We start from the raw sequence: 115,343 nt of genomic DNA on the forward strand, positions 1-115,343 counted from the left end.
AATACGGAGGGTGCAAGCGTTAATCGGAATTACTGGGCGTAAAGCGCACGCAGGCGGTCTGTTAAGTCAGATGTGAAATCCCCGGGCTCAACCCGGGAACTGCATTTGAAACTGGCAGGCTTGAGTCTCGTAGAGGGGGGTGGAATTCCAGGTGTAGCGGTGAAATGCGTAGAGATCTGGAGGAATACCGGTGGCGAAGGCGGCCCCCTGGACGAAGACTGACGCTCAGGTGCGAAAGCGTGGGGAGCAAACAGGATTAGATACCCTGGTAGTCCACGCCGTAAACGATGTCGATTTGGAGGCTGTGAGCTTGACTCGTGGCTTCCGTAGCTAACGCGTTAAATCGACCGCCTGGGGAGTACGGCCGCAAGGTTAAAACTCAAATGAATTGACGGGGGCCCGCACAAGCGGTGGAGCATGTGGTTTAATTCGATGCAACGCGAAGAACCTTACCTGGTCTTGACATCCACGGAATCGGGCAGAGATGCCTGAGTGCCTTCGGGAGCCGTGAGACAGGTGCTGCATGGCTGTCGTCAGCTCGTGTTGTGAAATGTTGGGTTAAGTCCCGCAACGAGCGCAACCCTTATCCTTTGTTGCCAGCGATTCGGTCGGGAACTCAAAGGAGACTGCCGGTGATAAACCGGAGGAAGGTGGGGATGACGTCAAGTCATCATGGCCCTTACGACCAGGGCTACACACGTGCTACAATGGCGCATACAAAGAGAAGCGACCTCGCGAGAGCAAGCGGACCTCATAAAGTGCGTCGTAGTCCGGATCGGAGTCTGCAACCCGACTCCGTGAAGTCGGAATCGCTAGTAATCGTGGATCAGAATGCCACGGTGAATACGTTCCCGGGCCTTGTACACACCGCCCGTCACACCATGGGAGTGGGTTGCAAAAGAAGTAGGTAGCTTAACCTTCGGGAGGGCGCTTACCACTTTGTGATTCATGACTGGGGTGAAGTCGTAACAAGGTAACCGTAGGGGAACCTGCGGTTGGATCACCTCCTTACCAGAAGATACTTTTTTGCGCAGTGTCCACAACAGATTGTCTGATAGAAGTAATGAGCAACAGTATCAGAGTCCCCATCGTCTAGAGGCCCAGGACACTGCCCTTTCACGGCTGTAACAGGGGTTCGAATCCCCTTGGGGACGCCATCTCCGATAACGCGTGAAAGACGTTATCACTCAGTATCCCAAAACTGACTTAATCAAGTCGGCTTTGTGATATTTGCTCTTTAACAATCCGGAACAAGCTGAAAATTTGAAAACGACATAGTGGGTCACTCTGCGTATAGAGTGGCGCAAACACTATGGTCGGGTCTCTCAAATGCCTGCAACAGCATGTGTCCTCCGGGACGCTTGTGGGTTGTGAGGTTAAGTGACGAAGCGTACACGGTGGATGCCCTGGCAGTCAGAGGCGATGAAGGGCGTGCTAATCTGCGATAAGCGTCGGTAAGGTGATATGAACCGTTATACCCGACGATACCCGAATGGGGAAACCCGGTGCAATCCGTTGCATCATCGCAACATGAATACATAGTGTTGCGAGGCGAACCGGGGGAACTGAAACATCTAAGTACCCCGAGGAAAAGAAATCAACCGAGATTCCCCCAGTAGCGGCGAGCGAACGGGGAGGAGCCCGGAACCATCATCAGCGGTTGCGTCAGTGGAAGCGTCTGGAAAGTCGCACGATACAGGGTGAAAGTCCCGTACACGAAGATGCAGCCGTTGTGAGTTCGAAGAGTAGGGCGGGACACGTGGTATCCTGTCTGAATATGGGGGGACCATCCTCCAAGGCTAAATACTCCTGACTGACCGATAGTGAACCAGTACCGTGAGGGAAAGGCGAAAAGAACCCCGGCGAGGGGAGTGAAACAGAACCTGAAACCGTGTACGTACAAGCAGTGGGAGCCTCATTTATGGGGTGACTGCGTACCTTTTGTATAATGGGTCAGCGACTTGTATTCTGTAGCAAGGTTAACCGTATAGGGGAGCCGAAGGGAAACCGAGTCTTAACCGGGCGTTAAGTTGCAGGGTACAGACCCGAAACCCGGTGATCTAGCCATGGGCAGGTTGAAGGTTGGGTAACACTAACTGGAGGACCGAACCGACTGATGTTGAAAAATCAGCGGATGACCTGTGGCTGGGGGTGAAAGGCCAATCAAACCGGGAGATAGCTGGTTCTCCCCGAAAGCTATTTAGGTAGCGCCTCGTGAACTCATCTCCGGGGGTAGAGCACTGTTTCGGCTAGGGGGCCATCCCGGCTTACCAACCCGATGCAAACTGCGAATACCGGAGAATGTTATCACGGGAGACACACGGCGGGTGCTAACGTCCGTCGTGAAGAGGGAAACAACCCAGACCGCCAGCTAAGGTCCCAAAGTCATGGTTAAGTGGGAAACGATGTGGGAAGGCCCAGACAGCCAGGATGTTGGCTTAGAAGCAGCCATCATTTAAAGAAAGCGTAATAGCTCACTGGTCGAGTCGGCCTGCGCGGAAGATGTAACGGGGCTAAACCATGCACCGAAGCTGCGGCAGCGACGCGAATGCGTTGTTGGGTAGGGGAGCGTTCTGTAAGCCGTCGAAGGTGGACTGTGAGGTCTGCTGGAGGTATCAGAAGTGCGAATGCTGACATAAGTAACGATAAAGCGGGTGAAAAGCCCGCTCGCCGGAAGACCAAGGGTTCCTGTCCAACGTTAATCGGGGCAGGGTGAGTCGACCCCTAAGGCGAGGCCGAAAGGCGTAGTCGATGGGAAACAGGTTAATATTCCTGTACTCGGTGTTACTGCGAAGGGGGGACGGAGAAGGCTATGTTGGCCGGGCGACGGTAGTCCCGGTTTAAGCGTGTAGGTGTGTGTTCCAGGCAAATCCGGTTCACTTTACACTGAGGCGTGATGACGAGGCACCACGGTGCTGAAGCAACAAATGCCCTGCTTCCAGGAAAAGCCTCTAAGCATCAGGTAACACAGAATCGTACCCCAAACCGACACAGGTGGTCAGGTAGAGAATACCAAGGCGCTTGAGAGAACCCGGGTGAAGGAACTAGGCAAAATGGTGCCGTAACTTCGGGAGAAGGCACGCTGGTGCGTAGGTGAAGTCACTTGCTGACGGAGCTGAAGCCAGTCGAAGATACCAGCTGGCTGCAACTGTTTATTAAAAACACAGCACTGTGCAAACACGAAAGTGGACGTATACGGTGTGACGCCTGCCCGGTGCCGGAAGGTTAATTGATGAGGTTATCCGTAAGGAGAAGCTTTTGATCGAAGCCCCGGTAAACGGCGGCCGTAACTATAACGGTCCTAAGGTAGCGAAATTCCTTGTCGGGTAAGTTCCGACCTGCACGAATGGCGTAATGATGGCCAGGCTGTCTCCACCCGGGACTCAGTGAAATTGAACTCGCTGTGAAGATGCAGTGTACCCGCGGCAAGACGGAAAGACCCCGTGAACCTTTACTACAGCTTGACACTGAACACTGAGCCTTGATGTGCAGGATAGGTGGGAGGCTTTGAAGCGTGGACGCCAGTCTGCGCGGAGCCATCCTTGAAATACCACCCTTTAATGTTTGGTGTTCTAACCTTGCGCCGTGATCCGGCGCGGGGACAGTGTCTGGTGGGTAGTTTGACTGGGGCGGTCTCCTCCCAAAGCGTAACGGAGGAGCACGAAGATTGGCTAATCACGGTCGGACATCGTGAGGTTAGTGCAAAGGCATAAGCCAGTTTGACTGCGAGAGTGACGGCTCGAGCAGGTGCGAAAGCAGGTCTTAGTGATCCGGTGGTTCTGAATGGAAGGGCCATCGCTCAACGGATAAAAGGTACTCCGGGGATAACAGGCTGATACCGCCCAAGAGTTCATATCGACGGCGGTGTTTGGCACCTCGATGTCGGCTCATCACATCCTGGGGCTGTAGCAGGTCCCAAGGGTACGGCTGTTCGCCGTTTAAAGTGGTACGCGAGCTGGGTTTAGAACGTCGTGAGACAGTTCGGTCCCTATCTGCCGTGGGCGCTGGAGAATTGAGAGGGTTTGCTCCCAGTACGAGAGGACCGGAGTGAACGCACCACTGGTGTACGGGTTGTCATGCCAATGGCACTGCCCGGTAGCTAAGTGCGGAACGGATAAGCGCTGAAAGCATCTAAGCGCGAAACCAGCCTCGAGATGAGTTCTCCCTGAGTCCTTGCGACTCCTGAAGGGACGTTGAAGACGACGACGTTGATAGGCCGGATGTGTAAGCGCAGCGATGCGTTGAGCTGACCGGTACTAATGACCCGAGAGGCTTAACCTTACAACGCCAGAAGCGTTCTGGTGGTATTGAGAGACGAAGAAGAATTTTCAGCGGATGTTCCGGATAACAGAATTTGCCTGGCGGCTCTAGCGCGGTGGTCCCACCTGACCCCATGCCGAACTCAGAAGTGAAACGCCGTAGCGCCGATGGTAGTGTGGGGTCTCCCCATGTGAGAGTAGGGAACTGCCAGGCATCATACAGACGAAAAAGCCTCATGCGAAAGCATGAGGCTTTTTTCGTTTACGGCACGCAGCACGGCTGCACGAAACAAATCATTCAACGATAACGCATTGAATCGGGTAAACTACGGTCAGTTAACTACCCTGAAGGCCGTTCCATGTCCATGCAGCTCCATTCTCTAAAACCCTATAACACCTTCCATCTGGATGCGCATGCACAGCATATTGCCGTTATCGATACTGCGGCTGAACTGGCTGCGGCATGGCAGGAGAGTCTGAAAAAACAGCAGCCAGTATTATTACTCGGAGAGGGCAGCAATATTTTGTTGCTGGAAGATTTTCAGGGAACGGTCATTGTTAACCGGATCAAAGGTATTAACGTCAGTGAAAGTAATGAGGCCTGGCATCTGCATGTCGGGGCCGGAGAGAACTGGCATCGGCTCGTAACGTATTCATTAGAAAATGGCTTTTCAGGATTAGAAAACCTGGCGCTGATCCCTGGCTGTGTGGGATCTGCCCCGATCCAAAACATTGGCGCTTACGGGGTGGAGTTAAAACAGGTCTGTGATTACGTTGATGTGATGAACCTGACCTCTGGCCATATCCAGCGTCTCAGCGCGGAAGAGTGCTGCTTTGGCTACAGAGACAGTATCTTCAAGCATCAATTCCAGGACGGCTATGCGATTATCGCAGTAGGTATTCTGCTTCGAAAAGCATGGACGCCGGTGATTACCTACGGCGAATTGACCACATTAGACATTGACACCGTCCAGCCCCGGCAAATATTTGACGCGGTCTGCCGGATGCGTAGAAGTAAGCTGCCTGACCCAAACATAGTGGGCAATGCGGGTAGCTTTTTCAAAAACCCCGTTGTTTCATCAATCGTAGCCGCAACGCTTAAACAAAAGTATCCTGATTCGCCTGTCTATGCCCAGGCCGATGGAAGTGTGAAGCTTGCCGCCGGTTGGCTGATTGAACAAAGTGAGCTGAAGGGTTATCACATTGGGGGCGCAGCAGTACATCGCCAGCAGGCGCTGGTACTGATTAATGAAGATGATGCCTCGGGAGAGGATATCGTGGCGCTGGCGCGTGAAGTTCGTCATCGTGTGGGTGAAAAATTCAATGTATGGCTGGAGCCTGAAGTGCGTTTCATCGGCGCTTATGGAGAAAAGAATGCGGTTGAGGTTATTTCATGAAAGGTAATACGGTTCCTTTAACCCTGATCGGTATTCTGGCCGATGGTCAGTTTCACTCAGGAGAGATGTTGGGTGAGAAGCTTGGTATGAGCCGCGCAGCAATTAACAAGCACATACACACAATTAAAGACTGGGGCATTGATGTTTTTACCGTGACCGGAAAAGGTTACAGCCTGCCGACGCCCATTCAACTTCTGGATGAGGATATCATTCTGTCGCAGCTGGATCACGGGCGGCTGGCGGTAATCCCCGTGATCGACTCCACGAATCAGTATCTGCTGGATCGTATGGATACGTTGCAGTCTGGCGATGCCTGTGTAGCTGAATATCAACAGGCGGGAAGGGGCAGGCGTGGACGGCAATGGTTCTCGCCGTTCGGCACCAACCTTTACCTGTCAATGTACTGGCGGCTTGAACAGGGCCCCGTGGCAGCAATGGGCCTGAGCCTTGTTATTGGGGTGGTTGTCGCAGAAGTATTACGTGCTTTAGGCGCTGAAAACGTGCGCGTAAAATGGCCCAACGATCTTTACCTGAACGATCGAAAACTCGCGGGTATCCTCGTCGAATTAACGGGTAAAACCGGCGATGCTGCACAAATAGTTATAGGCGCTGGCATCAATCTGGCTATGCGTACGGCGAGTGCTATCGATCAAGGGTGGATCAATCTACAGGAAGCGGGAATTACCGTTGATCGTAATCAGCTTGCGGCGCAACTGGTCAATAAGATGAGAGAATCGCTGCAATTGTTTGAAAAAGAAGGGCTGATACCTTTTATCGAACGCTGGAGCAAACTGGATAACTTTCTTAACAGGCCGGTTAAGTTACTGATTGGCGAGAGAGAGATTTTAGGGATAGCCAGAGGAATTGACCCGCAGGGCGGTCTCATCCTTGAACAGGATGGCGTGAGAAAAGCATGGGTGGGCGGAGAAATTTCTTTACGGCCGCAAGATTGAAAAGAAGAGGGGAAAGCGCCCCTCTTTTTTATTTACGCAAACGGACGAGATCCACGGCATGATTAACGCTTTTTGTCATTATCAGACTTGCACGCTCACGGGTTGGAAGAATATTTTCATTGAGATTCAATAAATTAATCTCTTCCCACAGTTGTGTAGCGATGCCCACAGCCTCTTGCTCAGAAAGTTTTGCATAGTGATGGAAATAGGAGTCAGGATCGGTAAATGCCCCCTGCCAGAATTTCAAAAAACGATTGATATACCACTTTTGTAGCAGTTCTTGCGGCGCATCAACATAGATAGAAAAATCCACAAAATCGGAAACAAATACGTGATGGGGATCGTGCGGATAATCCATCCCACTTTGTAAAACATTGAGCCCTTCAAGGATCAATATATCCGGCTGCTGAATAACCTTGTCGCCATCGGGAATCACATCGTAAATCAAATGCGAATAGACAGGTGCGGTGACTTGAGAACTGCCTGATTTAAGATCCGAGACAAAATTCACCAGCCTGTGCATATCATAAGATTGCGGAAACCCTTTCTTTTTCATCAGCCCGCGCTCTTTCAGTACCTGATTAGGATGCAGAAAGCCGTCGGTGGTGATCAGTTCAACGCGGCGATGCTCTGGCCAGCGGCTTAAGAGCGCCTGAAGGACACGCGCCGTCGTGCTTTTCCCGACCGCAACGCTACCAGCAATGCTGATGATATAGGGTATTTTTTGCCCGTTCGTTCCCAGAAACTGCTCAAGCACAGCCTGACGGCGTAAATTCGAGCTAATGTAAAAGTTTAAAAGACGTGAAAGGGGAAGATAAATCTCTGCTACCTCTTCCAGAGAAAGATCTTCATTAATCCCTTTCAGGCGAGCAATCTCCGCTTCGCTGAGGGTCATCGGTACGGTATTACGCAGTGCCGCCCATTGTGTACGGCTAAACTGCAAATAGGGTGTGGTTAACAACGACTCTTTTTTACTCATATCTATGCTTCTGCCAGCAATAAATCGCCCGTAATAAGGTCTGTAACTTAAAGGTGCCTTTATCGACGACTTTTAGTTAGCGGATGTAGGGTAATTTCAGAACACAATGGGCAGGAGGTTAACACCACACGGGCGAGGATCAGAAGGAAAAAAATATTCTGCCTGCGCAAACGCTACGGATGCCGCATTTCTTAAACAATCTGCTGCCATGTCAGTTCAGAGCTTCAGCGAAAACGCGTTTGGCAAAGAAGTGCCGGGTACTGAACAGGGTAACGTAGAGATAATAAAGCAGTAATCCGCCGCTTACTTGAACAGAATAACGGCATTAACAGGGCATTTTGCGAGGAATTGCACAAATAGTAAGCATTAAAACCGTTATCGCAATTTTTTTGTTGCATCGCGCGGCTGCTCTTCCTAGAATGCGCGTCACTTGATGCCGGCTTAGCTCAGTTGGTAGAGCAACTGACTTGTAATCAGTAGGTCACCAGTTCGATTCCGGTAGCCGGCACCATCAAGTAAAAGAAATACCGGGTGGGGTTCCCGAGCGGCCAAAGGGAGCAGACTGTAAATCTGCCGTCATCGACTTCGAAGGTTCGAATCCTTCCCCCACCACCATTTCAGACTGAGCGCATGCCCAGTCGGGTCATCAAGCGTATGCGGGTTGACTTGAGTAATAAGAAAGCGTTTCTTGTTACTCACAAGCTACAGAATGAACAGGTAGCAGAGTTCCAGGATGCGGGCATCGTATAATGGCTATTACCTCAGCCTTCCAAGCTGATGATGCGGGTTCGATTCCCGCTGCCCGCTCCAAGCCGTGCTGATATGGCTCAGTTGGTAGAGCGCACCCTTGGTAAGGGTGAGGTCCCCAGTTCGACTCTGGGTATCAGCACCACATCAATATCTCCCTCCCTGCTTCTTCTTCTGTGCATTAAATTCTACAGTTCAGGCAATGCCTGGTTGATGTGGTGATATCACCGATTTATCCGTGTCTTAGAGGGACAAGCGATGTCTAAAGAAAAATTTGAACGTTCCAAGCCGCACGTCAACGTTGGTACTATCGGCCACGTTGACCACGGTAAAACCACCCTGACTGCTGCTATCACTACCGTTCTGGCTAAAACCTACGGCGGTGCTGCACGTGCGTTCGATCAGATCGATAACGCGCCAGAAGAAAAAGCACGTGGTATCACCATCAACACCTCTCACGTTGAATATGACACCCCAAGCCGCCACTACGCGCACGTTGACTGCCCTGGCCACGCCGACTATGTGAAAAACATGATCACCGGTGCTGCGCAGATGGACGGCGCGATCCTGGTTGTTGCTGCGACTGACGGCCCGATGCCGCAGACCCGTGAGCACATCCTGCTGGGCCGTCAGGTTGGCGTTCCTTACATCATCGTGTTCCTGAACAAGTGCGACATGGTTGATGATGAAGAGCTGCTGGAACTGGTTGAAATGGAAGTCCGTGACCTGCTGTCACAGTACGATTTCCCTGGCGACGACACGCCAATCGTTCACGGTTCTGCCCTGAAAGCGCTGGAAGGCGATGCAGAGTGGGAAGCGAAAATCATCGAGCTGGCCGGTCACCTGGATAACTACATCCCGGAACCAGAGCGCGCCATTGACAAGCCGTTCCTGCTGCCAATCGAAGACGTTTTCTCTATCTCCGGCCGTGGTACTGTGGTAACCGGTCGTGTTGAGCGCGGTATCGTTAAAGTGGGCGAAGAAGTTGAAATCGTCGGCATCAAAGACACCGTGAAATCGACCTGTACCGGCGTTGAAATGTTCCGCAAACTGCTGGACGAAGGCCGTGCAGGTGAGAACTGTGGTATTCTGCTGCGCGGTATCAAGCGTGAAGATATCCAGCGTGGACAGGTTCTGGCCAAGCCAGGCTCAATCAAGCCACACACCAAATTTGAGTCAGAAGTTTACATTCTGTCCAAAGACGAAGGCGGCCGTCATACGCCGTTCTTCAAAGGCTACCGTCCACAGTTCTACTTCCGTACCACCGACGTGACCGGAACGATCGAACTGCCGGAAGGCGTTGAGATGGTAATGCCGGGCGACAACATCAAAATGGTTGTTACCCTGATCCACCCAATCGCAATGGACGACGGTCTGCGTTTCGCAATCCGCGAAGGCGGTCGTACCGTTGGTGCAGGCGTTGTTGCTAAAGTTATGGCGTAATCGCGATAACATTTGACGCACCGCACATGAAAAGGGCATCATTTGATGCCCTTTTTACACGCTGTAATATAGAACCTGGCTCATCAGTGATTTTCAACCATAATCATTGCTGAGACAGGCTCTGTTATACGGCGCAATATGCCGAGTTTCGCCTGACAGCATCCTTCGGTTCGGTTGCCTCCTTATCAGGGGGCAAAATAGTTTCTGATTTATTGTGGCAGGTTGGTTTATGAGTGCTAATACCGAAGCTCAAGGGAGCGGGCGCGGCCTGGAAGCGATAAAGTGGTTAGTCGTCGCGCTGCTTCTTATCGTGGCTATTGCTGGTAACTACTATTATCGTGAAGTCACCCTACCGTTACGCGCGCTGGTTGTCGTTATTCTGATTGCTGCCGCTGGCGGCATTGCGTTGCTGACGACAAAAGGTAAGGCAACGCTGGCTTTTGCTCGCGAAGCGCGCACCGAAGTCCGCAAGGTCATTTGGCCGACCCGTCAGGAAACGTTGCATACCACGTTAATCGTTGCCGCGGTTACCGCCGTGATGTCGCTGATTCTGTGGGGACTGGATGGCATTCTGGTCCGTCTTGTATCGTTTATCACTGGCCTGAGGTTCTGAGATGTCTGAAGCTCCAAAAAAGCGCTGGTACGTCGTTCAGGCGTTTTCCGGTTTTGAAGGCCGCGTAGCACAATCGCTGCGCGAGCACATCAAGTTACATAACATGGAAGAACTGTTTGGCGATGTCATGGTTCCCACTGAAGAAGTGGTCGAGATCCGTGGCGGTCAGCGTCGTAAGAGCGAGCGCAAGTTCTTTCCGGGCTATGTACTGGTTCAAATGGTCATGAACGACGCGAGCTGGCACTTAGTGCGCAGCGTACCGCGCGTCATGGGATTCATTGGCGGCACCTCCGATCGACCTGCACCGATCAGCGATAAAGAAGTGGATGCGATCATGAACCGCCTACAGCAGGTTGGCGACAAACCGCGTCCGAAAACGCTGTTCGAACCGGGCGAAATGGTACGCGTCAATGATGGCCCGTTTGCTGACTTTAATGGCGTGGTCGAAGAAGTGGACTACGAGAAGAGCCGTTTGAAAGTTTCCGTTTCTATTTTTGGACGAGCAACACCTGTTGAGCTGGACTTCGGACAGGTAGAAAAAGGCTAATCCACTCTGCAAGCCGCCATTCAGCATGGCGGACGTTATCCGGCAAATAAGTCGGAGAGTAAATAGAGTTGCCTGAGGCGCGAAATTGCAATACAATTTCGCGCCTTTTGTTTTTTATGCGCTGTTAAAGCGCGTGAATATTAATCACGGGGAGCCTCATTTCGAGGCGCTTGAACCCAATAGAGGAAATACCATGGCTAAGAAAGTACAAGCCTACGTCAAGCTGCAGGTTTCGGCAGGTATGGCGAACCCAAGTCCACCAGTTGGTCCGGCTCTGGGTCAGCAAGGCGTTAACATCATGGAATTCTGTAAAGCGTTTAACGCCAAAACGGATTCTCTGGAAAAAGGTCTGCCGATTCCGGTCGTCATCACCGTTTATTCTGACCGTTCTTTCACCTTCGTTACCAAAACGCCTCCGGCAGCCGTACTGCTGAAGAAAGCGGCAGGTATCAAATCTGGTTCGGGCAAACCGAACAAAGAGAAAGTAGGGAAAGTGTCACGTGCTCAGGTACGTGAAATCGCAGAAACTAAAGCTGCGGACATGACTGGTGCTGACGTTGAAGCGATGACTCGCTCAATCGAAGGTACTGCTCGTTCCATGGGCCTGGTGGTAGAGGATTAAGAAATGGCTAAGCTGACCAAGCGCATGCGCGTGATCCGTGACAAAGTTGATTCAACTAAACAGTATGACATCAACGAAGCTGTTGCTCTGCTGAAGGAACTGGCAACGGCCAAGTTCGTAGAAAGCGTTGACGTAGCGGTAAACCTGGGCATTGATGCTCGTAAATCTGACCAGAACGTGCGCGGTGCAACCGTACTGCCACACGGTACTGGCCGTTCAGTACGCGTTGCCGTATTTACCCAGGGCGCTAACGCCGAAGCGGCAAAAGCAGCCGGCGCTGAACTGGTAGGTATGGAAGATCTGGCTGACCAGATCAAAAAAGGCGAAATGAACTTTGACGTTGTTATCGCATCACCTGATGCAATGCGCGTTGTTGGCCAGCTGGGCCAGGTTCTGGGTCCACGCGGTCTGATGCCAAACCCGAAAGTGGGTACCGTAACGCCAAACGTTGCTGAAGCGGTGAAAAACGCTAAAGCAGGTCAGGTTCGTTATCGTAACGACAAAAACGGCATCATCCATACCACCATTGGTAAGGTTGATTTCGACGCAGATAAACTTAAAGAAAACCTGGAATCTCTGCTGGTTGCGCTGAAAAAAGCAAAACCTGCACAGGCGAAAGGCGTTTTCGTTAAGAAAGTTAGCATCTCCACCACGATGGGTGCAGGTGTTGCCGTTGATCAGGCTGGCCTGAACACCGCGACTAACTAATCTGCTTTACGCGGGCGAAAGTTTCAACTAGAATCTTACGCCCGTTGTTCTGTTATACGCAGAACCCGATTTTCAGAGCATTTGAACGGCGTTAGCCGTTTAAGTGATCGCTGGTTGGAGCCTGGCCTTATCCAGGCCTCCGTCCAAGACCGCAGGTGCAGCGCCTTACGGCAACGCTTAATTCCCTGCGTAGACGGTGACAGAACCTGAAGAATATTTTTATAGTCTTTGCTGGATTCTGCTCACCGTGTTTCGCGCCTGCCTTCGGTATCGTTGGTCAGGTGAAGTGAGTTCCGGAGAAATTCATCTCCGGCCAAAATCCAGGAGCAAAAGCTAATGGCTTTAAATCTTCAAGACAAACAAGCGATTGTTGCTGAAGTCAGCGAAGTAGCCAAAGGCGCGCTGTCTGCGGTAGTTGCGGATTCTCGCGGCGTGACCGTAGACAAAATGACTGAACTGCGTAAAGCAGGTCGTGAAGCTGGCGTTTACATGCGTGTTGTTCGTAACACCCTGCTGCGCCGCGTCGTTGAAGGAACTCAGTTTGAAGTTCTGAAAGACACGTTTGTCGGTCCAACCCTGATTGCATACTCTATGGAACATCCGGGCGCTGCTGCTCGTCTGTTCAAAGAGTTCGCGAAAGCGAATGCAAAATTTGAGGTTAAAGCGGCGGCCTTTGAAGGTGAGTTAATCAGTGCGGCTCAGATCGATCGCCTGGCAACTCTGCCTACTTACGATGAAGCAATCGCACGCCTGATGGCAACCATGAAAGAAGCCGCTGCCGGCAAACTGGTTCGCACTCTGGCTGCTGTCCGCGATCAGAAAGAGTCTGAAGCTGCTTAAGCTTAAATCTTTCTTTTCTCGTTCACTTGCTTACGTATACATAAACTACTCTGAATTTCAGGAACATTTTAAATGTCAATTACTAAAGAACAAATCATCGAAGGCGTTGCTGCCCTGTCTGTAATGGAAATCGTTGAACTGATCTCCGCTATGGAAGAAAAATTCGGCGTTTCTGCTGCTGCTGCCGTTGCAGGCCCGGCTGCTGCCGCTGAAGCTGTTGAAGAAAAAACCGAGTTCGACGTTGTACTGAAAGCTATCGGCGCTAACAAAGTTGCCGTGATCAAAGCAGTACGTGGCGCTACCGGTCTTGGCCTGAAAGAAGCTAAAGATCTGGTTGAGTCTGCACCTGCTGCCCTGAAAGAAGGCATCAGCAAAGACGACGCAGAAGCTCTGAAGAAAGCACTGGAAGAAGCTGGCGCAGAAGTTGAAGTTAAATAAGCCAACCTTTCAGGTTGCAGCCTGATTTAAGGCTGATGGCTGGTGGCTCTATGGTCACCAGCCTTTTTGCGCTCTACAGCATTAATGGGGTTTCACACTATTTAGCCATTAACCTGCTGCTTAATATCTTTTTCTATCGACGACTTAATATACTGCTCTCCTGCCTGATTTCTCATCAGCGCAACGGCAATGAAATGATTTAAGAGTGATAGAAAGAGGTATTACGGAAGGCATTCTGCCTTTCCGGCCACAAAATAGTGTCGCACAAACTGTCCCCCCGGACGGACAGAAAGGTTCTACTTTTCAGCGAGCTGAGGAACCCATGGTTTACTCCTATACCGAGAAAAAACGCATTCGTAAGGATTTTGGAAAACGTCCACAAGTTCTGGACATTCCTTATCTCCTTTCTATCCAGCTTGACTCGTTCCAGAAGTTCATCGAGCAAGATCCTGAAGGACAATATGGTCTGGAAGCAGCTTTCCGTTCCGTATTTCCGATCCAAAGCTACAGCGGTAACTCTGAGCTGCAATACGTCAGCTATCGCTTAGGCGAGCCGGTGTTTGATGTGAAAGAGTGTCAGATTCGTGGCGTCACGTTCTCTGCGCCTCTGCGCGTCAAGCTGCGGTTGGTGATCTACGAGCGCGAAGCGCCGGAAGGCACCGTTAAAGATATTAAAGAACAAGAAGTTTACATGGGCGAAATCCCGCTCATGACCGATAACGGTACCTTTGTGATCAACGGTACGGAAAGGGTTATCGTTTCTCAGCTCCATCGTAGTCCCGGCGTATTTTTCGACAGTGATAAGGGTAAAACGCACTCTTCCGGTAAAGTGCTGTATAACGCACGTATTATCCCTTACCGCGGTTCCTGGCTTGACTTTGAATTCGATCCGAAAGACAACCTGTTCGTTCGTATCGACCGTCGCCGCAAACTGCCTGCGTCGATCATTCTGCGTGCGCTGAACTACACCTCTGAGCAGATCCTTGACCTGTTCTTTGAAAAAGTCGTGTATGAAATTCGTGACAACAAGCTCCAGATGGAGCTGGTGCCTGAGCGCCTGCGTGGTGAAACTGCCTCATTTGATATCGAAGCCAACGGCACGGTATACGTTGAGAAAGGCCGCCGCATTACCGCACGTCATATTCGTCAGTTGGAAAAAGATAGCGTTGCGCATATCGAAGTACCGGTTGAATACATTGCGGGCAAAGTGGTTGGTAAAGATTATATCGACGAAAGCACCGGCGAACTGATCATCGGCGCGAACATGGAACTGTCGCTGGATCTGCTGGCTAAACTGAGCCAGGCCGGTCACAAGCGTATAGAAACGCTGTTCACCAACGATCTGGATCACGGCCCATACATCTCTGAAACCTTACGCGTCGATCCGACTACCGATCGTCTGAGCGCGCTGGTTGAGATCTATCGCATGATGCGCCCTGGCGAACCGCCAACGCGCGAAGCGGCTGAAAACCTGTTCGAAAACCTGTTCTTCTCCGAAGACCGCTATGACCTGTCAGCGGTAGGCCGGATGAAGTTCAACCGCTCTCTGCTGCGTGATGAGATCGAAGGCTCCGGTATCCTGAGCAAAGACGACATCATCGACGTGATGAGAAAGCTTATCGGTATTCGTAACGGCATTGGTGAAGTGGATGATATCGACCACCTCGGCAACCGTCGTATCCGTTCCGTCGGCGAAATGGCGGAGAACCAGTTCCGCGTCGGTCTGGTGCGCGTTGAGCGTGCGGTTAAAGAGCGTCTGTCGCTCGGCGATCTCGACACGCTGATGCCGCAGGACATGATCAATGCCAAGCCGATCTCCGCTGCGGTAAAAGAGTTCTTCGGTTCCAGCCAGCTGTCACAGTTTATGGACCAGAACAACCCGCTGTCTGAGATCACGCACAAACGTCGTATCTCGGCCCTTGGCCCGGGCGGTTTGACGCGTGAGCGCGCAGGCTTTGAAGTTCGAGACGTGCATCCGACCCACTACGGTCGCGTATGCCCAATCGAAACGCCGGAAGGTCCAAACATCGGTCTGATTAACTCGTTGTCTGTTTATGCGCAGACCAACGAGTATGGTTTCCTTGAAACGCCATACCGTCGCGTTCGCGAAGGCGTGGTGACCGACGAAATCCATTACCTTTCTGCTATTGAAGAAGGTAACTACGTTATTGCTCAGGCGAACACCAACCTCGATGACGAAGGCCATTTCGTTGACGATCTGGTGACCTGCCGTAGCAAAGGCGAATCAAGTCTGTTCAGTCGCGATCAGGTTGACTACATGGACGTTTCCACCCAGCAGGTGGTTTCCGTCGGTGCGTCGCTGATCCCGTTCCTGGAGCACGATGACGCCAACCGCGCCTTGATGGGTGCAAACATGCAACGTCAGGCGGTGCCTACCCTGCGTGCTGATAAGCCGCTGGTCGGTACCGGTATGGAGCGCGCGGTAGCGGTTGACTCCGGCGTGACCGCCGTAGCAAAACGCGGCGGCACCGTACAGTACGTCGATGCATCGCGTATCGTTATTAAAGTTAACGAAGACGAAATGTATGCAGGCGAAGCGGGTATTGATATCTACAACCTGACCAAATACACCCGTTCTAACCAGAACACCTGTATTAATCAGATGCCATGCGTCAACCTGGGCGAACCGATCGAGCGCGGCGACGTGCTGGCTGACGGTCCGTCCACGGATCTGGGCGAGCTGGCGCTGGGTCAGAACATGCGCGTGGCGTTCATGCCGTGGAACGGCTACAACTTCGAAGACTCCATTTTAGTCTCCGAGCGCGTGGTTCAGGAAGATCGCTTCACCACCATCCACATTCAGGAACTGGCCTGTGTCTCCCGCGATACCAAGCTGGGGCCGGAAGAGATCACCGCCGACATCCCTAATGTGGGTGAAGCCGCGCTCTCTAAACTGGATGAGTCAGGCATCGTTTACATCGGCGCGGAAGTGACCGGCGGCGACATTCTGGTTGGTAAGGTGACGCCGAAAGGTGAAACCCAGCTGACGCCGGAAGAGAAACTGTTGCGTGCGATCTTTGGCGAGAAAGCGTCTGACGTTAAAGACTCTTCTCTGCGCGTACCAAACGGCGTGTCCGGTACGGTTATCGACGTGCAGGTCTTTACCCGCGATGGCGTGGAAAAAGACAAACGCGCGCTGGAAATCGAAGAAATGCAGCTGAAGCAGGCGAAGAAAGACCTGTCTGAAGAATTGCAGATCCTCGAAGCGGGCCTGTTCAGCCGTATTCAGTACCTGCTGGTTGCCGGCGGTGTGGAAGCGGAAAAACTGGACAAGCTGCCTCGCGAGCGCTGGCTGGAACTTGGTCTGACCGACGAAGAGAAGCAAAACCAGCTTGAACAGCTGGCCGAGCAGTACGACGAACTGAAGCACGAGTTTGAGAAAAAACTCGAAGCGAAACGCCGCAAAATCACGCAGGGCGACGATTTGGCGCCGGGCGTGCTGAAAATCGTTAAGGTTTATCTGGCCGTTAAACGTCAGATCCAGCCGGGCGATAAAATGGCAGGTCGTCACGGGAACAAAGGTGTTATCTCCAAGATCAACCCGATCGAAGATATGCCATACGATGAGCACGGCACGCCGGTTGACATCGTACTGAACCCGCTTGGCGTACCGTCACGTATGAACATTGGACAGATTCTTGAAACCCATTTGGGCATGGCTGCGAAAGGCATCGGTGAGAAAATCAACGCGATGCTTAAGAAGCAGGAAGAAGTGTCTAAGCTGCGTGAGTTCATTCAGCGCGCTTACGATCTGGGCACCGACGTGCGTCAGAAAGTTGATCTGAACACCTTCAGCGATGACGAAGTACTGCGTCTGGCCGAGAACCTGAAAAAAGGTATGCCAATTGCCACGCCGGTGTTTGACGGTGCGAAAGAGAGCGAAATCAAAGAGCTGTTACAGCTCGGCGGGCTGCCTTCTTCCGGCCAGATCACGCTGTTTGATGGCCGTACCGGCGAGCAGTTTGAGCGTCAGGTTACCGTTGGCTACATGTACATGCTGAAACTGAACCACCTGGTTGATGACAAAATGCATGCGCGTTCTACCGGTTCTTACAGCCTTGTTACTCAGCAGCCGCTGGGTGGTAAAGCGCAGTTCGGTGGACAGCGCTTCGGTGAGATGGAAGTGTGGGCGCTGGAAGCATACGGCGCCGCGTATACTCTGCAAGAAATGCTGACCGTGAAGTCTGATGACGTGAACGGCCGTACCAAGATGTATAAAAACATCGTTGACGGCAACCATCAGATGGAACCAGGCATGCCGGAATCCTTCAACGTGCTGTTGAAAGAGATCCGCTCGCTGGGTATCAACATCGAGCTGGAAGACGAGTAAGCACTCGAATTTGTACTGGTTACAGGGCGGTCCGGCCGGGTCGCTCTGAGAAGTCTCACTCCGACGGGAGCTAATCCGTGAAAGACTTACTTAAGTTTCTGAAAGCGCAAACTAAGACCGAAGAGTTTGATGCGATCAAAATTGCTCTGGCCTCGCCAGACATGATCCGTTCCTGGTCTTTTGGCGAAGTTAAAAAGCCGGAAACCATCAACTATCGTACGTTCAAACCTGAGCGCGACGGTCTTTTCTGCGCCCGTATTTTTGGCCCGGTAAAAGATTACGAGTGCCTGTGCGGCAAGTACAAGCGCCTTAAGCATCGCGGCGTGATCTGTGAGAAGTGTGGCGTCGAAGTGACCCAGACTAAAGTTCGTCGTGAGCGTATGGGTCACATCGAACTGGCTTCGCCTACCGCGCACATCTGGTTCCTGAAATCACTGCCATCGCGCATTGGTTTGCTGCTGGATATGCCGCTGCGCGATATCGAACGCGTGCTCTATTTCGAATCTTATGTCGTTGTTGAAGGCGGCATGACCAACCTGGAACGTCGTCAGATCCTGACTGAAGAGCAGTATCTCGACGCGCTGGAAGAGTTTGGTGACGAGTTCGACGCGAAAATGGGTGCGGAAGCGATCCAGGGCCTGTTGAAAAACATGGATCTGGAGCAGGAGTGCGAGCAGCTGCGTGAAGAGCTGAACGAAACCAATTCCGAAACCAAACGTAAAAAACTGACCAAGCGTATCAAGCTGCTGGAAGCGTTCGTGCAGTCGGGCAACAAGCCTGAGTGGATGATCCTGACCGTGCTGCCTGTGCTGCCTCCGGATCTGCGTCCGCTGGTGCCGCTGGACGGCGGTCGCTTTGCAACGTCGGATCTGAACGATCTGTATCGTCGCGTGATCAACCGTAACAACCGTTTGAAACGCCTGCTGGATCTGGCCGCGCCAGATATCATCGTGCGTAACGAAAAACGTATGTTGCAGGAAGCGGTTGATGCGCTGCTGGATAACGGCCGTCGCGGTCGTGCCATCACTGGTTCTAACAAGCGTCCGCTGAAATCTCTGGCTGACATGATCAAAGGTAAGCAGGGTCGTTTCCGTCAGAACCTGCTGGGTAAACGCGTCGACTACTCAGGTCGTTCCGTGATTACCGTGGGCCCATACCTGCGCCTGCACCAGTGTGGTCTGCCGAAGAAAATGGCGCTGGAACTGTTCAAACCGTTCATCTATGGCAAGCTTGAACTGCGTGGCCTTGCGACCACCATCAAAGCCGCCAAGAAAATGGTTGAGCGTGAAGAAGCGGTCGTTTGGGATATCCTCGACGAAGTCATTCGCGAACACCCGGTACTGCTGAACCGTGCACCAACCCTGCACCGTCTTGGTATCCAGGCGTTTGAGCCGGTTCTGATTGAAGGTAAAGCCATCCAGCTGCATCCGCTGGTGTGTGCGGCGTACAACGCCGACTTCGATGGTGACCAGATGGCTGTTCACGTACCGCTGACGCTGGAAGCTCAGCTGGAAGCGCGTGCGCTGATGATGTCCACCAACAACATCCTGTCGCCAGCGAACGGCGAGCCAATCATCGTTCCTTCTCAGGACGTTGTGCTGGGTCTGTACTACATGACCCGCGACAAGGTGAACGGTAAAGGCGAAGGCATGGTGCTGACCGGCCCGAAAGAAGCCGAGCGTATTTATCGCGCCGGTCTGGCCGAGCTGCATTCACGCGTTAAGGTGCGCATCACCGAATATGAAAAAAATGACCAGGGCGATTTCACCGCGAAAACCAGCCTGATTGACACCACTGTCGGTCGCGCGATTCTGTGGATGATCGTACCTAAAGGTCTGCCTTACTCCATCGTCAACCAGGCGCTGGGTAAGAAAGCGATCTCCAAAATGCTGAACACCTGTTACCGCATTCTGGGTCTGAAGCCGACCGTTATTTTTGCTGACCAGACCATGTACACCGGTTTTGCTTACGCCGCCCGTTCAGGCGCGTCTGTGGGCATCGACGACATGGTTATTCCAGAGAAGAAAGTTGAAATCATCTCTGAAGCGGAAGCAGAAGTTGCCGAGATTCAGGAACAGTTCCAGTCTGGTCTGGTTACCGCAGGCGAACGCTATAACAAAGTGATCGATATCTGTGCTGCGGCCAACGAACGCGTTGCTAAAGCGATGATGGAAAACCTCTCTACCGAAAGCGTCATTAACCGTGACGGCGTGGAAGAGCGTCAGGTTTCCTTCAACAGCATCTTTATGATGGCCGACTCCGGTGCGCGTGGTTCCGCTGCGCAGATCCGTCAGCTGGCAGGTATGCGTGGTCTGATGGCGAAGCCGGATGGCTCCATCATCGAAACGCCGATCACCGCGAACTTCCGTGAGGGTCTGAACGTACTTCAGTACTTCATCTCGACGCACGGTGCGCGTAAAGGTCTGGCGGATACCGCACTGAAAACCGCGAACTCCGGTTATCTGACGCGTCGTCTGGTTGACGTTGCGCAGGATCTGGTGGTGACCGAGGACGATTGCGGCACGCACGAAGGCATCCTGATGACGCCGGTTATCGAAGGTGGCGACGTTAAAGAACCACTGCGCGAGCGCGTACTGGGTCGTGTTACCGCTGAAGACGTGCTGAAGCCTGGTACTGCCGACATTCTGGTTCCACGCAACACGTTGATGCATGAGCACATCTGTGACCTGCTGGAAGAGAACTCTGTCGACAGCGTGAAGGTGCGCTCTGTGGTGAGCTGTGAAACCGACTTCGGTGTGTGCGCGCACTGCTACGGTCGCGATCTGGCGCGTGGTCACATCATCAATAAAGGTGAGGCCATCGGCGTTATCGCGGCACAGTCAATCGGTGAGCCGGGTACTCAGCTGACCATGCGTACGTTCCACATCGGTGGTGCGGCATCGCGTGCGGCAGCCGAATCCAGCATTCAGGTGAAGAACAAAGGTACCATTAAGCTGACCAATGCTAAATCGGTAACCAACTCTGCCGGCAAGCTGGTGATCACCTCACGTAACGTCGAACTGAAAATGATCGACGAATTCGGTCGTACCAAAGAGAGCTATAAAGTTCCTTACGGTTCTACCATGGCGAAAGGCGATGGCGAACAGGTTGCAGCGGGCGAAACCGTCGCAAACTGGGATCCACACACCATGCCGGTTATCACCGAGGTGAGCGGTTTCATTCGCTTTACTGACATGATTGATGGCCAGACCATTACCCGCCAGACGGATGATCTGACCGGTCTCTCCTCGCTGGTGATCCTGGACAGTGCGGAACGTACTGCGGGTGGTAAAGACCTGCGTCCGGCGCTGAAAATTGTTGATGCTAACGGCGACGACGTGATGATCCCAGGCAGCGACATGCCTGCTCAGTACTTCCTGCCGGGCAAAGCGATTGTACAGCTGGAAGACGGCGTGAAAATCAGCTCGGGTGATACCCTGGCCCGTGTTCCGCAGGAATCCGGCGGTACCAAGGACATCACCGGTGGTCTGCCACGCGTTGCTGACCTGTTCGAAGCCCGTCGTCCGAAAGAGCCGGCAATCCTGGCTGAGATCAGCGGCATCATCTCCTTCGGTAAGGAAACCAAAGGCAAGCGTCGTCTGGTGATCACGCCGGTTGACGGCAGCGATCATTACGAAGAGATGATCCCGAAATGGCGTCAGCTGAACGTGTTTGAAGGTGAGCGTGTTGAGCGTGGTGACGTGGTTTCCGATGGCCCAGAGTCTCCACATGACATTCTGCGCCTGCGCGGCGTGCATGCGGTGACCCGTTACATCACTAACGAAGTGCAGGAAGTTTACCGTCTGCAAGGCGTTAAGATTAACGACAAGCACATCGAAGTCATCGTTCGTCAGATGCTGCGCAAAGCCACCATTGAAAGTGCAGGCAGCACCGACTTCCTGGATGGCGAGCAGGTTGAATTTTCACGCGTTAAAATCTCTAACCGTGAACTGGAAGCCAACGGCAAAATCGCGGCAACCTATATGCGCGATCTGCTGGGTATCACCAAGGCGTCGCTGGCAACCGAATCCTTCATCTCTGCGGCATCGTTCCAGGAAACGACGCGCGTACTGACTGAAGCGGCGGTTGCAGGTAAACGCGACGAACTGCGTGGCCTGAAAGAGAACGTGATCGTGGGCCGTCTGATCCCAGCCGGTACCGGTTATGCGTATCATCAGGATCGTATGCGCCGTAAGGCCGCAGGCGAAGCGCCTGTTGTGCCTCAGGTGACTGCGGATGAAGCGTCCGCCAGCCTGGCGGAACTGCTGAACGCCGGACTGGGTGGCAAAGACGATTAATCGTTGCTGACCCGGTGAAAACCGCTCTTCGGAGCGGTTTTTTTTTGCCTGTTATTTAGGGCCAGTTATTAATCAATATTGCAGGGATATTTTCTGGCGGATTGTGCCACTTACTTCTATATTTTTGCTGCAATCACTCGCTCCGGAGAGCTTAATGAACATCTTTAATAAATCCCTTCTGACTGGCTTAATGTTGGCCTCATTTTTTGCAGGCGCCGCCGACGGCGATGCGGTAAAAAACCCGCTTTCCGTTCATGTCCTGAATCTTCAAACCGGAACGCCAACGGCAGGAATCGCTGTTGATCTGGAGCAGAAGCAGGAGAACGGCTGGGTAAAGCTGGCGTCGGGTACGACTGATGATAATGGCCGCATCGGCGCACTGTTCCCGGCAGGTAAAATCCTCAGCCACGGCGACTATAAGGTGGTTTTCCAGACGGGAAATTACTATCAAAAAATAAAGCAGCCGACCTTTTTCCCGGAGATCCCGGTGATTTTTCACGTTGAGAAAGATGGCGACCATTACCATATTCCTCTGTTGCTGAGCCCGTATGGTTACTCAACCTATCGCGGCAATTAAAAAAGGGCGGTTGACGATATCAACAGCCCCTGAATCAGACCAGCTGTGCGATGCATTCGTCATCGCACTATTTATAGCGATAGACATCTTCCCTCGTTAGTCCGATATCCCTCAACTGCTCAGGACTCAATTTTTTCAGAGTTCGCCGCGTCTGCGCTCTCAGACGCCAGGCTTTCCATGCCCGCCAGGGAAACTGGTATATCAGGCGGAATGGCGATTGCTCGAATGGGCGTGCGGATCGATTCTCATTAAATTCCATCATTTCCTCCTCGTCACGGTTAAGTACATCCTGACGGGGAAAAGATTTTCGATACAGATGCAAAAATATTATTTATTAACCATACAGATTGCGCCATAGTGGCTCTGAATGGCATTTTTTATCTCCATCTGTATTGGTTTTTCAAAATTTAAAAAACAAAGGTGACATACAGTGACCCGTTACCAATATCTGGCCGAACTGTTGGCAAAGCGAATTGAACAGGGGCTTTATCAGAGCGGTGAGCGTCTGCCGTCGGTAAGAAGCCTGAGCGTGGAACACGGGGTGAGTATCAGCACCGTGCAGCAGGCGTATCATGTCCTGGAAGAAAGGCAGCTCATTTTGCCGCAGGCGCGCTCCGGATATTTTGTCGCGCCTCGTAAAGCGTTACCGCCCACACCGGCATTAACAACGCCGGTACAGCGGCCGGTAGAGGTCACGCAGTGGAGCTCGGTGCTGGATCTGCTCAATACCCGGCAGGATCGGGATACTTATGCGTTCGGCAGTGGCATGCCGGATGTGGATCAGCCCACCTTAAAGCCGTTATGGCGAATCATCAGCAAACTCGGTCAGCGGCAGGACGTGGAGATGCTGAATTATGACTCGCTGAATGGCGTGAAAGCGTTGCGGGAGCAGATCGCCAGACTGGCCATCGATAGCGGTTGCCGTTTTACCGCTGAGGAGGTGGTTATCACTAATGGCTGCCATGAGGCATTGTCCGTATCACTTCGCGCAGTCTGTCAACCGGGCGAGATTGTAGCGGTCGAGTCTCCCGCCTATCACGGCATTATGCAAACCCTGCGCGGCTTTGATATCAGGGCGATTGAGATCCCGACTGACTCACAAACCGGCATCAGCCTGGAAGCATTAGAGCTGGCGCTGGAACAGTGGCCCGTCAAAGCGGTGGTCGTTGTACCAACCTGTAATAACCCGCTGGGCTTTACCATGCCTGAAGCGCGCAAACGTTCGCTGTTGGCACTGGCGCAGCGGTTCGATATTGCCATTATCGAAGATGATATTTATGGCGAACTCACTTATCAGTATCCCCGCCCCGTCACCATTAAGTCGATGGATGACGACGGACGCGTATTACTCTGTAGCGCCTTTTCGAAAACGCTGGCGCCGGGGCTTCGCGTCGGTTGGGTCGTACCAGGCCGCTATTTCGACCGCGTGTTGCACATGAAATATATCGTCACGGGTTTTAGCGTTACGCCCACTCAGGTTGCCGTCGCTGAATATATTCAGGAAGGGCACTATGCCACGCACGTCAGGCGTATGCGCCAACATTACCAGCGCAATCTTGAGGCCTTCACCTGCCTGGTTCGCCACTATTTTCCCGATGGTATCTGCGTTTCCCGTCCGCAGGGCGGCTTTATGATGTGGATCGAACTGCCTGAAGCGTTCGACGCCTTTCATCTTAACCGTGAGCTTAAAGAGGCGAAACTTCAGATTGCCCCGGGTTCCCTTTTTTCCGCTTCAGGTAAATACCGCAACTGCCTGCGATTGAGTTACGCGCAGCCCTTTACCGAAAAAACATCCCGCGCCCTTGAATTACTTGGCGCGGCGCTGAGTCGGGCAATGGCGCACTGTGGGTCAGTCCTCCTTCCTCTTCCTGACGAAAAGAAGGCAGGGCCGGCAAGAGGGGGGAGAACCGGCCCTGGATGACCAGTCGGCGGTCAACGCAGCCACTATAGCGAGCCGCCTTTCACACGCCAGCCGCAATATGACGACCTGCGCAGCGGCTTCCTGTTTTTCTTATCCGGTTGCACTGCCGTAGATTTCACTGCGGGGCGCGTCCCAAAAAGCTGTCCCAGTCTTTCCAGACCGGCTGGAGTCCGGCGCGGATCAGCGCCCCGGCAACCTGTCGTGGGTGCCGGTTATCATGTGGTGAGAACTGCTCCAGTTCGGCTTCGCCAGTAGCGTAACCGCCCGGCTGCGTTTTTGAGAAGGCGCTGAGCGTGTTTATCGCCAGCGGCGCAACGCGATCGCGAAACAGGGGGGATTCACGGGTAGAGAGCGATTGCTCGACCTCCGGCGCAAACAGCCTGAAAGCGCAAATCACCTGTACCAGTTGCGCTTCGTTCATGATTGAGGCGGGCTCAATGCCGCCTGCACAGGGCCGCAAACGCGGAAAAGCGACGGAGTAGCGGCTCTGCCAGTACGTTTTTTGCAGCCACAGCAGATGTTCCGCCATCATGTAGCAATCCGTGCGCCAGCTTTCCGACAGGCCAACCAGCGCCCCAAGACCAATTTTATCTATGCCTGCCCGGCCCAGCCGATCGGGCGTCTCCAGGCGCCAGAAAAAATCCTGCTTGTTACCCTTCAGATGATGCTGCGCGTAGACCGAAGGGTGCCAGGTTTCCTGATAAACCAGCACGCCGTCAAGGCCGAGGGTTTTCAGTTCGGCATACTCGTGTTCATCCAGCGGCTGCACTTCCATCATCAGCGAGCTGAAATGCTGACGAATGGTCGGCAGATGCTGGCGAAAATAGTCCATGCCCACTTTCGCCTGATGCTCTCCGGTGACCAGCAGCAGGTGATCGAAACCCAGCGCGCGGATCGCCTGACACTCGCGCGCGATCTCGTCTGCGTTAAGCGTTTTACGCCGGATGCGGTTGCTCATCGAAAAACCGCAGTAGGTGCAGTCGTTGGCACACAGATTGGAAAGGTAGAGCGGTACGAACAGGTTGACGATGTAACCGAAGCGCTGACGCGTCAGCCGCTGTGCCTTTTGCGCCAGCGGTTCAAGGTAAGCCTCTGCCGCTGGCGAGAGAAGCGCCATCAGATCTTCTCGACCGGGTTTCGGTGCGTTCAGCGCACGCTCAACGTCCGCCGCCGTTTTACTGTGAATGCGCAGGCGGATGTCGTCCCAGTCAAGCGTTTCCCACTGCTCAACAAAACTCTTCATGTTATGGCCCCCTGCTGCAGAAAACCTGTCAGCGGACTGGTGGGCTGAGCGTGCTGATGACGGCTTCCCAGCCCGCTGCGGTAGGCCAGCGCCCCTGCTTCCACCGCCAGCCTGAAGGCGCGCGCCATGGCAACGGGCTGTTGCGCTGAGGCGATCGCGGTGTTGACCAGCACCGCGTCGGCCCCCATCTCCAGCGCTTCGCTGGCATGACTGGGCGCGCCGATACCGGCGTCAACGATCACCGGCACGTGCGCCTGTTCGATAATAATACTCAGCAGATCGCGCGTTTTCAGCCCTTGATTGCTGCCGATGGGCGCACCCAGCGGCATCACCGCTGCGCAGCCTGCCTCTTCAAGACGACGGCACAGCACCGGATCGGCGTGACAGTAGGGCAGCACAATAAAGCCCTCTTTCACCAGCGCTTCCGCCGCTTTAAGCGTTTCAATCGGGTCAGGCAGCAGATAGCGAACGTCAGGATGGATCTCCAGCTTCAGCCAGTGAGTGCCCAGTGCTTCGCGCGCCAGTCGGGCGGCAAAGATCGCTTCTTCTGCGGTTTTCGCGCCGGAGGTGTTAGGCAGCAGCTGCACGCCCATCGACTGCAACGGCTGAAGAATACCGTCATCGCCGCCGCGCAGATCGACGCGGCGCATCGCCATCGTGACCAGCTGAGAGCCGGACTCACGCAGGGCATCCAGCATCGTCGCCGCGCTGGAAAACTTACCGGTGCCGGTGAGCAAACGTGACGAAAAGGTTTTATCCGCAATCCTGAGCATATTAACCTCCTGCGATGGCCTGGAAAATCACCAGTTCATCGCCCTCCTGCAAATGAAAAGAAGACCAGCGATCGCGCGGTACGATCTGCTGGTTGACGGCCAGCGCCGTGCCGATTTGCGGGTGGTGCAGCTGTTCCAGCACCCCAACCAGCGACAGCGTAGTGGGAAAGGTCATCGCCTCATCGTTAACGATGATTTTCATGCGGGCCTCCGCAAACCGGGCAGTCGGCGCTGCGTTCCAGAGTGAGTGTTCGCCAGGTCTGCTGTCTGCCGTCGAACAGGCGCAGTTTGCCCGCCAGCGCAGAAGGCTGTCCGGTAAGCATTTTCAGCGCTTCCAAGGCCTGTAAGGTGCCCATCACGCCCACGACCGGGCCGAGTACGCCAGCGGTGCGGCAGTTGCGCTGCGGCTCCGCGTCATCGGGCCACAGACAGCGGTAGCAGCCATGGCTGAAAGGCGGGCTGAGCACCAGCAGTTGGCCGCCGAAACCAACCGCGCTGGCGCTGACCAGCGGGATGCCGCTTCGCACGCAGGCCGCGTTGATGGCATGGCGCGTCGGCATGTTATCGCTGCAATCCAGCACCAGATCCACCGTTCGTACCACCTCTGCCAGGCTGGCCGCCTCCATGCGCTGCTCCAGCGCCACGCAGGCGATGTGAGGATTCAGTGCGCTGAGCCGTTTTTTTGCCAGCGCCGCTTTTGACGTGCCGCTGTCGGCAGTGCGAAACAGGATCTGCCGCTGGAGGTTACTGATGTGCACGCGATCGTCATCGGCCAGCAGGAGCGTGCCGACGCCAGCCGCAGCCAGATAGAGCGCGGCGGGCGAACCCAAACCGCCGAGGCCCACCAGCAGCACGCTGGCGCGCTGTAATTTCTGCTGACCTTCAGGGCCAAACTCCTCCAGCAGCAGCTGACGGCTGTAGCGCAGGAAATCGTTGTCGCTAAGCATCCGCTTCATCTCCCGCGCCGACCAGCGCCAGCAGCTGCGCCGTGGCGACCCGCCAGTCTTCGGCCTGCGTTATGGCGCTGACGACCGCAATGCTGCCCACGCCGGTCGCCAGCACCGCCGGCGCACGGGCAAGCGTGATGCCGCCAATGGCCACGGTAGAGACATTCTTCAGGCGCGAAACGTGGCGCTGAAGCGCCTCCAGGCCCTGCGGCGCCGAGGGCATCTGTTTGGTCTGCGTCGGGAAAATATGGCCGAGTGCGATATAGGAAGGCTTTATCGCCAGCGCGCGCTCCAGTTCGCTGTCGTCATGCGTGGAGAGTCCCAGCCGCAGGCCGGCACGATGAATGGCGTCGCGATCGGCGACATCCAGATCCTCCTGGCCCAGATGAACGCCATAAGCCTGATGCGCAATTGCCAGCCGCCAGTAGTCATTGATAAACAGCCGTGCCTGATAGCGCCTACCCAGCGCAACCGCGTCGGCGACCTCCTGTTCAACGTCGGCTTCCGGCCTGTCTTTGATGCGCAACTGGAGTGTGCGCACGCCCGCCTCCAGCAGCCGCGCGATCCACGTTACCGAATCCACCACCGGGTAAAGTCCCAGCCGCGATGCCGTGGCAGGAAAGGGGGCGCGGCTCATATTTTCTCTCCTGTCGGCAGCGTATCCGCCGGGTGATAAAGCTCGCCGCCGTGATGGCGAAAGGCTTTCGACATTTCCGCCATGCCAATCTCAATGGGCCTGGCCTGCGCCTCCTGCTGCGCCGCGTAGTCACGCACTTCCTGGGTAATCTTCATTGAGCAGAATTTCGGGCCGCACATTGAGCAGAAATGAGCGACCTTGCCGGACTCCTGCGGCAGCGTTTCGTCGTGGTAAGCGCGCGCGGTTTCAGGATCGAGCGAGAGATTAAACTGATCTTCCCAGCGGAATTCGAAACGGGCTTTCGACATGGCGTTATCACGGATCTGCGCGCCGGGGTGTCCTTTCGCCAGATCGGCGGCGTGCGCGGCGATCTTGTAGGTGATCAGTCCCTGTTTCACGTCGTCTTTATTGGGCAGACCCAGGTGCTCTTTCGGCGTCACGTAGCACAGCATCGCGCAGCCGAACCAGCCAATCATCGCGGCGCCGATACCGGAGGTAAAGTGATCGTAGCCGGGAGCGATATCGGTAGTCAGCGGGCCGAGCGTGTAGAAGGGCGCTTCATGGCAGTGTTCGAGCTGTTCGGTCATGTTGCGGCGGATCATCTGCATCGGCACGTGACCGGGCCCTTCGATCATCACCTGCACATCATATTCCCAGGCAATTTTTGTCAGTTCGCCCAGCGTGCGCAGCTCAGCGAACTGCGCGTCGTCGTTTGCATCCTGAATCGAGCCAGGCCGCAGGCCGTCGCCGAGGGAGAGCGAAACGTCGTAGGCGGCGCAAATTTCGCAGATATCGCGGAAGCGTTCGTAGAGGAAACTCTCTTGATGGTGCGAGAGGCACCATTTCGCCATAATGGAGCCGCCGCGCGACACGATGCCGGTCAGGCGTTTGGCGGTCATTGGCACATAGCGCAGCAGCACGCCAGCGTGGATGGTGAAGTAATCGACGCCCTGTTCGGCCTGTTCAAGCAGCGTGTCGCGGAACACCTCCCAGTTGAGATCCTCCGCAATGCCGTTAACCTTTTCCAGCGCCTGATAAATGGGCACCGTGCCGATCGGCACCGGGCTGTTGCGCAGGATCCACTCGCGCGTTTCGTGGATATTGCGGCCGGTGGAGAGATCCATCACCGTGTCAGCGCCCCAGCGTGCCGACCACACCAGTTTTTCAACCTCCTCTTCAATAGAAGAACTCACCGCCGAATTACCGATATTCGCATTGATTTTGACCAGAAAATTGCGGCCGATAATCATCGGTTCGGATTCAGGGTGATTGATGTTTGCCGGAATGATCGCGCGACCTGCCGCGACCTCCTGGCGTACAAATTCCGGCGTGATATTTTCCGGCAGATGCGCGCCAAAGCTGTGGCCCGGATGCTGCTGGCGCAGCACCTCACCGCGAATGCGCTCGCGGCCCATGTTTTCGCGCAGCGCGATAAATTCCATTTCCGGGGTGACGATCCCCTGGCGCGCATAGTGGAGCTGCGTCACGCAGCGGCCCGGCTGCGCGCGACGGGGAAGCGGCAGGTTGTCGAATCGCAGTTCATCCAGCGTCTGATCTGCCAGGCGCTCGCGCGTGTACGCAGAGCTGCGCTGCGCAATAGCGTGCGTGTCATTGCGCGCAATAATCCACCCTTCACGGTGCTTCGTCAGTCCGGCATGCACATCGATTATGGCGTGCGGATCGCCGTACGGCCCGGCGGTATCATAAACCGGCACCGGCTCGTTCTCTTCATACTGCGGATTGTCTTTGCTGCCGCCGGTCATGGTGGGACTGAGCTGGATTTCACGCATCGGCACGCGAATGTCATCACGTGATCCCGTCAGCCAGATGCGTTTTGAATTGGGAAAAGCGGTGCCCTGGAGGGAGTCGATAAACTGTTGGGCTTCGGCGCGCTGCTCGCGACGGCCGGATTTTTTCTTAATGGTAGACATAGCTCGTTCCTTAATGATCAGGGAATGTCGCTTGTCTGGAGTTCGGAGGAGTAAGCGTGGGGCGCGAAAAAGATACACGCCTTCACAGAAGGTCTACTCTTGTTCCCTTCGCAGGTTCTAACCTGATCAGGTTCCGCGGATCCCGAATTAACGGTCTCAGCCCCGAGGGGCACTCCGACAAGAAGAATCTGGGTTTCCCAAACGGAAAGGCCAGACGGGCGATGCTTAACAAGCATCTGTTACATCTTATTGCCCCTTAAGCATAAAGGGGCATTACGCAAACTACAACTGCGTATTTTTCAGGCAGGGCGCGCTACGGCTTCGTCATTCGCCGCGCTGGCCTTGCCTTGAGGCTTCCCCACGGCTAAACGGATAAATTTATCCTCCAGCGAGAAGCGCATTTCCAGCATTTCACCGATTAACGAGAGCGCGTTCTGAAATTCCTGGCTGTTATCATGATCGATAGCGGTTTCCAGCCACGTGTCGTAAATCGCCATGATCTGCTCGGTATTGGCCTGAAGCGAGGGATAGATGCGTCCGGCTACCGCCAGCTGTTTGGTGCCTTCCATCTCTTCGATAAAGCGTTCGTAGATGGTAAAGTGGCCGACTGACAGATAGTCAACCAGGTTCTGGCAGAAGGTATCAAGCGCGTTTTCATCTATTCCGCTTAACGATCCCTTGTTAGGCTTGATGCCAACCACTTCATACCAGGCGACCAGCAGTTGCTTACGCGACAGCAGGTAAAAATCGACAAGGTCGCTGCTTCCGCCAACACGTGCGGTTAAATTTTCAAGCTGGTTAAGCATAAATGCTCCGAAAATAGTGTGTTATAAGCCTGATCCCAATCCAGTAACGCACAAAGTCGGTAAAGCTGAGGGCGAGCAATGTATGGAACGTGAGATTTCAAGCGTAGACGCTGGCTGGTGGGTTGTCAGCCATGAACATAAACTGTGGCTACCAAAAGGTCAATTACCGTTTGGCCGCGCCGGGACATTCGATCTGAATGGATCGACAGGATCACAAATAGGTGAATGGCAGGGTGATGCCGTCTGGCTTGTCCGTGAAAACCGCGCGCAAGAGATGGGATCGCTGCGCCAGCTTCTCGATCGGGAGCCCGGCCTGTTTCAGCTTGCCGGGCGCGGCCTGCAACTGGCTGAATTTTATCGATCGCATAAGTGGTGCGGGTACTGCGGCCACGAAATGCACACCAGCCGCACCGAATGGGCCTGCCTGTGCGGACACTGCCGTCAGCGCTACTATCCGCAAATTGCGCCCTGCATTATCGTGGCGATCCGACGCGGCGATGAGATCCTGCTGGCGCAGCATACCCGGCATCGCAACGGCATCTATACCGTGCTGGCCGGCTTCGTCGAAGTGGGTGAAACGCTGGAGCAGACGGTGGCGCGTGAGGTGATGGAGGAGAGCGGCATCAAAGTGAAAAACCTGCGTTACGTCTCTTCGCAGCCCTGGCCTTTCCCGCAGTCGCTGATGGTGGCATTTATGGCCGATTACGAGAGCGGCGACATCGTTATTGATCCGAAAGAGCTGCTGGACGCGGGCTGGTATCGTTTTGACGCGCTGCCGCAGCTGCCGCCTGTCGGCACCGTCGCGCGTCGGCTCATCGAAGACACCGTGGCGCTGTGCCGCGCCGACGCGGAATGAATGCTATACTAGGCGGCTGAATAAAAGAGAGTTTTTACCATGAATCAACTGAAGAACGATCGCTATTTGCGCGCCCTGCTACGCCAGCCTGTCGATACCACGCCCGTATGGATGATGCGCCAGGCCGGGCGCTATCTGCCTGAATATAAAGCAACGCGCGCCGTGGCTGGCGACTTTATGTCGCTGTGCAAAAATGCCGAACTGGCCTGCGAAGTGACGCTTCAGCCGCTGCGCCGCTACCCGCTGGATGCGGCGATCCTCTTCTCTGATATTTTAACCATTCCCGACGCGATGGGGCTGGGGTTGTGGTTCGAAGCTGGCGAAGGGCCGCGCTTCGCTTCTCCCATTACCTGTCGCGCCGATGTGGAGAAACTGCCGGTGCCCGATCCGGAGCAGGAGTTGGGCTACGTGATGAACGCGGTGCGCACCATCCGTAAAAACCTCAACGGAGACGTGCCGCTGATCGGTTTCTCCGGCAGCCCGTGGACGCTGGCGACCTATATGGTTGAAGGCGGCAGCAGCAAAGCCTTTACGAAGCTGAAGAAGATGATGTATGCCGAGCCGGAAACGCTGCATCTGATGCTCGATAAACTGGCGGAGAGCGTCACGCTCTATCTCAACGCGCAGATCCGCGCCGGGGCGCAATCGGTGATGATTTTTGATACCTGGGGCGGCGTGCTCACCGGACGTGACTATCGGGAGTTTTCGCTTTACTACATGCACAAAATTGTTGATGGGCTGCTACATGAAAACGAAGGCAGGCGCGTACCGGTTACGTTGTTTACCAAAGGCGGCGGTCAATGGCTGGAGGCGATGGCTGAAACCGGCTGCGACGCGCTGGGGCTCGACTGGACGACCGACATTGCCGAAGCGCGCCGCCGCGTAGGCGATAAAGTGGCGCTTCAGGGCAACATGGATCCCTCCTTACTCTATGCGCCGCCCGCGCGTATTGAGCAGGAAGTCGCCGGTATTCTTGACGGTTTTGGCAACGGCACCGGCCACGTTTTCAACCTCGGACACGGTATACATCAGGATGTGCCGCCAGAGCACGCAGGCGCTTTTGTCGAAGCGGTACACCGTCTTTCCCGCCCTTACCATCAGGAGTAAACATGGATATTGCGGCACTGCGGCAGGAACAATTGACGCGCGCAAAAGAAGTGCGCACCGACGATGATTTTGACGTTCTGCCGCCACGCTACATCGGCGGCGCTGATGTTGGCTTTGAGCAGGGCGGCGAGGTCACCCGTGCCGCCATGATCGTTCTTGAATACCCGTCGCTAAAGCTGGTTGAGCATCGCGTGGCGCGCATTGCCACCACCATGCCCTATATCCCCGGTTTCCTCTCGTTTCGCGAATATCCCGCGCTGCTGGCAGCGTGGCAGCAGCTTGAACAGCAGCCGGACCTGCTGTTTGTGGACGGACAGGGCATCGCGCATCCGCGTCGTCTGGGCGTTGCCAGCCACTTTGGCCTGCTGGTGGACGTGCCGACCATTGGCGTGGCGAAGCGCCGCCTGTGCGGCAAATTTGAGCCGCTCGATGAGGAGCCCGGCGCAAAACAGCCGCTGCTTGATAAAGGCGAGCAGATTGGCTGGGTATTGCGCAGCAAGCGACGCTGCAACCCGCTGTTTATTTCGCCGGGGCATCGCGTCAGCAACGACACCGCGCTGACGTGGGTGGAAACCTGTCTGAAAGGCTATCGCCTGCCGGAGCCGACGCGCTGGGCGGATGCGGTGGCGTCACAGCGCACCGCTTTTATTCGCTGGCAGGAGCAGGTGTGACCCTCGGGCTTTTCAGTTACACTGCACGCCGTGCATTTTAGTTAATGAGATATCACTATGTTACGTAATCCCATTCATCTGCGGCTGGAAAAGCTGGAAAGCTGGCAGCATGTGACTTTTATGGCCTGCCTTTGCGAGCGCATGTACCCCAACTATTGGGCTTTCTGCCAGCAAACCGGCTTCGGCGACGGACTGCTCTATCGCCGCCTGCTTGATTTGATTTGGGAAACGCTGCTGGTAAAAGACGCGAAAGTGAATTTTGATTTGCAGCTTGAGAAATTTGAAGAGGCGATCCCGTCCGCCGACGATTACGATTTATACGGCGTCTACCCTGCGATTGATGCCTGCGTGGCGATGAGCGAACTGCTCCATTCCCGCCTGAGCGGTGAAACGGTTATGCACGCCGTTGCCGTGAGCGAGGCGTCAATTACCACCGTGGCGATGCTGGAAATGACCCAGGCCGAACGCGAAATGACCGACGAAGAGCTAAAAGAAAATCCGGCGGTCATTGATGAATGGGATATCCAGTGGGAGATTTTCCGGCTGCTGAGCGAGTGCGAGGAGCGGGACGTCGAACTGATAAAAGGACTGCGATCTGACCTCCGCGAAGCGGGGATCAGTAATATCGGTATAAATTTTCAGCAATAAGGCGAGAAAACGTGACTTCAGGCCTGATTTGTAGCGCCAGGAGGCTTCACATTCGCCCCCACTCTGGTCTACATTTGGAGGGCTGAAAAATGTGGCTATCGGTGCGTGTATGCAGGAGAGTGCCAAAAACTGGTTTTTCCCTCGCACTCGATGCTTAGCAAGCGATAAATACACTGTAAGGATAACTTATGAACAAGACTCAACTGATTGATGTAATTGCGGACAAAGCGGATCTGTCTAAGACCCAGGCAAAAGCTGCTCTGGAATCCACCCTGGCTGCGATTACTGAGTCTCTGAAAGAAGGTGATGCTGTACAACTGGTTGGTTTTGGTACTTTTAAAGTTAACCACCGTGCTGAGCGCACTGGCCGCAATCCGCAGACTGGCAAAGAAATTAAAATTGCTGCTGCAAACGTACCGGCTTTTGTATCGGGTAAAGCACTGAAAGACGCCGTTAAGTAACTGTTCGACGTTGAAAAGATTTAAACAGGGGGGCGTTAAGCCCCTTTTGTTATGGATCGCCTGTTTATGGTTCGGCCTTCGCCGGGCATCTCACCTTCCTGTGTGGTAATCACACGATGAGACTCTCATTCTTCGCTCTGACTTTATTACTTCTGGCAGGCTGTAGCTCACGCCCGGATCTTCCTGACTTTACCGCCAGCGGCTACCTCGCCGATCGCGGCACCGTGCGTATCTGGCGCAAAAACAGCACCCAGAAAACCTGGCATCTGATGACCGTCTATACGCCCTTCAGCGGCGGGGCGACGGAGACCACCGATTATTTATGGCAGGCGGACAAGCTGATCGCCTTTGAACGGCATACCGCCGGCCAGCATCCCGGCACGGTAACGCTGCGCTTCGATCAGGATGGCGGCCTGAGTTTTATGGAGCGGCAAACGGACGGACGACGCGAAGCGCTCTCCGCCGATGACGTGGCGCTCTACCAGTTCGATGCAGAACGCATGTTGAAAATCAGCGATGATTTGCTGGCGGGCCGGGTGCTGTTGAAACAGGGGCGCTGGTTAGCTTCAGGCAAAATCATGCGCTGTGATGGCGTGACTGACGCGCCTGATTTTGATAACGGCGCCATGGTCAGGCAGCAGCGCAGGACTGGCGCGGGCGTCGCCTGGCTGGAAGCGCCATCCGGCATTCAGATGTTGCAGATTTCCATTGATGATCCATGCGCGACCGAGCCAAAAGAGGCGGAGTTCTGACCGATCATAAAAAAAGGCGAATCGATGATTCGCCTTTTGCACGCTTCGCGGCGGACTAGGTGCGATCGATCGCGCGATAGCCGATATCGCGACGACAGAAGCTGCCATCCCAGGCGATGTTTTTCGCCAGCGCATAGGCATGCCGCTGCGCGGCGGCAACGTCTTCGCCCAGCGCCGTGACACACAGCACGCGCCCGCCGCTGGTGACCACCAAATCGTCCTGCATTTGCGTGCCGGCATGGAACACCTTGCCGTCCGGCGTCTCTTCCAGCGGCAGGCCGTGGATTTGATCGCCGGTACGGTAATCGCCCGGGTAGCCGCCAGCGGCAAGCACTACGCCAAGCGCGGGGCGAGGATCCCACGCCGACGTTTTGCTATCCAGCGTACCGTCAATCGTCGCCAGGCAGAGCTCGACCAGATCCGACTGCATGCGCAGCATGATCGGCTGCGTTTCAGGATCGCCAAAGCGGCAGTTGAACTCAATCACCTTCACCTGACCCTGTTTATCGATCATCAGGCCTGCATAGAGGAAACCGGTGTAGGTATTGCCCTCTTTCGCCATGCCGCGCACGGTCGGCCAGATCACCTCGTCCATCACCCGCTGATGAACCTCATCAGTCACGACCGGCGCCGGGGAATAGGCGCCCATGCCGCCGGTGTTCAGGCCGGTATCGCCATCGCCGACGCGTTTATGATCCTGGCTGGTCGCCATCGGCAGCACGTGCTCGCCATCAACCATCACGATAAAGCTGGCTTCTTCGCCCTCAAGAAACTCTTCCACCACGATGCGGTGGCCCGCGTCGCCAAAGGCGTTGCCTGCCAGCATGTCCTCAATAGCGTCTTCCGCTTCTTTCAGCGTCATCGCCACGATCACGCCCTTGCCTGCGGCCAGACCATCTGCCTTAATCACTACCGGCGCGCCGTTTTTGCGCACCCAGGCGAGCGCGGGTTCAACGTCAGTAAAGTTTTCATAGCCGGCGGTAGGAATATGGTGGCGCGCCAGGAAATCCTTGGTGAACGCTTTGGAACCTTCAAGCTGAGCGGCGGCCTGCGTGGGGCCAAAAATCTTCAGACCAGCGGCGCGAAAGGCATCCACCACGCCTGCCACCAGCGGTTGCTCCGGCCCAACGATGGTCAGATCGATGTTTTCACGTTGCGCAAAACTCACCAGCGAAGGAATATCCGTTGCGCTGATATCAACGTTTTGCAGCGCCGGTTCCAGCGCGGTACCCGCGTTGCCCGGCGCGACAAAAACGGTTTCCGCCAGGGGGGATAAAGACGCTTTCCAGGCCAGAGCGTGTTCACGTCCGCCGTTACCGATGACTAGAATTTTCATTGTAGGCTCCTGATTAGTGACGGAAGTGGCGCATGTTGGTAAAGATCATCGCGATGCCGTGTTCGTCGGCGGCGGCAATCACCTCTTCATCGCGAATCGACCCGCCCGGCTGGATCACGCAGCTCACGCCGACGGCAGCGGCGGCATCAATGCCATCGCGGAACGGGAAGAATGCATCCGACGCCATCGCAGAACCTTTCACCTCCAGCCCTTCGTCGGCAGCCTTGATGCCGGCAATTTTGGCGGAATAAACGCGGCTCATCTGACCTGCACCAATGCCAATGGTCATATTGTCTCGCGCATAGACGATGGCATTAGACTTAACGAATTTCGCCACTTTCCAGCAGAACAGGGCATCGCGCAGCTCCTGTTCCGTTGGCTGGCGCTTGCTGACCACGCGCAATTCGCTTGCGTTAACCATGCCCAGATCGCGATCCTGCACCAGCAGCCCACCGTTGACGCGTTTGAAATCCAGACCAGCCTGACGCTGCTGCCACTGACCACAGGTGAGAACGCGCACGTTCTGTTTCGCTGCGGTGACCTTTAATGCGGCTGCGCTGGCGGAAGGCGCGATGATCACTTCTACAAACTGGCGGCTGATAATTGCCTGCGCGGTGGCTTCATCCAGCTCGCGGTTGAAAGCGATGATGCCGCCAAACGCCGAGGTCGGATCGGTCTTATACGCCAGTTCGTAGGCGTCAAGAAGGGAACCGCTGACCGCAACGCCGCAGGGATTGGCATGCTTAACGATAACGCAGGCAGGCTCAACGAACTCTTTTACGCACTCCAGCGCGGCGTCAGTATCAGCAATGTTGTTATAAGAGAGGGCTTTGCCCTGAACCTGCCGTGCCGTGGCGACTGACGCTTCCGATACGTTCTCTTCAATATAGAAAGCAGCCTCCTGATGGCTGTTTTCGCCGTAGCGCATATCCTGCTTTTTAATGAAGTTCAGGTTCAGCGTACGCGGGAAGCGGCCGGAAGGCTGCTGCGTCTCGCCGTGGTAGGCAGGCACCAGGCTGCCGAAATAGTTGGCGATCATACTGTCGTAGGCAGCGGTATGCTCAAAGGCTTTTATCGCCAGGTCGAAGCGGGTACTGAGCCGGAGGCTGTTTTCGTTGGCGTCCAGTTCGGTAATGATGGCGGCGTAGTCGCTGCTCTTCACCACAATAGCCACGTCTTTATGGTTTTTGGCTGCGGAACGCACCATGGTCGGGCCGCCGATATCGATATTTTCTACGGCATCTTCCAGCGAGCAGCCTTCACGGGCGACGGTTTGCGCGAACGGGTAAAGATTAACAACCACCATATCTATTGGAGAGATGCTGTGTTGCGACATGATCGCATCGTCCTGACCCCGGCGCCCAAGAATCCCGCCATGAACTTTGGGGTGCAGCGTTTTGACCCGGCCATCCATCATTTCCGGAAATCCCGTGTAATCTGAAACTTCTGTAACAGGCAGTCCTGCGTCTGCCAGCAGGCGGGCGGTGCCGCCCGTGGAAAGAAGCTCAACGCCTCGCGCTGAAAGCGCCTGAGCAAATTCAAGAATACCGGCTTTGTCAGAAACGCTGAGCAGAGCGCGGCGTACAGGACGACGTTGTTGCATGGTGATGATCCCCTGGCTGTGGTTCGCATAGAGTAAGAGCGTTACATCAAGCTTAGCTTTTTCCCTTTATTAAAGGAAAACGGCAAATAAGCCTCAGGTAACGTCCCAAAACGGGGCTGTTTTTTTGCGGGGGCATTGTAGCGAAAACGTTTGCGTGATGCTCGCTTAAATTCCGGACGGGCCTGGTCTGTGGATAAAAAAGTGGATAAGTGGGTATAAATGGCCCTTTTGCTGTGGAAAGCAGCGAACGCGCTATTTTTCGCAAATCAGGGCTTGTCAGCCGCAGGGAAGTCCCTATAATGCGCCTCCATCGACACGGAACAACGGCTTAACGGTCGCCGGGTTGAGAGATTCTGTAAGAAGGAATCGTCGGGGAAAATTCTGTAAAACAGGGTTGACTCTGAAAGAGGAAAGCGTAATATACGCCACCTCGCGAACCGCCGGTTAAGCCGCGTTCGCACTGCTCTTTAACAATTTATCAGACAATCTGTGTGGGCACTCGCAGGATTGATATCACAGCCTTCGGGCAGATGAACTATCAAGTCTTTGTTGAGTGAACACGTAATTCATTACGACGTTTTAATTCACAGAGCACCGCCATCCACGTGATGGCAAATCAGACTTTAATTGAAGAGTTTGATCATGGCTCAGATTGAACGCTGGCGGCAGGCCTAACACATGCAAGTCGAACGGTAGCACAGAGGAGCTTGCTCCTCGGGTGACGAGTGGCGGACGGGTGAGTAATGTCTGGGGATCTGCCCGGTAGAGGGGGATAACCACTGGAAACGGTGGCTAATACCGCATAATCTCGCAAGAGCAAAGTGGGGGACCTTCGGGCCTCACACTACCGGATGAACCCAGATGGGATTAGCCAGCTGGTGAGGTAACGGCTCACCAGGGCGACGATCCCTAGCTGGTCTGAGAGGATGACCAGCCACACTGGAACTGAGACACGGTCCAGACTCCTACGGGAGGCAGCAGTGGGGAATATTGCACAATGGGCGCAAGCCTGATGCAGCCATGCCGCGTGTATGAAGAAGGCCTTCGGGTTGTAAAGTACTTTCAGCGGGGAGGAAGGGTGAAGAGCGAATAACTTTTCACATTGACGTTACCCGCAGAAGAAGCACCGGCTAACTCCGTGCCAGCAGCCGCGGTAATACGGAGGGTGCAAGCGTTAATCGGAATTACTGGGCGTAAAGCGCACGCAGGCGGTCTGTTAAGTCAGATGTGAAATCCCCGGGCTCAACCCGGGAACTGCATTTGAAACTGGCAGGCTTGAGTCTCGTAGAGGGGGGTGGAATTCCAGGTGTAGCGGTGAAATGCGTAGAGATCTGGAGGAATACCGGTGGCGAAGGCGGCCCCCTGGACGAAGACTGACGCTCAGGTGCGAAAGCGTGGGGAGCAAACAGGATTAGATACCCTGGTAGTCCACGCCGTAAACGATGTCGATTTGGAGGCTGTGAGCTTGACTCGTGGCTTCCGTAGCTAACGCGTTAAATCGACCGCCTGGGGAGTACGGCCGCAAGGTTAAAACTCAAATGAATTGACGGGGGCCCGCACAAGCGGTGGAGCATGTGGTTTAATTCGATGCAACGCGAAGAACCTTACCTGGTCTTGACATCCACGGAATCGGGCAGAGATGCCTGAGTGCCTTCGGGAGCCGTGAGACAGGTGCTGCATGGCTGTCGTCAGCTCGTGTTGTGAAATGTTGGGTTAAGTCCCGCAACGAGCGCAACCCTTATCCTTTGTTGCCAGCGATTCGGTCGGGAACTCAAAGGAGACTGCCGGTGATAAACCGGAGGAAGGTGGGGATGACGTCAAGTCATCATGGCCCTTACGACCAGGGCTACACACGTGCTACAATGGCGCATACAAAGAGAAGCGACCTCGCGAGAGCAAGCGGACCTCATAAAGTGCGTCGTAGTCCGGATCGGAGTCTGCAACCCGACTCCGTGAAGTCGGAATCGCTAGTAATCGTGGATCAGAATGCCACGGTGAATACGTTCCCGGGCCTTGTACACACCGCCCGTCACACCATGGGAGTGGGTTGCAAAAGAAGTAGGTAGCTTAACCTTCGGGAGGGCGCTTACCACTTTGTGATTCATGACTGGGGTGAAGTCGTAACAAGGTAACCGTAGGGGAACCTGCGGTTGGATCACCTCCTTACCAGAAGATACTTTTTTGCGCAGTGTCCACAACAGATTGTCTGATAGAAGTAATGAGCAACAGTATCAGAGTCCCCATCGTCTAGAGGCCCAGGACACTGCCCTTTCACGGCTGTAACAGGGGTTCGAATCCCCTTGGGGACGCCATCTCCGATAACGCGTGAAAGACGTTATCACTCAGTATCCCAAAACTGACTTAATCAAGTCGGCTTTGTGATATTTGCTCTTTAACAATCCGGAACAAGCTGAAAATTTGAAAACGACATAGTGGGTCACTCTGCGTATAGAGTGGCGCAAACACTATGGTCGGGTCTCTCAAATGCCTGCAACAGCATGTGTCCTCCGGGACGCTTGTGGGTTGTGAGGTTAAGTGACGAAGCGTACACGGTGGATGCCCTGGCAGTCAGAGGCGATGAAGGGCGTGCTAATCTGCGATAAGCGTCGGTAAGGTGATATGAACCGTTATACCCGACGATACCCGAATGGGGAAACCCGGTGCAATCCGTTGCATCATCGCAACATGAATACATAGTGTTGCGAGGCGAACCGGGGGAACTGAAACATCTAAGTACCCCGAGGAAAAGAAATCAACCGAGATTCCCCCAGTAGCGGCGAGCGAACGGGGAGGAGCCCGGAACCATCATCAGCGGTTGCGTCAGTGGAAGCGTCTGGAAAGTCGCACGATACAGGGTGAAAGTCCCGTACACGAAGATGCAGCCGTTGTGAGTTCGAAGAGTAGGGCGGGACACGTGGTATCCTGTCTGAATATGGGGGGACCATCCTCCAAGGCTAAATACTCCTGACTGACCGATAGTGAACCAGTACCGTGAGGGAAAGGCGAAAAGAACCCCGGCGAGGGGAGTGAAACAGAACCTGAAACCGTGTACGTACAAGCAGTGGGAGCCTCATTTATGGGGTGACTGCGTACCTTTTGTATAATGGGTCAGCGACTTGTATTCTGTAGCAAGGTTAACCGTATAGGGGAGCCGAAGGGAAACCGAGTCTTAACCGGGCGTTAAGTTGCAGGGTACAGACCCGAAACCCGGTGATCTAGCCATGGGCAGGTTGAAGGTTGGGTAACACTAACTGGAGGACCGAACCGACTGATGTTGAAAAATCAGCGGATGACCTGTGGCTGGGGGTGAAAGGCCAATCAAACCGGGAGATAGCTGGTTCTCCCCGAAAGCTATTTAGGTAGCGCCTCGTGAACTCATCTCCGGGGGTAGAGCACTGTTTCGGCTAGGGGGCCATCCCGGCTTACCAACCCGATGCAAACTGCGAATACCGGAGAATGTTATCACGGGAGACACACGGCGGGTGCTAACGTCCGTCGTGAAGAGGGAAACAACCCAGACCGCCAGCTAAGGTCCCAAAGTCATGGTTAAGTGGGAAACGATGTGGGAAGGCCCAGACAGCCAGGATGTTGGCTTAGAAGCAGCCATCATTTAAAGAAAGCGTAATAGCTCACTGGTCGAGTCGGCCTGCGCGGAAGATGTAACGGGGCTAAACCATGCACCGAAGCTGCGGCAGCGACGTGAATGCGTTGTTGGGTAGGGGAGCGTTCTGTAAGCCGTCGAAGGTGGACTGTGAGGTCTGCTGGAGGTATCAGAAGTGCGAATGCTGACATAAGTAACGATAAAGCGGGTGAAAAGCCCGCTCGCCGGAAGACCAAGGGTTCCTGTCCAACGTTAATCGGGGCAGGGTGAGTCGACCCCTAAGGCGAGGCCGAAAGGCGTAGTCGATGGGAAACAGGTTAATATTCCTGTACTCGGTGTTACTGCGAAGGGGGGACGGAGAAGGCTATGTTGGCCGGGCGACGGTAGTCCCGGTTTAAGCGTGTAGGTGTGTGTTCCAGGCAAATCCGGTTCACTTTACACTGAGGCGTGATGACGAGGCACCACGGTGCTGAAGCAACAAATGCCCTGCTTCCAGGAAAAGCCTCTAAGCATCAGGTAACACAGAATCGTACCCCAAACCGACACAGGTGGTCAGGTAGAGAATACCAAGGCGCTTGAGAGAACCCGGGTGAAGGAACTAGGCAAAATGGTGCCGTAACTTCGGGAGAAGGCACGCTGGTGCGTAGGTGAAGTCACTTGCTGACGGAGCTGAAGCCAGTCGAAGATACCAGCTGGCTGCAACTGTTTATTAAAAACACAGCACTGTGCAAACACGAAAGTGGACGTATACGGTGTGACGCCTGCCCGGTGCCGGAAGGTTAATTGATGAGGTTATCCGTAAGGAGAAGCTTTTGATCGAAGCCCCGGTAAACGGCGGCCGTAACTATAACGGTCCTAAGGTAGCGAAATTCCTTGTCGGGTAAGTTCCGACCTGCACGAATGGCGTAATGATGGCCAGGCTGTCTCCACCCGGGACTCAGTGAAATTGAACTCGCTGTGAAGATGCAGTGTACCCGCGGCAAGACGGAAAGACCCCGTGAACCTTTACTACAGCTTGACACTGAACACTGAGCCTTGATGTGCAGGATAGGTGGGAGGCTTTGAAGCGTGGACGCCAGTCTGCGCGGAGCCATCCTTGAAATACCACCCTTTAATGTTTGGTGTTCTAACCTTGCGCCGTGATCCGGCGCGGGGACAGTGTCTGGTGGGTAGTTTGACTGGGGCGGTCTCCTCCCAAAGCGTAACGGAGGAGCACGAAGATTGGCTAATCACGGTCGGACATCGTGAGGTTAGTGCAAAGGCATAAGCCAGTTTGACTGCGAGAGTGACGGCTCGAGCAGGTGCGAAAGCAGGTCTTAGTGATCCGGTGGTTCTGAATGGAAGGGCCATCGCTCAACGGATAAAAGGTACTCCGGGGATAACAGGCTGATACCGCCCAAGAGTTCATATCGACGGCGGTGTTTGGCACCTCGATGTCGGCTCATCACATCCTGGGGCTGTAGCAGGTCCCAAGGGTACGGCTGTTCGCCGTTTAAAGTGGTACGCGAGCTGGGTTTAGAACGTCGTGAGACAGTTCGGTCCCTATCTGCCGTGGGCGCTGGAGAATTGAGAGGGTTTGCTCCCAGTACGAGAGGACCGGAGTGAACGCACCACTGGTGTACGGGTTGTCATGCCAATGGCACTGCCCGGTAGCTAAGTGCGGAACGGATAAGCGCTGAAAGCATCTAAGCGCGAAACCAGCCTCGAGATGAGTTCTCCCTGAGTCCTTGCGACTCCTGAAGGGACGTTGAAGACGACGACGTTGATAGGCCGGATGTGTAAGCGCAGCGATGCGTTGAGCTGACCGGTACTAATGACCCGAGAGGCTTAACCTTACAACGCCAGAAGCGTTCTGGTGGTATTGAGAGACGAAGACGAATTTTCAGCGGATGTTCCGGATAACAGAATTTGCCTGGCGGCTTTAGCGCGGTGGTCCCACCTGACCCCATGCCGAACTCAGAAGTGAAACGCCGTAGCGCCGATGGTAGTGTGGGGTCTCCCCATGCGAGAGTAGGGAACTGCCAGGCATCATACAGACGGAAAAGCCTCATGCGAAAGCATGGGGCTTTTTTCGTTTATGCATCGCCAGGACATATTACACCGGTTCAACTTTTCAGCGTCTCAAGCAGCGCACTACTTTGCGATAACAGCGAAAGCGTCCGGTCACGTTGGCGGGTAAACTGCGTCGTCATCATCAGAAAAGCGCGCGCGGAAGAGTTCTGCTGCAACTGACCACGTAAAACCTGCAAGCCGGGCCATGCGCCGCCGCGATAACTACGATCGTAATGAAAATCATCAGTAGAGATATAGCGAACGCGGTGCCAGAGCGCTATCGCCTGACCAATCACTTGCCGGCCCACTTCACTGTTTTCCCAGGTTATTTCCTGCAACTGGCACCGCAGCGCGAGCAGCGCTTCTTTGATTGTGCTTAGCGCAAACTGAGGATCCAATTCATTCTGTAACCCATCCAGTTCAGAGAGAAGCTGCGTCAGATAGCTGTCGGGGGCATACGGCAGCGCATCCTTACCCAGCATATGGCTCAGCCAGGCAATATGGATCTGCGTATCGCGCCAGAGCAGATCGTTGTCCACTTTGTCACGCGTATCGGCTTCAGTATGCCACCACCATCCCCCACCGCTGCCGGGAGAGTGACTGCTTTTTACTTCAGGCTCTTCGCGAAAAGCGATATGCAGCGGGATGCCGCAGCCCCAAAAGGATTGATCGCCGCCTTTACCCGGCGGCGTAATGCGTTTTGCCGGAAAACGCGTCACATCATATACCGCCTGGTGAAGAAAGCCGTGTGCCTCCGCGCCGCTGGCGTTGATGACGACCCGGGTTGCGTCGCGGCAGCCTGGCGAGTCGACGTTAATGTGCGCCACGCACTTTTGCTGCAAAAGCTGACGATAACGGTCGGCATACCATGTGGAGCCGCCGTAGCGCGCATTGGAGTGACCAGGCCACCATGCGATACGTAATCCGCGTTTGAGCGACGCGCGCTGGCTGAAAAAATGCGCCGCAACGGCCAGACAGAGCGCATTGCCGGTTGCATTATCCGTCAGCCCTTCATGCCAGGAATCGTAGTGTGAAGAGAGCAACACAAACTCATCGCGCTCGCCTGGGATCTCGACCACCGGCAGACTACACTGCGCGACATGCTCATGAAGTTCCGTGGTCATACGTGCCGTCGCGTCGCCCGCCTGCTGCGTTAACATTTCCAGCAGTTCTTGTCCCTGAGCCTGATTCACAGAAATGACCGGGATGGTCGGATAGAGTTGCTCGTCGTCAGGCACCGGTGTTCCCCATACCGGTCCGACCGTTTCTTCGTGCAGTGCCTCCTCAGCCGAGCCCCAGATGTGTATCAAGCCCAGCGCACCGGCACGATTCAGCCGCTGCACATAGTCTTCGAAACCCTGATCGGCAATAACGATTTTCCCCTTCACCGATGCCTCCCAACGGGCGCGATCCCTGTCGGCGATCTGCTCAAGCGAACGCTTATCGTAAAAAAGCGCGCCCGACACGCCATCCGGACAATGAGCGGAAAACGAGCGTGTTTTCACCTTGCCTGTCCAGTGAGGAAAGTCCATCAGTTCAAGCGATGCAGCCAGCGGATCGCTGAGAAAAAGCGTACACCGCTCCCGCACCGGCGTCATACCCAGCGCGGAGAGCCGCTGTAACAGTTGGTCAGCGGCTTGCTCGGCATCCTGACAGCCTGAGAAGCGATGCAATGGTTCAAAATCGTCAAGCAGCGCATTCATCAGCGGACGCAAAACATGCGCATCCGGCTCATTCAGCGGCATTATGCGTCTCCGCAGGCTCAACTTTCATCTTTATATTGCCAAAGTAATGTTGCTTGATCTTTTCCCAGGTGCCGTCGGCCATGATTTTCGCCAGGCCTTTATTCAGCATTTCCTGCGTCTTTTTGTCTTCCTTGCGGACGCCCCAGGCGGAACCGATACTGAATAACACGTCGTCGCGAACTTCAGGGCCGGTCAGCGCAAAGTCTTTGCCCTCCGGCTTTTGCAGGAAGCCAAACGTCACGGCCACAGAGGGGCTGAGTGCGGCATCAAGCCGTCCCGCCACTAAATCCTGATAGATAGCGTCCTGATCGGGATAGGGTCTTACTTCGACGCCCTTTGGTGCCCAGAATTTTTTTGCATACATCTCCTGAATCGTTCCCTGTTGGACAGCAACATTCTTACCCTTCAGGGACTCAGGCGTGGGCTGAAGCGGCGTGCTTTTGCGCGCGACGAGGTGAGTCGGAATATGGTAAATAAAGTCGCTGAAGCCAATCGATTTTCTGCGCTTTTCCGTGGCACCAAGTGGTGAAATGAAATCGACTTTTTTTGCCAGCAGCGAGGGGATTTCCGCATCAAAACTGCTGACCACATACTCGCATTTAACATCAATCGCTTTGCAGACGGCGTTAGTAATATCAATTTCAAAACCGGTCGGTGTGCCGTTAACATCACGGGACTGGAACGGCGGATAAGAGAGATCGGCACCGACGCGTAGCGTCTCGCCTGCGGCCAGCGCAGAGGTGCAACCGAGCGCCAGCGTAACCAGCAGGGTAAGGGGGAATCTGTTCATCGATTATCTCCGGTCTGACTGCCATTGAGTGAATTCATGTTTTACCGCTGCAAGCGTCGCCGCATCGGTGCATAACTCCCACGCCGTCAGTGCCAGCGCATTAGCGGCAATGAGCATGGTATCCAGCGCCGTGTCGGAGCCTGCCGCTGCGGCAAATTCAGGCGTATGCGGCGTTACGTCGCCGATGCGTAAATAGGGATGGATAACGGCGGTAAGCTGGCTGACGTTGCCGATATCGGACGAGCCAACGCCACCGCTGACCGGTGGCGCTTCATGCTCTACGCCAAGCAGAGCCAGATTCCGCGTAAAGCTGGCGGCAAGCGCCAGATTGTTATTACGTTCGGCGTAAATCAGCCCCTGGTCGATCTCAAGACGTGCTCCGGTCATTTCAGCAGCACCTCGCGCGGCGGCATACACTTTTTGCCGCACGCCTTCCAGGCCGCCTACGGTGGCGGCGCGCAGAATAAACTTTGCCTCGGCGAAAGCAGGAATAATATTCGCCGCGCTACCGCCGTGAGTGATGATGCCGTGCACGCGAACATCGTCGGTAAAAAGCTGACGCAGCGCATTGATGCCGTTGAAGGTATGAATAACCGCGTCCAGCGCGCTGATGCCCTGCTGCGGCGCCGAAGCCGCATGCGCCGCTTTACCATAAAACCTGAAGGTGGAGTCGTGGCAGGCCAGCGCGCCGCGTATCACCATATTTTTCTCGCGCGGATGGAACATCATCGCGGCATCCACGCCGTCAAAGATGCCCTGTTCGACCATAATGATTTTACCGCCGCCTTCTTCTTCGGCAGGGGTGCCGATAACCTCAATACAGCCATTAAAAGGCAGATCTGCCGCCCTGAGCGCCAGCGCGGCGGCGACGGAAGCCGTGCCGATCAGGTTATGGCCGCAGGCATGGCCGAGTTCAGGTAGCGCGTCATATTCCGCCAGCAACGCGATAGTGGGGCCGCCGACCCCATTTTGCCAGCGGGCGCGAAAGGCGGTTTCAAGCCCGGCGATGCCGGTTTCAACCGTAAAGCCCGCCTCGCGCAGCGGCGCAGCGAGGGCGGCAGCAGAGCGATGCTCTTCAAAGCTGAGTTCAGGACACTGATGGATCGTTAGCGCCAGCGCGCGCATCTGACCGGCGATAGCCTCAGTGGCATAAATAATTTTATTCTTCTGCTCGCTGATGGTGCGTTCATCCATAAAGGGGCTCCGGTTTGGTGCAATTAACTGCCATAAAAGCAGCGTGTTATACAGATATAGGCTTTTTGAGCGCTGATTCCCAATTGAGCTTTTTTATCGCTTGCTTTGCATTGCCAAAAAATATTTTATGGAAGGGGCAGCAGAGGCGGAGCACGATGAACGAAAAAGACTGGTTAATCATTCGGGCCGTGTGGCAATACAGAAATATTACCCGTGCGGCTGAGCAGCTTTTCACCTCGCAACCAGCGCTCAGCTATCGGCTAAAGCAAATTGAGCGCAAGCTGAGCATTCGGCTGTTTGAACAGGGCGGACGTGGGCTGACGTTTACAGCGCAGGGACGCTATCTGGCGCAGCATGCAGAGATCGTACTTGAGCAGCACCGACAGCTGAAGACCACCTTGCAGAGCCTGACATCGCCCCAGCAGGGCGAGTTGCGGATTGGTGCGACCAGCAACTATGCGGCTTACCGCCTGCCGGATCGGCTGACCGACCTGAACCGTCGCCACCCTGGCATTGACGTTAATCTGATCAGCGGGCTGAGTGAAGAGATGTTTTCCAGCCTGCAACGCCATGAGGTGCATCTGGCGATCGTGAAAGACGACTACGGCTGGAAAGAGGGTAAAAAACTGATTGATGAGGATGATTACTACGTGATCAGCCGCCAGCCTGTTGAGCTGGCGCGTCTGCCGCAGTTGCCGCAAATCAATCTCAACCACGGCGGCCATATTACCGAACTGATTGAGCGCTGGTGGAATGCCAACTACGCCACGGCGCCACGCGTGGCAATGCGCGTGGATAAACTGGAGGTCTGCCTGGCGATGGTGGAAAAAGGATTAGGCTACGCCATCGTGTCCAGCTATCAGCCGCTGCCTGCTTCGCTGGCGCGCACGCCGATTGTTTTCAATGGCGCGGCGGTGAAAAGCCGCACCTGGCTGCTCTATCGTCACACCGGCGTGGACGCCGCCGTCACGCTTCCTTTCGTCGATCTGTTTGATGCTGTCTGAGATGAAATATTTTCAACAGCCGGATGAGTTCTCGACAACGCGCGGACATCACGTTATCTTTGGCTGTCTGGATGTCTAAACGTATAAATGGTTAGTTGAGGAAGCAGATAATGCCAATCAGGGTGCCCGATGAATTACCCGCAGTAAATTTTTTGCGTAACGAAAATGTCTTTGTGATGACCTCGACGCGTGCCCGCACGCAGGAAATTCGTCCGCTAAAAGTGCTGGTACTGAATCTGATGCCAAAAAAAATTGAAACCGAAAATCAGTTTTTACGGCTGCTTTCCAACTCGCCCTTACAGATAGATATCCAGCTTCTGCGTATCGACAGCCGTGAGTCGCGCAATACGCCGATGGAGCACCTGAACAACTTCTACTGTAATTTTGATGACATACAGCATGATAACTTCGATGGACTGATTGTCACCGGCGCGCCGCTGGGGTTAGTGGATTTTAACGACGTGGCCTACTGGCCGCAGATCCAGCGCGTTCTGCACTGGGCAAAGGAACATGTTACGTCAACGCTTTTTGTCTGTTGGGCGGTACAGGCGGCGCTGAACATTCTTTATGGTATTCCCAAGCAAACGCGGGAAACCAAGCTCTCAGGCGTTTATGAACATAAAATCCTGCATCCTCATGCGCTGCTGACGCGGGGCTTTGATGATACGTTTCTTGCGCCGCATTCACGCTACGCCGATTTTCCCTCTCATCTGTTACGTGATTATACGGATCTGGAAATTTTTGCGGAATCCGAAGACACCGGTGCTTACCTGTTTGCCAGCAAAGACAAGCGGCTGGCGTTTGTCACCGGCCATCCTGAATATGACGCGCTGACGCTGTCCGGTGAATACCATCGTGACTATGAAGCCGGTCTGAATCCTGAGGTGCCCTGTAACTATTTTCCACAGGACAACCCGGAGCTGCCGCCGCGCGCAAGCTGGCGCAGCCACGGCAATCTGCTCTTTTCAAACTGGCTGAACTATTACGTTTATCAGATCACGCCGTTTGACCTGCGCCATATGAATCCAACGCTTGAATAAAAGCGTCTCCTCAAAAGGGAATAGAGCAGGCGCCCTGTTCGGCACCGGACAGCTGGCTGCGAAGCGCGGCAAACAGCTCGCGGCCACAGCCGATATGTTCTGCGCGTAAATCCGGCCGATACGCCTCACGCGCCGCCAGCGTCAGCGGATCGATCAGCACGCTCAGTTCGCCGCTGCGTCCATCAACCCGTATCGGATCGCCATTACGAATTTTCGCCAGCATGCCGCCGGCGCAGGCTTCTGGCGTCACATGAATGGCCGAAGGAACCTTGCCAGAGGCGCCGGAAAGGCGGCCATCGGTCACCAGAGCCACATTGAAACCACGATCCATCAACACGCCCAGCGGCGGCATCAGCTTGTGCAGCTCCGGCATGCCGTTGGCCTGCGGACCCTGAAAACGCACTACGATCACGCAATCCTTATCCAGCTCTCCCGCGTCAAAGGCAGGCTGCACATCGTGCTGGCTGTCGAACACCACGGCGGGCGCTTCGATAATCTGATTATCAACAGGGACAGCAGAGGTTTTCATTACCGCGCGGCCCAGATTGCCGGACATCACTTTTGTGCCGCCATGAGGTGCAAACGGTCGGGCGACGCAGGCAATAACGCCATCGTCCAGCGATGCGTCGGCACCTTCGCGCCACGCCAGCTCGCCGTTATTCAGCCAGGGTTCCCGGGTGTAACGATGCAGGCCGAAACCGGCTACGGTGTTCACGTCTTCATGCAGCAGGCCATGACTGAGCAGCTCTCGCACCACCAGCGGCACGCCGCCCGCCGCCTGAAACTGATTGATATCCGCCGGGCCGTTTGGATAGATGCGACACAGCAACGGCACCGCTTCGGAAAGATCGGAGAAGTCGTCCCAGTTGATGATGATGCCCGCCGCGCGCGCCATCGCCACCAGATGCATGGTCAGGTTAGTTGAACCGCCGGTCGCCAGCAGCGCCACAATGCCGTTGACCACCACTTTCTCATCCACTAACCGGCCGAGCGGCATCGCGTTCCCGGCGGTTTCGGTCAGGCGGGTGATCTGCCGTGCCGCCGCATCGGTAAGTGCCTCGCGCAGAGGAGAGTCAGGATGAACGAACGAGGCGCCCGGCAGATGCAAACCCATCACCTCCATCACCATCTGGTTGCTGTTGGCAGTACCATAAAACGTGCAGGTGCCGATGCTGTGATAAGAGGCGGATTCAGCCTCCAGCAGCGCCTGACGATCAACTTTGCCTTCCGTGTAGAGCTGACGGACGCGCACCTTCTCTTTATTCGGCAGGCCGCTGCTCATGGGGCCCGCCGGCACAAACAGCGCAGGCAGATGGCCAAACGACAGCGCCGACATCATCAGGCCGGGAACAATTTTATCGCAGATCCCCAAATAGAGCGCCCCGTCGAACATATTGTGAGAAAGGCCCACGGCCGCGGACATGGCGATAATATCGCGGCTCATCAGCGACAGATCCATTCCGTCCTGCCCCTGCGTCACGCCATCACACATTGCAGGCACGCCGCCGGCCACCTGACCCACCGCGCCCACCTGCTTAAGCGCGCGCTTCAGCTTTTCGGGATAATTTTCATAAGGTTGATGTGCCGAGAGCATATCGTTGTAGGCGGTAATAATGGCGATATCACTGCGCACCATATTTTTCAGCGTCGCTTTGTCATCGGGCTGGCAGGCGGCAAAGCCGTGAGCCAGATTTCCGCAGGCGAGCCGGGCGCGATGTACCGTTCGCGCCCGGGCGGCCTCAATACGCGCGAGGTAATCGTGGCGCGTGGCGGTGGAGCGGTCAATAATGCGCCGGGTAACGGCATCTAAGGTGGCGTTAAGAGTGCTCATGCGGAGGCTTCCTGTAGCTGATGCCGCACTGCCCGGGCGATCGCCTGCGCTGACGGCTGAGAGAGTTTTTTGTTACCGGTAACATTGTTATGCTAATTTCGTTCGTCCGCAATTAAAACCGGCGGACATTGCGCCCATCTGTGATCTTCCTCAACGTTTTACCGCGAATCGGCACGGTAAAAACGGCGCGTCTGTCATCGCTTTGAGCAGGGCAAAAGTTGTGCCAGTATGGATGTCGGGCGTTTTGGCCACAGGATGACGTGAAAGAGGCAAGTGTGAAATTATCAGCAATTCGACAGCAGCTCGGGCAGCGTATTATGGTGCTGGATGGCGGTATGGGCACCATGATCCAGAGCTATCGCCTGGAAGAAAAGGATTTTCGCGGTGAACGCTTTGCCGACTGGCAAAGTGATTTAAAAGGGAACAACGATTTGCTGGTGTTGACCCGGCCGGATGTGATTAGCGAGATCCACAACGCCTATCTGGCCGCCGGGGCAGACATTCTTGAAACCAACACCTTCAACGCCACGGCTATCGCGATGGCCGATTACCATATGGAATCGCTTTCGGCGGAGATCAACCTGTCGGCGGCGAAGCTGGCCCGCGCCTGCGCCGATGAATGGACCGCGCGCACGCCGGACAGGCCGCGCTACGTGGCCGGCGTGCTTGGCCCCACCAATCGCACCTGCTCAATCTCGGCAGACGTGAACGATCCCGCTTTCCGCAACGTTACTTTTAATCAGCTGGTTGAGGCCTACCGCGAATCCACCCGCGCGCTGGTTGAAGGCGGTGCGGATATCATCATGATCGAAACCGTTTTCGACACGCTCAACGCCAAAGCGGCGATCTTTGCCGTGCAGAGCGAATTCGACGCGCTCGGCATTGAGCTGCCGCTGATGATCTCCGGCACCATTACCGATGCTTCCGGCCGCACGCTTTCCGGGCAGACTACCGAAGCCTTCTACAACTCGCTGCGCCACGCCCGGCCGCTCTCCTTTGGTCTGAACTGCGCGCTTGGCCCGGACGAGCTTCGCCAGTACGTGGCGGAACTGTCGCGCATTGCTGAAGGTTACGTCACCGCGCATCCAAACGCCGGGCTGCCAAATGCCTTTGGTGAGTACGATCTGGACGCGCGGGTGATGGCGGAGCAGATTGGCGAGTGGGCGCAGGCGGGGTTTCTCAATATTGTAGGCGGCTGCTGCGGCACCACGCCAGAGCATATTGCGGCCATGGCGAAAGCAGTGGAAGGCGTTGCGCCGCGTCCGCTGCCTGACATCCCGATCGCCTGCCGCCTGTCCGGCCTGGAGCCGCTGACGATAAGTGCGGAGTCGCTGTTCGTCAACGTTGGCGAGCGGACTAACGTCACCGGTTCGGCAAAATTTAAGCGCCTGATTAAAGAGGAGAAATATAACGAAGCGCTTGAGGTTGCACTGCAACAGGTGGAAAGCGGCGCACAGATTATTGATATCAATATGGACGAAGGAATGCTCGACGCTGAAGCGGCGATGGTGCGATTCCTGAATTTGATTGCGGGCGAGCCGGATATCGCACGCGTGCCGATCATGATCGACTCCTCAAAGTGGGAAGTCATCGAGAAGGGTTTACAGTGCATTCAGGGCAAAGGGATCGTTAACTCCATTTCGATGAAAGAGGGCGTGGACACCTTTATTGATCACGCGCGGTTGGTGCGACGCTATGGCGCGGCGATGGTGGTGATGGCCTTTGACGAAGTGGGGCAGGCCGACACGCGCGAGCGTAAAATCGAAATCTGTCGTCGTGCTTATCAGATTCTGACTGAAGAAGTGGGTTTCCCGCCTGAAGATATTATTTTTGATCCCAACATTTTTGCTGTCGCCACCGGTATCGACGAACACAACAACTATGCGATGGATTTTATCGGTGCCTGCGAAGACATCAAGCGCGAACTGCCTTATGCGATGATCTCCGGCGGTGTGTCAAACGTCTCTTTTTCGTTTCGCGGCAACGACGCGGTACGCGAAGCGATCCACGCGGTGTTCCTTTACTACGCCATTCGCAACGGCATGGATATGGGGATCGTCAACGCCGGACAACTGGCTATTTACGACGATCTGGATGCGGATCTGAAACAGGCGGTTGAGGATGTGATCCTTAACCGCAGGCCCGATGGCACCGATCGTCTGCTGGCGCTGGCGGAAAAATATCGCGGCAACAAAGGCGACGACAGCGCGAAGCCGCAGGCGGAATGGCGCAGCTGGCAGGTGGAAAAACGGCTGGAATATTCGCTGGTGAAAGGCATCACCGAATTCATCGAAGAGGACACGGAAGCCGCGCGACAGAACGCAAGCCGACCCATCGAAGTGATTGAAGGGCCGCTGATGGCAGGTATGAACGTGGTCGGCGACCTGTTTGGCGAAGGAAAAATGTTTCTGCCGCAGGTGGTTAAATCCGCCCGCGTGATGAAGCAGGCGGTGGCGTACCTGGAACCTTACATTCAGGCCAGCAAGGAGAAAGGCAGCACCAACGGCAGGATTGTGCTGGCGACCGTCAAGGGCGACGTGCACGACATTGGCAAAAACATCGTCGGCGTGGTGTTGCAGTGTAATAACTACGAAATCATCGACTTAGGCGTAATGGTGCCGGGCGATAAAATTCTTAAAACCGCGCGGGAGCACAACGCCGATATCATCGGGCTTTCCGGCCTGATCACGCCATCGCTTGATGAAATGGTCAGCGTGGCGAAAGAGATGGAGCGCCAGGGCTTTACGCTGCCTCTGCTGATCGGCGGCGCCACCACCTCCAAAGCGCACACGGCGGTGAAAATCGAGCAGAACTACAGCGGCCCGACGGTTTACGTGCAGAACGCCTCACGCACCGTTGGCGTGGTTTCGGCGCTGCTCTCAGCCACGCAATATGACGACTTTGTCGCACGCACCCGCAAAGAGTACGAAACCGTCCGTATTCAGCATGCGCGTAAAAAGCCGCGAACGCCGCCGGTCACGCTTCAGGCCGCGCGGGACAATGACCTGGCGTTTGACTGGGAAACCTACACGCCGCCTGCGCCTCACCGAACGGGCGTGAGCGAAGTGAGCGCTAACATCGAAACCCTGCGTCACTATATCGACTGGACGCCGTTCTTTATGACATGGTCGCTGGCAGGGAAGTATCCACGCATTCTGGAAGATGAAATTGTTGGCGAAGAAGCGAAGCGCCTGTTTGCCGATGCCAACGCAATGTTAGACGAGTTGAGCGCAAAGCAGTCACTCACACCACGCGGCGTCGTGGGTATCTTTCCGGCAAATCGCGTGGAGGATGATATTGAAATCTACACCGACGCGTCCCGTCAGCATGTTTTAGAAGTGAGTCATCACTTACGTCAGCAAACTGAAAAAACGGGGTTTGCTAACTATTGCCTGGCCGATTTCATCGCACCGAAGTCCAGCCGCAAAGCTGATTATCTGGGCGCCTTCGCCGTCACCGGTGGTCTTGAGGAGGATGCGCTGGCCGACGCCTTTGACGCGCAGCATGATGATTACAATAAAATCATGGTAAAAGCGCTGGCCGATCGTCTTGCTGAAGCGTTTGCAGAATATCTCCATGAGCGGGTGCGCAAGGTCATCTGGGGTTATGCGGCGACGGAAAATCTCAGCAACGAGGCGCTGATCCGTGAAAACTATCAGGGAATTCGCCCGGCGCCCGGTTATCCGGCCTGCCCGGAGCATACAGAAAAAGCGACCATCTGGGCGCTGCTGGACGTGGAAAAGCATACCGGCATGAAGCTGACCGAATCCTTCGCGATGTGGCCAGGCGCCTCCGTTTCTGGCTGGTATTTCAGTCATCCGGACAGTAAGTATTTCGCTGTTGCGCAGCTTCAGCGCGATCAGATAGAAGATTACGCCGCGCGCAAAGGCATGACGGTCAGTGACGTGGAGCGCTGGCTGGCGCCCAACCTCGGTTACGATGCGGATTAGTTAACGACAGGACGCGTGCTGTTGACGCGTCCTGCGATCCCTGTTGCTGATAAACGTTGACGATGCTTCGTAATATATCGCGCTGATTCAACACATTTTTTTCACAGGACGACTAAACTTAATGCGTCGGGCGTTAACCCGAAGCTTTTTTGTTTTTGTGTTATGAGGTCGATATCATTGTTAACCCTGCTTAATTTACTTTCCGCCGTGGCGCTACTGGTCTGGGGAACGCATATCGTGCGTACCGGGATCATGCGGGTTTACGGCGCCGATCTGCGGCGCGTGCTGAGCCGCAGCGTAGCGAAAAAGCCGATGGCGTTCGTTGCCGGTATTGGCGTTACTGCGCTGGTACAAAGCAGTAACGCCACCACGCTGCTGGTTACTTCATTTGTTGCGCAGGAGCTGGTGGGCCTGACGCCGGCGCTGGTGATCATCCTTGGCGCTGACGTCGGCACCGCGCTGATGGCGCGGTTACTTACCTTCGATCTCTCCTGGCTCTCACCGCTGCTGATCTTTTTTGGCGTGGTGTTCTTTTTAGGGCGTAAACAGACCCGTGCCGGACAGATTGGCCGCGCCAGCATCGGTCTGGGGCTGATTCTGCTGGCATTGCAGCTGATTGTCGCCGCCGCCACGCCGATCACTCAGGCGGCGGGCGTGAAAGTCCTGTTCTCCTCGCTGACCGGCGATGTGACGATGGATGCGCTGATCGGCGCCGTCTTTGCGATTGTCAGCTACTCCAGCCTGGCGGCAGTGCTGCTGACCGCCACGCTGACCGCCACCGGCGTCATCTCCTTCAAGGTCGCACTTTGTCTGGTGATTGGTGCCAACCTCGGCAGCGGCCTGCTGGCGATGCTGAATAACAGCACCTCCAACGCCGCCGGAAAACGCGTGGCGCTCGGCAGCCTGCTGTTTAAATTTATCGGTTCGGTGGCGGTACTGCCGTTTATCGATCCGCTGGCCGACTGGCTGCATAAACTTCCGGTAAATGAAGAAGAGCTGGTTATTTTCTTCCACGTTTTCTACAACCTGATCCGCTGTCTGATCCTGGTGCCGTTTGCCGACCCGATGGCGCGCCTGTGTCGCCGTCTGATTGGCGAAGAGCCACAGACCGAGCTGCGTATGAAGCCACGGCATCTGGACAGCAGCGCGCTGGACACGCCCGCGCTGGCATTAGTCAACGCGTCGCGCGAAACGCTGCGTATGGGCGACGTGCTGGAGCAGATGCTGGGCGCGTTCAGTAAGGTAATGCACGGCGAAGTGCGGCAAGAGCGTGAAGTCCGCAAGCTGGATGATGACGTGGATGTGCTGTATACCGCCATCAAGCTCTATCTGGCGCAGATGCCGAAGGAGGATCTGCCCGAAGAGGATTCGCGTCGCTGGGCGGAAATCATTGAGATGGCGCTGAACCTGGAGATGGCGGGCGATATTCTTGAGCGCATGAGCGGCGATGTCGCCGACAAATCGCTTAATGCGCGGCGGCCTTTCTCTGTTGACGGGCTTGCCGAGCTGGATACGCTGATGGAGCAGCTCACCGGCAACCTGCGGCTGGCGCTTTCGGTGTTTTTGTCGCAGGACATGGCCAGCGCGAAGCGGCTGCGCCGCAGCAAGCACCGTTTCCGCATCACCAATCGTCGCTACTCGCATAAACATGTCGATCGCCTGCATCAGCAAAATGTGCAGAGCATCGAAACCAGCTCGTTGCACCTTGGCCTGCTCGGCGACATGAAGCGGCTGAATTCGCTGTTCTGCGCGGTCGCCTACAGTGTGCTTGAGCAGCCGGAAGACGAGCGCGAAGCAGAATAGAACGCCGTGCTTCCCCGCGAATTCATTGCGGGGAAGCGCATCAGCTACTTTTTCTTCACCGGCTTACCGGACCAGTAGCCTGCCAGCAGTGAGCCGGAAAGGTTGTGCCAGACGGAGAATAGCGCGCCGGGCAGCGCGGCCAGCGGTGAGAAGTAGAGTTTGCCGAGGGTGGCGGCCAGCCCGGAGTTTTGCATGCCCACCTCCAGCGCCAGCGTGCGGCAGGTTGACTCATCGAAGCCAAACAGCTTGCCGCCCCAGTAGCCGCCCAACAGGCCAATTGCGTTGTGCAGTATCACCGCAGCAATCACCACCAGCCCCACCGATCCGATAAAGCCCTGGCTGCCCGCTACCACCGCGCTGATGATCAGCAGAATGCAGACCATGGAGAACGCCGGAAGATACGGCTCCACGCGTTTTACCAGACCGTGCAGGGTGTGATGAACAATCAGGCCGATGCCAATCGGCACCACCACGATTTTCACAATGCTGAGCAGCATACCCACCACGTCTACTTCAACATGGGTATCAACGTAGAGACGGGTCAGCAGCGGCGTGGCAAATACGCCCACCAGCGCGGACACGGAAGAGATGGTGACCGACAGCGCCACATCGCCTTTCGCCAGATAGATCATTACGTTAGACGCGGTGCCACTGGCCACGCTGCCCACCAGGATCATTCCCGCAGCGAGATCGGGCGGCATATGGAACAGCTTCGCCAGCGCCCAGGCGGCCAGCGGCATCACCAGGTAGTGCAGGAACGTGCCGGCGATAACCGGCGCGGGACGGATCAGCACGCGTTTAAAATCGTTAATATTCAGCGTAACGCCCATGCCGAACATGATCAGCATCAGCAGATATGAAACCCACGGGCCAATGCCGAGGAAGAGACCAGGTGAAAAGTAAGCAGCAACAGAGAGCAGAACCGCCCACAGCGGGAACAGTCGGGTAACGGTGGCGAGCATAGCCAGACTTCCTTATAAGATGTTGTGTTTTTTTGTGCAGGATTTGCCATAAACGTCGCTTTTCCCGGAACGGGAGAAAAGCGAAAAGGATCATAACATCGAATAGTGGGAAAATAACCGGAAAGCTGGCGAAGCGCGGCGGCTCCGCCAGATAAAGAGGGATTTAGTCTTTTTGCGCCAGCAGGAAACGATAAATCAGGCTGCCCGCGACAGCGCCCACAACCGGCATCAGCCAGAACATCCATAGCTGTTCGATGGCCCAACTTCCCTGGAATATCGCCACGGCGGTACTGCGCGCAGGATTGACGGAGGTGTTGGTGACCGGAATGGAAATCAGATGGATAAGCGTCAGCGCCAGACCAATCGCGATCGGCGCGAAACCTGCCGGTGCGCGTTTTTCCGTCGCGCCGTGAATGATAATCAGGAAGATGCCGCTCAGCACTGCCTCAATAACCATGCCCGACAGCAGTGAGAACCCGCCGGGCGAATGCTCGCCAAAGCCGTTGGAGGCAAAGCCGCTGGCTGCCGCATCAAACGATCCCTGGCCGCTGGCGATGATATAAAGCACGCCGCCCGCCGCGATGCCGCCCATCACCTGGATGAAAATGTAGCCAAAGGTCAGGCTTGCGGGGAAACGTCCGCCGGCCCACAGGCCAATAGTGACCGCCGGGTTAAAATGGCCGCCTGAAATATGCCCGACCGCGTAGGCCATGGTCAGCACCGACAGACCAAACGCCAGCGCGACGCCCGCAAAACCAATACCCAGTTCCGGGTACGCTGCCGCCAGCACGGCGCTGCCGCAACCGCCCAGCACCAAAACAAACGTTCCTACAAATTCAGCCGCTAATCTGCGCATGATGTCCTCACAATCCTTATGATTAAAGGAGGGTGATTATCGTCATGCGCTTCCTGAACACAATCATAAAAATTCTAATTACCGGCGTTGCCCTGTTCGAACAGATTGCGATGCAGCGCCTGTACCACCGGTTCCGCATCCTGGCCAGGGACCAGGAAACAGAGATTGTGGCTGCTGGCGCCGTAGCAGATCAGGCGCAGGTTAAACGGCTCAAGCACGCCGAACACTTCCTTGCCCACGCCGCATGCCTGCGACAGGTTATTACCAATCAGCGCCACCAGCGCCAGGTTCTCTTCAACCTCTACGCGGCACAGTGACGACAGCTCGGTCAGCAGCGCCTGGGTCAGCAGGCTGTCGCCTGTCGAAGTCGATCCGGTGGTATCCAGCGTCAGCGCAACGCTCACCTCGGAGGTGGTGATAAGGTCGACCGAAATATTGTGGCGCGCCAGAATATTGAATACCTCGGCCAGAAAGCCCCGCGCATGCAGCATATTGAGGCTGTGCAGCGTCAGCAGGGTTTGCTTACGTCTGAGCGCCAGCGCGCGAAACAGCGGTGGATTTTCCGTTTCGTTACAGACGCGCGTGCCGCCTGCCGATGGCGTGCGGCTGGAGCCGACAAAAACCGGAATATCGCTGCGCACCGCAGGCAGCAGCGTAGCCGGATGCAGCACTTTGGCGCCAAATGTCGCCATCTCGGCAGCTTCTTCAAAGGTGATTTCATCAATGCGCTGCGCAGAAGGCACCACGCGCGGATCGGTGGTGTAAATGCCGGGAACGTCAGTCCAGATATCAATACGGCTGGCGTTCAGCGCTTCGCCGAGCAGCGCGGCAGTATAGTCGCTGCCGCCGCGTCCAAGCGTAGTGGTGCGACCTTTCGCTTCGCTGGCAATAAACCCCTGGGTGACGATCAGCGCATTTTGCAGGCGCGGCGCCAGTTGCTGTCTGGTCAGTTCAGCGAGCGCGGCAGCGTCCGGCTCCGCCCGCCCGAAGCGATCGTTGGTGCGCATCACTTTACGTACGTCGAACCATTCGGCGACAACATCACGCTGGCGCAGGATCTCAACAAAAAGCAGGGTGGACATCAGTTCGCCGTGGCTGACCAGTTCATCGGTCAGCGCGGCGGAAGTGGCCAGCGCGGCAGCCTCGGACAGCATGGTGATATTTTCCAGCATGCGGTCGATTTCATCGCGAATGACGTCGGGCTGCGCGAGCCGATCAACGATGGCGTACTGAATGCGGCGTACTTCGTCCAACAGGAAGACGCGCTGCGTCTGCTCCTGGCCTTCCGCCAGCGAAACCAGCAGGTTTGTGACGCCCGCAGAGGCGGAAAGCACCACCAGACGAACGTGGGGATCGGCCAGCACCACGTCGGCGCTGCGGTTCATGGCGCTAAAATCGGCAACGCTGGTGCCGCCAAATTTTGCCACGATTAAAGGGTGTTGCGACATGTCTTAACATACCTCGTGTCAGGTTAGATTCCATCAGCCTTGGCACAAGGAAAGAGCAGAAACGGGGCAGACGTAGAAAGGGATAACTACGAGTCACCCAGAAGCGCCCCACCTTGTATACCCGTTTATCCACCGCGTAACGGCATGATAATCAGAGTACGGACGTCCGACTGCCGAACGTGCCGGGTGACAACCCAGAGGATTCAGCCTCTGTAGCCGATGCGCGCCACTCCGCGTGGTTTGCATCTCGGCGTCGCTCCCCCTGATGTGTTTTCTGCGGATTCGGTTCCTCCAACACACTGCCTGGGCGACGCGCCTCTTCTGGCTTGCGCATCAAATGCGCAAATAGCCGACCACAAATAGCGTTTTCCGGCTGCGCTGTCAATCACTGCCGGGCGATACGCGCTATTTTGCCGGTTAACAGCAGGAAGCAGGCTAATCGTGACCCAGGACAATGCCGAAAAAACGGCGCCGGAAAATAATAGTTTCTGCGCGCGGTCTGCGCTGCTCGTCTGGCGAACGCATGCTGGCTACGTCAATAAGCAGGCTGCGCGCGCGGCCTCGCCGCATAAATTTTTTCCTATAAGCGTGAAGAATAGTCATACTGAAACGCTGAGCGGCAATCCCGCTATCCCTTTAAACATTGCGAGTACCGGCGCCCTGGCTGATAGTTGCGGCCTGTTGCAGGAAAAGGAAAGCGAAACGCTTGCAGCGAGTAATATGGCGTCCGGTCTGAATGACGGTTTCCAAATAGAAAGAGTATGTTGCTATGAAAAATATTAATCCGACGCAAACCGCTGCCTGGCAAGCTTTGCAGCAGCATTTCGACCAGATGAAAGATGTCACCATCGCGGAGTTGTTCGCCAAAGACGACAACCGTTTTGCGAACTTCTCCGCTACCTTCGACGATCTGATGCTGGTGGACTTTTCGAAAAACCGCGTGACGGCTGAAACGCTTAACAAGCTTCAGGCCCTGGCGAAAGAAACCGACCTCGCAGGCGCGATTAAATCGATGTTTTCCGGTGAGAAAATTAACCGCACCGAAGATCGCGCCGTACTCCACATCGCACTGCGCAATCGCAGCAATACGCCGGTGAAGGTCGACGGCAAAGACGTGATGCCGGAAGTGAATGCCGTACTGGAAAAGATGAAAGCGTTTTCTGAGCGCATTATCAGCGGCGAATGGAAAGGCTACACCGGCAAGCCGATTACTGACGTGGTGAACATTGGTATTGGCGGCTCGGATCTCGGCCCCTTTATGGTCACCGAAGCGCTGCGTCCGTATAAAAACCACCTCAATATGCACTTTGTTTCCAACGTTGACGGCACGCATATTGCGGAAGCGGTGAAGGATCTCAGCCCGGAAACCACGCTGTTTCTGGTTGCGTCAAAAACCTTTACCACTCAGGAAACCATGACCAACGCCCACAGCGCGCGTGACTGGTTCCTGAAAACGGCGGGTGATGAAAAGCACGTTGCTAAACACTTCGCCGCGCTGTCCACCAATGCCAAAGCCGTGGGCGATTTCGGCATCGATACCGCCAATATGTTCGAGTTCTGGGACTGGGTGGGCGGACGCTACTCGCTGTGGTCGGCAATTGGCCTGTCGATCATTCTGTCAATCGGCTTTGATAACTTCGAGCAGCTGCTGAGCGGCGCGCACGCGATGGATCAGCACTTTTCCACCGCGCCAGCCGAACAGAATTTGCCGGTGATCCTGGCGCTGATTGGTATCTGGTACAACAACTTCTTCGGCGCAGAAACGGAAGCGATTCTGCCTTACGATCAGTATATGCACCGCTTTGCCGCTTACTTCCAGCAGGGCAATATGGAGTCTAACGGTAAAAACGTCGATCGTGACGGCAACCCGGTGACTTATCAAACCGGCCCGATAATCTGGGGCGAACCGGGCACCAACGGTCAGCACGCGTTCTATCAGCTGATTCATCAGGGCACCAAGCTGGTGCCGTGCGACTTTATCGCACCTGCGATCACTCATAACAACCTGGGCGATCATCATGACAAGCTGCTGTCGAACTTTTTCGCGCAAACCGAAGCGCTGGCGTTTGGTAAGTCGCGCGATGTGGTGGAAAAAGAGTTTGCCGATGCCGGAAAAGAGGTGAAATCTGTCGGGCACGTGGTGCCGTTTAAGGTGTTCGAAGGCAACCGCCCAACTAACTCCATCCTGCTGCGTGATATTACTCCTTACAGCCTTGGCGCGCTGATTGCGCTGTATGAGCACAAAATCTTCACGCAGGGCGCGATCCTCAACATCTTCACCTTCGATCAGTGGGGCGTTGAACTGGGTAAACAGTTAGCGAATCGTATTCTGCCTGAGCTGTCCGGCAGCGAGCAGGTCAACAGCCACGACAGTTCGACCAACGGCTTAATCAACCGTTATAAAAACTGGCGCGGTTAAGCGACGGCGTCTGGCTGCCTGTAAAAGGCGAACGTCAGGGCCGGCGGTCTCTCGCCGGCCCTTTTTAATAACGTTAGTCCGATCGCAGCGCTCAATGTAGATCCGTTTGATCCTGATTTGGCTCAGGGTTGACGAATCACAGCAGGGCGTCCCTTCCCGTATCGCCCGTCGGTTACCCCCGTTCCCACGCCGGATAACCCATGATTTACCCCCATTTATTAATCAAGTTAACGGTCGAAGGCTAAGGAAATTCTTAAAAAACCGCAGGTTAACGGCTTTTTGATGACGGATAAATCTGAAATGCAAAAAAGCTTTCTGAAGCGGATTTACCGGCATCTGTCGGTAACTGATTGAAATACTAATAATTACTTCTTTACGTTCAGACGCAGCCGCAGAGCATAAAAAATCACATGCTAACGGCTATTAATAGCGGATGGCGCTAATTCTTCCTTCTTAGTCAGTTATAAATATCAATTTTTAAAATTATTCAGTTAAAAGTGGCCTGATACGGCTGAATTGTATTAATTTCATGCAGCGTAAACGCGCCCGTTGCAGCCTCTCAGCGCCGCTGAATTCTGGTAATTTATTACTTTATACTGAAGCCGCCTGAAACCCTTCAGGCAGGTATCCATTCATTCATTGAAGGGAGAAAAGTATGAAAAAACTGTTATGGGCTGCTGCAACTCTGGCTTATCTGGCGGGCAGTTCCGCTGTGATGGCCGCGCCCGCAGAAGCTGGCGCAGCTGGCGCCTCTGCTGAATCGCTCTCATCGGGAACGACGACCGCAGTAGGTGTTGGCGCGCTTGGCGCACTGGTAGGCGTTGCGCTGGCCGCAAGTAGCGGTGGTAATGGTTCTAATACCGGCACCACAACAACCACGACGACCAGTACTTCTCGCTAAGTACAAAACTTAATCATAACCACACGGTTGTGTGGTTATTTTTCGACATTGTCGGACTTTTCAGGGACACACACCCTTGCGCAATTTGTCACTGCTGTTGATTTGCCTGCTCCTCCAGGGCTGTACTCAAACACAAAAAGGTCTGGGAGAGACGGTTAAGCTTGCCCTGCTGGGGCCGGATGATGTTCAGGTTTCTGACGAGCAGGTAGAAAACCTTCCCTATGCCAGCATGTATCTGCGCCTGAACGACGGCCAGCGGATTTTTGTCGTGCTGGGCTTTGATGAAAACGGTCAGCAAAAATGGATCACGCGCGATAAAGCGATGGTGGTCACGCAGCATGGCCGACTTGTTAAAACCCTGGGGCTGGCAACCAACCTGACTGACGTGAGCAATCTCCAGCAGGATCCGCTCGGCAATCCGCTGCATCTTACCGAGGGCGCCAGCTGGACACGCCTGATTAGCTGGACAGAACAGGGCCAGTTCCACGCGGCTGCGGCGGTTTCTCACTTCACACGCACGGACGACGAGGTATTGACGCTGGCCGGAAAACGCGTGGCCTGCCGCGTGTGGCAGGAAGAGGTTGAGCTGACCGCCGACGGTAAGTCATGGACCAACACCTTCTGGGTGGATACCACCACCGGTCAGATTCGCCAGTCCATACAGCGCCCTGGCGGCAACGCCTTCACCATTGAAACCACTATTCTGAAGCCCGCGAAATCATGAAAAAAATAACGCTTCTTCTCGCAGGGATCCCGCTTTGCGCCTCACTGAGCGCGCATGCGCAGAGCCAGGTCACGGTCTATCTTCCCGGACAGACGGTGGTGGTCAGCAACGCGCAAAACCTGGCGCAGCTGGTGACGAATCCGGCACTGGCGGGCAAAACCTGGTGGCCCGGCACGGTGATCGCCGAAAGGCAGGCCACCGCCGTGGCGGTGCAGCAGCAACAGCAACTGCTGGCGCGCCTGAAAGGCTGGAGCGCCGCGCTGCGGGCAGATAACGACGGTGAGAAAGCCGCACGGGTCGATAACATTTATCAGCAGGTCGCAGCGGTAAAAGTGACCGGCCGACAGACAGCGGATCTCGATCCGGATCGGGTACGCATACAGCCGCAGGCGAATCGTCGGCTGGAGGGTGAGTACAGCCTCTATACGTTAACCAAACCCACCACGCTGACGATGGTCGGTCTGCTCACTGACAGCGGCAAAACGTCCTGGCAGCCGGGACGCAGCGTGCGGGATTATGTGAACGACCGCGAACGTCTGGCAGGCGCGGAGCGCAACAACGCGGTGCTGATCGGCCCTGACGGCAAGGTCAGCGAGGTGCCCATCGCGTACTGGAACCGCCGTCATGTTGAGCCTGAAGCGGGCAGCATTATTTACCTTGGCTTCTCTTCATGGTCGCTTCCCGGCGAGTATGCCGATCTTAACCAGCAGATTGTCTCTGTTCTGACGCACCGGATCCCTGAGTGATGAAAAAAACATATCTTTTCAGCCTGCTGGCTCTTTCTGTCGCCTGCGCATGTCAGGCCAGCGCGTCGGACAACGATCTGGTCACGCCGTCGCAATCGGATATGGGCGGCGTCGGCCTGCTTCAGGTGCCGACCGCGCGTATGGCAAAGGACGGCGAGTTCAGCCTCAACTATCGCTATAACGATCAGTACCGTTTCTACTCCTCTTCGGTACAGCTTTTCCCCTGGCTGGAAGCGACTATCCGCTACACCGACGTGAAAACCCGTCGCTACAGCGCTGATTCAAGCTTCAGCGGCAACCAGACCTATAAAGACAAAGCGTTCGATCTGAAGCTTCGCCTGTGGCAGGAAGGGTACTGGCTGCCGGAAGTGTCGGTTGGCGCGCGCGACCTCGGCGGCACCGGCCTGTTCGACAGCGAATTCATCGCGGCCACCAAAGCATGGGGGCCGTTTGACTTCACCCTGGGTATGGGCTTTGGCTATCTGGGCAACAGCGGCAACGTAAAAAACCCTTTCTGCCAGGCGGACAGCAGCTACTGTAACCGTTCCAACGGCAACGGCGAGGCGGGTTCTGTCAACGGCGACGACCTGTTTAAAGGCCCGGCCTCTCTCTTTGGCGGCGTGGAGTACCAGACGCCGTGGCAGCCGCTGCGTCTGAAAGCGGAGTATGAAGGCAACGATTATCAGGGCGACTTTGCTGGCCGCCTGGAGCAGCGCAGTAAGGTTAACGTCGGCGCGATCTATCGCCTGACCGACTGGGCGGACGTGAATGTCAGCTACGAGCGCGGCAACACCTTTATGGCCGGTTTTACCCTGCGCACCAACTTTAACGAGTTGCGCTCTGCCGCCATTGATTCGCCAAAGCCTGCTTACAAACCGCAGCCGCAGGATCGCTTCCTTGAGCCGACCGTGGTGGCGAACCAGCTTACCGATCTGAAATACAATGCCGGCCTGAGCGGCCCGAACCTTCAGGTGAAAGGCAACACGCTTTACGCCACCGGTCAGCAGAGCAAATATCGTAATACGCAGGAAGGCGTCGATCGCGCGAACGTGATCATGATGAACAATCTTCCAGCGGATATTGATACGCTCAGCGTAACCGAAACCCGCAACAATATGCCGCAGGTCACCACCGTGACGCATGTCGACAGCCTGCGCCAGCAGCTGGAAGGCTATCCGCTGGGCAAAGAGAAGTCGCTCGATCAGCAGCGGGAGGAGCCGCGCGATCCGGGCCGTACCGAACAGGGCTTCCATATCGCGCCGGATCGTTTCAACGCCAGCCTGTCGCCGGTGCTCAACCAGTCGGTCGGCGGCCCGGAAAGCTTCTACCTTTATCAGGTGGGCGTGATGGCGAACGCCAATTACTGGCTCACCGACCATCTGTTGTTAGATGGCAGCGTGTTTGCCAACATCGCCAACAACTACGATAAGTTTAACTACAACGGGGCCCCCACTGACTCCTCGCTGCCGCGCGTGCGTACGCACATTCGCGACTACGTGGATAACAACGTTTACGTGAACAACCTGCAAGCCAACTACATGCATGCGCTGGGCAACGGCTTCTATGGTCAGGTCTACGGCGGCTATCTGGAAACCATGTACGGCGGCGTGGGCGGTGAAGTGCTTTATCGTCCGCTGGATGCTGACTGGGCCGTTGGCGTGGATGCTAACTACGTTAAGCGTCGCGACTGGGACAACATGATGCAGTTTGACAACTACGATGCGAAGGTGGGCAACCTCACCGCCTACTGGCATCCGTGGTTTATGAATGGCGTTCTGGTGAAAGCCAGTGTGGGGCAATATCTGGCAGAAGACAAAGGGGCGACGGTGGATATCTCCCGTCGTTTCGACAGCGGCGTGATAGTGGGCGCTTACGCCACTAAGACCGACGTGTCCGCAGAAGAGTACGGCGAAGGCGACTTCACCAAAGGCTTCTACGTCTCTATTCCTATGGATCTGTTTACCGCTTCGCCAACGCGAGGCCGTGCGCAGGTCAACTGGACGCCGCTGACGCGTGACGGCGGTCAGATGCTGGGCCGTAAATATCAGCTCTATGACATGACCAGCGACAGGGACATCAACTACCGCTGATAACCGTACCGGGCAGAACATCGCCCGGTATCAATGATCAACGCCATCCTGCTCGCTGAGCGGATGGCGTTGTTGTTTCTGTTCCTTCAGATAGCCGACGTACCGCCATCGACAAACAGTTCGATGCCGTTCACGTAGGTTGAGTCATCTGAGGCGAGGAACAGTGCGGCCGTGGCGATCTCTTCAGACGAGCCCATCTCTCCGCGCGGGATCAGCGATTCAAACTGCTTTATGGTTTCCGCATCAAACAGCTGTTCCTGAATTGGCGTGTGGATCTGTCCGGGATGCAACACGTTTACCCGTATCCTGCGATCCTTGAGTTCATTCAGCCACGTGCGTGCAAACGAGCGAAGCGCTGCCTTGCTCGCGGAGTAGACGCCGAATCCGGGAAAACCTTTCACCGCCGCCATTGAGCCGTTCATGATAATCGATCCGCCATCGTTAAATAACGGCAGCGCTTTCTGCACCGTGAACAGCGTTCCGCGGGTGTTAAGGCCAAACACCGTATCAAAATGTTTTTCGGTCACGTCGCCTATGTTGGCCGACTCACCCGACCCGGCGCTGGCGAACAGCACGTCGATTTTGCCTTTTTCGCGCCTGACCGTATCGAACAGACGATCCAGATCGTCCAGGCTGGCCGCGTCGCCCTGCACGCCGGTAACGTTGCGGCCAATCAGTTTTACTGCCTTATCAAGCGTCTCCTGCCGTCGCCCGGAAATGAAAACGTAAGCGCCTTCCGCAACAAACAATTGCGCGGTCGCCAGCGCCATGCCGCTGGTGCCGCCCGTGATCACTGCGATTTTACCGTCAAGCTTTCCCATCATTACTCCTGTCAATCTCGTGGATGGCCTCGCTGCGCGGAAAAGCGCGTAAAAGCCGGTCAGATAAACGGTGCGGCTTGCACCGATTGCTGGATCGTGCCGGAAAGATGCGCCATAATGAACGGAGCACCGCTCCGGATAAATATATGGAGCACTGTTCCGTTTGTCAAGGAGGCCTATGCGAGCCGACGCAAAAAAGAATTACAACCATCTTCTGACCATCGCCGGCGAGGTGGTATCCGTGCAGGGCGTGGAGGCGTCTCTGCGTGATATTGCGCGTAAAGCCGATGTGGGAATGGGCACGCTTTATCGCCACTTCCCCTCGCGGGAGGCGTTGCTGGAGGCGTTGCTCCGTTCAAGTCTGGACGAGCTGACGCAGCGTGCAAAGACGCTTGAAGCCTCAGACGCAGCGGATGAAGCCCTGCTTAACTGGTCGCGCGCGGCGGTCGCGTTCACGCAGAAATACAGCGGTATTGTCGATCTGATGGCTGTGGCAATGGCTGACGAAAATTCTGCGTTGCATGCGTCCTGCGCGCAGGTGAAATCATCCGGCGCACGCCTGTTAGGCCGCGCTCAGGCGGCAGGTAGCGCGCGGAAAGATATCGATGGCGCAGATCTGATGGCGCTGATCGCTGCGCTCGGCTGGCTTAACGACCAGCCATCTTTTGCGCCACGGGCGGATCGTCTTTTCAATATTATTGCCGACGCCATCAGGTCTGCCCCTGGCGCTGCGGACGATAAAAAGCCCTGATGCGGCCTTCAGAGAGCCTTGCCAGCTCTCTGAAACTACGCCATGATCGGCGCCAACTCTGGCGACTGCCTGTGCGATTTTTAAGGATGTTTTCGATGATCACTGCAACACGCATTGCGTGGGTGTTACAAACGGTGCTGAATATTGGGCTGATTGTGCTGGCGGGTATACTGGTTATTTTTCTGGGCAAGGAGACGTTTCACCTTGCTAACGTGTTGCTTAATACGGGCGAACAAAAGTCGTCCTACCTGTTGATAGACGGCATTGTCATCTATTTCCTCTACTTTGAATTTATCGCGCTGATCGTGAAGTATTTTCAGTCTGGCTATCACTTCCCGCTACGCTATTTTGTCTATATCGGCATCACGGCGATTATCCGTCTGATCATTGTCGATCATAAAAATCCGTTCGATACGCTGGCCTATTCCATTGCGATCCTGATCCTCGTCATTACCCTCTGGCTCGCCAACAGTAACCGGCTGAAGCGCGAGTAGCACACAGCCAAAAATCAAAAAAATTGCGCGTCGGGCGCTGTGTACCCGGCGCGTGACTGCGCTACACTATGGCACCCTGATTTCTCCCGGAGACGCCGTATGGCTGATAACGCGCTGCTGCAACTGCGCGCCATGACATGGCTGACTGACTCTTCCCCGCTGCTTACCGCGCCGCTGCTCGACTGGCTGATGGAGGAGGACTCCATGACCCGACGTTTTGAGCGCCACTGCGGTCAGGTTACCGTTGAGATCCAGCATGAAGGTTTTATCAGTGCTGATGAGGCTGGCGAGGAGGCGACACTGCTGCCGCTGTCAACAAAATACTGGCTGCGCGAAATCCTGCTGTGCGGCGATGGCGTGCCCTGGCTGGCTGGCCGCACGCTGGTGCCGGAATCCACCTTAATGGGCCCGGAGCAGATGCTTCAGCAGTTGGGAACGCGGCCGCTTGGCCGTTACCTGTTCTCCTCTTCCACCCTGACGCGCGATTTTATTGAACCGGGACAGGTGGAAGGATTATGGGGGCGGCGCTCGCGATTGCGCCTTTCTGATAAACCGCTGCTCCTTACCGAACTGTTTTTACCGCCTGCACCGCTCTATCAGGCGATGCGCAATCAATGAAGGAAACCTGGTGCCATGGAAAGAAGCCTGCCGGAAAGTAAATTAAGATCCTACAGCCGCCTGATGCGTATTGATAAACCCATCGGTTCGCTGCTGCTGCTGTGGCCGACGCTCTGGGCACTGTGGCTGTCTGGGATGCAGGTTCCTCCGTTGAAGGTGCTGATCGTTTTTGTGCTGGGCGTATTTTTTATGCGCGCCGCAGGCTGCGTGGTGAATGACTATGCCGATCGCAAAATAGACGGTCACGTTAAACGTACCCGCGCCCGGCCATTGCCCGGCGGCGCGGTCACGCCCGGAGAGGCCCGGCTGCTGTTTGCCGGCCTGGTGCTGGCGTCGTTCTGTCTGGTGCTGACCATGAACGCAATGACCATCTGGCTCTCGTTTGCCGGGCTGGCCCTGGCGTGGGTTTACCCGTTTATGAAGCGCTATACGCATCTGCCGCAGGTGGTGCTGGGCGCAGCGTTTGGCTGGGCGATCCCAATGGGCTGGGCGGCGGTAAGCGAAACGGTGCCGCTTACCTGCTGGCTGCTGTTCTTTGCCAACATCTGCTGGACGGTTGCTTACGATACGCTGTATGCGATGGTGGATCGCGATGACGACCTGAAAATCGGCGTGAAATCCACCGCTGTTCTTTTTGGGCGCTTTGACAAACTCATCGTCGGCCTGTTGCAGCTCTCTACGCTACTCCTGATGACGCTGATCGGCTGGCGGCTGGCGCTGGGCGGAATATATTATGTTGCGGTATTACTGGCGGGGCTGCTGTTTATCCGACAGCAAAAGATCATCGCCACACGCGACCGCGATGCCTGCTTCCGGGCTTTTTTGAATAACAATTACGTAGGACTGATTCTGTTTGTTGGCGTTGCGCTGAGCACGGCGCCGCTGGCGGGGTGGTGGTAAGATTCATTCAAAAAAAGGGGAACGTTTGTCCCCCTTTTTTAGCGCGTTACTCGTGCGCCGAGGCGCTTTCAATGGTCATCCTGACCTCCTGGGTAATCAAATCCGCCAGCATCTGATAAACCCGCTGCGTCTGCTCAACGCGCGCATCGCCGGTATCACTGATGTAGCCTTCATCGCGCAGCGTCAGCACCAGCGTTGAGAATACCGCTTTATCGAAGAATTCCGGCGCGTTGATGCCGTGCAGAACCGACAGGCGCTGCGCCATGGTGCGGCTCTCTTTCTCCAGCGTCCCGCGGTTAATGGCCGGGTTGGCGCTGAGGATTGAGAACGTAATCGCATAGCGCTGGAGCGTTTCACGGACGCCCGCCGCCAGCAGTTGCAGTGTGCGGAAGCGAACAGGACTGAGGCGCAGCGCGTGCTCGTCGGCGGTGAGCAGGCCCTGACGCGCCATTTCGCTGACCAGCGCGTCGACCACCCCAGGCAGATCCTCTTTATTCCATCGCAGGAACAGTTCACTTTTCAGCATCGGATAGATAACGCTTAACTGACGCAGCAGTTCTGCCCGACTCAGTTCGCGATGCTGCATCAAAATAACGGCGATGAGCGAAGGCATTACCAGCATGTGATGAATGTTGTTGCGGTAGTAGGTCATCAGTACCGCCTGCTCGCGTGGCAGAATGATGATCTCGCCGATGTTGTCCTGCTCAATCTCAAACTTATTCATGCTCAGGGCGTGACTGAGCAGGGCTTCCGGCGTCATATCCGGCACGGTGGCGTCGGATGAGTAGGGCACGTTACGCAGAAGTTGCATGTAACAGTCCAACTGCTCGGTCAACTGCTCGCGGGTGAGCGAGCGCTGACGGGAAGCCAGCAAGGCGGTGACGCAGAGGTTCATGGCGTTAGCCGCGCCTGCGTTGTTGATCCTCACCATCACGCGTGCAGCGATATCATTCACCGCCGGGGTGAGCCAGGCGGGACGCTGGGACTCAATAGGATCGATAGCGTCGCGCCATTCGGGCACGTGCTTATTCAGATAGTTCACCAGCGGAAGCGGTTCGCCAAAGTTCACGTAGCCCTGGCCGAGATTGCGCAGCTTACTGAGTCCGCGCACCATCTGCATCAGTCCTTCTTTTTCTTTGGTTGCGCCACGCAGTTCCTTGGCGTAAGTACCGACTTCCATTACGTGCTCATAGCCGATATAAATCGGCACCAGCGTAATCGGGCGGTTGCCGCCGCGCAGCATCGCCTGGATGGTCATCGACAGCGTGCCGGTTTTTGGATCCAGCAAACGACCGGTACGTGAGCGACCGCCTTCAACGAAATACTCTACCGAATAACCACGGCTGAACAGTTCGCCGAGATATTCGCGAAAAACCGTGGAATAGAGCTTATTACCCTTAAAGGTTCGGCGAATAAAAAATGCGCCAAGGCGGCGGAAAACAGGACCGGCGGGCCAGAAATTCAGGTTGATGCCTGCGGCGATATGCGGTGGCACCAGCCCCTGATGGTAAAGCACGTAAGAAAGCAGCAGATAATCCATGTGGCTGCGATGGCAGGGCACATAGACGATCTCATGACCATCCTGCGCCAGTTGACGAACGCGTTCGCCGCCGTTGACGTTAATGCCCTGATAAAGCTTGCTCCACGTCCAGCCCATGATGCGATCGGTCAGGCGAATGGCTTCGTAAGAGAAGTCCGCCGCCACCTCTTCCATCAGCTCAATCGCATTCTGTTGCGCTTTCTCATGAGAGATTTTTTTACTGCGCGCTTCGTCCTCAACGGCCTTGGCAATGGCCTTTGACTGGAGCAGCTTGCTGAACAGATCCTGCCTGACCGGCAGTCGGGGGCCAATGGCCGCCAGGCGCTGGCGGGCGAAATGCATGCGCGCCACGCGCGCCAGCTTTTGCGCAATGCTTTTATCGGTGCCGTGCTCGGTCGCCATGCGGCGCAGCGACAGGATCGGCGAAAAACGCACAAAGCTGTCGCGGCCCAGCCACAGGACGGCAAAGAATTTTTGAATGCCGTTCAGCACCCGCAGATGCGGCTGCTCATCACCCTGAACTTCACGGCCCGGCGCACGGCCAAACATGACCGAGACCGGCACCATCTGCACATCCAGCAGCGGATTGCTGCGGTGCAAATCCAGATACTCATGGAAAAGTTTTACGGATTCAAGATTGGGCACGAAGTAAGGAAAAACGCGCGGGCCATCGTGAATAAACACATGGCGGGGCAGTACGGCACCGTCAATTTCCAGCGGTTCTAACGGATCGGGAAGATCTTCTTTACGGCACTGTTCGCGCAGCGCCAGCAAATCAGCCTTTGAATCGTACGGCAGCACATACATAATAGGGCGCGACGTATCCAGCCCCAGTTCCGTAATCGGCTCGGCGGGTATCGCCTTACTCTTTACCAGTATTTTTACAGGTAAATTCAATAGGTTATAATATAATTTACGCCAACCTGACATAGACAACATGAAGCCTCTTGTTAGCAAAGCGCCGCAAGCATACCAGAAAGCGCCAGTGAAATCTGTGGTGTTGCAATTTGTGCGCCACCGGGACATTGACGTTAAATATCTCAAAGGGTTCCCTGAACATGGCAAATAACGTCACCGGCTTGACCCGGATCATTAAAGCGGCCGGCTACTCCTGGAAGGGGCTGAGCGCCGCCTGGCGTCATGAAGCGGCATTTCGTCAGGAGGCGATTGCCGCCGTTGTGGCTATCGCCATTGCCTGCTGGCTGGACGTGGATGCCATTACGCGCGTGATGCTGATTGGTTCCGTGGTGCTGGTCATCATAGTGGAAATCCTCAACAGCGCGATTGAAGCCGTCGTCGACCGCATTGGCAGTGAATTTCATCCGCTATCGGGCCGTGCAAAGGATATGGGCTCAGCGGCGGTGCTGTTAACCATTCTGTTTGCGCTCTTCGTGTGGGCAATGCTGTTAATACCGCAAATGCGATAATCTTTCCAGATTTTGACAACGCGCTGTTATTTCCCATATTTTGGGTTTTCAATCAGCAAATACCTGTATATACTCACAGTCGACTGTATAAACAACCAGGGGGCGGAATGAAAGCACTAACGGTAAGGCAGCAGCAGGTCTACGACCTGATTCGCGACCACATTAATCAGACCGGCATGCCGCCAACGCGGGCAGAAATCGCAGCCCGGCTGGGTTTTCGTTCTCCTAACGCGGCGGAAGAGCACCTGAAGGCGCTGGCGCGTAAAGGCGTGATTGAAATCATTTCTGGCGCATCGCGCGGTATCCGTCTGATGATGGAAGAAGAAGAAGGGTTGCCGCTCATCGGTCGCGTGGCCGCCGGTGAGCCACTACTGGCGCAGGAGCACATTGAAGGGCGCTACCAGGTTGATCCCGATCTGTTCAAACCGGGCGCCGACTTTTTGCTACGCGTTGCCGGTATGTCGATGAAAGACATTGGCATTATGGATGGCGACCTGCTGGCGGTGCACAAAACGCAGGATGTGCGTAACGGCCAGGTGGTCGTGGCGCGTATTGACGATGAAGTCACCGTTAAGCGCCTGAAAAAACAGGGCAACATTGTTCATCTTCTGCCAGAAAACAATGAGTTTGAACCTATCGTGGTCGATTTACGCCAGCAGACGCTCTCTATTGAAGGGCTGGCCGTCGGTGTTATTCGTAACGGCAACTGGCTCTGACCGACTTCATTAACGCGTTATGATGAATAGCGCGTGCGCCCCGCCTGCTCGCTGACTTGCCCCGGCCAGCGAGCAGTTTTATCGTCTGTCGCGTAGTGGAAACCGATGCGATTCTTCACCTCCTCTGATAAACACCTCTGGCGGCTGGCGCTGCCGATGATCCTCTCGAACATCACCGTTCCTCTTCTTGGACTGGTGGATACAGCCGTTATCGGCCATCTTGACAGCCCTACCTACCTTGGCGGCGTGGCAATAGGCACCACGGCAACCAGTTTTCTGTTCATGCTGCTGCTTTTTTTGCGCATGAGCACAACAGGATTGACCGCTCAGGCATTGGGTTCCGGCGATAAAACCGCGCTGGCACGCGCGCTGATGCAACCGCTGCTGATAGCCTTTATGGCAGGTTTTGCCTTCATCTTATTCAAATCTCCTCTCACCCACCTGGCATTAAAACTGGTCGGCGGTGAACGCGACGTTCTGCATCAGGCTGCACTCTTTATGAACATCCGCTGGCTGAGCGCCCCGGCAACGCTGGCTAATTTAGTTTTGCTGGGATGGCTACTGGGCGTGCAGTATGCGCGTGCACCGATAATTTTGCTCATTACAGGCAACCTGGTGAATATCGTCCTCGACCTCTGGCTGGTGCTGGGGCTCAACATGGGCGTACAGGGCGCCGCGACAGCGACGGTTATCGCAGAATACTGCACGCTGGCCATCGGCCTGTTGATGGTTGTGAAGGTGTTGAAATTGCGCGGCATTAGGCTGCCGTTGTTAAAAACGGCCTGGCGAGGCAATGTTCGCCGACTGCTGCGCCTGAACCGCGATATCATGCTGCGCTCGCTGCTGCTGCAACTCTGCTTTATGTCGCTGACCATTATCGGCGCCCGCCTGGGGGGCGAAGTGGTGGCGGTTAATGCGGTATTGCTGATGTTCCTGACCTTTACCGCCTACGCGCTTGACGGATTTGCCTATGCCGTAGAAGCCTGCTCCGGCGAAGCCGTAGGCGCCCGCGACGGCAGACAACTGCTGTTGGTATGGCGTTCGGCCTGCCGCCAGGCGGGCATGGTTGCGCTGGCTTTCTCACTTTTCTATGCCGTTGTCGGGACAAATATCGTCGCGCTGCTTACATCGATTCCTGAACTACAACAGCAGGCAGATAACTACCTTATCTGGCAAATCATCCTGCCCGTATGCGGCGTGTGGTGCTATCTGCTGGACGGGATGTTTATCGGCGCCACGCGCGCCAGCGAAATGCGCAATGGAATGGCGGTTGCCGCATTGGGTTACGGGTTGGCGCTGACCAGCGTGCCGCTGTTAGGTAATCACGGCTTATGGCTGGCGTTAACCGTTTTTCTTGTTCTGCGAGGAGTGGTGCTGTGGGGGATCTGGCGGCGACACTGGCAAAACGGCACGTGGCTTTCCTGACACATTTTTTTACATGTTGTTGCCGTTTCGTTAGCGGCTGATCTGCCTGTCTTTTTTCATTTTTGCCACAGGATTGATGGCGGAATAAGAGTAATCCACTCGGGTTGGGCGGAAAATTTCTCATCTTCTACTACAATTATCTGTACGTTAGGCATTTAAAGCGAATTATCTTGCTTTTGCATTATTGCTAAAACGATATCACTTAAGCGGACAACACCTAAGGTCGAGGAGAGACAAGATGAATAAAGACGAAGCCGGCGGTAACTGGAAACAGTTGAAAGGTAAAGTGAAAGAGAAATGGGGCAAGCTGACCGACGATGATATGACTATTGTTGAAGGCAAACGCGATCAGCTGGTTGGTAAAATTCAGGAGCGTTACGGTTATGGAAAAGACCAGGCTGAAAAAGAATTAAGCGAATGGGAAACCCACAACAACCATCGTTTCTGACAGCCCTGATTGACACTCATTTAAGCGTTTCAGGATGATACTCCTACCCTGGCACATGGACAGTGCCGCTTAATCCCTCTTATCGTCCCGAATTTCTCAGCGCCCGCGTTTCTTTGACACCCATTCCTTGTGATCATGCTTGCACTCTTTACGATCGGTGCAGCTTTCAACAACTGTACACTCTCCGCACAAACCATGCGCTTCTATTACGCTATGCGCCAGTACAAAACCTGATTTTAGCGCCAGCGTTTTCAATATCTCTTCAACGCCATCCGCATGCTGTTCAGCCACGGAGCCGCAGCGATCGCAGATCAACATCGCTGAACTGTGTGAAGGTTCTTCGAAGTGATGGCAGACCACATAGCTGTTTGTTGACTCTACGCGATGGACAAATCCCTGTTCGAGCAGAAAATCAAGCGCGCGATACACCGTGGGCGGTTTCGCCTGCGGTTCGGACTCACGAAGCAGATCCAGAAGGTCATAAGCACTGATTGCGCCGCTGCGCTGGCTCATTAAACGAAGAACTTCCAGGCGCTGAGGCGTCAATCTGACATTACGCTGCTGACAAAGCACCTCTGCCTGAGAGAGAATTTTTTCAGGACTGTTCAGGTTCATTGTATTGCCCTCCGCACGATAGTGATTGTTATGTTATCACGGCATAACTGAAACGCCGAATTCCGCTTCCCCATAAATATTTCCTCTTTGCCACAGGGTTGCTTACCAGCGAAACTCCAGAAACCGGTGGTATTTGCCCTAATACGCTATCGTTAATGAAAACTGATTTTTCTCATTGTTTCTGCTCGTGTCTGAAATTTTCACTAAAATAATATTAATGTCATTGGCATGAATAAAGATGAAGCTTGTTGCGAAAGGCAGGTATGGCAGGGATCTGAGCCAAAATGACGCTATCACCTACTTTATTAATTAGCGTGTTAACAGATAAATAAAGGGTCAATGAGCAGAAAAGCCAGTGAATTGTTCCTGTTTTCTCAGCAATGAATTGTTCCAAAAATGTTCATTATGCAGGTCATCGCACCGGGCTCACGTTATGAGCGCGCACTCTTCTTTTATGGATGGGTTTAAAGCAAAATGGCAAAAAAAATCAGTATGTCGAAACGATTTTCCCAACCTGCGGTATTTACTGTCCTGTTTTCCGTCCCTCTCGGCGCGCTTGCAGCCGGCAACTATTACGATGCGCGTAATGATGCAATGGGCGGTACGGGCGTGGCGTCATCCACCTACGGCACTGCGGTGCTGGCTAACCCGGCGTTAATGACCAAAGCGCGACCGGAAGACAACGTCAGCATTATTCTTCCTGCGGCGGGCGTTCAGCTCACGGACAAACACAAGCTGATTGATAAGATTGATGATTTGACCGACAGCGTCGACAGTTACCAGGACATCGCTAATAGCGGCAGCTTCACTCCGGCCGATTATCCACGCGTGCAGGCCGCAGCTGGCGATCTTGCCAGCCAGTTGCGCGGCATGAAGGGCAATCAGGCCTCCGGCACCGCAGGCGTTGCGTTTGCTGTGACCGTACCCAATGAGGTGCTGCCGTTTGCCTTCGTCACCAAAGCCTACGGCACGGCGAATGTCAGAGCCGCCGTCAGCCAGAGCGATATTGATTACCTTCAGGGCGTGGCCGACGGCACTATTTTTCCGCTGCCTGGCGATGAAGACAGGCTGACCTCTGCCGGGCTGGGCCGTGGCGCGATTGTTTACGATTATGGCGTTGCCGTAGCGCATGAGTTCACCATCGCAGGGCAGCCGGTTTCCTTCGGCGTGACGCCGAAATTGCAGAAAACCTATCTCTATAACTACAGCGCGTCGGTCTATAACTACGACAAATCAGATTTCAAAAAAGGCCGCTACAAAAATGACGACACCGGTTTCAACATCGATGCGGGCGCCGCAACCGATTTGAACGATAACTGGACGCTGGGCGTCAGCGCGCAAAACCTGATTTCTCGCGATATTGAAACCAAAGAGATCAGCGGATTCAAAGACACTTATCAGATCCGACCTGTGGTCACGCCGGGCGTGTCGTTCCATACCGATCGCCTGACCACCGCGCTCGATGTGGATGCGACGCCGACCAAACGCTTTAAAACGCAGGATCAAAGTCAGTATGCGGGCATCGGTGCCGAATATCGCCTGCTGAGCTGGCTCCAGCTACGCGCCGGCTACCGTGCGGATATGAAGTCTAACGACACCAACGTGGTGACTGCCGGTTTTGGCCTGTCACCCTTTAATAAAGTCCATCTCGACCTTGCCGGTATGAAGGGCGACGACAACACCTGGGGCGCGGTAGCGCAAATGAACTTTACGTTCTGATCGTCCGGGGGCGCTCCGTGCGCCCCTTTTACCGCCTGCGCGACAGCTTGGGATGATCGCAACAGGGGCGCGTGTTATCATTACGCTGATTTTTTAAACCCATCGAGTTAGCACGCCCTATGACCCAACATCTGCCCGCCCTTCGCTTCTCCATCGCGCCCATGCTGGACTGGACCGACCGCCACTGCCGTTATTTTCATCGACAGCTAACGCGTGAGGCGCTGCTCTATACGGAAATGGTCACCACCGGCGCCATCATTCATGGTAAGGGCGACTATCTGGCGTGGAGTCAGGAGGAGCAGCCCGTCGCATTGCAGCTGGGCGGAAGCGATCCTGCGGCGCTGGCGCAATGCGCACGCCTGGCGGAAGCGCGCGGCTACAGTGAAGTGAACCTGAACGTCGGCTGTCCCTCCGATCGCGTTCAAAATGGTCGTTTCGGCGCCTGCCTGATGGGCGAAGCGGCGCTGGTCGCAGACGGTGTGAAGGCAATGCGTGACCAGGTGTCGATTCCGGTCACGGTGAAAACACGCATTGGCATTGACGAACAGGATAGCTACGAATTTCTCTGCGACTTTATTCGTCAGGTTTCGGAGCAGGGCGGCTGCGATACCTTTATCATCCACGCGCGCAAGGCGTGGTTGTCGGGCCTCAGCCCGAAAGAGAACCGCGAAATCCCGCCGCTGGATTACGCGCGCGTCTATCAACTGAAACGAGACTTCCCGCATCTGACGATATCGATTAACGGCGGCGTAAAGTCGCTGGAAGAGGCCAGAACGCACCTGCAACACGTGGATGGCGTGATGATGGGGCGCGAGGCGTATCAAAATCCCGGCATACTGGCGCAGGTCGATCGCGAGCTGTTTGGCAGCAGCCAGCCTGCGGTTGATTCGGTTGCGGTGGTGCGTGCAATGTATCCCTACATTGAACGGGAACTGGCGAACGGCACTTACCTGGGCCATATCACGCGTCACATGCTTGGCCTGTTTCAGGGCATTCCGGGCGCGCGACAATGGCGTCGTTACCTGAGCGAAAATGCTCACAAACCGGGCGCCAATATTGAAACGGTCGAACAGGCGCTGGCCCTCGTCGCCGACAGAGTGACCGCCACGGCGTAGAAACCGTAAAAGTGATAACAGTTACAGGTGAGAATGCGGCCGCGATCACATTCTGGCATCTTCATAAGATGAATCAGTGATAACCCATATTTTTTACTTATGAACTCTGCCAGGATGCTTCTCCAGATTCGCCGCCGTACCCTACAAACCGCGCGAACGATAAAAAAGAAAAAAGGGCCTCCTTGCGGGAGGCCCTTGCCATTTCTGCGTATTACGGGATTAACAAACTGGAACCCTGTGTGGCACGGCTTTCCAACGTTTTATGCGCCTGCTGCGCATCTTTTAATGCGAATTTCTGCTGCTCCGGCACGTCCACGTTGATGGCACCACTGGCGATCATTGAAAAAAGCTCGTTGCTGGCATTGATCAGTGACTCGCGGCTGGTGATATAGCCGTGCAGCGAAGGACGGGTAACGTACAGCGATCCCTTCTGATTCAGAATACCTAAATTAACGCCGGTTACCGGGCCGGAAGCGTTACCGAAACTGACCATCAGCCCGCGACGTTGCAGGCAATCCAGTGACGTCTCCCAGGTATCTTTACCAACCGAGTCATACACCACTCGCACCATTTTGCCGTTTGTGAGCGCCGACACGCGCTCGGCCACGTTCTCTTCGCGGTAATTTATGGTGGCCCAGGCGCCTGCCGCTTTTGCCCGCGCGGCCTTCTCAGCCGATCCTGCCGTACCGATTAAACGTGCGCCCAATGCTTTCGCCCACTGACAGGCGATCAGCCCAACGCCGCCCGCCGCCGCATGGAAAAGGAAAATCTCATCCGGCTGAATCACATAAGTCTGACGCAGAAGGTAGTGAACGGTCAGACCTTTCAGGAAAGAGGCCGCCGCCTGCTCATAAGTAATACAGTCGGGAAGCACGGCGAGTTTATCGACGGACACCACGTGAGATTCACTATAGGCACCCAAAGCGGAATGGGCATAAACGACCCGGTCGCCCGGTTTCACCGCCGTTACGCCTTCACCCACGCGCTTTACCACGCCAGCGGCTTCGGTTCCCAGCCCTGTTGGCAACTGTGCCGGATAGAGTCCGCTGCGCATATAGGTATCGATGTAATTGATACCAATCGCTTTGTTCTCAACAACCACTTCACCTGCGGCCGGTTCGGGCAAATCGACGTCGATCAGCTGCATCACTTCCGGGCCGCCATGCTGACTGATTTGTATACGTTTTACCATATTCCCTCCTGTTGATTCCGCGTCATTGAGGGAGGACGACAGGGCACCAAACGGGTATACTTGCGCGTCCGACCACTCAGATTTTTGGTATTGCATCACTATGGCAGGAAATAAACCCACCAACAAATCCGTTGATAAGCGCGAGCCGCGCGATCGGCAGATGGAAGGGCTAAAATTACCGCCCCATTCGCTGGAAGCGGAGCAATCCGTACTGGGCGGGCTGATGCTGGATAATGAACGCTGGGACAACGTTTCCGAGCGCGTGGTGGCGCAGGATTTCTTCAGTCGCCCGCACCGGATGATTTTCGGCGAAATGCAGCGCCTGCTGGAGCAGGGCAAACCTATCGATCTTATTACCCTGTCCGAATCGATGGAAACGCGCGGCGAACTGAGCATGGTCGGCGGTTTTGCTTACCTGGCGGAGCTGTCCAAAAATACGCCAAGCGCTGCGAACATAGGCGCTTATGCCGATATCGTACGCGAACGCGCCGTCGTCCGTGAAATGATCGCCGTGGCTAACGAGATCGCCGACGCCGGTTACGATCCGCAAGGACGCACCAGCGAGGATCTGCTCGATCTTGCAGAATCTCGCGTCTTTCAGATAGCAGAAAATCGCGCCAATAAAGATGAAGGCCCGAAAAGCGTCGATCAGATCCTTGAAGCCACCATCTCGCGCATTGAATCGCTCTACCAAACGCCGCACGACGGCGTAACCGGCGTTGATACCGGCTATCAGGATCTGAATAAAAAGACCGCCGGGCTTCAGCGTTCGGATCTGATCATCGTGGCGGCGCGTCCTTCGATGGGTAAAACCACCTTTGCGATGAACCTGTGTGAAAATGCTGCGATGACGCAGGATAAGCCCGTTCTGATCTTCAGCCTTGAGATGCCCGGCGAGCAGATCATGATGCGTATGCTGGCGTCGCTGTCGCGCGTTGATCAGACGCGCATTCGTACCGGGCAGCTTGATGACGAGGACTGGGCGCGCATCTCCAGTACCATGGGCATCCTGCTGGAAAAGAAAAACATGTTTATCGATGATTCTTCCGGCCTGACGCCCACGGAAGTGCGCTCGCGCGCGCGACGCGTCTTCCGCGAGCACGGCGGGCTGAGCCTGATCATGATCGACTATCTGCAACTGATGCGCGTGCCGTCACTGTCAGAAAACCGTACCCTGGAGATCGCCGAGATCTCCCGCTCGCTGAAGGCGCTGGCGAAAGAGCTACAGGTGCCGGTGGTGGCGCTCTCGCAGCTTAACCGATCGCTGGAGCAGCGCGCTGATAAGCGCCCGGTCAACTCAGATCTGCGTGAATCCGGCTCGATTGAGCAGGACGCCGACCTGATCATGTTTATCTACCGCGATGAGGTTTATCACGAAAACAGCGATCTGAAAGGGATCGCGGAGATCATTCTCGGTAAGCAGCGTAACGGCCCGATCGGCTCGGTTCGTCTCACTTTTAACGGCCAGTGGTCGCGTTTCGATAACTATGCCGGCCCACAGTACGACGACGAATAACCCCGTTGCCGCGCGCGTTCACTCTTCTGTGGTATTGAGAAATAGTGTTGGACAGCGGGACGAAAAATACCGTTAGCTGTCTCACTTGTCCGCCTGAAAAACCAAACGGATCGCAGATGAGCCAGACTGATGAACATGATGTAAAAATACTGACGTTACTGGAAGCTAACGGCCGCCTGACCAACCAGGAACTGAGCGATCTGGTTGGCCTCTCCGCCTCGCAGTGCTCGCGCCGCCGCATCAGCCTTGAGCAGTCAGGACTGATCCTCGGCTATCACGCCAGGCTCTCGCCCGATGCGGTAGGGCTGAGCGTGATCGGCCTGATTGAAGTTCGCCTGCTTAACCATACTGCCGAATACGTAAAACGCTTTCATCACAGGGTGGCCAATGAGCCCGCCATCGTCGACGCGTGGAAAACCACCGGCGATGCTGACTATTTACTGAAGGTGGCGGTGGCGGATCTCCCCGGCCTGAGTGCCTTAATCAGTCAGTTGGTGGCGGGGCATCACAGCGTATCGCATGTCAAAACCTCCGTGGTGCTGGACCGGCTGAAAGAAAACGGTGCGAACGTGATTCAGAAATGAAATGAATTGCTGAAACGGCAATCGTTTTTTTCCGCGTCGGCTCGCAGTAATGCAGATCGTAGGCTGACCTTTTACCTTGAATACGGGTTATAGTGGCAGCCTGCTTTTGTCGCCCAGCGGCAATCTGATTAATAAAACGGAGATCTGCACCGTGTTTCAAAACGTTGATGCCTATGCTGGCGATCCCATCCTTACGCTGATGGAAACATTCAAACAGGATATGCGACCGCATAAGGTAAACCTGAGCATCGGGCTATATTACGACGAACAGGGCACCATTCCGCAGTTACAGGCGGTGGCTGAAGCAGAACATCGCCTCAGTGCCGGGGAGCATAGCGCGTCGCTTTATCTGCCAATGGATGGATTGCCATCGTACCGCAGCGCTATTGCGCCGCTGCTTTTCGGTGAAGATCATGCCGGGTTAAAAGCGGGCCGGCTTGCGACGATTCAAACCGTCGGCGGCTCCGGCGCGTTGAAAATCGGCGCCGATTTCCTTAAAACCTATTTTCCTCAGTCGCAGGTTTGGGTCAGCGATCCCACCTGGGAAAACCATGTGGCGATTTTCTCCGGCGCAGGTTTTACGGTAAACACCTATCCCTGGTACGACGACGAAACCTGCGGTGTTAAGTTTGACGCATTCATCGCAACGCTGAACACGCTACCGGCGCAGAGCATCGTCCTGCTGCATCCCTGCTGCCATAACCCAACCGGCGCCGATCTTACCGATGCGCAGTGGGATGCGGTAACTGACGTGCTGAAAGCGCGCCAGCTCATTCCTTTTCTTGATATTGCCTATCAGGGATTCGGGGCGGGTATGACCGAGGACGCCTACGCTATTCGCGCCATCGCCGACGCCGGGCTGCCCGTGCTGGTCAGCAACTCGTTCTCAAAGATCTTTTCACTGTATGGCGAGCGTGTTGGCGGCCTGTCGGTGGTCTGTAACGATGTGGAAGAAGCGTCGCGCGTGCTTGGTCAGCTGAAGGCAACCGTGCGTCGCAACTACTCCAGCCCGCCAAACTTCGGCGCGCAGGTGGTTTCCTGCGTGCTGAATGATCCACAACTGAAGGCGAAATGGCTGACTGAAGTGGAAGCAATGCGCCTGCGCATTATTGATATGCGTCACGCGTTAGTCGATGTGTTGAGCACGGCGTTGCCCGGTAAAAACTTCGACTATCTGCTTAAGCAGCGCGGCATGTTCAGCTACACCGGTCTGAGCGCGCAGCAGGTTGAACGACTGCGCAATGAGTTTGGCATCTATCTGATTGCCAGCGGCCGCATGTGCGTGGCCGGACTCAACAGCAGGAACGTGCATCAGGTCGCAGAGGCCTTCGCGGCCGTCATGTAGGCCCTTGCGGCCGGGCGTCGTGTCCGGCTGCTATAACTTTTTCCCTTTTCGGGTTTATCTTTTCGCCTCATGTTACACACTTAACAAACATTTGCGTTAAGGAGTTCAACGATGTGGTATCAGCAAACCATTACCTTAAGCCCCAAAAGCCGGGGATTTCATCTCATTACCGATGAGGTGCTGGGCGAACTGCGCCGCCTGAGCGATGTGCAAACGGGTATGCTTCATCTGCTGTTGCAGCATACCTCCGCTTCGCTGACGCTGAATGAGAACTGCGATCCCACCGTGCGCAGCGACATGGAACAGCATTTTCTGCGTACCGTGCCGGAAGATGCACCTTACGAACATGATTATGAAGGCGCCGACGATATGCCGGGGCACATCAAATCGTCGCTGATGGGCGTATCGCTGCTGCTGCCGGTCAGCCGTGGTCGGCTGGCGCTGGGCACCTGGCAGGGCATCTGGCTGGGTGAGCATCGTATTCACGGCGGCGCGCGGCGCATTGTCGCCACGCTGCAAGGGGAATAAACAATGAACGTATCGGATCTTCTCACTTACTGCATGGATAAGCCCGGCGCGGAACAGAGCGTGCACAGCGACTGGAAAGCCACGCAGATCAAAATTGACGACGTGCTTTTTGCAATGGTGCACGAGGTGCAGGGACGTCCTGCCGTGGCGCTGAAGAGCACCCCTGCGCTGGCCGATCTGCTACGAGAAGAGCATAAAGATGTATTGCCCAGCGAACATTTAAACAAGTCGCACTGGAGCACGGTATTACTGGATGGAACGCTGAAGGATTCGCAGATCTACTATCTGGTGGATGCGTCCTGGCAGCAGGCACTGAATACCCGAAAAGGGTAAGGAATAACAGGTGGGGCGGCGGCAAGGCCGCCCCGATTGCGCAATCAGCCGCGCAGCGTATCAATGTCGATAACAAAGCGGTATTTCACGTCGCTTTTCAGCATGCGTTCGTAGGCTTCGTTGATCTCATTCATGTTGATCATCTCAATATCCGAAGTGATATTGTGTTTGCCGCAGAAATCCAGCATGTCCTGTGTTTCTTTGATGCCGCCAATCAGTGAACCGGCCACGCTACGGCGTTTGAATATCAGGCTGGCAACATCCGGTGAAGGATGATTATTTTCCGGCACGCCAACCAGCGTCATATTGCCATCACGGCGCAGCAGGTTGATAAACGGATTCAGATCGTGCTCAGCCGCAACGGTGTTAAGGATAAAGTCAAAGCTGTTGACGTGGGCCGCCATCTGGTCGGCGTCTTTAGAAATTACCACTTCATCGGCACCAAGACGCTTGCCGTCTTCGATTTTTGATGGCGAGGTGGTGAAAAGCACCACGTGCGCGCCCATCGCGTGGGCAATTTTCACGCCCATGTGGCCGAGGCCGCCAAGGCCGACGATGCCCACTTTTTTGCCAGGGCCCACTTTCCAGTGATGCAACGGCGAATAGGTGGTGATGCCTGCACACAGCAGCGGCGCGGTGCCGGCCAGATCCAGGTTTTCAGGAATGCGCAGGACGAAGTCTTCGTTGACCACCACCTGAGTGGAATAGCCGCCGTAGGTGATATCGCCGGTTTGACGGTCTTCGCCGTTATACGTTGCGGTAAAGCCATTTTCGCAGTACTGCTCAAGCCCTTCATCACAGCTGGCACAGCTACGACAGGAATCAACCATACAGCCAACGCCGACAATATCGCCCACTTTGTATTTGTGCGTATGACCGCCAACAGCCGTTACGCGCCCAACGATTTCATGGCCAGGTACGACCGGAAAAATGGTGTTTTTCCACTCGTTGCGGGCCTGATGCAGGTCGGAATGGCACACGCCACAGTACATAACTTCAATCTGGACATCGTGTTCACGCAGCTCACGTGGCTGGTAGTCAAAAGGGGCCAGCTTCGATTTTGCATCCTGTGCAGCCCAGGCATGAGTGATATTCATGGTATCTCCAGTTATGAAAGCGTTGTAGAGGTAACGCGGAACCATAAGGATAGTCAGAGAGTGGCGAAGCGGGTATACCGAAACCTGTCTGAATCTTGCCTGATCCTGCAAGTTGATGAGGAACCGTGCAGTAAATGGGGCGAAAAACGTCGCCCCATGAGGATTTTACTTGAGTTTAAGCAAGGGCTTAAGGAAGCGAGCGGTATGCGATTCGGCGCATTTCGCCACCGTTTCCGGCGTGCCGGAAACCAGTATCTGCCCACCGCCGCTGCCGCCTTCCGGGCCAAGATCAACAATCCAGTCGGCGGTTTTAATCACGTCCAGATTGTGTTCAATCACCACAATGGTGTTGCCCTGATCTCTCAACTGATGCAGAACCTCCAGCAGTTGCTGAATATCGGCAAAGTGCAGGCCGGTGGTGGGTTCATCAAGAATATAGAGCGTCTGACCGGTGCCGCGTTTCGACAGTTCGCGCGCCAGCTTAACGCGCTGTGCTTCGCCGCCGGAGAGCGTGGTGGCTGACTGCCCCAGACGAATATACGAAAGGCCGACGTCCATCAGCGTTTGCAGCTTGCGCGCCAGCGCCGGCACGGCATCAAAGAATTCGCGCGCCTCTTCGATGGTCATCTCCAGCACTTCGTGAATGCTTTTACCCTTGTATTTAATTTCCAGCGTTTCGCGGTTATAACGTTTGCCTTTGCACTGATCGCACGGCACGTAAATATCCGGCAGGAAGTGCATCTCCACCTTAATCACGCCGTCGCCCTGGCACGCTTCGCAACGGCCGCCGCGCACGTTAAAGCTGAAGCGACCCGGCGTATAGCCGCGCGTACGCGATTCCGGCACCCCGGCGAACAGCTCGCGTACCGGCGTGAAAATGCCGGTATAGGTGGCCGGGTTGGATCGTGGCGTGCGGCCGATTGGGCTCTGATTAATATCGATAACCTTGTCGAAATGCTCCATGCCGGTTACGTCGCGGTAAGGGGCCGCCTCGGCAATGGTGGCGCCGTTTAACTGACGCTGCGCAATCGGGAAGAGCGTATCGTTGATCAACGTGGACTTGCCGGAGCCGGATACGCCGGTAATGCAGCTGAACAGGCCAACCGGCAGGGAGAGCGTGACGTCCTTCAGATTGTTGCCTTTCGCGCCGGTGATTTTCAGCACTTTGCCCGGATCGGCTTTCACCCGTTCTTCCGGTACTTTAATACCGCGCTTGCCGCTAAGGTATTGACCGGTCAGTGAATCCTTCACTGCCATGATATCGTCAACGGTTCCCTCTGCCACAATCTGACCGCCGTGCACGCCTGCGCCCGGCCCGATATCAATCACATGATCTGCCGCGCGGATCGCGTCTTCGTCATGCTCAACCACAATCACCGTGTTGCCCAGATTGCGCAGATGCACCAGCGTTTCCAACAGGCGTTCGTTATCACGCTGATGCAGGCCGATTGACGGTTCATCCAGCACGTACATGACGCCAACAAGCCCTGCGCCGATCTGGCTCGCCAGGCGAATACGCTGCGCCTCGCCGCCTGAAAGCGTTTCTGCTGAGCGCGACATCGAAAGATAGTTGAGGCCAACGTTAACCAAAAACTTCAGGCGATCGCCGATCTCTTTCAGCACCTTCTCAGCAATTTTTGCCCGTTGTCCGCTCAGCTTCATGTTCTGGAAAAACGCCATCGCATGGCCGATGCTCATATCAGAAATGGCCGGCAGCGTGGTGTTTTCCACAAATACGTGGCGCGCTTCACGCTTGAGGCGCGTACCGTGACAGCTGGTGCAGGGACGATTGCTGATAAACTTAGCCAAATCCTCGCGTACCGCGGAGGATTCCGTCTCTTTGTAGCGGCGCTCCATATTATGCAGCACGCCTTCGAACGGATGCCGACGCACCGAGGTGTCGCCACGGTCGTTGATATATTTGAACTGGATGCTCTCTTTCCCTGAGCCGTAAAGGATCACGCTTCGCGCTTTGTCATCCAGCGAATCAAAAGGGGATTCAACATCAAAATTCAGGTGTTCGGCCAGCGAACGCAGCATCTGAAAATAGTAGAAGTTGCGGCGATCCCAGCCGCGAATAGCGCCGCCCGCCAGCGACAGCTCCGGATTCTGCACCACGCGATCGGGATCGAAATACTGCTGTACGCCCAGACCATCGCAGGTCGGACAGGCGCCTGCCGGATTGTTAAATGAGAACAGGCGCGGTTCCAGTTCAGACATGCTGTAGCCGCAGACGGGACAGGCGAAGTTGGCGGAAAAGACCATCTCTTCAATGCTGGCATCGTCCATATTGGCCACAACCGCCGTGCCGCCGGAAAGCTCCAGCGCTGTTTCAAACGATTCGGCAAGTCGCTGTTGCAGGTCTTCACGCACCTTGAAGCGATCCACCACCACTTCAATAGTGTGCTTCTTCTGAAGCTCCAGCTTCGGCGGATCGGAAAGATCGCACACTTCACCGTCAATGCGAGCGCGGATATAGCCCTGCGTCGCCAGATTTTCCAGCGTTTTGGTGTGCTCGCCCTTGCGCTCTTTGACAATCGGTGCCAGCAGCATCAGGCGATGCCCTTCCGGCAGCGCCAGCACGTTATCCACCATCTGGCTAACGGTTTGCGCGGCCAGCGGAACATCATGATCCGGGCAGCGCGGTTCGCCGACGCGAGCAAACAGCAGGCGCAGGTAGTCATGAATTTCAGTGATCGTGCCCACGGTCGAGCGTGGGTTATGTGAAGTGGATTTTTGCTCAATCGAAATCGCAGGCGACAGCCCTTCGATATGATCAACATCCGGCTTTTCCATCAGGGAGAGAAACTGACGCGCATAGGCAGAAAGCGATTCTACGTAGCGACGCTGCCCTTCTGCGTACAGCGTGTCAAACGCCAGCGAGGACTTACCAGAGCCTGAAAGGCCGGTGATAACGATCAGTTTGTCGCGAGGGATGATCAGGTTGATATTTTTCAAATTATGGGTGCGGGCACCCCGTACTTCGATCTTATCCATTCACACTTCCCGGAGTTACACGAGCCTCACCGTGCGGACACGGCCAGAATTAAGCCAGTAATTATGGCACAAAATAACCTGATTGGATATACAGTGTTCTTTTGCAGGCGAGGCATGAGACGCGCGGCAACATCAGCGGAAATTTACGATCCGAGGCGGGACGCGGCCTGCAACGCTGCAAACGCGATAAACCCTTTTCGAGTGCTATTCCAAAGTAGGAAGTGCGGGTATGGCATGTTAGAATTTTCGGCTTAGACTTAAAGCAGAACATTCATCGGAGACACGACCATGGCCAGCAGAGGCGTTAACAAAGTGATTCTTGTCGGAAATCTGGGCCAGGACCCGGAAGTCCGCTACATGCCGAATGGCGGCGCCGTTGCCAACATCACCCTGGCCACGTCTGAAAGCTGGCGTGATAAGCAAACCGGCGAAACGAAAGAGAAAACTGAATGGCACCGCGTAGTGCTGTTCGGCAAGCTGGCGGAAGTCGCGGGCGAATACCTGCGCAAAGGCTCGCAGGTTTATATTGAAGGCGCGCTGCAAACGCGTAAGTGGACCGATCAGGCTGGCGTAGAAAAATATACTACTGAAGTTGTCGTCAATATTGGCGGCACCATGCAGATGCTGGGCGGACGCCAGAACGGCGGCGGCGCTGGCGCACCGGCTGGCGGCGGCAATAACAACAACGGCTGGGGCCAGCCGCAGCAGCCGCAGGGCGGCAGCAACCAATACAGCGGTGGTGGTCAGCAGCAGTCCCGTCCACAGCAACAGCCGCAGCAGCAGAACAACGCCCCGGCGGGCAACGAGCCGCCAATGGATTTTGACGACGATATTCCGTTCTGATCCCGTTTAATGCTTCTCGTATGCGCTTTGAACAACCCCGCTTCGGCGGGGTTTTGTTTGTCTGAGCGCCGGTTAGCTGTCGTGCTGATCGGCAAGCCACTGTTCAGCGGTCATGGTCGCTATTCCGTGCCGTGCGTTAAAGGTCTCCGACTTATCCCATGCCACACCGTCAGGGCGCGCAAAGGCGAGGCGGTATTTTGCCGCGACGTCATCGGGGCGCACCTGCACGTCGGCGAGCAGCGTTTCTTTATCCAGCAGTTTTCGCGTGATCTCTCCCTGCCAGCGAGCCTGCATTAAATCGGCCAGCGCGCGATAGGTCAGCGTATCGCCCGCGATGTACACCACTTCATTACGAATTTCTGGCTGATGGAAAAATATCTCGGCGGTCAGCATGCCAATATCTTCTGGCGTGGTCAGCGTGACCGCATTCTGCCAGTCGCCAGGGGCGTAAACGGTTTTGTTCGCTGCATCCACCACGCCGAAAGCGGGATCAAACAGATAACTGGTAAAAATTCCCGTTGAAACAATCACCCAATCCGTCTCGCGCTGTGCGCGCAGCAGGTGGCGCACCTCCAACTGCTCATCCCATACCTGCTGCCCACTGCCTTTGCCCACCGCGTCGTAGTCAACGCCAAACTGCCAGGGAAAATAGCGCGGCACGTTCGCCTGTAATACGGCCTGGGTGATCTTTATTTGCGTTCCCGGCCCGCCAACAAAGCCGCTGCAATTAATGACTGCATCAAACGAGCGGAAAAGCGCGCTCAGTTCAGCAACAGACTGCTGCTGTAAATCGCCCTCTACCACCGAAATATTCAAATCCGCCAACGCGTCACGCCGCGCTTTTTGCGAGCCGGACGCGGCATGGTCGGCGTGTGTTCTGAGCAGCACGCTGACGGTAACCTGTGAATGGCTTTGCGCTTTCTGGCTCATTGCCCGCAACACCGGCATACCCAGCTCGCCGGCGCCAAGCACCAAAACAGCAATGGCTGATTTTTCAGTTGAATAGGTCATACTCCCTCCTGTTGTGTGACATCAGCCTGACACGCGATGAAAGCGTGTTCAATCAGGCACATCAGTGATACCGGAGGCGAAATGGCGTGGGATCAGGAAGCGGTACTGCAATTTTCTGAAGCGATTTGTGAAGGATTAAGCGATGACGATGATGGCCTGAAGCGGGATATTCTCACCCATGCGGGCAACCGCTGGTCGCTGGGCGTGGTGCATCTTCTGGGCACCCGCGGGCCACTGCGACACGCGGAAATCGGCCGTTTGCTGCAAGGCGTCACGCAGAGAATGCTGACGCGAACGCTGCGCCAGCTGGAGCGGGACGGCCTCATCGCCCGCCACGATTTTCAGGAAAAGCGGCCGCGCGTGGTCTATTCCATCACCGATCTGGGTAAAGAATTACTGATTCAGATGCTGCCGCTTTGGCACTGGATCATCGGTTCGGCCGATCGTTTCCGCGCCGCCAGAGCGCGATATAACGAATAACGGGCGTCAGGTGGAACGCATCAAATGGCCTCGTCGCTGGCGGCGATCGCTCCAGACAGCAAAGATCCCGGCCAGCGCGACGATTGAGGCGCCCACCAGCGTTGCCGGGCCTGGCAGACTGCCCAGGAACAGATAGCCAATGACCATCGACCACACCAGCGTGGTGTAATCAAACGGCGCCAGCAAAGAGGCGTCGGTATAACGCAGGCTGAGCGTCACCAGTATCTGCGCCATGCCGCCAAAAAAACCACATCCCGTCAGCAATAAAAACTGCGCTGGCGTGGGCATGCGCCAGCCGAACAGCGCCGTCGCCAGACCAATCAGCGTGGTCATCAGGGAAAAATAGAACACAATGGCACCGGGTTTCTCCATGCCGTTAAGAAAACGGATCTGAACGCTTGAGGTGGCGGAACAGAGCGCGGCGATCAGCGCGAAGACGGCACCAATTCCCGCGCCAGCGTGCGCGCCACCGGCAGAGAAAAAAGAGCTTCCTGCGGTTAAATTTGCCGAAAGCATGATGATAATGCCGGAAAAACCCACCACAACGGCGATCCAGCGGGCGAGGCGAACGCTCTCTTTTAACAGCAGGGCCGCCATAATGACGGTAAACAGCGGCGCGGCATAGCTGATGGCGGTGGCGTCCGCCAGCGAAATATAAACCAGCGCCAGATAGTTGAAGTACATTCCGCCGGTGCCGGAAAAACCACGAATAAAGTGGCCGAAAATATTGCGTGTTTTCAGGCTCTCCAGGACTTTTCCCTGCATTTTTAACCAGACCAACAGGGGAAACATGGCGACAAATGAGCGGAAAAAAATCACTTCGCCGGTTGGAATGGCGCCCTGTAAACCCTTAACGCACGCGAGCATTAATGTTGCGCATAACGCAGAGACTATTTTCAGGGAAACGCCCACTCTGGCATTCATGAATAGCTTACCTTCGGATTGGGGAGAGGCGGTTGCAACACCGTATTAAGGGCTACCTTAGAGGGTAAAAAAGCGGAGCGGATAAGAGTATTTTGTTTTCGCCGGATAGATTTTACTTATTACCCGTCTTTCATCGGCTGTCATATAAATCCTGTATCTCCCTACAGGCTTTCCCTCTTACCCTGGCCTGATCCAATCTCGATATAGTCATTTTTCATCCTGTAAAAGCGATTGAGGGTAAACAGCAATGAGACTCAAATATGGCTCCTGTGCACTGGTATTGCCGCTGTTCCTGGCGATGACGTCCGCTAAAGCGGATGCGCTGTCGGATATTAAATCGCGTGGCGAATTAAAATGCGCCGTTTACTCTGACGTGCCGCCTTTCTCTTCGCCCGATCCGAAAACGCGTCAGCTGGCGGGCATGGACGTTGATCTTTGTGGTGCGCTGGCCAGACAGATGGGCGTGAAGCTGCAACTGATGCCGACCTCGGTCGAGGCGCGCATCGCGGTCATTGCCACCGGTCGCGCCGACGTGCTGATTGCTAACCTGGCCTACACCAAAACGCGCGGCAATCAGATTCAGTTCAGCGATCCCTATTACGTTGCCAAAGAGATGCTGTTGGTCAAGGAAGCGAACGCCAATAAAACCCTGGCGGATTTTAAACATAAACGCATCAGCGCCACCAAGGGCACGACCTCCGAGCAATCTATCGTGCTGAAAGGCGGCAAGCCGGTAACGTTCCAGGACGCCGCCTCTGCTTTCCTGGCGCTGGAGCAAAACAAAGCCGTCGGTTTTGTCACCAATACCATGACCGGCATGAAAATGATTTCGCAGGCGAAAAAAGACGGCATCAACCTCGCGATGATCAAAGAACCCATGGCGCTCGAACCGATCGGCATCGGGATGAAGCGTGATGAACCGCAGCTGCTCGCCAGCGTCAACAGCAGTCTGAAAGCCATGGACGATAACGGCACCATCGACAAAATATGGAACAGCTGGATTGGGCCTGATACCGAATACAAGATGGTGCGGGAAGAGCGCGTTCAGCCGCTTTCCAGCCTGAAATTCGAACCGCTGGAATAATCATGGATGTGCTGCATGAATTAACGGCGCGACGTGCGACGACAGGGGAAGACGAGATGAGGCTGTCGACCATGGGCAGCCGCGCATGGCTGATCGAGGCGCCCGGCGCGTTCGATCTCCCCGCGCAGCGGCGTATCTGGTCGCTGGCGCAAACGCTGACGCAGTGCGACGACATCGAAGCGTTAATCCCCGGGGTGACCAACCTGCTGGTGCTGTTCTGCGCCACACCAGACGATCCGGCAGCCACAGAACGCCGCCTGCGCCATGCCTGGCGCACCACGAAAGCGATCGATCCACAGGGCAAGCTGATTGAGATCCCGGTTTGTTACGGCGGCGAGCAGGCTACCGATCTGGAGGCGGTCTGCCGCCATACCGGCTTTTCTCCGCGTGAAGTGATCCGCCGACATCATCAGGGATGTTACACCGTCTTTGCGATTGGCAGCGCACCGGGGTTTGGCTACCTGCACGGGCTGGACCCGCTGCTGGCGACGCCGCGTAAAAAAGTGCCCTCGCTTCATATGCTGAAAGGCACCGTGACCATTGGCGGCCCTCAGGCGGGCGTGTCGGCGCTGACCGGCCCCAACGGCTGGAATGCGATTGGCTATGCGGAGATCGAGGTGTTTGATCCCCACGCGGCATCGCCTTCGCTGATGGCGCCGGGCGATACGATTCGTTTTGTTCCCGAGAGGATTGAACTGTGATTGAGATCGTGCAAAGCGCTGCCCTGAATACCGTGCAGGATGCAGGTCGCACCGCCTGGCGCCATCTGGGCGTGTCGGTGAGCGGCGCGATGGATGCGCTGGCGCTGCGTGCGGGCAATATTCTGTTGGGCAATGCGGAAAATGCGGCGGCGGTGGAGGTGCAGATGTTTCCTTTTCGCGTCCGTTTTCAGTCAGATACCTGTTTTGCCCTCACCGGCGCGGACTGTCGCGCGCGGCTGGATGGCGTCGAGCTGCCGGCCTGGTGGGCCTGTAATGCGCGGGAAGGACAGACGCTGGAACTGCATTATCCACGCAGCGGCGCGCGAGGTTATCTCTGCATTGCCGGCGGCATCGACGTACCCACGGTACTGGGATCGCGCAGTACCGCCCTGCGCGGCGGTTTCGGCGGGCTGGAAGGCCGAACGCTCCGGCAGGGCGACGTGCTGAAGGCGGGCACAAGCGCTGTCCGGTCGCTGCCTGCCTGCGGCATGGGCATTGAGCCGCCGGAGCAGGCGTTGCATGCTGCTTTCCCGCGCAGCGACGAGGGAAGGGTGCAGGTGCGTGCTATCCCTTCCGGTGAATATGCGCTGTTTGCCGCCGATGCGAAACGTTTCTGGCAGCAGCCGTGGAAAGTCTCCCTGCAAAGCAACCGCACCGGTTACCGCCTTTCGGGGGAACCTGTTCTGCCTGCGGAAAGCGTGGAACTACGCTCTTATGGGCTGATCCCCGGCATTGTTCAGGTGCCGCCCGCCGGTGAACCCATCATTCAACTCAGTGACGCCAACACGGCAGGCGGTTACCCGAAAATTGCCTGCGTCATTGAAGAAGATCTGTGGCGACTGGGACAGGTTCAACCGGGGCAGTCCATCCAGCTGGTGCAAAGCGACGCGCAGGGAGCCGTTACCGCGCGAAAAGCGATGGAGGGCTGGCTGCAACGGCTGCGTGACAGTATTACGCCTTTTAAAAACGTGGTGGGTTTATAAGGAAACGAAAATGAAGATTGATGTCAATTCCGACATGGGAGAAGGCTTCGGCGTTTATCAACTCTGTGATGACGCCGCGCTGATGAACGTGGTGTCTTCCGCCAATATCGCCTGCGGCTTTCATGCGGGCGATCCCGCCATCATGACGCGTATGGTAAAGCTGGCGAAAGCGCGCGGCGTCGGTATTGGCGCGCATCCCGGACTGCCCGATCGTCAGGGCTTTGGCCGCCGCGAACTGCCCTTTTCGGCCGAAGAGATCTGCCAGCAGGTGGCTTATCAGGTGGGCGCGCTGAGCGCGATTGCCCGCGTGGAAGAAACGCGCGTGGCGCACGTCAGCTTTCATGCTGCGATGGGCAACATCATCAACCGCGACGCGGCGCTGGCGCGGCAGGTGATGCAGACGCTCGCGCGCATTGACGATAGCCTGATCGTTTTTTCTCAATCCGACACGCTTATTGAACGCGCAGCCATAGCGGCCGGTCTGCAAAGTCTGACGCTGTTTCTGGCCGATCGCGCTTACAACGCGCAGGGAGGGCTGGTGCCGCGTGGCATTGCCGGTTCGGTGATCAATGAGGAGCTGGCGGTGCGCGCTCGCGTGCGACAGTTCCTGGAGAAGGGCACGGTGACCACCTTTGAGGGCGATACGCTGGCAATCCGCGCGCGTTCTGTCCTGATCCACAGCGATACGCCCGGTTCCGTTGAGCTGGCAATGTTAGTGCGTAGCGAAATCGAAGCCTGTGGCGGCAGCATCGCCCCGGCGGCTGAGGTACTGGCGCAATAGCGCCGTCAATCCTTCCCTTCATACAGTAAACCGGCGCCGCATGCGGCGCCGGCTGCCGTGATTTACTGACAGCCTGCGCAAAATGCGGCGATGCGATCGCAGCCGGTTTGCAGGCGTTCCATGCTGGTGGCATATGAGAGACGGAAGTACGGGCTCATGCCGTATGCTGCGCCCTGCACCGTCACCACGTGTTGCTCCTCAATCAGCGCCAGGACAAAGTCGGTGTCGCTATGGATGGCGCGGCCGCCCGCGCTGGTTTTGCCGATCAACGCCGCCATATTGACGAACAGGTAAAACGCACCCTGCGGGCGGTGACAGTGCAGGCCGGGTATCTCTGCGAGCCGCGCCAGCACGTAGTCGCGACGTTCGCGATAGATTGCCGCGCGCGCCGTTAATAGATCCTGCGGCCCGTCCAGGACGGCAACCGCCGCCGCCTGCGTCAGGGTCGTCACGCCACCGCTGTTCTGCGTGTTCACATTGCTCATGGCGGTGATCAGCGGCAGCGGGCCGCCGCAAAAACCTAAGCGCCAGCCGGTCATCGAGTAGGCTTTGGACACGCCGTTAACCGTCAGCACGCGCTCACGCAGGCGCGGTTCAACCTGTGCCAGCGTCCAGAACGTCACGTCGTCATACAGCAGATGTTCATAAATATCATCAGTCAGAACCCACACCTGCGGATGGCGCAGCATCACCTCGCCCAGCGCCAGCAGCTCATCGCGGGTCGCCACCGAGCCGGTGGGGTTACTGGGGTAGTTAAGCAGCAGCCATTTGGTTTTCGTCGTAATGGCGGCATCAACGTCGGCGGGCAGCGGTTTAAAGCCATTCTCTTCACGACAGGCGACCGGCACCGGCGTGCCGCCGGCAAACTTTACAATATCGGCGTAGCTGATCCACGACGGCGTTGGGATCACCACTTCATCGCCCGGATTGAGGGTGGCCATCATGGCGTTAAAGATGATCTGTTTGGCGCCGCCAGCGGTCAGGATCTGATTGATTTCATAATGCAATTCGTTATCGCGCAGAAATTTACGCTGGATTGCCGCGCGCAGCGCAGGCGTGCCGTCAGTCGGCGGATAGCGGGTATCACCCGCACGTGCGGCGGCATAGGCCGCCTCAATTGCATGCTCTGGCGTGGGGAAATCAGGTTCGCCGGTGGAAAGCCCCACGACATCCACGCCCCGGGCGGTGAGGTCGCGCGCTTTTTGGGTCATGGCGACGGAGGCAGAGACGGCAACATTCTTCAGACGATCGGCAATATCAGGCATGGGGCAGCATTCCGGGTTGCAGGGTCAGCAAAAAGCCGCGCGGCGAAGCGGTTCCGCGGCAGGGAGTAACAGAGGATAGAGCGGGGCAGAGTTCGGCCGTTAATAGTGCTTTGTTGTGGCGACATAACACAATGCGATAGCTGATGGCCTCAAAATGCACCCGAATGGTGCGATGGGCGCGCGCTGAAGGTATTCCCGGGGGATGAAACGCCATCACCACGGCGCTTTGGACGTAAATGACATTTCTGGCACCGATCTTGCGTTAACAATCAGACCCGCACTGAATCGGAAGCCTGTCCATGAATCTTCGTCGTCTGAAATATTTCATTAAAATCGTCGATGTTGGCAGCCTGACGCAGGCAGCTGACATTTTGCATATTGCGCAACCGGCGCTGAGCCAGCAGCTTGCCACGCTGGAAGGCGAGGTCAGACAACAGCTCTTAATTCGCACCAAGCGCGGCGTCACGCCGACTGAAGCCGGCAACATCCTTTATACCCACGCGCAGGCGATTTTGCGCCAGTGCGATCAGGCGCAGAGCGCCATTGACGGGGCGGGGCAAGCCCTCAGCGGCCATGTCTCCGTCGGGCTCGCGCCCGGCACCGCCGCACAGCAGCTGGCACTGCCGCTGATGGTTGAAGTGCAGCGCCAGTATCCGGGCATCGTGCTCTATTTCAACGAAAATTTCGGCACGACGCTGAGCGAGCTGATCATGAACGGTCGTATGGATATGGCGGTGATTTATGACAATCGCGATATTCACGGCCTGCGTTTTATCCCGCTGATGAAGGAAGACCTGTGCTTTGTCTGCCCGCGCGCGCTTGGCGAGCCAATGCGGGAAATTTCGCTTGCCAGTGCGGCAAAGTACGATCTGTTTCTGCCGCGTATTTACAACATTATGCGCAAGGTGGTGGACGACGCGTTTGTACGGCAGGGGCTGCAATACCATGTGAAAACGGAAATTGAGTCGCAAACCACGCTTAACGCCGCGCTGGCGGCGGGAATGGGCTGTACGATCATGCCTGAGTCGGCGGCGCGCGCGATGCTGAAAGCGGCCGATGCGTGGATGGCGAAAATTGTGGAGCCTGACGTGCAGGCGTCGCTGTCCTTCTGCATGTCCGATCATTTGCCGCTCTCTCAGCCTGCGGAGGCGGTAAAAGCGATACTGCTGTCGCTGATGGCGAACCGCACCGTGGACAACCGACCGCTGGCGTTGGCGGGATAATAAGTCGCGCTTATCACCTTAAAGCGAAACCCTCTTACGGACGACAGTAACGCGCACGCTAGAGTGAAGGCTCTGGCGCGCGTCTGAGCCACGCGCTGACACTACCTGCACGCGATGGAACCCCCATGAATCAAGACGCAATTGCCTTAAAAGAGTTACGCCAGCTGGCGCGCAAGATGAATGTCGCCGGTTTGCAGGAGCTGGAGTGGCGCAGCGGGCGCGTATCGATCCGGTTGCGATTTCCTGAGCGCAGCCTTCTGCCGTCTTTACCGTCAGCAGACGAGACGCCGGTGACGGATTCGCCGACCTTAACACCGGTTTGCGCGCCGATGCCGGGTCATATCGTTCTTTGCCATCCCAGCCACGGCGAGGCGTATGTGCAGCCCGGTCAGCAAGTAAAGCAGCATGATTTGCTGGCGCTGGTGAAAGTGGGGCCGTTTTACCTGCCGCTACGCAGCCCGGCAGCGGGGACGCTGGTCGCCATCCAGGTCGAACCGCTTGAGCGGGTGGAATATGGTAGCGAGATCATGATGTTGGCGCTGAACAGTGAAGCCGAAACGTCGTTATAAGACCCCCTTATCGCCTCACATCATTTACGTCTTATACCCGCCGGACATAACTGAATAAAGTCAAATAACCCACAGCACGGGCAGAACGACTGCCGCAACAGGAGAAGCAACATGCCGTTTTCAGATTACAAAGTGGCGCTGGTCACGGGCGCATCGGCCGGAATGGGGGAAGCCATCGTCGAACGTTTGTGTCAGGAAGGCATTACGGTGCATGCGGTGGCGCGTCGTCAGGAGCAGCTGGCGGCGCTGGCGGATCGCACCGGCTGCATTCCTCACGCGGTCGATGTTGCCGATCTCTCCGCGCTGACCGCGCTCTGTCGCGATCTCGAGGTCGATATTCTGATCAACAACGCGGGCTTATCACATCCCGGATCGATTCTGGATGCCGATGAAGACGTGGTGAATACGCAGGTGGACGTCAATCTGCGCGCGGTGCTGCACCTGTGCCGTTTGCTGGTGCCGGGCATGGTGGCGCGCGATCGCGGGCATGTCTTCAACATTACCTCTATCGCCGCCATCTACAACTTCAATGGCAACTCCGTTTATCACGCCACCAAGGCTGGCGTACACGCGCTGTCGCGACAGCTACGCGTTGACTGCTACGGCAAGCGGGTGCGTATCACTGAAATTTGTCCGGGCCGCGTGGCGACGGACATTTTCGGCAACGTCTCCGGCGATCACGATGACGCGCGCCGCCGTTTCATTGACGGCTTTGAACTGCCGCAGGCAAAAGATATCGCCGACTGCGTGGCGTTTGCGCTGGCGGCGCCGGTGGCAGTAAACATTGGCAATATTGAGATCACGCCGACGCTACAGGTTCCCGGTGGGCTATCCACAATGCGGCCGGGCGATCGCGATCTCTGATCTTCCAACAAGAGGACTTCCTGTGGCACTTGATTTCAGCGCCGTACTGACCGGCCCGTTCAGCCAGCTAATTGTTGAGGGCATAGTGACCACCGTGGAACTGGCGGCAGGTGCGTGGCTGCTGGCCATGTTCATGGCGCTGCTGCTGGTGGTCATCCGCCTGACGCATTATCGTGCCGCGCAGTGGTTTGTTGCCGCCTGGGTCTCCTGGCATCGCAACGTGCCCACGCTGATTCAACTGATGATGTGGTACTTCGCCATTCCAACGCTGCTGCCGGAAGCGGTACAGATGTGGATTAATGAATTTAACGCGGAGTTTCTGTTCTCACTGTTTGCGTTGGGATTGTGTCAATCCGCCTATTTTTCTGAAGATATTCGTAGCGGCTTGCGCGCCATTCCTGACGGGCAGACCGAGGCGGCCAGAGCGCTGGGCATGGGCTACGTTCGCGCCATGCGGCTGGTCATACTGCCGCAGGGCATCCGTAATGCGCTGCCGTCGATTATCAACCACACCGTGCTGCTGTTTAAAAACACCAGCCTGGCGATGGTGATTGGCGTGGCGGAACTGACTTACGTCACGCGCGATATTGAAAACCAGACCTTCCGCACCTTTGAAGCGTATGCCGTCGCGACGATCGGCTATCTGGCGTTTTCACTGATGCTGATGGGTATCGGTGCGCTGTTGGCGCGTCGCTTCCAGCGCGCGTATGCGAGGTAACAAGCATGTCAGATTTCTTCACCATTCTGCACGACAACGGCATGCTGTTCCTGATGGGACAATATCCCAGCGGGCCACTGGGCGGCGTACTCTGCACGCTGCTGATCTCCCTGCTGGCGGTGCTGTTTGCTTTTCCGGTCGGCGTGATGCTGGGGCTGCTGCGTCTGTCGCCGTGGCGCTGGCTGGCCTGGCCCGCCGCCTGCTGGGTGTACCTGCTGCGCGGCATCCCGCTCCTGATGGTGGTGTTCTGGACCTATTTCTGCGTGCCGCTGCTGATCGGCCACAACATCAGCGGCTTCGCCACCATGCTCTGTACGCTGGTTATTTATGAAAGCGCCTATATTGCCGAGATCGTTCGCGGTGGTATTCAGGCGCTGCCGCAGGGTCAATATGAGGCCTCACGGGCGATGGGCATGGGTCATATCAAGGCGTTGCGGCTGGTTATTCTGCCGCAGGCGCTCTACAACACATTGCCGAGCCTGGTCAGCCAACTGGTCTCGATCATTAAAGACAGCACCCTCGGTTATGTGATCAACGTGCCCGAACTCACCTACGCCGCCAACCAGGTGAGCAATCAGTTGTTAACCAAACCTTTCCAGGTGTTCGCCATCGTCGCGCTGGGATACTACATCATTAATTTCAGCCTGACTTGGCTGGCGAATCGCCTCGAAACGCAGATCGCCACCCGGCGTCGTAATGCGCATCCGAACGCAGGCGATATCGCCGCGCCGCTGGTTCTCACCAAAACCCAATCGCAATAAGGAGCAACCATGCGTCCGATGATTCTGTTCAATCAGGTAAACAAGTGGTACGGCAACTATCAGGCACTGACCAATCTGAGCGCAGAGATCAAACCTGGCGAAGTGGTGGTGGTGTGCGGGCCGTCCGGCTCCGGTAAATCCACGCTGATCCGCACCGTCAACCGGCTCGAGCCGATTGAGCAGGGTGAAATTCTCTTCGACGGCATCAATATTCACGGCAGCAGCACGCGTCTGAATCAGCTACGCACGCGCATTGGCTTCGTGTTCCAGAACTTCAATCTTTTTCCGCACGTCTCGGTGCTGGAAAACATCATCATGTCGCCGGTGAAAGTATTGGGCGTCAGGCGCAGCGTTGCCCGGCAGCACGCGGGCGAACTGCTGGAGCGCGTCGGCCTGTCACACAAAGCCGATGCCTATCCGGCGCAGCTGTCGGGCGGACAGCAGCAGCGTGTTGCCATTGCGCGGGCGCTGGCAATGAAACCGCCGGTCATGCTGTTTGATGAGCCGACTTCGGCGCTGGACCCGGAAATGGTTGGCGAAGTGCTTAACGTGATGCGCGGGCTGGCGCAGGAAGGCATGACTATGATGTGCGTAACGCATGAAATGAATTTTGCGCGCGATGTTGCGGATACCATCTGGTTTATGGATCAGGGAGAAATTCTGGAGAAATCAACGCCGGATAAATTCTTTACTGCGCCCCAGCATGCGCGCGCCCGGCGTTTTTTAAACGACCTTCTGTCCCACTAACGCAGAAGCGGGCGTGGTGTAAACCGCCCGCGTTAGCCCCTCTTAAAACACCGAAGGGATCAGTCCGCCATCCACCCGTAACACGCTGCCGGTGATGTAGGCGGCCTGCTGGCTGGCAAGGAATGCGGCGGCGGCGCCGTACTCCTGCGGGTCGCCGTAGCGCCCGACCGGGATGGTCTGGCGACTTTTCTCCGCCACGTCTCCGGCGGTGCTGTTCTCCCGCTCTGCTTTTATCGCATCAAGCTGATGTACGCGATCGGTGGCGATGCGTCCCGGCACCATCACATTCACCGTAATGCCGTCGGCGGCCACTTCACTGGCCAGCGTTTTTGACCAGCCGAGCAGGCTCATGCGCAGTGCATTGGAGAGCGCCAGATTGGCGATAGGCGCGATCACGCCTGAGGAGGTGGTGGTGATCACGCGGCCCCAGCCGCGCTGGCGCATGGCAGGCAAAACGCGGTCGGTCAGCTCGATAAGCGATCCCACCATCAATCCAAACTGCTGCTGCCAGCGCTCGGCATCTGTTCCCTGCGCGCGCGCAGGCGGCGGGCCGCCGGAGTTGTTAACCAGAATCTCCACGTCGCCCCAATGCTGGTGGATGGCGTTCAGCGTCTGGTCAAAGTCCGCCGGTGCCGCCAAATCCAGTGTCCATGCATGGGCGGTGCCGCCCTGCTGCTCAATGAGCGAGACGGTTTCCGCCAGTTTTTCCCTGCTGCGTCCGGTCACTGCGACATACGCGCCTTCCTGCGCCAGAGAAAGGGCGATAGCGCGGCCAAGGCCGCTCCCTGCGCCGCAGACGAGCGCGACGCGTTGTTTGATTTGCAGATCCATTATCTCTCCTGTTTGTTTTTTCAGAAGCAGATAATGCAAAAAGGGTGCCGTTTAGTCTCTGGCGACTTTTACCACCACCTGATCGTAAGCGGATTGCAGATGGTCGCGCATGCGCATAGCGGCTTCATCCAGTCTGTTTGCGCGTATGGCATCAAGGATGGCCACATGCTCTTCGCACCACTCTTTGACGCGGCGTTTGTTGTGATAACTGCCGAATTCCAGCAGCCGACGCAGGCGGTTTTGCTGCTGTACGGCCTGAAGAACAAAGGGGTTGTCGCTTGCTTCCGCCAGCATCTCGTGGAAAGAGGCATCGGTTTCAAAGATGTGCTTCGCCGGAACCTGAGTAATATCGGGATGCGTAATCAGCCACAGATGGCGTGCGCGAATGCGCTTCAGCGTTTGTCTGTCGAGCCGAAACTGTGGAGACAGCAGCGCGGCAGGCTCAATCATCAGGCGAAAGCCATAGCCGTTGCGCAGCGCGATTTCGGAGTTCAGCGTCTGAAGAAATCGCCAGCCGTGGCCCGCATTACGGGCGATCAGCCCGTCCTCCGCCAGCCTGAGCAGCGTGCGCGTCAGCACGCCGCGATCCGCCTCGTAGCGCTGGGCGATCTCCGTCTGGTTAAACGTTTCCGGCAGCGCGCCGGCGATACGTTCCCGCACCAGTTGCTCATAGAGCGCCTGATCGTTACTGATCGGCTGCTCAATCGCCAGGCGCTCAAGTTCGTCGCCGCTCTTTAACAGGAAAAATCCCTGATTAGGCCTGGCTTCCACCGCGCCCAGCAGCGTGAGCTCTTTCAGTCCGGCGCGTATCGGCGTGCGGGAAACGCCGAGCGCGTCGGCCAGCGGTTGTTCACGCAAATGATGACCTGGATCGAATCTTGCTTCATAGATCAGGTCAAGTATTTGTCGGGCGATCCGGCGACTGCTTGCGGAAGAGGCAGACTGCATGAGTAAGATGTCCTGAAATGTATTTATTTGTTCATTAAGTACGATATCACAGGCAGGAGTCAGCGCGAAATAAAGCAAATTCTGCACCATTTTCGCGCACTGCTGCACATAAAAGAGGCATTTGCTGCCGCAGTGATTGTATTTAATGAGCCACAAAAACCAATCAATTTTCGCCAGGAGAAGAGCATGTCCAGACAAAATCTGATGTTTCGTCACGTTGCCGGACTGGGTTTGATGCTGTGTGCATTAACGCCGTTCGCCAGTCAGGCCGCCGAAAGCGTCGCGCCCGGCAAGCTCACCTACGGTACTGCCGCCACCTTTATGCCTTTTGAGTACGTCAAGGACGGGCAGCTGACCGGCTTTGATATCGATCTGATTAACGCGCTGAGCAAACACATTAACCTGACCCCGGCGCCCATGCAGATGGAGTTCAAAGGGCTGATCCCTGCGCTTCAGGGCAAGCGCCTGGACGTGATCAACTCGGCCATGTACGTCAATCCGACGCGCGCCGCGCAGGTGGATTTTGTGCCTTACCTGAAGATCGGCAGCCGCGTGGTGGTGCGTAAAGGGAATCCGGCCGGCATCACCGGCCGCGATCTCTCTCTGTGCGGTAAAAACGTGGTGGTCACGCTGGGCGGCATCGAAGAGAGCCAGGCGCGCGAGGACAATAAAAAATGTCTGGCGGCGAAAAAAGAGGCCATCAACGTGATGACGTTCCCGGCCGCCACCGACTCCGCTGTGGCGGTGGCGCAGGGCCGTGCCGATGCGGAGTTTCTCTCCACGCCGGGCACGGTAGCGCTGCTGACCGAAAAACCGGGCGTCTTTGAAGCGGTTGGCCCGGAATTCGAAGCCGATACGCAGATCGCCTTTGCGGTACGCAAGGGCGACAGCGAAACCCGCGCTCAGCTTGAGAAAGGGCTGAAGGCGCTGGTGAAAGACGGCACTTATAAGCAGCTTATCGAGAAATGGCGCTTCCCTGAATCGGTCGCCATTTTCTAAAGCCGCTACCCGGAGAATGTTATGTCAATAGAGTTAATGTGGCAGTACGTCATCTCACCTTCCTTCCTTGAAGGCGCGTGGATGACGCTGTTGATCACTATCAGCGCGCTGCTGTGCGGCGTGGTGCTGGGTCTGGTGCTGGCGCTGCTTCAGGAGTCGCGATTCCGCGCCGCGCGCGGCCTGGCCTTCTTTTACCTGTGGCTGTTTCGCGGGACGCCGGTGCTGTTTCAAATCATCTTCGTTTACAACGTGCTGCCCGGTTTTGGCATCCGCTTCTCGGCGTTTACCTGTGCCATCCTGGCGCTCTCGCTCAACGAAGGCGCCTACATGGCGGAAATACTGCGCTCCGGTCTTCAGGCGGTGAAAAGCGGCCAGCGCACGGCGGGCATGGCGCTGGGGATGACCAACGCGCAGATCATGCGCAAGGTGGTTCTGCCGCAGGCGGCGCGAATTGTGCTGCCGCCGATGGGAAACCAGATGATCAGCATGCTGAAATCCAGCGCGCTGGTGTCGGTGATTGCGGTGCAGGAGCTGCTGCTGATCGCCAACCAGACCGCCAGCGCCAGCTTTCGCTACTTCGAAGCGCTGTGCGCGGCGGGCATCTACTACCTGCTGCTGACCACCCTTTTTATGATTTTCCAGTCGTGGCTGGAGCGTTCGCTGGATCCGAAACAGCGTCGGCGCAAAAGCCAGTCCGGTAAAACTGCGCTGCCGGAACCGGCACGGGAGGCGTCATGAGTATTGATAACAAACCGCTGCTGGAACTGGCCGGTATTGATAAAGCCTTCGGGCGGCAAATCGTGCTGAAAAACTGCTCGCTCAGCGTTCGACGCGGAGAAACGGTGGTGCTGATTGGGCCGTCAGGCTCCGGGAAATCAACGCTGCTGCGCTGCGTCAATCTGCTGACGCCCGCCGACGGCGGCGACGTCTTCTTTAATCGCCAGAACATCAGTCGCGGCGAAGTGCCGCCGCACCAGCTTCGCCAGCGCATCGGCATGGTCTTTCAAAACTATGAGCTGTTTTCACATCTCACGGCGGCGGAAAACATCATGCTGGCGCCGATGACGGTGCTCGGCCTCAACCGCATTGAGGCGCGTAAGCAGGCGGAACATCTGTTGGCGAAGGTGCGGATCACCGACCGCGCCGATCACTTTCCCGACGAGCTTTCCGGCGGTCAGCAGCAGCGTGTGGCTATCGCGCGTGCGCTGGCGATGAAGCCGGAACTGATGCTCTACGACGAACCGACCTCGGCGCTGGACCCGGAGATGATCCGCGAAGTGCTGGACGTGATGGCGGAACTGAGCGCCGAGGGCATGACCAGCATGGTGGTGACGCATGAAATGGGCTTCGCACGCCGCGCGGCCAACCAGATCCTCTTTATGGAAGAGGGTGAAATTCTGGAACGGGCCAGCGCCAGCGACTTCTTTTCCGGCCAGGTAAGCGAGCGCGCGCGCCGCTTCCTCGATCAAATCTTACATTAATAGCGGAGTGACTATGACGACCAGTAACGTCGACAGCGTGCGCATGAAACAGAACCTGACCGCGCTGGTGGCGATCAACACCGAAAACCCGCCGGGACGCGAGCGCGAAGCGGCCGAATGCGTCGCGGGCTGGCTGGAAGAAGCCGGTTTTGACCTGTCGTTCAGCGAATATGCGCCGGGCCGTACCAACGTGACGGCAGTGCTGCGCAACGGCAGCGGGCCGTGTTTCGCCTTCAATACCCATCTGGACGTGGTGCCTGCCGGAGAAGGCTGGACCCAGGATCCTTTTACGCTCACCGAGCGGGAAGGGAAACTGTATGGACGCGGCGCCTGTGATGCCAAAGGGCCGATGGTGGCAATGATCGAGGCGCTGCGCCTGCTCTCCGCACAGCGCGACGGCTGGTCCGGCACGCTGATGGGCGTGTTCACCGCCGATGAAGAAGTGGCGAGCGAGGGCGCGAAGCATTATGTGCGCGACGCGCCGCCCGCTATCGATTTCGCGGTAATTGGCGAACCTACCTCAAACGCCACCTTTTCGGCGCACAAGGGCAGCCTGCGTCCACGCGTACGGGTAAAAGGCGTCTCCGCGCATTCGGGCACGCCGGAGCTGGGCGTCAACGCCATTTACAGTGCCGCAAAACTGCTTGGGCTGGTGGAAGAGGCGCACCACCAGCAGGTTCGCTGCCGCTGTCATCCGCTGGTGGGCAATGCCAGCCTGACCGTTACGCGGGTTCATGGCGGCCATGCCGATAACGTGGTGCCCGAAAGCTGCGAGCTGCTGCTCGATCGTCGTATGGTGCCGGGAGAAGACGAAGCGGCGGTGAAAGCGGAACTGCAACAGCTGTTGCAGACGGCGCAAACGCGCTACGGCGTGGAGGCGGAGATCGTCGCCTGGCAACCCACTACCGGCGGCGCCACCGAAACCGACAGCGCGGAAGCGATTGTGCAGGCGAGCCTCGACGCCTGTCGTCGCTATGGCCAGCCGGATCCGGGGCCGTTTGGTTTTCAGGGCGGCTGCGACCTGGTGCACTTTCGTACGCTTGGCGCGAAAGGCGTGGTGATCGGCCCCGGCTCGCTGGCGGTGGCGCACAAGCCGGATGAGTTCGTGCCCATTGAGGAATTTATCGCTGCCGCCTCTATCTATCGGGCGATTGCGCTGGCGATGCTGCCCGTGGAGGCGGCATCGTGAAGGCCAGACTCTGGCGGGGCGATCTTCACTACGCGGGCGTCACGCTGCATACCGCCGCGTCCGGGGCGATTAACGCGCTGGATACCCTGTGGCTGACGCTTGACGATGACGGCGCGCAGGGCGTTGGCGAGGTGCGACTGAATATTCAGTATCTGCATGGCTACAGCGAAACGCAGGTGCTGAATAACGTTCAGCAGTACCTGGCGCGCCGGAACGGGACGCAGGAGATTGCCGCGCAGCTGGCGGCGGTGCATGCGCCGGACAGCGGCCTGCTGACGCCCTCGCGAATGCTGCTGGAGATGGCGTTACTGGATTTGCAGGCGCGTCAGCATAACCAGCCGCTGTCGCGCTGGCTGGGCGGCGGCGCCTCACCGCTTCCTGTCGCCACCAACCAGACGCTGTTCTGGGGCAGCGACGCGCAGTTGATCGACCAGGCGGAAACCTATCTCGAACGCGGGTTTACTCAGCTCAAGCTGCGCGCGGGCGTAACGGATTTCGCCACCGATCTGCGGCGGCTGAGGCTGCTGCGCGCGCGTTTTGGCGACGCTGTCTCGCTGGCGATTGACGTCAACGGGCAGTGGTCTGTCAGCCAGGCGCAGGCGTATTTACCACAGTTAACAGCGCTGTCGCTCAGCTATGTTGAGCAGCCGCTTGCCGTTGCGGACGATGCGGCGCTGGCGGATCTCACCGCCTGCGGCATCCCTCTCATGCTGGATGAGAGCCTCAACAGCGAGGCCGCCATCGCCCGCCTGGCGGAAGCGGGCGGCGCGCTGTGGGGGCACCTCAAACTGGTGAAACTGGGGGGAATTCTACCCACGCTTGCCGCCGCACAGCGCCTGAAGGCGGCCAGCGTCCCGTTTATGATCGGCCAGATGAATGAGGGCCACGCTGCGACGGCGGCGGCCATCCAGCTTTGCCAGCGTATCCAACCTGATTTTGCCGAACTTTACGGCGCCGACGGGCTGACTGACGATGCGGTCAGCGGTCCTTTTTACCACCAGGGCTGCGTGAGCGTGCCCGATCTCCCCGGTCTGGGCGTGCATTTCGATGCCGCGCGCGCCACTTTTCTTCAGGAGTTTTTCTGATGCAACACCCCGATAATGTGATTCAGGGCAGTGAATCTGCCTTTGCGGCCGACGAGTACGCACAGCGCATCCATCGCACCCGCGAGCGGCTGAGCCAGGCAGGTATCGACGTGATGATCGTCACCGGCCCGGAAAATATCTTCTGGCTTACCGGCCAACAGACGCCAGGTTACTACACCTTCCAGGCGCTGCTGCTGCCGGTCGAGGGCGAACCCGTTTTTATTATTCGTCAACTGGAATACTTCAACTTTATCGCCAACACCTATATCAGCGACGCCGCCATCTATCAGGACGGCGACAACCCGGTGGATTTTTTAGTCGGCAAGCTGCAACAGCGCGACTGGCTGAAAAAGCGTATCGGCATTGATAAGCGCGGCTGGTTCCTGCCGATTGCGGTGTATGAAACCCTCCAGGACAAACTGGGTACGGTGGCCGATGCGGCAGGCGTTATCGAACCGCTGCGCGCGGTGAAATCCGCCGCCGAGCTGGAAAAAATCAGCATGGCCGCGCGCTACGTGGATGCAGGCATGACGGCGGGCATTGCGGCGATCCGCGCGGGCGCGGACGAAAATGCGCTGGTGTCGGCCATGATGGGTTCGGCCATTGCCGCCGGATCGGAGTACGTCGGCATGGAGCCGCTGGTTTCCAGCGGGCCGCGCACCGGCATTCCGCACGGCACCTGGCGCCGTCGCGTCTTGCAGTCCGGCGAACCTGTATTCCTTGAAATGGCTGCCGCGCACGATCGCTATCATGCGGCGCTGATGCGTTCCGCCTGGCTCGGCAAACCGCCTGCGATCGCGCAGGAAATGGAAAAAGTGTGCCAGGAAGCGCTTCAGGCGGCGCTGGACGCGATCCGCCCCGGCGCCACCTGCGAAGCGCCGCACCTTGCCTGCCAGCAGGTTATCGATCGCGCGGGCTTTACCGACAACTTCAAAAAACGCACCGGCTACTCCGTAGGCGTCTCGTTTGCGCCGGACTGGGGCGAAGGTGCAATCCTCAGCCTCTACAGCGGCGTGACCACTGAACTGCAACCAGGCATGACCTTTCACATTCCGCCCGCGCTGCGCATCTACGGCGAGTTTACCGTTGGCGTCAGTGAAACCGTGGTGGTTACCGACACCGGCTACCGTCAGTTGGGCACCCTGGCCCGCCCTCTCACTTTATTATAAGGAACCAGTATGAAAGACATTAACGAGTGCCGTGAACGCCTGCGGGGCATTTTCAACATTACGGTGACGCCTTTTGATGCGCAGGGCGACATCGATTTTGCCGCGCTGGCGGAAAATATCGAGCGGGTAATTGCGCTGGGCTACGACGGTATTTTAATTGGCGGCACCTACGGCGAGTTTCCGGTGATGTTGCTGGACGAGCGTCGCCGGCTGTTTAATGAGGTGATGGCGGTTGTCGGCGATCGTGTGCCGGTGATGCTGTGCAGCGCCTCTTCCTCGCCGCGCGAAGTACGCGAGCTTACCGCGCTGGCGGGCGATTTGGGCGGCCTGCCGATGGTGACCCCGCCATTCGTCAGTGAGATCACCGACGAGCAGATTCACGCGTTTTTCCAGGAGATGGCGCCGCTGTCGAAAACCGGCATCCTGATCTACAACGCGCCGGGCATCGGTATCACGCTGTCGCCTGCCCAACTGGTGAAGCTGGCGGAGATCCCCGGCGTGGTTGGTATCAAGCAGGGCGATCTTAACCCAACGGCCATTGATCAGATCGCTAACCAGCTTCGCGGGCGGCTGCGCCTGTTCTGCGCCTCCGATCTGGCTTTTCTCGGCCCGATGATGTGCGGTTTTGACGGCATCAGCACCACCAACAGCGGCGCACTGCCTGAAGTGATCCTCGCCACTTTCCGCGCGCTGGAGCAGGGCGATGCCGACACCGCGCGCGACCTGCATCAGCTGTGGTACGACTATCGTGCGCTGGCGCGCCAGCACGGCCAGCCGCAATTAGTGAAGGCGGCGATGGCGCTGCGCGGCTTCAACGGCGGCACGGTTCGCGCGCCGCTCAAGCCGATATCGGACAGCGCGCAGACGGCGCTGGCCGGGGTAATGGCTGCGCTTGCCCGCGACCCGCGCAGCGGCGTTACGCTTGCGCGCTGACCGCCGCGTTTAACAGAGCAATAAACAGCGGATGGGGCGCATCCGGGCGTGACAGCAGTTCCGGGTGCCCCTGCACGCCGTGCCAGAAAGGATGCTCCGGCAGCGAGATGGCTTCCACAATGCCATCGGTTTCCGCACTGACCGTAACGCCGCTTGCCGCAAGCGGCGAACGCAGCGCGGGATTGAAGCGATAACGGTGGTTGTAGGCCATCACGCCAGGCCCGGACGGAAGCGGCGCGCAGGGTGAAAACGGAAGCAGACCGCAGCGATGGCGACGGTCGTCAAAGGCAATGAAGCTGTGCAGCGCGGCAGCTGGCGACACTTCGGCCAGCATTGCGTCGGCGTAGCCGGCCTGCGTTTGCAGCGCGGCGGTCGCCATGCTCTGCATACCGAGACACAGCCCGAGCACCGGCAGCGGGCGATGCAGAGTGGCCGCCGCCAGACGGATCTGCCCGCGCACGACGCGCATGGATGAACCGCCCGGCAGGATCAGCGCGTCCAGCCCGCTCAGTTCATCGACATCGTCCGACAGGCCGTCCGGCGGCAGGAAGCGCAGCGTTATGCCAATGTTTAACTGATGGGCCGCATCGCCCAGCGCGGCAAGCGTGGGCGATTCACGCAGATCGGTTTCACGTCCCGGCAGGCCAATGCACAGCCGTGGTGCGGGAAGGGAAGACGGTGCCGTCGTCCAGCGACCAAAAGCGTCCGGCTGCAACTGCAACAGCTGCTGGCCGTGTTCATCGCTCAGCACCAGGCGGTCGCCAGCGTCCCGACTGAAGAGCCTGACGCCGGGAAGACGTTCAATGTGTGCCTGGTCGCGAGCGGCAAGCACGACAACGGCATCACTTTCAGGCAGCTGCACGACGTGCGTCACTTCCTGCGCATGGCTGTCGCGGTAGAGGCCGGTGGTTACGCAGTAGCCCGCGCTGACCACGTGCTGGTGGCTGTCCGGATAGTCGCCATCGAACGCAGGGCGCAGGCTCCACAGCGGCAGATGGTGAGCGGAAGACCAGCACACCGCGCTGGCGCCAAAGCGGGCCGGGCGTTGGGTATCATCAACAATGAAAGTAAGCGACACGGTAAGTTTCCTGTAAGCCTTGGGTTAAATCGTGCTCACGATTGTATTGATTGACGCTTTAAAGACAAAAGAGGATTTATGAATAATAACCACATCGCGCGCCGTATGCAGCAGGTACGACCTTCGCCCACTGCCGCCATCTCCGATCGCGTGCGCGAGCTCGAAGCGGCTGGCAGAAGAGTCATCAACCTGGGAGAAGGCGAGCTGGATTTCGCCACGCCGCAGCCTATCGCTTATGCGGGGATTGCCGCCATCATCGGCGAACAGACAAAATATACCGCCGTGGCGGGCACCGCTTCGCTGAAAACGGCTATCGCGCAGAAGTTCCTGCGGGACAATCAGCTCACCTTTACCCACAGCGAAATCATCGCGGGCAGCGGCGCCAAACAGCTTATTTTTAATGCGCTGCTGGCAACGGTCGATCCAGGGCAACAGGTTATCATTCCTGCGCCTTACTGGGTCTCCTATCCTGACATGGTGGCTATCGCCGAGGGCGAACCGGTGATTGTGCCCTGCCACGAAGCACACGGCTGGAAGCTTCAGCCTGACGATCTGGCAAAAGCGCTGACGCCGCAAACCCGCTGGCTGATCCTGAATTCGCCGGGAAATCCTACCGGCGCGCTCTACAGCATGGATGAATTGCGCGCGCTGGCGGAGGTGTTATCAGACTGGCCGAACGTGATGATTATGGCAGACGATATCTATGAGCCGCTGCGCTACGGCGGCGCCGCCTTTACTACCTTCGCCGCCGCCGCGCCTGAACTTGCTGGCCGAACGCTGACCATCAATGGCGTGTCGAAAAGCCATGCGATGACCGGCTGGCGGCTGGGATACGCAGCCGGGCCCGCCTGGCTGATCGCCGCCATGCAGGTGCTTCAGTCGCAAAGCACGTCGAATCCTTCCAGTATTTCTCAGGCCGCCGCAGAAGCCGCGCTGGTGCAGCCACCCACCTTTCTGGCGGGATGGATCGACAAACTTGAACAGCGTCAGCAGCGGGTGCTGACCATGATAGCTGAGATTGACGGCATGAGCGCCCGCGCGCCTGAAGGCGCATTTTATGTGTTTGCCAACTGCCAGGGATTGATCGGACGCGTGACACCGGCGGGAGACGTGCTGGAGGACGATCGCGCGGTGGCTGCCTGGCTGCTGGCGGAATCGGGCGTGGCGGTGCTGCACGGCTCTGCGTTTGGTACGCCGGGCTATTTACGTATCGCCTACGCCATTAATGATGCGGTGCTGGACGAAGCGTGCCTGAAACTGGCGGCGGCGGCGGCGACACTGCGTCAGGCGGAAAAATAACGGCGTTACAGACCGGCCAGCGCTGCTATCCTTATCGCGTTGAGTGATAAGGAGTTCATGAATGGCAGGTCTGGTTTTACTGCCTGGCGTCATGTGTGACGCCGGTCTGTGGCAAAAAGTTGAAAGCGATCTTTCGCCGTTCGGCCCGCTGATTTTTGGCGACCTCTCTCAGGGGAATTCCGTCGAAGAGATGGCGGAAAGCGTACTTCAGCAGTGTCCCGCAACGTTCACGCTGGTTGGCTTTTCAATGGGCGGATTTGTGGCGCGCGAGATCCTGCGCCGCGTGCCGGAAAGGGTCGAACGACTGATCCTGATCGCCACCTCCAGCCAGCCGGACAGCGAACGCGCTCGCCGGGCGAAAGCTGCTACGGCGGCGGCGCTGGCATCGACCAGCGGCCCGTTCCGTGGGCTGGGCCAGAAGGCTATTGCGCTCTCGCTCAGCGCGAAGCGCGCCGACGATGAGGCGCTACAGGCCGTCATTCGCGCCATGAGCCTGCGGGTGGGCAGGGAAGCTTACCGCCGCCAGCTGTTGATGACGCGCCGTGGCGATACGGCATTGCTGAAGCAGATAAGCTGCCCGACGCTGGTCGTTGCGGCGGCGGACGATCGCATGCGGACGATGGCCGAGTCACAAACCCTTTGCGATAACATTCCTCATGCCACGCTTGAAGTCATTGCCGGTTCAGGCCATATGCTGCCGCTGGAACAGCCGCAGGCGCTGGCGGCTCTGCTCACGCGCTGGTTGCGCAATGATGCATAAACGGTTACTAAAAAAACGTACGGAAAGCGGTGCAACAGGGTAGATTAGCGGGGCAATAAATGAGCAGAGATGGCATTGATGAAAAAAGGGTTACTGGCTTGCAGCCTGATGCTGTTTACGCTGCGCGCGACGGCAGCCGATCCTGAAGCAATCGGCAGGGATTTTTATAACTGGTATTTAACGGCGCTGAGTCAGGATGAGAGCCCTATCGACGAGCACGATCCCCTGCTGAAAAAATACGTGACGCCGCAGCTATTGCAGAAGATCTCTGTACTGATTAAAAGTCCTGATGGTATGGATGATGACTATTTTTTACAGGATCAGGACTACAGCGATGACTGGGTTGATCACGTCAGCGTCGGGCGTTTCACCGTTAACGGCGAGGCCGCGTCCGGCGATGTGATTTTAGGCAACGGCTTTGATGATGCGCAGCGCTTGCTGGTTACGCTGCATCGGGTCGGTGACAGCTGGCTGATTGATGATGTGGCAAAAGAAGAGACGCGCTGAATCCACGCGTCGCGTCCTTAATTAACGAGGAAACGACGCGCTCAGCGCATCCAGTAGCGCATAGCGGCGGCGCGCCTCTGCACGTTTTTTACTGGCGATTTCTTCAAGTGGTTTACGCTCAATGCTTTGCGGCAGCAAATTGAGGCTTTTCGATTGTGGCTGCGCGTTCAGCGATGCCCAGAATTCATTGTAGCTGGCATGAAACACGCGCCGCTTTCTCATCCTGTAGCGCAGGCTGCGGAAAACATGGCCTTCATCGCTGACGCCATAAATTTTGCCGATGTGGTTTTCAGCGGCAAATATCATCAG

98 protein-coding genes, 6 tRNA genes, 6 rRNA genes and 2 riboswitches (1 of these 112 running past the window's edge) are annotated in these 115,343 nt (G+C 56.2%); of the genes, 79 read left to right on the forward strand and 31 right to left on the reverse strand.

Annotated elements, in window-relative coordinates; genetic code table 11:
• The 6 genes from FA91_RS00005 to birA form a co-directional block, all read left to right on the forward strand.
• A 16S ribosomal RNA gene (locus FA91_RS00005) occupies positions 1–1,011 on the forward strand; the annotation flags it as partial.
• A gap of 70 nt (positions 1,012–1,081) precedes the next feature.
• Positions 1,082–1,157, forward strand: a tRNA-Glu gene (locus tag FA91_RS00010).
• Between the two features lie 217 nt (positions 1,158–1,374).
• Positions 1,375–4,281, forward strand: a 23S ribosomal RNA gene (locus FA91_RS00015).
• 76 nt (positions 4,282–4,357) lie between these two features.
• A 5S ribosomal RNA gene (gene rrf, locus FA91_RS00020) occupies positions 4,358–4,473 on the forward strand.
• Between the two features lie 145 nt (positions 4,474–4,618).
• Entirely contained in the window at positions 4,619–5,656 is a 1,038-nt protein-coding gene (gene murB / locus FA91_RS00025; RefSeq protein WP_034911330.1) for a UDP-N-acetylmuramate dehydrogenase, read from the forward strand.
• Positions 5,653–6,609 carry a bifunctional biotin--[acetyl-CoA-carboxylase] ligase/biotin operon repressor BirA gene (birA, locus tag FA91_RS00030; RefSeq protein WP_034911332.1) on the forward strand — a complete coding sequence of 319 codons (957 nt, stop codon included), beginning with the start codon at positions 5,653–5,655 and terminating at the stop codon, positions 6,607–6,609. Before murB ends, birA begins: the two co-directional genes overlap by 4 nt.
• A 28-nt stretch (positions 6,610–6,637) precedes the next feature.
• Here the strand turns inward: birA and coaA are convergent, their stop codons facing one another.
• Complete coding sequence (gene coaA / locus FA91_RS00035) at positions 6,638–7,588, reverse strand: type I pantothenate kinase (RefSeq protein ID WP_034911336.1); 951 nt, start codon at positions 7,586–7,588, stop codon at positions 6,638–6,640.
• Between the two features lie 435 nt (positions 7,589–8,023).
• On the opposite strand from coaA, the gene FA91_RS00040 reads away from it, so the two are divergent.
• The 15 genes from FA91_RS00040 to uraH all read left to right on the forward strand — a co-directional run bounded on the left by FA91_RS00040 (position 8,024) and on the right by uraH (position 22,772).
• Positions 8,024–8,099, forward strand: a tRNA-Thr gene (locus tag FA91_RS00040).
• A 19-nt stretch (positions 8,100–8,118) separates the two neighbouring features.
• Positions 8,119–8,203 (forward strand) — tRNA-Tyr (locus FA91_RS00045).
• A gap of 120 nt (positions 8,204–8,323) precedes the next feature.
• Positions 8,324–8,398, forward strand: a tRNA-Gly gene (locus FA91_RS00050).
• 6 nt (positions 8,399–8,404) lie between these two features.
• A tRNA-Thr gene (locus tag FA91_RS00055) sits at positions 8,405–8,480 on the forward strand.
• A 113-nt stretch (positions 8,481–8,593) separates the two neighbouring features.
• A complete protein-coding gene (gene tuf / locus FA91_RS00060) occupies positions 8,594–9,778 on the forward strand; it encodes an elongation factor Tu (RefSeq protein ID WP_034911338.1) in 1,185 nt (394 codons plus the stop codon).
• Between the two features lie 229 nt (positions 9,779–10,007).
• Positions 10,008–10,391 (forward strand): preprotein translocase subunit SecE, encoded by a 384-nt coding sequence (gene secE, locus FA91_RS00065; protein WP_034911341.1) that lies wholly within the window; start codon positions 10,008–10,010, stop codon positions 10,389–10,391.
• 1 nt (position 10,392) lies between these two features.
• Positions 10,393–10,938, forward strand: a complete 546-nt coding sequence (gene nusG / locus FA91_RS00070; RefSeq protein WP_012439920.1) for a transcription termination/antitermination protein NusG — start codon at positions 10,393–10,395, stop codon at positions 10,936–10,938.
• A gap of 193 nt (positions 10,939–11,131) precedes the next feature.
• The gene (gene rplK / locus FA91_RS00075; RefSeq protein WP_034918722.1) at positions 11,132–11,560 is read left to right on the forward strand and encodes a 50S ribosomal protein L11; all 429 of its coding nucleotides are present in this window, start codon (positions 11,132–11,134) and stop codon (positions 11,558–11,560) included.
• A gap of 3 nt (positions 11,561–11,563) precedes the next feature.
• Positions 11,564–12,268, forward strand: coding sequence for a 50S ribosomal protein L1 (gene rplA / locus FA91_RS00080; protein ID WP_034911346.1), 705 nt, complete (start codon positions 11,564–11,566; stop codon positions 12,266–12,268).
• A gap of 336 nt (positions 12,269–12,604) precedes the next feature.
• Positions 12,605–13,108 (forward strand): 50S ribosomal protein L10, encoded by a 504-nt coding sequence (gene rplJ, locus FA91_RS00085; protein WP_034911347.1) that lies wholly within the window; start codon positions 12,605–12,607, stop codon positions 13,106–13,108.
• Between the two features lie 72 nt (positions 13,109–13,180).
• Positions 13,181–13,546 (forward strand): 50S ribosomal protein L7/L12, encoded by a 366-nt coding sequence (rplL, locus tag FA91_RS00090; RefSeq protein ID WP_024966036.1) that lies wholly within the window; start codon positions 13,181–13,183, stop codon positions 13,544–13,546.
• A gap of 50 nt (positions 13,547–13,596) precedes the next feature.
• Positions 13,597–13,749 carry a hypothetical protein gene (locus FA91_RS20885; RefSeq protein ID WP_156103012.1) on the forward strand — a complete coding sequence of 51 codons (153 nt, stop codon included), beginning with the start codon at positions 13,597–13,599 and terminating at the stop codon, positions 13,747–13,749.
• 119 nt (positions 13,750–13,868) lie between these two features.
• Positions 13,869–17,897 (forward strand): DNA-directed RNA polymerase subunit beta, encoded by a 4,029-nt coding sequence (rpoB, locus tag FA91_RS00095; protein WP_034911351.1) that lies wholly within the window; start codon positions 13,869–13,871, stop codon positions 17,895–17,897.
• A 77-nt stretch (positions 17,898–17,974) separates the two neighbouring features.
• Complete coding sequence (gene rpoC, locus FA91_RS00100) at positions 17,975–22,195, forward strand: DNA-directed RNA polymerase subunit beta' (protein WP_034911353.1); 4,221 nt, start codon at positions 17,975–17,977, stop codon at positions 22,193–22,195.
• 190 nt (positions 22,196–22,385) lie between these two features.
• Positions 22,386–22,772 carry a hydroxyisourate hydrolase gene (uraH, locus tag FA91_RS00105; protein ID WP_051937362.1) on the forward strand — a complete coding sequence of 129 codons (387 nt, stop codon included), beginning with the start codon at positions 22,386–22,388 and terminating at the stop codon, positions 22,770–22,772.
• A 67-nt stretch (positions 22,773–22,839) separates the two neighbouring features.
• On the opposite strand, the gene FA91_RS00110 is transcribed toward uraH, so the two are convergent.
• The gene (locus tag FA91_RS00110; protein WP_034911356.1) at positions 22,840–23,031 is read right to left on the reverse strand and encodes a DUF1127 domain-containing protein; all 192 of its coding nucleotides are present in this window, start codon (positions 23,029–23,031) and stop codon (positions 22,840–22,842) included.
• Positions 23,032–23,202: 171 nt separating this feature from the next.
• Between FA91_RS00110 and FA91_RS00115 the strand changes: the two genes are divergently transcribed.
• Positions 23,203–24,693 carry a PLP-dependent aminotransferase family protein gene (locus FA91_RS00115; RefSeq protein WP_034911358.1) on the forward strand — a complete coding sequence of 497 codons (1,491 nt, stop codon included), beginning with the start codon at positions 23,203–23,205 and terminating at the stop codon, positions 24,691–24,693.
• A 115-nt stretch (positions 24,694–24,808) separates the two neighbouring features.
• On the opposite strand, the gene thiH is transcribed toward FA91_RS00115, so the two are convergent.
• From thiH to FA91_RS00150, 7 genes are all read right to left on the reverse strand, one after another.
• A complete protein-coding gene (thiH, locus tag FA91_RS00120; RefSeq protein ID WP_034911361.1) occupies positions 24,809–25,936 on the reverse strand; it encodes a 2-iminoacetate synthase ThiH in 1,128 nt (375 codons plus the stop codon).
• Positions 25,933–26,709: a thiazole synthase gene (locus tag FA91_RS00125; RefSeq protein ID WP_034911363.1), complete on the reverse strand. Its 777-nt coding sequence runs from the start codon at positions 26,707–26,709 to the stop codon at positions 25,933–25,935. Before FA91_RS00125 ends, thiH begins: the two co-directional genes overlap by 4 nt.
• A 1-nt stretch (position 26,710) precedes the next feature.
• The gene (thiS, locus tag FA91_RS00130) at positions 26,711–26,911 is read right to left on the reverse strand and encodes a sulfur carrier protein ThiS (protein ID WP_034911366.1); all 201 of its coding nucleotides are present in this window, start codon (positions 26,909–26,911) and stop codon (positions 26,711–26,713) included.
• The gene (locus tag FA91_RS00135) at positions 26,895–27,656 is read right to left on the reverse strand and encodes a HesA/MoeB/ThiF family protein (RefSeq protein ID WP_034911368.1); all 762 of its coding nucleotides are present in this window, start codon (positions 27,654–27,656) and stop codon (positions 26,895–26,897) included. The genes thiS and FA91_RS00135 overlap by 17 nt, the downstream gene beginning before the upstream one ends.
• A complete protein-coding gene (thiE, locus tag FA91_RS00140) occupies positions 27,649–28,293 on the reverse strand; it encodes a thiamine phosphate synthase (RefSeq protein WP_034911371.1) in 645 nt (214 codons plus the stop codon). Before thiE ends, FA91_RS00135 begins: the two co-directional genes overlap by 8 nt.
• Positions 28,290–30,224, reverse strand: a complete 1,935-nt coding sequence (gene thiC, locus FA91_RS00145) for a phosphomethylpyrimidine synthase ThiC (RefSeq protein ID WP_034911374.1) — start codon at positions 30,222–30,224, stop codon at positions 28,290–28,292. Before thiC ends, thiE begins: the two co-directional genes overlap by 4 nt.
• An 86-nt stretch (positions 30,225–30,310) precedes the next feature.
• Positions 30,311–30,411, reverse strand: a riboswitch (TPP riboswitch).
• A 112-nt stretch (positions 30,412–30,523) separates the two neighbouring features.
• Positions 30,524–31,030: an Rsd/AlgQ family anti-sigma factor gene (locus FA91_RS00150; protein ID WP_034911376.1), complete on the reverse strand. Its 507-nt coding sequence runs from the start codon at positions 31,028–31,030 to the stop codon at positions 30,524–30,526.
• Positions 31,031–31,112: 82 nt separating this feature from the next.
• Here FA91_RS00150 and nudC point away from each other — a divergent pair, with 82 nt between their 5' ends.
• The 6 genes from nudC (at position 31,113) to FA91_RS00180 (ending at position 35,525) form a co-directional block, all read left to right on the forward strand.
• Positions 31,113–31,886: an NAD(+) diphosphatase gene (gene nudC / locus FA91_RS00155; protein ID WP_034911378.1), complete on the forward strand. Its 774-nt coding sequence runs from the start codon at positions 31,113–31,115 to the stop codon at positions 31,884–31,886.
• A 39-nt stretch (positions 31,887–31,925) separates the two neighbouring features.
• Positions 31,926–32,993 (forward strand): uroporphyrinogen decarboxylase, encoded by a 1,068-nt coding sequence (gene hemE / locus FA91_RS00160; protein WP_034911380.1) that lies wholly within the window; start codon positions 31,926–31,928, stop codon positions 32,991–32,993.
• Positions 32,994–32,995: 2 nt separating this feature from the next.
• A complete protein-coding gene (gene nfi, locus FA91_RS00165; protein ID WP_034911383.1) occupies positions 32,996–33,664 on the forward strand; it encodes a deoxyribonuclease V in 669 nt (222 codons plus the stop codon).
• Between the two features lie 57 nt (positions 33,665–33,721).
• Positions 33,722–34,312 (forward strand): YjaG family protein, encoded by a 591-nt coding sequence (locus FA91_RS00170; protein WP_034911384.1) that lies wholly within the window; start codon positions 33,722–33,724, stop codon positions 34,310–34,312.
• Positions 34,313–34,500: 188 nt separating this feature from the next.
• Positions 34,501–34,773, forward strand: coding sequence for a nucleoid-associated protein HU-alpha (hupA, locus tag FA91_RS00175; protein WP_002438605.1), 273 nt, complete (start codon positions 34,501–34,503; stop codon positions 34,771–34,773).
• Between the two features lie 116 nt (positions 34,774–34,889).
• Entirely contained in the window at positions 34,890–35,525 is a 636-nt protein-coding gene (locus FA91_RS00180; RefSeq protein ID WP_034911387.1) for a DUF1481 domain-containing protein, read from the forward strand.
• Between the two features lie 55 nt (positions 35,526–35,580).
• On the opposite strand, the gene purD is transcribed toward FA91_RS00180, so the two are convergent.
• Both purD and purH read right to left on the reverse strand, forming a co-directional pair.
• Positions 35,581–36,861, reverse strand: coding sequence for a phosphoribosylamine--glycine ligase (purD, locus tag FA91_RS00185; protein WP_034911390.1), 1,281 nt, complete (start codon positions 36,859–36,861; stop codon positions 35,581–35,583).
• Positions 36,862–36,874: 13 nt separating this feature from the next.
• A complete protein-coding gene (gene purH / locus FA91_RS00190) occupies positions 36,875–38,464 on the reverse strand; it encodes a bifunctional phosphoribosylaminoimidazolecarboxamide formyltransferase/IMP cyclohydrolase (RefSeq protein ID WP_034911391.1) in 1,590 nt (529 codons plus the stop codon).
• 624 nt (positions 38,465–39,088) lie between these two features.
• Here purH and FA91_RS00195 point away from each other — a divergent pair.
• The 4 genes from FA91_RS00195 to rrf (FA91_RS00210) all read left to right on the forward strand — a co-directional run bounded on the left by FA91_RS00195 (position 39,089) and on the right by rrf (FA91_RS00210) (position 44,092).
• Positions 39,089–40,630: ribosomal RNA gene (locus tag FA91_RS00195) — 16S ribosomal RNA — on the forward strand.
• A 70-nt stretch (positions 40,631–40,700) separates the two neighbouring features.
• Positions 40,701–40,776 (forward strand) — tRNA-Glu (locus tag FA91_RS00200).
• Positions 40,777–40,993: 217 nt separating this feature from the next.
• Positions 40,994–43,900: ribosomal RNA gene (locus FA91_RS00205) — 23S ribosomal RNA — on the forward strand.
• Between the two features lie 76 nt (positions 43,901–43,976).
• Positions 43,977–44,092, forward strand: a 5S ribosomal RNA gene (gene rrf / locus FA91_RS00210).
• Positions 44,093–44,170: 78 nt separating this feature from the next.
• Here the strand turns inward: rrf (FA91_RS00210) and FA91_RS00215 are convergent.
• The 3 genes from FA91_RS00215 to FA91_RS00225 are packed head-to-tail and all read right to left on the reverse strand — an operon-like array spanning position 44,171 to position 47,846.
• Positions 44,171–45,862 carry a M28 family peptidase gene (locus FA91_RS00215; RefSeq protein WP_034911393.1) on the reverse strand — a complete coding sequence of 564 codons (1,692 nt, stop codon included), beginning with the start codon at positions 45,860–45,862 and terminating at the stop codon, positions 44,171–44,173.
• Positions 45,849–46,652 (reverse strand): transporter substrate-binding domain-containing protein, encoded by an 804-nt coding sequence (locus tag FA91_RS00220; RefSeq protein ID WP_051936902.1) that lies wholly within the window; start codon positions 46,650–46,652, stop codon positions 45,849–45,851. The genes FA91_RS00215 and FA91_RS00220 overlap by 14 nt, the downstream gene beginning before the upstream one ends.
• A 3-nt stretch (positions 46,653–46,655) precedes the next feature.
• A complete protein-coding gene (locus tag FA91_RS00225; protein ID WP_034911396.1) occupies positions 46,656–47,846 on the reverse strand; it encodes a M20 family metallopeptidase in 1,191 nt (396 codons plus the stop codon).
• A gap of 155 nt (positions 47,847–48,001) precedes the next feature.
• On the opposite strand from FA91_RS00225, the gene FA91_RS00230 reads away from it, so the two are divergent.
• Positions 48,002–48,850 carry a LysR family transcriptional regulator gene (locus tag FA91_RS00230; protein ID WP_034911398.1) on the forward strand — a complete coding sequence of 283 codons (849 nt, stop codon included), beginning with the start codon at positions 48,002–48,004 and terminating at the stop codon, positions 48,848–48,850.
• Between the two features lie 110 nt (positions 48,851–48,960).
• The gene (gene metA / locus FA91_RS00235) at positions 48,961–49,890 is read left to right on the forward strand and encodes a homoserine O-succinyltransferase (protein WP_034911400.1); all 930 of its coding nucleotides are present in this window, start codon (positions 48,961–48,963) and stop codon (positions 49,888–49,890) included.
• A 10-nt stretch (positions 49,891–49,900) separates the two neighbouring features.
• Here the strand turns inward: metA and edd are convergent, their stop codons facing one another.
• Positions 49,901–51,721 carry a phosphogluconate dehydratase gene (gene edd, locus FA91_RS00240; protein ID WP_034911402.1) on the reverse strand — a complete coding sequence of 607 codons (1,821 nt, stop codon included), beginning with the start codon at positions 51,719–51,721 and terminating at the stop codon, positions 49,901–49,903.
• 260 nt (positions 51,722–51,981) lie between these two features.
• Here edd and metH point away from each other — a divergent pair, with 260 nt between their 5' ends.
• On the forward strand, positions 51,982–55,671 hold the full coding sequence (metH, locus tag FA91_RS00245; protein WP_034911404.1) for a methionine synthase: 3,690 nt from the start codon (positions 51,982–51,984) through the stop codon (positions 55,669–55,671).
• A gap of 177 nt (positions 55,672–55,848) precedes the next feature.
• Positions 55,849–57,474 carry a Na/Pi cotransporter family protein gene (locus FA91_RS00250; RefSeq protein WP_034911407.1) on the forward strand — a complete coding sequence of 542 codons (1,626 nt, stop codon included), beginning with the start codon at positions 55,849–55,851 and terminating at the stop codon, positions 57,472–57,474.
• A gap of 44 nt (positions 57,475–57,518) precedes the next feature.
• On the opposite strand, the gene FA91_RS00255 is transcribed toward FA91_RS00250, so the two are convergent.
• The 3 genes from FA91_RS00255 to lysC form a co-directional block, all read right to left on the reverse strand.
• A complete protein-coding gene (locus tag FA91_RS00255) occupies positions 57,519–58,436 on the reverse strand; it encodes a bile acid:sodium symporter family protein (RefSeq protein ID WP_034911409.1) in 918 nt (305 codons plus the stop codon).
• Between the two features lie 163 nt (positions 58,437–58,599).
• Positions 58,600–59,295 (reverse strand): aquaporin Z, encoded by a 696-nt coding sequence (aqpZ, locus tag FA91_RS00260; RefSeq protein ID WP_034911412.1) that lies wholly within the window; start codon positions 59,293–59,295, stop codon positions 58,600–58,602.
• A gap of 71 nt (positions 59,296–59,366) precedes the next feature.
• Positions 59,367–60,740, reverse strand: coding sequence for a lysine-sensitive aspartokinase 3 (lysC, locus tag FA91_RS00265; RefSeq protein WP_034911414.1), 1,374 nt, complete (start codon positions 60,738–60,740; stop codon positions 59,367–59,369).
• A gap of 93 nt (positions 60,741–60,833) precedes the next feature.
• Positions 60,834–61,069: riboswitch (Lysine riboswitch) on the reverse strand.
• Positions 61,070–61,181: 112 nt separating this feature from the next.
• Between lysC and FA91_RS00270 the strand changes: the two genes are divergently transcribed.
• From FA91_RS00270 to FA91_RS00295, 6 genes are all read left to right on the forward strand, one after another.
• The gene (locus FA91_RS00270) at positions 61,182–61,523 is read left to right on the forward strand and encodes a hypothetical protein (protein WP_034911416.1); all 342 of its coding nucleotides are present in this window, start codon (positions 61,182–61,184) and stop codon (positions 61,521–61,523) included.
• Entirely contained in the window at positions 61,510–63,159 is a 1,650-nt protein-coding gene (pgi, locus tag FA91_RS00275) for a glucose-6-phosphate isomerase (RefSeq protein WP_034911417.1), read from the forward strand. Before FA91_RS00270 ends, pgi begins: the two co-directional genes overlap by 14 nt.
• A gap of 655 nt (positions 63,160–63,814) precedes the next feature.
• Positions 63,815–64,060: an exopolysaccharide production protein YjbE gene (gene yjbE, locus FA91_RS00280; protein ID WP_034911420.1), complete on the forward strand. Its 246-nt coding sequence runs from the start codon at positions 63,815–63,817 to the stop codon at positions 64,058–64,060.
• 76 nt (positions 64,061–64,136) lie between these two features.
• Complete coding sequence (locus FA91_RS00285) at positions 64,137–64,784, forward strand: YjbF family lipoprotein (RefSeq protein ID WP_034911422.1); 648 nt, start codon at positions 64,137–64,139, stop codon at positions 64,782–64,784.
• A complete protein-coding gene (locus FA91_RS00290) occupies positions 64,781–65,530 on the forward strand; it encodes a capsule biosynthesis GfcC family protein (protein WP_034911425.1) in 750 nt (249 codons plus the stop codon). The genes FA91_RS00285 and FA91_RS00290 overlap by 4 nt, the downstream gene beginning before the upstream one ends.
• Complete coding sequence (locus FA91_RS00295; protein WP_034911427.1) at positions 65,530–67,620, forward strand: YjbH domain-containing protein; 2,091 nt, start codon at positions 65,530–65,532, stop codon at positions 67,618–67,620. The genes FA91_RS00290 and FA91_RS00295 overlap by 1 nt, the downstream gene beginning before the upstream one ends.
• Before the next feature lie 86 nt (positions 67,621–67,706).
• Here the strand turns inward: FA91_RS00295 and FA91_RS00300 are convergent, their stop codons facing one another.
• The gene (locus tag FA91_RS00300) at positions 67,707–68,444 is read right to left on the reverse strand and encodes an SDR family oxidoreductase (RefSeq protein WP_197060451.1); all 738 of its coding nucleotides are present in this window, start codon (positions 68,442–68,444) and stop codon (positions 67,707–67,709) included.
• Positions 68,445–68,619: 175 nt separating this feature from the next.
• On the opposite strand from FA91_RS00300, the gene FA91_RS00305 reads away from it, so the two are divergent.
• The 4 genes from FA91_RS00305 (at position 68,620) to ubiA (ending at position 71,204) form a co-directional block, all read left to right on the forward strand.
• On the forward strand, positions 68,620–69,192 hold the full coding sequence (locus tag FA91_RS00305) for a TetR/AcrR family transcriptional regulator (protein WP_034911432.1): 573 nt from the start codon (positions 68,620–68,622) through the stop codon (positions 69,190–69,192).
• Positions 69,193–69,278: 86 nt separating this feature from the next.
• Positions 69,279–69,686 carry a phosphate-starvation-inducible protein PsiE gene (gene psiE / locus FA91_RS00310; protein WP_197060507.1) on the forward strand — a complete coding sequence of 136 codons (408 nt, stop codon included), beginning with the start codon at positions 69,279–69,281 and terminating at the stop codon, positions 69,684–69,686.
• A gap of 99 nt (positions 69,687–69,785) precedes the next feature.
• Entirely contained in the window at positions 69,786–70,304 is a 519-nt protein-coding gene (gene ubiC / locus FA91_RS00315; protein WP_034911437.1) for a chorismate lyase, read from the forward strand.
• A 15-nt stretch (positions 70,305–70,319) separates the two neighbouring features.
• Positions 70,320–71,204, forward strand: coding sequence for a 4-hydroxybenzoate octaprenyltransferase (gene ubiA / locus FA91_RS00320; RefSeq protein WP_034911438.1), 885 nt, complete (start codon positions 70,320–70,322; stop codon positions 71,202–71,204).
• Positions 71,205–71,250: 46 nt separating this feature from the next.
• Here the strand turns inward: ubiA and plsB are convergent, their stop codons facing one another.
• Positions 71,251–73,674 (reverse strand): glycerol-3-phosphate 1-O-acyltransferase PlsB, encoded by a 2,424-nt coding sequence (plsB, locus tag FA91_RS00325; protein WP_034911440.1) that lies wholly within the window; start codon positions 73,672–73,674, stop codon positions 71,251–71,253.
• A 128-nt stretch (positions 73,675–73,802) separates the two neighbouring features.
• On the opposite strand from plsB, the gene FA91_RS00330 reads away from it, so the two are divergent.
• The 4 genes from FA91_RS00330 to FA91_RS00345 all read left to right on the forward strand — a co-directional run bounded on the left by FA91_RS00330 (position 73,803) and on the right by FA91_RS00345 (position 76,760).
• Positions 73,803–74,171, forward strand: coding sequence for a diacylglycerol kinase (locus FA91_RS00330; RefSeq protein ID WP_034911442.1), 369 nt, complete (start codon positions 73,803–73,805; stop codon positions 74,169–74,171).
• 107 nt (positions 74,172–74,278) lie between these two features.
• Positions 74,279–74,887, forward strand: coding sequence for a transcriptional repressor LexA (lexA, locus tag FA91_RS00335; protein ID WP_034911444.1), 609 nt, complete (start codon positions 74,279–74,281; stop codon positions 74,885–74,887).
• A 105-nt stretch (positions 74,888–74,992) separates the two neighbouring features.
• Complete coding sequence (gene dinF, locus FA91_RS00340) at positions 74,993–76,312, forward strand: MATE family efflux transporter DinF (protein WP_034911446.1); 1,320 nt, start codon at positions 74,993–74,995, stop codon at positions 76,310–76,312.
• A gap of 238 nt (positions 76,313–76,550) precedes the next feature.
• Positions 76,551–76,760 (forward strand): CsbD family protein, encoded by a 210-nt coding sequence (locus FA91_RS00345; protein WP_034911449.1) that lies wholly within the window; start codon positions 76,551–76,553, stop codon positions 76,758–76,760.
• 96 nt (positions 76,761–76,856) lie between these two features.
• On the opposite strand, the gene zur is transcribed toward FA91_RS00345, so the two are convergent.
• A complete protein-coding gene (gene zur, locus FA91_RS00350) occupies positions 76,857–77,375 on the reverse strand; it encodes a zinc uptake transcriptional repressor Zur (RefSeq protein ID WP_034911451.1) in 519 nt (172 codons plus the stop codon).
• A 492-nt stretch (positions 77,376–77,867) separates the two neighbouring features.
• Here zur and FA91_RS00355 point away from each other — a divergent pair, with 492 nt between their 5' ends.
• The gene (locus FA91_RS00355; protein WP_156103109.1) at positions 77,868–79,094 is read left to right on the forward strand and encodes a conjugal transfer protein TraF; all 1,227 of its coding nucleotides are present in this window, start codon (positions 77,868–77,870) and stop codon (positions 79,092–79,094) included.
• A gap of 119 nt (positions 79,095–79,213) precedes the next feature.
• Positions 79,214–80,209 (forward strand): tRNA dihydrouridine(20/20a) synthase DusA, encoded by a 996-nt coding sequence (gene dusA, locus FA91_RS00360; protein ID WP_034911454.1) that lies wholly within the window; start codon positions 79,214–79,216, stop codon positions 80,207–80,209.
• A gap of 211 nt (positions 80,210–80,420) precedes the next feature.
• On the opposite strand, the gene FA91_RS00365 is transcribed toward dusA, so the two are convergent.
• Complete coding sequence (locus FA91_RS00365; protein WP_034911456.1) at positions 80,421–81,401, reverse strand: quinone oxidoreductase; 981 nt, start codon at positions 81,399–81,401, stop codon at positions 80,421–80,423.
• 100 nt (positions 81,402–81,501) lie between these two features.
• Between FA91_RS00365 and dnaB the strand changes: the two genes are divergently transcribed.
• The 5 genes from dnaB to FA91_RS00390 all read left to right on the forward strand — a co-directional run bounded on the left by dnaB (position 81,502) and on the right by FA91_RS00390 (position 85,707).
• Positions 81,502–82,917 carry a replicative DNA helicase gene (gene dnaB / locus FA91_RS00370; RefSeq protein ID WP_034911458.1) on the forward strand — a complete coding sequence of 472 codons (1,416 nt, stop codon included), beginning with the start codon at positions 81,502–81,504 and terminating at the stop codon, positions 82,915–82,917.
• 116 nt (positions 82,918–83,033) lie between these two features.
• Positions 83,034–83,501 (forward strand): Lrp/AsnC family transcriptional regulator, encoded by a 468-nt coding sequence (locus tag FA91_RS00375; protein ID WP_034911461.1) that lies wholly within the window; start codon positions 83,034–83,036, stop codon positions 83,499–83,501.
• A 151-nt stretch (positions 83,502–83,652) separates the two neighbouring features.
• Positions 83,653–84,846 (forward strand): amino acid aminotransferase, encoded by a 1,194-nt coding sequence (locus FA91_RS00380; RefSeq protein ID WP_034918726.1) that lies wholly within the window; start codon positions 83,653–83,655, stop codon positions 84,844–84,846.
• Positions 84,847–84,957: 111 nt separating this feature from the next.
• Positions 84,958–85,374, forward strand: coding sequence for a secondary thiamine-phosphate synthase enzyme YjbQ (locus FA91_RS00385; protein ID WP_034911464.1), 417 nt, complete (start codon positions 84,958–84,960; stop codon positions 85,372–85,374).
• Positions 85,375–85,377: 3 nt separating this feature from the next.
• Complete coding sequence (locus FA91_RS00390; RefSeq protein ID WP_034911465.1) at positions 85,378–85,707, forward strand: MmcQ/YjbR family DNA-binding protein; 330 nt, start codon at positions 85,378–85,380, stop codon at positions 85,705–85,707.
• Positions 85,708–85,751: 44 nt separating this feature from the next.
• Here FA91_RS00390 and FA91_RS00395 read toward each other — a convergent pair whose 3' ends face one another.
• Positions 85,752–86,804 carry an NAD(P)-dependent alcohol dehydrogenase gene (locus tag FA91_RS00395; protein WP_034911467.1) on the reverse strand — a complete coding sequence of 351 codons (1,053 nt, stop codon included), beginning with the start codon at positions 86,802–86,804 and terminating at the stop codon, positions 85,752–85,754.
• Between the two features lie 165 nt (positions 86,805–86,969).
• Positions 86,970–89,801, reverse strand: a complete 2,832-nt coding sequence (gene uvrA / locus FA91_RS00400; protein ID WP_034911470.1) for an excinuclease ABC subunit UvrA — start codon at positions 89,799–89,801, stop codon at positions 86,970–86,972.
• A gap of 288 nt (positions 89,802–90,089) precedes the next feature.
• On the opposite strand from uvrA, the gene FA91_RS00405 reads away from it, so the two are divergent.
• Positions 90,090–90,644, forward strand: a complete 555-nt coding sequence (locus FA91_RS00405; protein ID WP_034911472.1) for a single-stranded DNA-binding protein — start codon at positions 90,090–90,092, stop codon at positions 90,642–90,644.
• A gap of 72 nt (positions 90,645–90,716) precedes the next feature.
• Here FA91_RS00405 and FA91_RS00410 read toward each other — a convergent pair whose 3' ends face one another.
• The gene (locus FA91_RS00410) at positions 90,717–91,655 is read right to left on the reverse strand and encodes an aromatic alcohol reductase (protein WP_034911475.1); all 939 of its coding nucleotides are present in this window, start codon (positions 91,653–91,655) and stop codon (positions 90,717–90,719) included.
• A gap of 81 nt (positions 91,656–91,736) precedes the next feature.
• On the opposite strand from FA91_RS00410, the gene FA91_RS00415 reads away from it, so the two are divergent.
• Positions 91,737–92,135, forward strand: coding sequence for a helix-turn-helix domain-containing protein (locus tag FA91_RS00415; RefSeq protein WP_034911478.1), 399 nt, complete (start codon positions 91,737–91,739; stop codon positions 92,133–92,135).
• Positions 92,136–92,141: 6 nt separating this feature from the next.
• Here FA91_RS00415 and FA91_RS00420 read toward each other — a convergent pair whose 3' ends face one another.
• Positions 92,142–93,059, reverse strand: coding sequence for a DMT family transporter (locus tag FA91_RS00420; protein WP_034911479.1), 918 nt, complete (start codon positions 93,057–93,059; stop codon positions 92,142–92,144).
• A 247-nt stretch (positions 93,060–93,306) separates the two neighbouring features.
• Here FA91_RS00420 and FA91_RS00425 point away from each other — a divergent pair, with 247 nt between their 5' ends.
• From FA91_RS00425 to FA91_RS00440, 4 genes are read left to right on the forward strand one after another with little or no spacing between them, the layout of a single operon-like run.
• Entirely contained in the window at positions 93,307–94,143 is an 837-nt protein-coding gene (locus FA91_RS00425) for an ABC transporter substrate-binding protein (protein ID WP_034911482.1), read from the forward strand.
• Positions 94,144–94,145: 2 nt separating this feature from the next.
• Positions 94,146–94,844, forward strand: a complete 699-nt coding sequence (pxpB, locus tag FA91_RS00430; RefSeq protein ID WP_051936910.1) for a 5-oxoprolinase subunit PxpB — start codon at positions 94,146–94,148, stop codon at positions 94,842–94,844.
• On the forward strand, positions 94,841–95,827 hold the full coding sequence (locus FA91_RS00435) for a biotin-dependent carboxyltransferase family protein (protein ID WP_034911486.1): 987 nt from the start codon (positions 94,841–94,843) through the stop codon (positions 95,825–95,827). The genes pxpB and FA91_RS00435 overlap by 4 nt, the downstream gene beginning before the upstream one ends.
• 10 nt (positions 95,828–95,837) lie before the next feature.
• Positions 95,838–96,608: a 5-oxoprolinase subunit PxpA gene (locus FA91_RS00440; RefSeq protein WP_034911489.1), complete on the forward strand. Its 771-nt coding sequence runs from the start codon at positions 95,838–95,840 to the stop codon at positions 96,606–96,608.
• A gap of 62 nt (positions 96,609–96,670) precedes the next feature.
• Here the strand turns inward: FA91_RS00440 and FA91_RS00445 are convergent, their stop codons facing one another.
• A complete protein-coding gene (locus tag FA91_RS00445; RefSeq protein WP_034911492.1) occupies positions 96,671–97,873 on the reverse strand; it encodes a pyridoxal phosphate-dependent aminotransferase in 1,203 nt (400 codons plus the stop codon).
• A gap of 299 nt (positions 97,874–98,172) precedes the next feature.
• Between FA91_RS00445 and nac the strand changes: the two genes are divergently transcribed.
• From nac to FA91_RS00475, 6 genes are all read left to right on the forward strand, one after another.
• The gene (gene nac, locus FA91_RS00450; protein WP_034911494.1) at positions 98,173–99,096 is read left to right on the forward strand and encodes a nitrogen assimilation transcriptional regulator NAC; all 924 of its coding nucleotides are present in this window, start codon (positions 98,173–98,175) and stop codon (positions 99,094–99,096) included.
• Positions 99,097–99,221: 125 nt separating this feature from the next.
• Positions 99,222–99,665 carry an acetyl-CoA carboxylase biotin carboxyl carrier protein subunit gene (locus FA91_RS00455; RefSeq protein WP_034911496.1) on the forward strand — a complete coding sequence of 148 codons (444 nt, stop codon included), beginning with the start codon at positions 99,222–99,224 and terminating at the stop codon, positions 99,663–99,665.
• A gap of 111 nt (positions 99,666–99,776) precedes the next feature.
• Positions 99,777–100,529: an SDR family oxidoreductase gene (locus FA91_RS00460; protein ID WP_034911497.1), complete on the forward strand. Its 753-nt coding sequence runs from the start codon at positions 99,777–99,779 to the stop codon at positions 100,527–100,529.
• A 22-nt stretch (positions 100,530–100,551) separates the two neighbouring features.
• Complete coding sequence (locus FA91_RS00465) at positions 100,552–101,247, forward strand: amino acid ABC transporter permease (RefSeq protein WP_034911500.1); 696 nt, start codon at positions 100,552–100,554, stop codon at positions 101,245–101,247.
• A 5-nt stretch (positions 101,248–101,252) separates the two neighbouring features.
• Positions 101,253–102,008, forward strand: a complete 756-nt coding sequence (locus FA91_RS00470) for an amino acid ABC transporter permease (protein WP_034911502.1) — start codon at positions 101,253–101,255, stop codon at positions 102,006–102,008.
• A 9-nt stretch (positions 102,009–102,017) separates the two neighbouring features.
• On the forward strand, positions 102,018–102,755 hold the full coding sequence (locus FA91_RS00475) for an amino acid ABC transporter ATP-binding protein (RefSeq protein WP_034911505.1): 738 nt from the start codon (positions 102,018–102,020) through the stop codon (positions 102,753–102,755).
• Between the two features lie 42 nt (positions 102,756–102,797).
• Here FA91_RS00475 and FA91_RS00480 read toward each other — a convergent pair whose 3' ends face one another.
• Both FA91_RS00480 and FA91_RS00485 read right to left on the reverse strand, forming a co-directional pair.
• Positions 102,798–103,586: an SDR family oxidoreductase gene (locus tag FA91_RS00480; protein WP_034911506.1), complete on the reverse strand. Its 789-nt coding sequence runs from the start codon at positions 103,584–103,586 to the stop codon at positions 102,798–102,800.
• Between the two features lie 51 nt (positions 103,587–103,637).
• Complete coding sequence (locus FA91_RS00485; RefSeq protein ID WP_034918729.1) at positions 103,638–104,534, reverse strand: GntR family transcriptional regulator; 897 nt, start codon at positions 104,532–104,534, stop codon at positions 103,638–103,640.
• A gap of 186 nt (positions 104,535–104,720) precedes the next feature.
• On the opposite strand from FA91_RS00485, the gene FA91_RS00490 reads away from it, so the two are divergent.
• From FA91_RS00490 to FA91_RS00520, 7 genes are read left to right on the forward strand one after another with little or no spacing between them, the layout of a single operon-like run.
• Positions 104,721–105,533 (forward strand): ABC transporter substrate-binding protein, encoded by an 813-nt coding sequence (locus tag FA91_RS00490; RefSeq protein ID WP_034911508.1) that lies wholly within the window; start codon positions 104,721–104,723, stop codon positions 105,531–105,533.
• Between the two features lie 21 nt (positions 105,534–105,554).
• Positions 105,555–106,271, forward strand: a complete 717-nt coding sequence (locus FA91_RS00495) for an amino acid ABC transporter permease (RefSeq protein ID WP_034911510.1) — start codon at positions 105,555–105,557, stop codon at positions 106,269–106,271.
• Complete coding sequence (locus tag FA91_RS00500; protein WP_034911512.1) at positions 106,268–107,014, forward strand: amino acid ABC transporter ATP-binding protein; 747 nt, start codon at positions 106,268–106,270, stop codon at positions 107,012–107,014. The genes FA91_RS00495 and FA91_RS00500 overlap by 4 nt, the downstream gene beginning before the upstream one ends.
• A gap of 13 nt (positions 107,015–107,027) precedes the next feature.
• Entirely contained in the window at positions 107,028–108,203 is a 1,176-nt protein-coding gene (locus tag FA91_RS00505; protein ID WP_034911514.1) for a M20 family metallopeptidase, read from the forward strand.
• Positions 108,200–109,288: a mandelate racemase/muconate lactonizing enzyme family protein gene (locus FA91_RS00510; protein ID WP_034911517.1), complete on the forward strand. Its 1,089-nt coding sequence runs from the start codon at positions 108,200–108,202 to the stop codon at positions 109,286–109,288. Before FA91_RS00505 ends, FA91_RS00510 begins: the two co-directional genes overlap by 4 nt.
• Entirely contained in the window at positions 109,288–110,457 is a 1,170-nt protein-coding gene (locus FA91_RS00515; protein WP_034911520.1) for a Xaa-Pro peptidase family protein, read from the forward strand. The genes FA91_RS00510 and FA91_RS00515 overlap by 1 nt, the downstream gene beginning before the upstream one ends.
• A gap of 9 nt (positions 110,458–110,466) precedes the next feature.
• The gene (locus FA91_RS00520) at positions 110,467–111,390 is read left to right on the forward strand and encodes a dihydrodipicolinate synthase family protein (RefSeq protein ID WP_034911521.1); all 924 of its coding nucleotides are present in this window, start codon (positions 110,467–110,469) and stop codon (positions 111,388–111,390) included.
• On the opposite strand, the gene FA91_RS00525 is transcribed toward FA91_RS00520, so the two are convergent.
• On the reverse strand, positions 111,374–112,468 hold the full coding sequence (locus tag FA91_RS00525; protein ID WP_034911522.1) for a gamma-glutamyl-gamma-aminobutyrate hydrolase family protein: 1,095 nt from the start codon (positions 112,466–112,468) through the stop codon (positions 111,374–111,376). The genes FA91_RS00520 and FA91_RS00525 overlap by 17 nt on opposite strands.
• A 78-nt stretch (positions 112,469–112,546) precedes the next feature.
• On the opposite strand from FA91_RS00525, the gene FA91_RS00530 reads away from it, so the two are divergent.
• The 3 genes from FA91_RS00530 (at position 112,547) to FA91_RS00540 (ending at position 115,034) form a co-directional block, all read left to right on the forward strand.
• On the forward strand, positions 112,547–113,767 hold the full coding sequence (locus FA91_RS00530; protein WP_034911525.1) for a pyridoxal phosphate-dependent aminotransferase: 1,221 nt from the start codon (positions 112,547–112,549) through the stop codon (positions 113,765–113,767).
• A gap of 61 nt (positions 113,768–113,828) precedes the next feature.
• A complete protein-coding gene (locus FA91_RS00535; RefSeq protein ID WP_034911527.1) occupies positions 113,829–114,527 on the forward strand; it encodes an alpha/beta hydrolase in 699 nt (232 codons plus the stop codon).
• A gap of 78 nt (positions 114,528–114,605) precedes the next feature.
• A complete protein-coding gene (locus tag FA91_RS00540) occupies positions 114,606–115,034 on the forward strand; it encodes a DUF3828 domain-containing protein (RefSeq protein ID WP_034911529.1) in 429 nt (142 codons plus the stop codon).
• Between the two features lie 21 nt (positions 115,035–115,055).
• On the opposite strand, the gene FA91_RS00545 is transcribed toward FA91_RS00540, so the two are convergent.
• Positions 115,056–115,343, reverse strand: partial view of a VirK/YbjX family protein gene (locus FA91_RS00545; protein WP_034911531.1) — the final stretch only. The gene runs 639 nt beyond the window's last position; the window shows 288 of its 927 coding nt (coding positions 640–927); its start codon lies beyond the right edge, outside the window; its stop codon occupies positions 115,056–115,058.

This window comes from Erwinia sp. 9145, from assembly GCF_000745075.1.
Classification (GTDB): domain Bacteria; phylum Pseudomonadota; class Gammaproteobacteria; order Enterobacterales; family Enterobacteriaceae; genus Erwinia; species Erwinia oleae.

Bases quoted from the DNA above. Each gene is read 5' to 3' on its own strand.
- murB (WP_034911330.1), top strand. From the start codon at position 4,619: ATGTCCATGCAGCTCCATTCTCTAAAACCCTATAACACCTTCCATCTG.
- birA (WP_034911332.1), top strand. From the start codon at position 5,653: ATGAAAGGTAATACGGTTCCTTTAACCCTGATCGGTATTCTGGCCGAT.
- coaA (WP_034911336.1), bottom strand. From the start codon at position 7,588: ATGAGTAAAAAAGAGTCGTTGTTAACCACACCCTATTTGCAGTTTAGC.
- tuf (WP_034911338.1), top strand. From the start codon at position 8,594: ATGTCTAAAGAAAAATTTGAACGTTCCAAGCCGCACGTCAACGTTGGT.
- secE (WP_034911341.1), top strand. From the start codon at position 10,008: ATGAGTGCTAATACCGAAGCTCAAGGGAGCGGGCGCGGCCTGGAAGCG.
- nusG (WP_012439920.1), top strand. From the start codon at position 10,393: ATGTCTGAAGCTCCAAAAAAGCGCTGGTACGTCGTTCAGGCGTTTTCC.
- rplK (WP_034918722.1), top strand. From the start codon at position 11,132: ATGGCTAAGAAAGTACAAGCCTACGTCAAGCTGCAGGTTTCGGCAGGT.
- rplA (WP_034911346.1), top strand. From the start codon at position 11,564: ATGGCTAAGCTGACCAAGCGCATGCGCGTGATCCGTGACAAAGTTGAT.
- rplJ (WP_034911347.1), top strand. From the start codon at position 12,605: ATGGCTTTAAATCTTCAAGACAAACAAGCGATTGTTGCTGAAGTCAGC.
- rplL (WP_024966036.1), top strand. From the start codon at position 13,181: ATGTCAATTACTAAAGAACAAATCATCGAAGGCGTTGCTGCCCTGTCT.
- FA91_RS20885 (WP_156103012.1), top strand. From the start codon at position 13,597: ATGGTCACCAGCCTTTTTGCGCTCTACAGCATTAATGGGGTTTCACAC.
- rpoB (WP_034911351.1), top strand. From the start codon at position 13,869: ATGGTTTACTCCTATACCGAGAAAAAACGCATTCGTAAGGATTTTGGA.
- uraH (WP_051937362.1), top strand. From the start codon at position 22,386: ATGTTGGCCTCATTTTTTGCAGGCGCCGCCGACGGCGATGCGGTAAAA.
- FA91_RS00110 (WP_034911356.1), bottom strand. From the start codon at position 23,031: ATGGAATTTAATGAGAATCGATCCGCACGCCCATTCGAGCAATCGCCA.
- thiH (WP_034911361.1), bottom strand. From the start codon at position 25,936: ATGAAGAGTTTTGTTGAGCAGTGGGAAACGCTTGACTGGGACGACATC.
- FA91_RS00125 (WP_034911363.1), bottom strand. From the start codon at position 26,709: ATGCTCAGGATTGCGGATAAAACCTTTTCGTCACGTTTGCTCACCGGC.
- thiS (WP_034911366.1), bottom strand. From the start codon at position 26,911: ATGAAAATCATCGTTAACGATGAGGCGATGACCTTTCCCACTACGCTG.
- FA91_RS00135 (WP_034911368.1), bottom strand. From the start codon at position 27,656: ATGCTTAGCGACAACGATTTCCTGCGCTACAGCCGTCAGCTGCTGCTG.
- thiE (WP_034911371.1), bottom strand. From the start codon at position 28,293: ATGAGCCGCGCCCCCTTTCCTGCCACGGCATCGCGGCTGGGACTTTAC.
- thiC (WP_034911374.1), bottom strand. From the start codon at position 30,224: ATGTCTACCATTAAGAAAAAATCCGGCCGTCGCGAGCAGCGCGCCGAA.
- FA91_RS00150 (WP_034911376.1), bottom strand. From the start codon at position 31,030: ATGCTTAACCAGCTTGAAAATTTAACCGCACGTGTTGGCGGAAGCAGC.
- nudC (WP_034911378.1), top strand. From the start codon at position 31,113: ATGGAACGTGAGATTTCAAGCGTAGACGCTGGCTGGTGGGTTGTCAGC.
- hemE (WP_034911380.1), top strand. From the start codon at position 31,926: ATGAATCAACTGAAGAACGATCGCTATTTGCGCGCCCTGCTACGCCAG.
- nfi (WP_034911383.1), top strand. From the start codon at position 32,996: ATGGATATTGCGGCACTGCGGCAGGAACAATTGACGCGCGCAAAAGAA.
- FA91_RS00170 (WP_034911384.1), top strand. From the start codon at position 33,722: ATGTTACGTAATCCCATTCATCTGCGGCTGGAAAAGCTGGAAAGCTGG.
- hupA (WP_002438605.1), top strand. From the start codon at position 34,501: ATGAACAAGACTCAACTGATTGATGTAATTGCGGACAAAGCGGATCTG.
- FA91_RS00180 (WP_034911387.1), top strand. From the start codon at position 34,890: ATGAGACTCTCATTCTTCGCTCTGACTTTATTACTTCTGGCAGGCTGT.
- purD (WP_034911390.1), bottom strand. From the start codon at position 36,861: ATGAAAATTCTAGTCATCGGTAACGGCGGACGTGAACACGCTCTGGCC.
- purH (WP_034911391.1), bottom strand. From the start codon at position 38,464: ATGCAACAACGTCGTCCTGTACGCCGCGCTCTGCTCAGCGTTTCTGAC.
- FA91_RS00215 (WP_034911393.1), bottom strand. From the start codon at position 45,862: ATGCCGCTGAATGAGCCGGATGCGCATGTTTTGCGTCCGCTGATGAAT.
- FA91_RS00220 (WP_051936902.1), bottom strand. From the start codon at position 46,652: ATGAACAGATTCCCCCTTACCCTGCTGGTTACGCTGGCGCTCGGTTGC.
- FA91_RS00225 (WP_034911396.1), bottom strand. From the start codon at position 47,846: ATGGATGAACGCACCATCAGCGAGCAGAAGAATAAAATTATTTATGCC.
- FA91_RS00230 (WP_034911398.1), top strand. From the start codon at position 48,002: ATGAACGAAAAAGACTGGTTAATCATTCGGGCCGTGTGGCAATACAGA.
- metA (WP_034911400.1), top strand. From the start codon at position 48,961: ATGCCAATCAGGGTGCCCGATGAATTACCCGCAGTAAATTTTTTGCGT.
- edd (WP_034911402.1), bottom strand. From the start codon at position 51,721: ATGAGCACTCTTAACGCCACCTTAGATGCCGTTACCCGGCGCATTATT.
- FA91_RS00255 (WP_034911409.1), bottom strand. From the start codon at position 58,436: ATGCTCGCCACCGTTACCCGACTGTTCCCGCTGTGGGCGGTTCTGCTC.
- lysC (WP_034911414.1), bottom strand. From the start codon at position 60,740: ATGTCGCAACACCCTTTAATCGTGGCAAAATTTGGCGGCACCAGCGTT.
- pgi (WP_034911417.1), top strand. From the start codon at position 61,510: ATGAAAAATATTAATCCGACGCAAACCGCTGCCTGGCAAGCTTTGCAG.
- yjbE (WP_034911420.1), top strand. From the start codon at position 63,815: ATGAAAAAACTGTTATGGGCTGCTGCAACTCTGGCTTATCTGGCGGGC.
- FA91_RS00290 (WP_034911425.1), top strand. From the start codon at position 64,781: ATGAAAAAAATAACGCTTCTTCTCGCAGGGATCCCGCTTTGCGCCTCA.
- FA91_RS00295 (WP_034911427.1), top strand. From the start codon at position 65,530: ATGAAAAAAACATATCTTTTCAGCCTGCTGGCTCTTTCTGTCGCCTGC.
- FA91_RS00300 (WP_197060451.1), bottom strand. From the start codon at position 68,444: ATGATGGGAAAGCTTGACGGTAAAATCGCAGTGATCACGGGCGGCACC.
- FA91_RS00305 (WP_034911432.1), top strand. From the start codon at position 68,620: ATGCGAGCCGACGCAAAAAAGAATTACAACCATCTTCTGACCATCGCC.
- psiE (WP_197060507.1), top strand. From the start codon at position 69,279: ATGTTTTCGATGATCACTGCAACACGCATTGCGTGGGTGTTACAAACG.
- ubiC (WP_034911437.1), top strand. From the start codon at position 69,786: ATGGCTGATAACGCGCTGCTGCAACTGCGCGCCATGACATGGCTGACT.
- ubiA (WP_034911438.1), top strand. From the start codon at position 70,320: ATGGAAAGAAGCCTGCCGGAAAGTAAATTAAGATCCTACAGCCGCCTG.
- plsB (WP_034911440.1), bottom strand. From the start codon at position 73,674: ATGTCAGGTTGGCGTAAATTATATTATAACCTATTGAATTTACCTGTA.
- FA91_RS00330 (WP_034911442.1), top strand. From the start codon at position 73,803: ATGGCAAATAACGTCACCGGCTTGACCCGGATCATTAAAGCGGCCGGC.
- lexA (WP_034911444.1), top strand. From the start codon at position 74,279: ATGAAAGCACTAACGGTAAGGCAGCAGCAGGTCTACGACCTGATTCGC.
- dinF (WP_034911446.1), top strand. From the start codon at position 74,993: ATGCGATTCTTCACCTCCTCTGATAAACACCTCTGGCGGCTGGCGCTG.
- FA91_RS00345 (WP_034911449.1), top strand. From the start codon at position 76,551: ATGAATAAAGACGAAGCCGGCGGTAACTGGAAACAGTTGAAAGGTAAA.
- zur (WP_034911451.1), bottom strand. From the start codon at position 77,375: ATGAACCTGAACAGTCCTGAAAAAATTCTCTCTCAGGCAGAGGTGCTT.
- FA91_RS00355 (WP_156103109.1), top strand. From the start codon at position 77,868: ATGTCGAAACGATTTTCCCAACCTGCGGTATTTACTGTCCTGTTTTCC.
- dusA (WP_034911454.1), top strand. From the start codon at position 79,214: ATGACCCAACATCTGCCCGCCCTTCGCTTCTCCATCGCGCCCATGCTG.
- FA91_RS00365 (WP_034911456.1), bottom strand. From the start codon at position 81,401: ATGGTAAAACGTATACAAATCAGTCAGCATGGCGGCCCGGAAGTGATG.
- dnaB (WP_034911458.1), top strand. From the start codon at position 81,502: ATGGCAGGAAATAAACCCACCAACAAATCCGTTGATAAGCGCGAGCCG.
- FA91_RS00375 (WP_034911461.1), top strand. From the start codon at position 83,034: ATGAGCCAGACTGATGAACATGATGTAAAAATACTGACGTTACTGGAA.
- FA91_RS00385 (WP_034911464.1), top strand. From the start codon at position 84,958: ATGTGGTATCAGCAAACCATTACCTTAAGCCCCAAAAGCCGGGGATTT.
- FA91_RS00390 (WP_034911465.1), top strand. From the start codon at position 85,378: ATGAACGTATCGGATCTTCTCACTTACTGCATGGATAAGCCCGGCGCG.
- FA91_RS00395 (WP_034911467.1), bottom strand. From the start codon at position 86,804: ATGAATATCACTCATGCCTGGGCTGCACAGGATGCAAAATCGAAGCTG.
- uvrA (WP_034911470.1), bottom strand. From the start codon at position 89,801: ATGGATAAGATCGAAGTACGGGGTGCCCGCACCCATAATTTGAAAAAT.
- FA91_RS00405 (WP_034911472.1), top strand. From the start codon at position 90,090: ATGGCCAGCAGAGGCGTTAACAAAGTGATTCTTGTCGGAAATCTGGGC.
- FA91_RS00410 (WP_034911475.1), bottom strand. From the start codon at position 91,655: ATGACCTATTCAACTGAAAAATCAGCCATTGCTGTTTTGGTGCTTGGC.
- FA91_RS00415 (WP_034911478.1), top strand. From the start codon at position 91,737: ATGGCGTGGGATCAGGAAGCGGTACTGCAATTTTCTGAAGCGATTTGT.
- FA91_RS00420 (WP_034911479.1), bottom strand. From the start codon at position 93,059: ATGAATGCCAGAGTGGGCGTTTCCCTGAAAATAGTCTCTGCGTTATGC.
- FA91_RS00425 (WP_034911482.1), top strand. From the start codon at position 93,307: ATGAGACTCAAATATGGCTCCTGTGCACTGGTATTGCCGCTGTTCCTG.
- pxpB (WP_051936910.1), top strand. From the start codon at position 94,146: ATGGATGTGCTGCATGAATTAACGGCGCGACGTGCGACGACAGGGGAA.
- FA91_RS00440 (WP_034911489.1), top strand. From the start codon at position 95,838: ATGAAGATTGATGTCAATTCCGACATGGGAGAAGGCTTCGGCGTTTAT.
- FA91_RS00445 (WP_034911492.1), bottom strand. From the start codon at position 97,873: ATGCCTGATATTGCCGATCGTCTGAAGAATGTTGCCGTCTCTGCCTCC.
- nac (WP_034911494.1), top strand. From the start codon at position 98,173: ATGAATCTTCGTCGTCTGAAATATTTCATTAAAATCGTCGATGTTGGC.
- FA91_RS00455 (WP_034911496.1), top strand. From the start codon at position 99,222: ATGAATCAAGACGCAATTGCCTTAAAAGAGTTACGCCAGCTGGCGCGC.
- FA91_RS00460 (WP_034911497.1), top strand. From the start codon at position 99,777: ATGCCGTTTTCAGATTACAAAGTGGCGCTGGTCACGGGCGCATCGGCC.
- FA91_RS00470 (WP_034911502.1), top strand. From the start codon at position 101,253: ATGTCAGATTTCTTCACCATTCTGCACGACAACGGCATGCTGTTCCTG.
- FA91_RS00475 (WP_034911505.1), top strand. From the start codon at position 102,018: ATGCGTCCGATGATTCTGTTCAATCAGGTAAACAAGTGGTACGGCAAC.
- FA91_RS00480 (WP_034911506.1), bottom strand. From the start codon at position 103,586: ATGGATCTGCAAATCAAACAACGCGTCGCGCTCGTCTGCGGCGCAGGG.
- FA91_RS00485 (WP_034918729.1), bottom strand. From the start codon at position 104,534: ATGCAGTCTGCCTCTTCCGCAAGCAGTCGCCGGATCGCCCGACAAATA.
- FA91_RS00490 (WP_034911508.1), top strand. From the start codon at position 104,721: ATGTCCAGACAAAATCTGATGTTTCGTCACGTTGCCGGACTGGGTTTG.
- FA91_RS00495 (WP_034911510.1), top strand. From the start codon at position 105,555: ATGTCAATAGAGTTAATGTGGCAGTACGTCATCTCACCTTCCTTCCTT.
- FA91_RS00500 (WP_034911512.1), top strand. From the start codon at position 106,268: ATGAGTATTGATAACAAACCGCTGCTGGAACTGGCCGGTATTGATAAA.
- FA91_RS00505 (WP_034911514.1), top strand. From the start codon at position 107,028: ATGACGACCAGTAACGTCGACAGCGTGCGCATGAAACAGAACCTGACC.
- FA91_RS00515 (WP_034911520.1), top strand. From the start codon at position 109,288: ATGCAACACCCCGATAATGTGATTCAGGGCAGTGAATCTGCCTTTGCG.
- FA91_RS00520 (WP_034911521.1), top strand. From the start codon at position 110,467: ATGAAAGACATTAACGAGTGCCGTGAACGCCTGCGGGGCATTTTCAAC.
- FA91_RS00530 (WP_034911525.1), top strand. From the start codon at position 112,547: ATGAATAATAACCACATCGCGCGCCGTATGCAGCAGGTACGACCTTCG.
- FA91_RS00535 (WP_034911527.1), top strand. From the start codon at position 113,829: ATGGCAGGTCTGGTTTTACTGCCTGGCGTCATGTGTGACGCCGGTCTG.
- FA91_RS00540 (WP_034911529.1), top strand. From the start codon at position 114,606: ATGAAAAAAGGGTTACTGGCTTGCAGCCTGATGCTGTTTACGCTGCGC.